The sequence below is a fragment of the Stenotrophomonas sp. Steno-C17 genome (genome assembly GCF_056393165.1).
Map to the genome: position 1 here is coordinate 1 of NZ_JBWJPD010000005.1, position 115343 is coordinate 115343.

The 115343-nt window shown below is 68.0% G+C and carries 99 protein-coding genes, 1 pseudogene and 1 riboswitch (1 of these 101 running past the window's edge); of the genes and pseudogenes, 73 read left to right on the top strand and 27 right to left on the bottom strand.

The features are described 5' to 3' along the window. Positions 1 to 426: 426 nt before the first annotated feature. The 4 genes from AC06FA_RS06020 to hemH form a co-directional block, all read right to left on the bottom strand. The gene (locus AC06FA_RS06020) at positions 427 to 2529 is read right to left on the bottom strand and encodes a methyl-accepting chemotaxis protein (protein ID WP_478067518.1); all 2103 of its coding nucleotides are present in this window, start codon (positions 2527 to 2529) and stop codon (positions 427 to 429) included. Positions 2530 to 2543: 14 nt separating this feature from the next. After that, positions 2544 to 2693 carry a hypothetical protein gene (locus tag AC06FA_RS06025; RefSeq protein ID WP_478067519.1) on the bottom strand — a complete coding sequence of 50 codons (150 nt, stop codon included), beginning with the start codon at positions 2691 to 2693 and terminating at the stop codon, positions 2544 to 2546. 127 nt (positions 2694 to 2820) lie between these two features. Then, a complete protein-coding gene (locus tag AC06FA_RS06030) occupies positions 2821 to 3675 on the bottom strand; it encodes an alpha/beta fold hydrolase (protein ID WP_478067520.1) in 855 nt (284 codons plus the stop codon). Beyond that, complete coding sequence (gene hemH / locus AC06FA_RS06035) at positions 3672 to 4634, bottom strand: ferrochelatase (RefSeq protein WP_478067521.1); 963 nt, start codon at positions 4632 to 4634, stop codon at positions 3672 to 3674. The genes AC06FA_RS06030 and hemH overlap by 4 nt, the downstream gene beginning before the upstream one ends. A gap of 162 nt (positions 4635 to 4796) precedes the next feature. Here hemH and AC06FA_RS06040 point away from each other — a divergent pair, with 162 nt between their 5' ends. The 4 genes from AC06FA_RS06040 to tatC all read left to right on the top strand — a co-directional run bounded on the left by AC06FA_RS06040 (position 4797) and on the right by tatC (position 7185). Further along, complete coding sequence (locus AC06FA_RS06040) at positions 4797 to 5687, top strand: lipid-binding SYLF domain-containing protein (protein ID WP_478067522.1); 891 nt, start codon at positions 4797 to 4799, stop codon at positions 5685 to 5687. Positions 5688 to 5761: 74 nt separating this feature from the next. Next, complete coding sequence (gene tatA / locus AC06FA_RS06045) at positions 5762 to 5989, top strand: Sec-independent protein translocase subunit TatA (RefSeq protein WP_108751385.1); 228 nt, start codon at positions 5762 to 5764, stop codon at positions 5987 to 5989. Positions 5990 to 6004: 15 nt separating this feature from the next. Next, the gene (tatB, locus tag AC06FA_RS06050; protein WP_478067523.1) at positions 6005 to 6439 is read left to right on the top strand and encodes a Sec-independent protein translocase protein TatB; all 435 of its coding nucleotides are present in this window, start codon (positions 6005 to 6007) and stop codon (positions 6437 to 6439) included. Next, positions 6436 to 7185 (top strand): twin-arginine translocase subunit TatC, encoded by a 750-nt coding sequence (gene tatC / locus AC06FA_RS06055; RefSeq protein WP_108751383.1) that lies wholly within the window; start codon positions 6436 to 6438, stop codon positions 7183 to 7185. The genes tatB and tatC overlap by 4 nt, the downstream gene beginning before the upstream one ends. Before the next feature lie 105 nt (positions 7186 to 7290). Here the strand turns inward: tatC and AC06FA_RS06060 are convergent, their stop codons facing one another. The 3 genes from AC06FA_RS06060 to AC06FA_RS06070 are packed head-to-tail and all read right to left on the bottom strand — an operon-like array spanning position 7291 to position 10806. Continuing rightward, positions 7291 to 8202, bottom strand: coding sequence for a BPSS1780 family membrane protein (locus AC06FA_RS06060; protein ID WP_478067524.1), 912 nt, complete (start codon positions 8200 to 8202; stop codon positions 7291 to 7293). A 50-nt stretch (positions 8203 to 8252) separates the two neighbouring features. After that, on the bottom strand, positions 8253 to 8999 hold the full coding sequence (locus tag AC06FA_RS06065; RefSeq protein ID WP_478067525.1) for a glutamine amidotransferase: 747 nt from the start codon (positions 8997 to 8999) through the stop codon (positions 8253 to 8255). Beyond that, positions 8971 to 10806 (bottom strand): GspE/PulE family protein, encoded by a 1836-nt coding sequence (locus tag AC06FA_RS06070; RefSeq protein WP_478067527.1) that lies wholly within the window; start codon positions 10804 to 10806, stop codon positions 8971 to 8973. Before AC06FA_RS06070 ends, AC06FA_RS06065 begins: the two co-directional genes overlap by 29 nt. A gap of 83 nt (positions 10807 to 10889) precedes the next feature. Here AC06FA_RS06070 and glyQ point away from each other — a divergent pair, with 83 nt between their 5' ends. The 4 genes from glyQ to AC06FA_RS06090 all read left to right on the top strand — a co-directional run bounded on the left by glyQ (position 10890) and on the right by AC06FA_RS06090 (position 19791). Then, a complete protein-coding gene (gene glyQ / locus AC06FA_RS06075; RefSeq protein ID WP_079224358.1) occupies positions 10890 to 11801 on the top strand; it encodes a glycine--tRNA ligase subunit alpha in 912 nt (303 codons plus the stop codon). 71 nt (positions 11802 to 11872) lie between these two features. After that, complete coding sequence (gene glyS, locus AC06FA_RS06080) at positions 11873 to 13948, top strand: glycine--tRNA ligase subunit beta (RefSeq protein ID WP_478067529.1); 2076 nt, start codon at positions 11873 to 11875, stop codon at positions 13946 to 13948. 180 nt (positions 13949 to 14128) lie between these two features. Continuing rightward, entirely contained in the window at positions 14129 to 15925 is a 1797-nt protein-coding gene (locus AC06FA_RS06085; RefSeq protein ID WP_478067530.1) for an autotransporter assembly complex protein TamA, read from the top strand. Then, positions 15922 to 19791 (top strand): translocation/assembly module TamB domain-containing protein, encoded by a 3870-nt coding sequence (locus AC06FA_RS06090; RefSeq protein WP_478067531.1) that lies wholly within the window; start codon positions 15922 to 15924, stop codon positions 19789 to 19791. The genes AC06FA_RS06085 and AC06FA_RS06090 overlap by 4 nt, the downstream gene beginning before the upstream one ends. Before the next feature lie 55 nt (positions 19792 to 19846). On the opposite strand, the gene AC06FA_RS06095 is transcribed toward AC06FA_RS06090, so the two are convergent. Both AC06FA_RS06095 and AC06FA_RS06100 read right to left on the bottom strand, forming a co-directional pair. Next, positions 19847 to 21223 (bottom strand): hypothetical protein, encoded by a 1377-nt coding sequence (locus AC06FA_RS06095; RefSeq protein ID WP_478067532.1) that lies wholly within the window; start codon positions 21221 to 21223, stop codon positions 19847 to 19849. Then, complete coding sequence (locus AC06FA_RS06100; RefSeq protein WP_478067533.1) at positions 21220 to 22899, bottom strand: Hsp70 family protein; 1680 nt, start codon at positions 22897 to 22899, stop codon at positions 21220 to 21222. Before AC06FA_RS06100 ends, AC06FA_RS06095 begins: the two co-directional genes overlap by 4 nt. Positions 22900 to 23021: 122 nt before the next feature. Between AC06FA_RS06100 and AC06FA_RS06105 the strand changes: the two genes are divergently transcribed. Beyond that, positions 23022 to 25169, top strand: coding sequence for a S46 family peptidase (locus AC06FA_RS06105; RefSeq protein WP_478067534.1), 2148 nt, complete (start codon positions 23022 to 23024; stop codon positions 25167 to 25169). A gap of 111 nt (positions 25170 to 25280) precedes the next feature. Next, positions 25281 to 28736, top strand: a complete 3456-nt coding sequence (locus tag AC06FA_RS06110; RefSeq protein WP_478067535.1) for a hybrid sensor histidine kinase/response regulator — start codon at positions 25281 to 25283, stop codon at positions 28734 to 28736. Positions 28737 to 28823: 87 nt separating this feature from the next. Here the strand turns inward: AC06FA_RS06110 and mntP are convergent, their stop codons facing one another. The 3 genes from mntP to acs form a co-directional block, all read right to left on the bottom strand. Then, positions 28824 to 29399 (bottom strand): manganese efflux pump MntP, encoded by a 576-nt coding sequence (mntP, locus tag AC06FA_RS06115; protein WP_478067536.1) that lies wholly within the window; start codon positions 29397 to 29399, stop codon positions 28824 to 28826. An 89-nt stretch (positions 29400 to 29488) separates the two neighbouring features. Next, positions 29489 to 29578: riboswitch (yybP-ykoY riboswitch) on the bottom strand. A gap of 168 nt (positions 29579 to 29746) precedes the next feature. Further along, positions 29747 to 30412, bottom strand: coding sequence for a response regulator transcription factor (locus AC06FA_RS06120; protein WP_006477308.1), 666 nt, complete (start codon positions 30410 to 30412; stop codon positions 29747 to 29749). A 139-nt stretch (positions 30413 to 30551) separates the two neighbouring features. Then, complete coding sequence (gene acs, locus AC06FA_RS06125; RefSeq protein ID WP_478067537.1) at positions 30552 to 32495, bottom strand: acetate--CoA ligase; 1944 nt, start codon at positions 32493 to 32495, stop codon at positions 30552 to 30554. Between the two features lie 244 nt (positions 32496 to 32739). Here acs and AC06FA_RS06130 point away from each other — a divergent pair, with 244 nt between their 5' ends. The 3 genes and pseudogenes from AC06FA_RS06130 to AC06FA_RS06140 all read left to right on the top strand — a co-directional run bounded on the left by AC06FA_RS06130 (position 32740) and on the right by AC06FA_RS06140 (position 37553). Further along, on the top strand, positions 32740 to 34161 hold the full coding sequence (locus AC06FA_RS06130; RefSeq protein WP_478067538.1) for a DcaP family trimeric outer membrane transporter: 1422 nt from the start codon (positions 32740 to 32742) through the stop codon (positions 34159 to 34161). 147 nt (positions 34162 to 34308) lie between these two features. Further along, positions 34309 to 35970: an MFS transporter gene (locus AC06FA_RS06135; protein WP_478067539.1), complete on the top strand. Its 1662-nt coding sequence runs from the start codon at positions 34309 to 34311 to the stop codon at positions 35968 to 35970. A 175-nt stretch (positions 35971 to 36145) separates the two neighbouring features. Continuing rightward, positions 36146 to 37553: pseudogene (locus tag AC06FA_RS06140) on the top strand (coniferyl aldehyde dehydrogenase). A gap of 114 nt (positions 37554 to 37667) precedes the next feature. On the opposite strand, the gene AC06FA_RS06145 reads toward AC06FA_RS06140, so the two are convergent. Then, entirely contained in the window at positions 37668 to 37994 is a 327-nt protein-coding gene (locus tag AC06FA_RS06145) for a hypothetical protein (protein ID WP_478067540.1), read from the bottom strand. 130 nt (positions 37995 to 38124) lie between these two features. Between AC06FA_RS06145 and xth the strand changes: the two genes are divergently transcribed. Then, positions 38125 to 38892, top strand: coding sequence for an exodeoxyribonuclease III (xth, locus tag AC06FA_RS06150; RefSeq protein WP_478067541.1), 768 nt, complete (start codon positions 38125 to 38127; stop codon positions 38890 to 38892). 39 nt (positions 38893 to 38931) lie between these two features. On the opposite strand, the gene AC06FA_RS06155 is transcribed toward xth, so the two are convergent. After that, positions 38932 to 39183 carry a GlsB/YeaQ/YmgE family stress response membrane protein gene (locus AC06FA_RS06155; protein ID WP_108754901.1) on the bottom strand — a complete coding sequence of 84 codons (252 nt, stop codon included), beginning with the start codon at positions 39181 to 39183 and terminating at the stop codon, positions 38932 to 38934. 84 nt (positions 39184 to 39267) lie between these two features. Between AC06FA_RS06155 and AC06FA_RS06160 the strand changes: the two genes are divergently transcribed. From AC06FA_RS06160 to AC06FA_RS06225, 14 genes are all read left to right on the top strand, one after another. Further along, the gene (locus tag AC06FA_RS06160) at positions 39268 to 39867 is read left to right on the top strand and encodes a 4'-phosphopantetheinyl transferase family protein (RefSeq protein WP_478067542.1); all 600 of its coding nucleotides are present in this window, start codon (positions 39268 to 39270) and stop codon (positions 39865 to 39867) included. Positions 39868 to 39906: 39 nt separating this feature from the next. Continuing rightward, positions 39907 to 40545: a 16S rRNA (guanine(527)-N(7))-methyltransferase RsmG gene (gene rsmG, locus AC06FA_RS06165; protein ID WP_478067543.1), complete on the top strand. Its 639-nt coding sequence runs from the start codon at positions 39907 to 39909 to the stop codon at positions 40543 to 40545. Between the two features lie 113 nt (positions 40546 to 40658). Next, positions 40659 to 41456, top strand: coding sequence for a ParA family protein (locus tag AC06FA_RS06170; RefSeq protein ID WP_108754616.1), 798 nt, complete (start codon positions 40659 to 40661; stop codon positions 41454 to 41456). After that, complete coding sequence (locus AC06FA_RS06175) at positions 41456 to 42376, top strand: ParB/RepB/Spo0J family partition protein (protein WP_478067544.1); 921 nt, start codon at positions 41456 to 41458, stop codon at positions 42374 to 42376. Before AC06FA_RS06170 ends, AC06FA_RS06175 begins: the two co-directional genes overlap by 1 nt. Before the next feature lie 126 nt (positions 42377 to 42502). Beyond that, positions 42503 to 43237 carry a suppressor of fused domain protein gene (locus tag AC06FA_RS06180; protein ID WP_478067545.1) on the top strand — a complete coding sequence of 245 codons (735 nt, stop codon included), beginning with the start codon at positions 42503 to 42505 and terminating at the stop codon, positions 43235 to 43237. A 45-nt stretch (positions 43238 to 43282) separates the two neighbouring features. Beyond that, entirely contained in the window at positions 43283 to 44248 is a 966-nt protein-coding gene (locus AC06FA_RS06185) for an NAD-dependent epimerase/dehydratase family protein (protein WP_478067546.1), read from the top strand. Between the two features lie 90 nt (positions 44249 to 44338). Next, positions 44339 to 45061 carry a glycosyltransferase family 2 protein gene (locus AC06FA_RS06190; protein WP_478067547.1) on the top strand — a complete coding sequence of 241 codons (723 nt, stop codon included), beginning with the start codon at positions 44339 to 44341 and terminating at the stop codon, positions 45059 to 45061. Next, a complete protein-coding gene (locus AC06FA_RS06195) occupies positions 45061 to 45402 on the top strand; it encodes a lipid-A-disaccharide synthase N-terminal domain-containing protein (protein ID WP_108754612.1) in 342 nt (113 codons plus the stop codon). The genes AC06FA_RS06190 and AC06FA_RS06195 overlap by 1 nt, the downstream gene beginning before the upstream one ends. A 283-nt stretch (positions 45403 to 45685) precedes the next feature. Then, positions 45686 to 47431: a DUF885 domain-containing protein gene (locus AC06FA_RS06200; RefSeq protein ID WP_478067693.1), complete on the top strand. Its 1746-nt coding sequence runs from the start codon at positions 45686 to 45688 to the stop codon at positions 47429 to 47431. An 84-nt stretch (positions 47432 to 47515) separates the two neighbouring features. Then, a complete protein-coding gene (locus AC06FA_RS06205; protein ID WP_478067548.1) occupies positions 47516 to 48028 on the top strand; it encodes a hypothetical protein in 513 nt (170 codons plus the stop codon). Further along, a complete protein-coding gene (locus AC06FA_RS06210; protein ID WP_478067549.1) occupies positions 47952 to 49223 on the top strand; it encodes a TolC family protein in 1272 nt (423 codons plus the stop codon). The genes AC06FA_RS06205 and AC06FA_RS06210 overlap by 77 nt, the downstream gene beginning before the upstream one ends. Then, positions 49220 to 50191, top strand: coding sequence for an efflux RND transporter periplasmic adaptor subunit (locus tag AC06FA_RS06215; RefSeq protein ID WP_478067550.1), 972 nt, complete (start codon positions 49220 to 49222; stop codon positions 50189 to 50191). The genes AC06FA_RS06210 and AC06FA_RS06215 overlap by 4 nt, the downstream gene beginning before the upstream one ends. A gap of 19 nt (positions 50192 to 50210) precedes the next feature. Beyond that, a complete protein-coding gene (locus AC06FA_RS06220; protein WP_478067694.1) occupies positions 50211 to 53378 on the top strand; it encodes an efflux RND transporter permease subunit in 3168 nt (1055 codons plus the stop codon). A 166-nt stretch (positions 53379 to 53544) separates the two neighbouring features. Next, complete coding sequence (locus AC06FA_RS06225) at positions 53545 to 54231, top strand: hypothetical protein (protein WP_478067551.1); 687 nt, start codon at positions 53545 to 53547, stop codon at positions 54229 to 54231. 6 nt (positions 54232 to 54237) lie between these two features. Here the strand turns inward: AC06FA_RS06225 and AC06FA_RS06230 are convergent, their stop codons facing one another. Next, positions 54238 to 54636, bottom strand: coding sequence for a RidA family protein (locus tag AC06FA_RS06230; protein WP_478067552.1), 399 nt, complete (start codon positions 54634 to 54636; stop codon positions 54238 to 54240). A gap of 109 nt (positions 54637 to 54745) precedes the next feature. On the opposite strand from AC06FA_RS06230, the gene AC06FA_RS06235 reads away from it, so the two are divergent. Together AC06FA_RS06235 and dnaQ are read left to right on the top strand one after the other, a co-directional pair. Next, positions 54746 to 55639, top strand: a complete 894-nt coding sequence (locus tag AC06FA_RS06235) for a LysR family transcriptional regulator (RefSeq protein WP_478067553.1) — start codon at positions 54746 to 54748, stop codon at positions 55637 to 55639. 135 nt (positions 55640 to 55774) lie between these two features. Beyond that, positions 55775 to 56284 (top strand): DNA polymerase III subunit epsilon, encoded by a 510-nt coding sequence (gene dnaQ, locus AC06FA_RS06240; protein ID WP_478067554.1) that lies wholly within the window; start codon positions 55775 to 55777, stop codon positions 56282 to 56284. Positions 56285 to 56302: 18 nt separating this feature from the next. Here dnaQ and AC06FA_RS06245 read toward each other — a convergent pair whose 3' ends face one another. Then, positions 56303 to 57553 carry a glycosyltransferase gene (locus tag AC06FA_RS06245; protein WP_478067555.1) on the bottom strand — a complete coding sequence of 417 codons (1251 nt, stop codon included), beginning with the start codon at positions 57551 to 57553 and terminating at the stop codon, positions 56303 to 56305. Between the two features lie 282 nt (positions 57554 to 57835). Here AC06FA_RS06245 and rpmB point away from each other — a divergent pair, with 282 nt between their 5' ends. The 5 genes from rpmB to uvrD all read left to right on the top strand — a co-directional run bounded on the left by rpmB (position 57836) and on the right by uvrD (position 63616). Further along, positions 57836 to 58072 carry a 50S ribosomal protein L28 gene (gene rpmB / locus AC06FA_RS06250; RefSeq protein ID WP_005411638.1) on the top strand — a complete coding sequence of 79 codons (237 nt, stop codon included), beginning with the start codon at positions 57836 to 57838 and terminating at the stop codon, positions 58070 to 58072. Positions 58073 to 58082: 10 nt separating this feature from the next. Further along, the gene (rpmG, locus tag AC06FA_RS06255) at positions 58083 to 58250 is read left to right on the top strand and encodes a 50S ribosomal protein L33 (RefSeq protein WP_170272460.1); all 168 of its coding nucleotides are present in this window, start codon (positions 58083 to 58085) and stop codon (positions 58248 to 58250) included. Between the two features lie 293 nt (positions 58251 to 58543). Next, a complete protein-coding gene (gene cls / locus AC06FA_RS06260) occupies positions 58544 to 59962 on the top strand; it encodes a cardiolipin synthase (protein WP_478067695.1) in 1419 nt (472 codons plus the stop codon). Positions 59963 to 59992: 30 nt separating this feature from the next. Continuing rightward, positions 59993 to 61414, top strand: coding sequence for an FAD/NAD(P)-binding protein (locus AC06FA_RS06265; RefSeq protein ID WP_478067556.1), 1422 nt, complete (start codon positions 59993 to 59995; stop codon positions 61412 to 61414). 9 nt (positions 61415 to 61423) lie between these two features. Further along, the gene (gene uvrD / locus AC06FA_RS06270; RefSeq protein WP_478067557.1) at positions 61424 to 63616 is read left to right on the top strand and encodes a DNA helicase II; all 2193 of its coding nucleotides are present in this window, start codon (positions 61424 to 61426) and stop codon (positions 63614 to 63616) included. Between the two features lie 533 nt (positions 63617 to 64149). Here uvrD and AC06FA_RS06275 read toward each other — a convergent pair. Then, a complete protein-coding gene (locus AC06FA_RS06275; RefSeq protein ID WP_478067558.1) occupies positions 64150 to 64860 on the bottom strand; it encodes a hypothetical protein in 711 nt (236 codons plus the stop codon). 132 nt (positions 64861 to 64992) lie between these two features. Here AC06FA_RS06275 and AC06FA_RS06280 point away from each other — a divergent pair, with 132 nt between their 5' ends. Then, the gene (locus AC06FA_RS06280) at positions 64993 to 65319 is read left to right on the top strand and encodes a low molecular weight protein tyrosine phosphatase family protein (protein ID WP_108757537.1); all 327 of its coding nucleotides are present in this window, start codon (positions 64993 to 64995) and stop codon (positions 65317 to 65319) included. A gap of 87 nt (positions 65320 to 65406) precedes the next feature. On the opposite strand, the gene AC06FA_RS06285 is transcribed toward AC06FA_RS06280, so the two are convergent. After that, the gene (locus AC06FA_RS06285) at positions 65407 to 66033 is read right to left on the bottom strand and encodes a hypothetical protein (RefSeq protein ID WP_478067559.1); all 627 of its coding nucleotides are present in this window, start codon (positions 66031 to 66033) and stop codon (positions 65407 to 65409) included. A gap of 141 nt (positions 66034 to 66174) precedes the next feature. Here AC06FA_RS06285 and AC06FA_RS06290 point away from each other — a divergent pair, with 141 nt between their 5' ends. Both AC06FA_RS06290 and AC06FA_RS06295 read left to right on the top strand, forming a co-directional pair. After that, positions 66175 to 66729 (top strand): hypothetical protein, encoded by a 555-nt coding sequence (locus tag AC06FA_RS06290; RefSeq protein ID WP_478067560.1) that lies wholly within the window; start codon positions 66175 to 66177, stop codon positions 66727 to 66729. 1 nt (position 66730) lies between these two features. Continuing rightward, the gene (locus AC06FA_RS06295) at positions 66731 to 67285 is read left to right on the top strand and encodes an SUKH-4 family immunity protein (RefSeq protein WP_478067561.1); all 555 of its coding nucleotides are present in this window, start codon (positions 66731 to 66733) and stop codon (positions 67283 to 67285) included. Positions 67286 to 67361: 76 nt separating this feature from the next. Here AC06FA_RS06295 and AC06FA_RS06300 read toward each other — a convergent pair whose 3' ends face one another. Beyond that, complete coding sequence (locus tag AC06FA_RS06300) at positions 67362 to 67508, bottom strand: hypothetical protein (protein WP_478067562.1); 147 nt, start codon at positions 67506 to 67508, stop codon at positions 67362 to 67364. Positions 67509 to 67581: 73 nt separating this feature from the next. After that, positions 67582 to 69183, bottom strand: a complete 1602-nt coding sequence (gene rtcR / locus AC06FA_RS06305; RefSeq protein ID WP_478067563.1) for an RNA repair transcriptional activator RtcR — start codon at positions 69181 to 69183, stop codon at positions 67582 to 67584. 181 nt (positions 69184 to 69364) lie between these two features. Between rtcR and AC06FA_RS06310 the strand changes: the two genes are divergently transcribed. From AC06FA_RS06310 to AC06FA_RS06325, 4 genes are all read left to right on the top strand, one after another. Beyond that, complete coding sequence (locus tag AC06FA_RS06310) at positions 69365 to 70912, top strand: vWA domain-containing protein (RefSeq protein ID WP_478067564.1); 1548 nt, start codon at positions 69365 to 69367, stop codon at positions 70910 to 70912. A 501-nt stretch (positions 70913 to 71413) separates the two neighbouring features. After that, a complete protein-coding gene (locus tag AC06FA_RS06315) occupies positions 71414 to 72640 on the top strand; it encodes an RtcB family protein (RefSeq protein ID WP_478067565.1) in 1227 nt (408 codons plus the stop codon). A gap of 57 nt (positions 72641 to 72697) precedes the next feature. Further along, the gene (gene rtcA, locus AC06FA_RS06320) at positions 72698 to 73708 is read left to right on the top strand and encodes an RNA 3'-terminal phosphate cyclase (RefSeq protein ID WP_478067566.1); all 1011 of its coding nucleotides are present in this window, start codon (positions 72698 to 72700) and stop codon (positions 73706 to 73708) included. A 131-nt stretch (positions 73709 to 73839) separates the two neighbouring features. Continuing rightward, positions 73840 to 74286 (top strand): universal stress protein, encoded by a 447-nt coding sequence (locus AC06FA_RS06325; protein WP_108754591.1) that lies wholly within the window; start codon positions 73840 to 73842, stop codon positions 74284 to 74286. 141 nt (positions 74287 to 74427) lie between these two features. On the opposite strand, the gene AC06FA_RS06330 is transcribed toward AC06FA_RS06325, so the two are convergent. Continuing rightward, entirely contained in the window at positions 74428 to 74712 is a 285-nt protein-coding gene (locus AC06FA_RS06330; protein WP_108751337.1) for a DUF2782 domain-containing protein, read from the bottom strand. A gap of 86 nt (positions 74713 to 74798) precedes the next feature. Here AC06FA_RS06330 and polA point away from each other — a divergent pair, with 86 nt between their 5' ends. Next, positions 74799 to 77573 carry a DNA polymerase I gene (polA, locus tag AC06FA_RS06335; protein WP_478067567.1) on the top strand — a complete coding sequence of 925 codons (2775 nt, stop codon included), beginning with the start codon at positions 74799 to 74801 and terminating at the stop codon, positions 77571 to 77573. A 337-nt stretch (positions 77574 to 77910) separates the two neighbouring features. After that, complete coding sequence (locus tag AC06FA_RS06340; protein ID WP_312707713.1) at positions 77911 to 78396, top strand: DUF421 domain-containing protein; 486 nt, start codon at positions 77911 to 77913, stop codon at positions 78394 to 78396. Between the two features lie 235 nt (positions 78397 to 78631). Here AC06FA_RS06340 and hemF read toward each other — a convergent pair whose 3' ends face one another. The 5 genes from hemF to AC06FA_RS06365 all read right to left on the bottom strand — a co-directional run bounded on the left by hemF (position 78632) and on the right by AC06FA_RS06365 (position 84738). After that, entirely contained in the window at positions 78632 to 79528 is an 897-nt protein-coding gene (hemF, locus tag AC06FA_RS06345) for an oxygen-dependent coproporphyrinogen oxidase (protein ID WP_478067568.1), read from the bottom strand. A gap of 40 nt (positions 79529 to 79568) precedes the next feature. Beyond that, complete coding sequence (locus AC06FA_RS06350; RefSeq protein ID WP_478067569.1) at positions 79569 to 81215, bottom strand: hypothetical protein; 1647 nt, start codon at positions 81213 to 81215, stop codon at positions 79569 to 79571. 142 nt (positions 81216 to 81357) lie between these two features. Then, complete coding sequence (locus tag AC06FA_RS06355; RefSeq protein ID WP_478067570.1) at positions 81358 to 81921, bottom strand: hypothetical protein; 564 nt, start codon at positions 81919 to 81921, stop codon at positions 81358 to 81360. A 34-nt stretch (positions 81922 to 81955) separates the two neighbouring features. Then, positions 81956 to 82375, bottom strand: a complete 420-nt coding sequence (locus AC06FA_RS06360; RefSeq protein ID WP_478067571.1) for an NUDIX hydrolase — start codon at positions 82373 to 82375, stop codon at positions 81956 to 81958. Next, entirely contained in the window at positions 82372 to 84738 is a 2367-nt protein-coding gene (locus AC06FA_RS06365; protein WP_478067572.1) for a S9 family peptidase, read from the bottom strand. Before AC06FA_RS06365 ends, AC06FA_RS06360 begins: the two co-directional genes overlap by 4 nt. Positions 84739 to 84905: 167 nt before the next feature. Between AC06FA_RS06365 and AC06FA_RS06370 the strand changes: the two genes are divergently transcribed. From AC06FA_RS06370 to AC06FA_RS06495, 26 genes are all read left to right on the top strand, one after another. Next, on the top strand, positions 84906 to 85235 hold the full coding sequence (locus AC06FA_RS06370) for a hypothetical protein (RefSeq protein WP_108754583.1): 330 nt from the start codon (positions 84906 to 84908) through the stop codon (positions 85233 to 85235). A 36-nt stretch (positions 85236 to 85271) separates the two neighbouring features. After that, positions 85272 to 85916, top strand: a complete 645-nt coding sequence (locus tag AC06FA_RS06375; protein WP_478067573.1) for an RNA polymerase sigma factor — start codon at positions 85272 to 85274, stop codon at positions 85914 to 85916. Next, positions 85913 to 86122, top strand: a complete 210-nt coding sequence (locus tag AC06FA_RS06380) for a hypothetical protein (protein ID WP_478067574.1) — start codon at positions 85913 to 85915, stop codon at positions 86120 to 86122. The genes AC06FA_RS06375 and AC06FA_RS06380 overlap by 4 nt, the downstream gene beginning before the upstream one ends. A 678-nt stretch (positions 86123 to 86800) precedes the next feature. Then, positions 86801 to 88198, top strand: a complete 1398-nt coding sequence (locus AC06FA_RS06385; protein WP_478067575.1) for a cytochrome ubiquinol oxidase subunit I — start codon at positions 86801 to 86803, stop codon at positions 88196 to 88198. 1 nt (position 88199) lies between these two features. After that, complete coding sequence (gene cydB, locus AC06FA_RS06390) at positions 88200 to 89213, top strand: cytochrome d ubiquinol oxidase subunit II (RefSeq protein WP_478067576.1); 1014 nt, start codon at positions 88200 to 88202, stop codon at positions 89211 to 89213. Between the two features lie 216 nt (positions 89214 to 89429). After that, positions 89430 to 90173 (top strand): beta-ketoacyl synthase chain length factor, encoded by a 744-nt coding sequence (locus AC06FA_RS06395; protein WP_478067577.1) that lies wholly within the window; start codon positions 89430 to 89432, stop codon positions 90171 to 90173. Next, on the top strand, positions 90166 to 90963 hold the full coding sequence (locus AC06FA_RS06400; protein ID WP_312707697.1) for a lysophospholipid acyltransferase family protein: 798 nt from the start codon (positions 90166 to 90168) through the stop codon (positions 90961 to 90963). The genes AC06FA_RS06395 and AC06FA_RS06400 overlap by 8 nt, the downstream gene beginning before the upstream one ends. Beyond that, entirely contained in the window at positions 90950 to 91207 is a 258-nt protein-coding gene (locus AC06FA_RS06405; RefSeq protein WP_005411610.1) for a phosphopantetheine-binding protein, read from the top strand. Before AC06FA_RS06400 ends, AC06FA_RS06405 begins: the two co-directional genes overlap by 14 nt. Before the next feature lie 15 nt (positions 91208 to 91222). Further along, the gene (locus AC06FA_RS06410; RefSeq protein WP_108751324.1) at positions 91223 to 91480 is read left to right on the top strand and encodes an acyl carrier protein; all 258 of its coding nucleotides are present in this window, start codon (positions 91223 to 91225) and stop codon (positions 91478 to 91480) included. Between the two features lie 22 nt (positions 91481 to 91502). Continuing rightward, complete coding sequence (locus AC06FA_RS06415; RefSeq protein WP_108751664.1) at positions 91503 to 92054, top strand: COG4648 family protein; 552 nt, start codon at positions 91503 to 91505, stop codon at positions 92052 to 92054. Then, a complete protein-coding gene (locus AC06FA_RS06420; protein WP_478067578.1) occupies positions 92047 to 93729 on the top strand; it encodes an ApeI family dehydratase in 1683 nt (560 codons plus the stop codon). The genes AC06FA_RS06415 and AC06FA_RS06420 overlap by 8 nt, the downstream gene beginning before the upstream one ends. After that, entirely contained in the window at positions 93719 to 94489 is a 771-nt protein-coding gene (locus tag AC06FA_RS06425; protein ID WP_478067579.1) for a glycosyltransferase family 2 protein, read from the top strand. The genes AC06FA_RS06420 and AC06FA_RS06425 overlap by 11 nt, the downstream gene beginning before the upstream one ends. Position 94490: 1 nt before the next feature. Then, positions 94491 to 95432 (top strand): LpxL/LpxP family acyltransferase, encoded by a 942-nt coding sequence (locus AC06FA_RS06430; RefSeq protein WP_478067580.1) that lies wholly within the window; start codon positions 94491 to 94493, stop codon positions 95430 to 95432. Further along, positions 95422 to 96972, top strand: coding sequence for an HAL/PAL/TAL family ammonia-lyase (locus tag AC06FA_RS06435; protein WP_478067581.1), 1551 nt, complete (start codon positions 95422 to 95424; stop codon positions 96970 to 96972). The genes AC06FA_RS06430 and AC06FA_RS06435 overlap by 11 nt, the downstream gene beginning before the upstream one ends. Then, positions 96959 to 97390: an acyl-CoA thioesterase gene (locus AC06FA_RS06440; RefSeq protein ID WP_199932956.1), complete on the top strand. Its 432-nt coding sequence runs from the start codon at positions 96959 to 96961 to the stop codon at positions 97388 to 97390. Before AC06FA_RS06435 ends, AC06FA_RS06440 begins: the two co-directional genes overlap by 14 nt. After that, positions 97387 to 98016 carry an outer membrane lipoprotein carrier protein LolA gene (locus AC06FA_RS06445; protein ID WP_478067582.1) on the top strand — a complete coding sequence of 210 codons (630 nt, stop codon included), beginning with the start codon at positions 97387 to 97389 and terminating at the stop codon, positions 98014 to 98016. Before AC06FA_RS06440 ends, AC06FA_RS06445 begins: the two co-directional genes overlap by 4 nt. Continuing rightward, positions 97988 to 100363 (top strand): MMPL family transporter, encoded by a 2376-nt coding sequence (locus AC06FA_RS06450; protein WP_478067583.1) that lies wholly within the window; start codon positions 97988 to 97990, stop codon positions 100361 to 100363. Before AC06FA_RS06445 ends, AC06FA_RS06450 begins: the two co-directional genes overlap by 29 nt. A 56-nt stretch (positions 100364 to 100419) precedes the next feature. Further along, positions 100420 to 101670: an NAD(P)/FAD-dependent oxidoreductase gene (locus tag AC06FA_RS06455; protein ID WP_478067584.1), complete on the top strand. Its 1251-nt coding sequence runs from the start codon at positions 100420 to 100422 to the stop codon at positions 101668 to 101670. After that, positions 101658 to 102215: a DUF3261 domain-containing protein gene (locus tag AC06FA_RS06460; RefSeq protein ID WP_478067585.1), complete on the top strand. Its 558-nt coding sequence runs from the start codon at positions 101658 to 101660 to the stop codon at positions 102213 to 102215. The genes AC06FA_RS06455 and AC06FA_RS06460 overlap by 13 nt, the downstream gene beginning before the upstream one ends. Continuing rightward, positions 102212 to 103396 (top strand): beta-ketoacyl-ACP synthase, encoded by a 1185-nt coding sequence (locus AC06FA_RS06465; protein ID WP_478067586.1) that lies wholly within the window; start codon positions 102212 to 102214, stop codon positions 103394 to 103396. Before AC06FA_RS06460 ends, AC06FA_RS06465 begins: the two co-directional genes overlap by 4 nt. Further along, complete coding sequence (locus tag AC06FA_RS06470) at positions 103393 to 103851, top strand: hotdog family protein (protein ID WP_478067587.1); 459 nt, start codon at positions 103393 to 103395, stop codon at positions 103849 to 103851. The genes AC06FA_RS06465 and AC06FA_RS06470 overlap by 4 nt, the downstream gene beginning before the upstream one ends. Continuing rightward, the gene (locus AC06FA_RS06475; protein WP_108754568.1) at positions 103848 to 104579 is read left to right on the top strand and encodes a 3-ketoacyl-ACP reductase FabG2; all 732 of its coding nucleotides are present in this window, start codon (positions 103848 to 103850) and stop codon (positions 104577 to 104579) included. Before AC06FA_RS06470 ends, AC06FA_RS06475 begins: the two co-directional genes overlap by 4 nt. Further along, positions 104579 to 105817 carry a beta-ketoacyl-ACP synthase gene (locus AC06FA_RS06480; RefSeq protein ID WP_478067588.1) on the top strand — a complete coding sequence of 413 codons (1239 nt, stop codon included), beginning with the start codon at positions 104579 to 104581 and terminating at the stop codon, positions 105815 to 105817. The genes AC06FA_RS06475 and AC06FA_RS06480 overlap by 1 nt, the downstream gene beginning before the upstream one ends. 36 nt (positions 105818 to 105853) lie before the next feature. Continuing rightward, positions 105854 to 106294, top strand: coding sequence for an excinuclease ATPase subunit (locus AC06FA_RS06485; RefSeq protein ID WP_312707684.1), 441 nt, complete (start codon positions 105854 to 105856; stop codon positions 106292 to 106294). A 160-nt stretch (positions 106295 to 106454) separates the two neighbouring features. Further along, a complete protein-coding gene (locus AC06FA_RS06490) occupies positions 106455 to 106715 on the top strand; it encodes a YcgL domain-containing protein (RefSeq protein WP_478067589.1) in 261 nt (86 codons plus the stop codon). Next, a complete protein-coding gene (locus AC06FA_RS06495; RefSeq protein WP_478067590.1) occupies positions 106708 to 110046 on the top strand; it encodes an ankyrin repeat domain-containing protein in 3339 nt (1112 codons plus the stop codon). The genes AC06FA_RS06490 and AC06FA_RS06495 overlap by 8 nt, the downstream gene beginning before the upstream one ends. Positions 110047 to 110130: 84 nt before the next feature. Here AC06FA_RS06495 and AC06FA_RS06500 read toward each other — a convergent pair whose 3' ends face one another. Continuing rightward, positions 110131 to 111906, bottom strand: coding sequence for a monovalent cation:proton antiporter-2 (CPA2) family protein (locus tag AC06FA_RS06500; RefSeq protein WP_478067591.1), 1776 nt, complete (start codon positions 111904 to 111906; stop codon positions 110131 to 110133). Between the two features lie 194 nt (positions 111907 to 112100). Between AC06FA_RS06500 and AC06FA_RS06505 the strand changes: the two genes are divergently transcribed. The 3 genes from AC06FA_RS06505 to AC06FA_RS06515 form a co-directional block, all read left to right on the top strand. Beyond that, the gene (locus tag AC06FA_RS06505) at positions 112101 to 113000 is read left to right on the top strand and encodes a zeta toxin family protein (RefSeq protein WP_478067592.1); all 900 of its coding nucleotides are present in this window, start codon (positions 112101 to 112103) and stop codon (positions 112998 to 113000) included. Positions 113001 to 113195: 195 nt separating this feature from the next. Next, positions 113196 to 114566 (top strand): magnesium transporter, encoded by a 1371-nt coding sequence (mgtE, locus tag AC06FA_RS06510; protein ID WP_478067593.1) that lies wholly within the window; start codon positions 113196 to 113198, stop codon positions 114564 to 114566. A gap of 333 nt (positions 114567 to 114899) precedes the next feature. Beyond that, positions 114900 to 115343, top strand: the beginning of a protein-coding gene (locus AC06FA_RS06515; protein WP_478067594.1) for a bifunctional acetate--CoA ligase family protein/GNAT family N-acetyltransferase. 2277 nt of this gene lie beyond the right edge of the window; the window shows 444 of its 2721 coding nt (coding positions 1-444); it begins with the start codon at positions 114900 to 114902; its stop codon lies off the right edge, out of view.

Genomic DNA, 115343 nt, shown 5'->3' on the forward strand with positions numbered 1-115343 from the left:
CACCCAAAAACCCCGCTGCACATGCAGCGGGGTTTTTTCTTTGCGCGAAAGCGGGAGCCCGGTAGATTCACGCCATGCGTGGACGGAAAGCAGTGCCAACCAAGGTTGGCACCTACCAGAGCTGACCCCGGTAGATCCACGCCATGCGTGGACGGAAAGCAGTGCCAACCAAGGTTGGCACCTACCAGAGCTGACCCCGGTAGATCCACGCCATGCGTGGATGGAAAGCAGTGCCAACCAAGGTTGGCACCTGCCAGAGCTGGCCCCGGTAGATCCACGCCATGCGTGGACGGAGAGCAGTGCCAACCACGGTTGGCACCTACCAGAGCTGACCCCGGTAGATCCACGCCATGCGTGGATGGAAAGCAGTGCCAACCAAGGTTGGCACCTACCAGGGGGCGCGCGGGGCGCGCCCCCTGTCTTTCCTCAGTCGATCAACGCCGGTTCGCGATCGCGGTGGAACACCGCTACGGCGGCGGTCAACGCGCCGGCCTGGGCCTGCAGTTCGCGGGCTGCGGCGGTGGCTTCTTCCACCAGTGCGGCGTTCTGCTGCGTGGCCTGGTCCATCTGTACCACCGTCTGGTTGATCTGCTCGATGCCGCTGGACTGCTCCTGCGATGCGCCGGAGATCTCCTGCATCAGCGCGCTGACATCCTGCACACCGCTGACAATGCCCTGCATGCGTCGACCGGCGTCGGCGACCAGATGCGCGCCCTCGCTCACCTGGCGCCCGGCTTCATCGATCAATCCCTTGATCTCATGGGCGGCCGAGGCCGAGCGCTGGGCCAGCACGCGGACCTCACTGGCGACCACGGCGAAGCCACGCCCCTGCTCACCGGCACGGGCGGCTTCGACGGCCGCATTCAAGGCCAGGATGTTGGTCTGGAACGCGATGCCATCAATGACGCCGGTGATGTCGCCGATCCGCCGCGACGCGGCTTCGATGGCCTGCATGGTGTCGACCACGCGCTGCATGGCGCGGTCGCCTTCGCTGGCCACGCCCTGGGTCGACGACGCGAGATCGCTGGCCTGATGGGCGTGGCTGGCGTTCCGCCGCACGGTGGCGGTCAGTTCTTCCATGGAGGCGGCGGTTTCCTGCAGGTGCGCGGCCTGGCGCTCACTGCGCTCTGACAACGCGCCGTTGCCGGCGGCGATCTCGCTGGCGGCGGTGCTGATGGCGGTCGCGCACTGCTGGATGTGGCCCACCATGGACGACAGCTGCGCGGCGGTGGCATTGGCGTCGCGCGCGATCGCGGCGAAGGCGCCCTGGTAGTCACCGTGCATGCGCTGGTCCAGATCGCCCTGCGCCAGCGCCGCCAGCATCCGCCGCACGTCGTCGACGGTGCTGCCAACGGTGGCCAGCAGTTGGTTGATGCCACCGGTCAGGCCATCCAGGAAGCTGGCGCCCTCGGCGGGGCGCAGACGCTGGTCGAGATCGCCCGCGGCGGCGGCGGTGACGATGTCGGCCACCGCATTCTCCAGCAGCAGCTCGTGGGTGCGGTCGTGCCATTCCACCGCGAAGCCCAGACGCTGGCCCTGTGCATCGAACACCGGGGTGACCACCTGGGCGAAGTGCACCGGTCCGATCCGGACCTTGCCGTTGTGCGTTGCCTGCAGGCCATTGAGGATGGCGCGGATGCGGTCGGGGTTGGCATGGAAGCGATGGATGCTGGTGCCGACCAGGCGTTCGGCATCGAAATCCGGGAAGGCTTCGCGCAGCGTGGCCTGCTGGTTGCGCAGCAGCGCCACCACCGAGCGGTTCACATAGCGGATCACGTGATCGTTGTCGGCGATCATCATCGACGTGCGCGAGGCGTCCAGCGCCTGGCGGATCTGGGCATTCTCAGCGTGCAGGGCTGTGTCGCGGCTGCGCTGCGCCTGCACGTGGCGCGCGGTATCGGCCAGGGCGTGTGCCAACGTACCGGGCAGGTAGTCCTGGGCATTGGCATGTGCACTCAGATCGGCGCCGGTAGCGATGTCACGCGCCAGTGCCGCCAGGCGGCGTGGACCATGACCGAGCGCTTCGGTCTGTTGGCGCAGGCGCTGGGCGGCCTCGCCGATGAGCACGGTGATGGCAGCGACCAGGGCGGCCTGCAGCAGCGAAGCTGCCCAGCCACTGCCCTGCAGCGCTGGCGCCAGTGCGAAGAGCGTACCGATGCTGCCGGCCAGCCACACTGGCACGCGGTTGCGATAGGCGACCAGGCAGGCCAGCAGGACGCACTGCGGCAGCCCGACCGCCACGCCGAGGATCGAACACAGCAGCCCGATCTGCACGGACAGCAGCACGGCCAAGCCGTTGCGCGCGGGCGCCTGCCCGGCCCAACGCAGGCCCAGCACGACGGCGGGCACGCCGGCCGCGGCGATGATGGCTGCCAGCGTCGGCGACGCCGTCCACGTGGCGGCGGCCCCGGCTACCGCCAGCGCGGCGCTCACCAGGGTCAGCCGCCGATCGGCGCGGTGCGCCAGTTCCTGCAGGTATGGGAGACGTTCGCGCTTGCGACCGCGTGAGGGTGGGGGTACGGCAGACATCGGAAACTCCTGGTTCAACGAACAGCAACGGCCCTGCGGCGCGGCACGCGTGCGGGCGTGACCACGGCAGGGTGGACGATGGGGGAGGGGGCGCCGCACAGGGCGCCGGCAGACAGGAACACCGTGGCCACATCCTGTGGATGACGGTGCAGCAATGCAGACATGCGTGCTTCCTTGCAGAACCCAGACAGGCCGCCGGCCCGGGCGGGCTGGCGGAGTGCGGGCGAAAGGGCCCGCAACTGTTCTATCGGCCGCCGCTACGCGCAGTGAAGCGCGGCGGCACGCATCGGGTCAGCCGGCGTTGCGCTCTTCAAAGAACGCGGTGATGACCGCGGCGATCTGCGCCGGGTGCTCCATGTGCAGGTGGTGGTTGCCGGCGAACACGGCCAGGCGCCCGTCGCGCAGGTGCTGCAGGCGCTCGCTGCGCATGGGTTCGGGATAGTAGGACTGGGCCGGCGTGGCGTAGATCACCTGGGTGGGGCAGGCAATGGCCTGCAGCAGGTTGTCGATCTGTCCTTCGCTGAGACGGATGGCGGTGGGCAGCATCAACCGTGGATCGCTGCACCAGCGGTAGCCGCCTTCCACGGCTTCCACGCCGCGCTCAACCAGCAGGCGCGCGCACCCTTCGCTGAGCTGGTTGGCCATCATCCGTGCGCGCACGGGCGCGGCCAGGTCGGCGAAAACCCGCAGTTGCTTGCGCGCCAACCCGCGGCTGGCCTGCACATGATCGCGCAGGCGCTCGGCGGTCTCTTCTTCTGGCCCGCGCAGGCCACCCAGCGCCTCGATGGCAACCAGCTGCTGCACGCGATCACTGACGGCGGCGGTGAGGCTGGCGATGCCGGCGCCCATGGAGTGGCCGATCAGGCTGAAGCGATCCCAGCCCAGCGCGTCGGCAACGTCGAGCACATGGGTGATGGCGGCAGGCGTGGTGTAGGGCGCGCCCGGCGGCAGATGCGCACTGTGGCCGTGCCCCGGCAGATCGATGGCCACCAGGTCCAGCTGTGGCAGATGGGGCGCCAGCGGGATGAAACTGGCGGCATTGTCCAGCCAACCATGCAGGGCCAGCACGCGCGGGCCGGGACCGGCCTGGCGCAGGCCCGCCACGCGTGCGCCGGCAACATTCAGTTCGAACGGTTGCAGGCTCATGCCAGCGCCGCCGTGGCCAGTCGCGCCAGGGCACGAGCGTGCTCGGTGTCGGCGTTCAGGCAGGGGATGTAGCGCATCTGCGCGCCGCGCTCGGCCAGGGTCTCGGTGAAACCCATGGCGACCTCTTCCAGTGTTTCCAGGCAATCGGTGGCAAAGCCCGGGCAGACCACGTCGATCTTCTTCACCCCGGCTTCGGCCAGCTCCCACAGGCGCGGCTCGGCGTAGGGCTGCAGCCAGCGTTCGCGGCCGAAGCGCGACTGGTAGCCCATCTGCCACTCGTCCTGGCCCAGGCCCAACGCGGCGGCAATGGCGGCAGCGCTGGCTTCGCAGCGCTGGGGATACGGGTCGCCGGCATCGGCCAGCCGCTGCGGAATGCCATGGAAGGAAAACATCAGCGTTTGTGCGCGGCCGTGCGTGTCCCAGTAGCGGCGGATCGATGCCGCCACGGCCGCCACCCACTGCGGATCGGTGGCGTAGTCCTGCACCAGGCTGATGTGGACGCCGGGGTTGCGGCGCTGCCAGTCGGCAACACGGTCTTCCACCGAGGCGGTGGTGGTGGTCGAGTACTGCGGGTACAGCGGCAGCACCGCGATGCGGCGCACGCCCTCGCTGACCAAGCGGTCCAGTTCGCCGGCCAGTGCCGGTTGCCCGTAGCGCATGGCGTGGCGCACCCGCAGCTGCGGCAGTTCCGTCTGCATGGCCTGCGCCAGCTGGCGGGTGTGCACCATCAACGGCGAGCCGTCGGGCAGCCATACCTGCGCATACTTGGCGGCCGAACGGCTGCTGCGCAGCGGCAGGATCAGCCCGCGCAGCAGCGGCTGCCACAGCAGCGCTGGAATCGAGACCACGCGGGGGTCGGAGAGGAATTCAGCCAGGTAACGGCGAACGGCGGGAGCCGTCGGCGTCTCGGGCGTGCCTAGGTTGACCGCCAGCACGGCGGTATCGGGTGCGTCGAGCATGCTGACCATTGTCGCCGATCCGATGTGCTGCCGGCATCGCTTCTGCGCATGGTGCCCATCGCCACTGACAATCACCGCGCGCGCTCATTGGCGATTCATCGCAACACTACTAATTTCAGTTACTTGCTATATCTTCCTATGGACTGACTTCTGGAGCCTGCCATGCGTCGCCCGATCCAAGCCCTGCTGATCGCCGCCAGCCTGCTTTCCAGCCAGGCCATGGCCGGACCGCAGGAAGACCAGCGCGCCCGCAACGCGGTGCGTGTGCTGGCTGAAATCCAGGAAATTCCCGAACAGGGAATTCCGGACAAACTACTGGACGAAGGCCGCGCGGTCATCGTCATTCCCGACACGATCAAGGCCGGTCTGGTCATCGGTGGCCGTCGCGGCCATGGCCTGATGTCGGTGCGCATGCCGAACGGGGCCTGGTCGAACCCGGTGTTCATCAAGCTGACCGGCGGCAGCATCGGCTTCCAGGCCGGCGTGCAGTCGTCGGACGTGGTGCTGGTGTTCCGCAATGACCGCAGCCTGGACAATCTGGTCAACGGCAAGTTCACCCTGGGCGCCGATGCCGGCGTGGCCGCGGGCCCGGTGGGCCGCAATGCCGCCGCCGCCACCGACGGCCAGCTGAAGGCGGAAATCTGGTCGTGGTCGCGTGCCCGCGGCCTGTTCGCTGGCGTGGCCCTGGATGGCGCGGTGCTGCAGATCGACGATGCGGCCAACCTGGACGCCTACGGCAGCAACACCACCCCGCGCATGATCTTCGAAGGCCGTGCCGTGGGCGCGCCGTCGATGGACGTGGTGGCCTTCCGTGACCGTCTGGAAGAGGCCACCTACGCCGCCCGCAACAACCGCAATGGCAGTGGCGCCACTGCCACCGCCAGTGCACCGCCGCCGCCGTCGAGCAACCCGACGGTGCCTGTTCAGGCGCCGCCGGCCGAAGCGACCACCGCGCCGCTGCAGAACGTGCCGCAGAACCCGCCACCGCAGCAGCAGGGCTTCCAGCCGGTGGGCGACGGTGAAATCCGCACCGAGACGCTGGGCGGCAACTGACTTTCGTCACGCGCGCCGGCTTACGGCCGGTGCGCTATGCTCGACAGCCTGATCACTAACGTAACGAGCGACTTATGGGCAGTTTCAGCATCTGGCATTGGTTGGTCGTACTGGCCATCGTACTGCTGGTGTTCGGCACCAAGCGCCTGACCAGCGGCGCCAAGGACCTCGGCTCGGCGGTGAAGGAATTCAAGAAGGGCATGCGTGACGAGGACAAGCCCGCCGCGCAGCTGGGCGACGAATCGCGCAGCCAGGATGCCTCGCGCACCGCGCAGGACGAGCACGACCGCACCCCGCGTTGATCCGGAGCGGTCACGGTGTTTGATATCGGCTTCAGCGAACTGCTGGTGATTGCCGTGGTCGCCCTGGTGGTGCTCGGTCCCGAGCGCCTGCCCAAGGCGGCCCGTTTCGCCGGCCTGTGGGTGCGCCGTGCGCGCAATCAGTGGGATTCGGTGAAGCAGGAGCTGGAGCGCGAACTGCACGCCGAGGAGATCAAGCGGCAGATGCAGGACGTGCGACAGAGCATGCAGGATACCGAGAGCCAGCTGCGCGCCAGTGGTGAGGCGGTGCGCCGCGAGGCGACCCAGGCGCAGCAGCACGGTGACGCGCTGGCCGACGAAGTGCGGGCGCCGACGCCTGCGGCGGCGCAGACACCGCCGCATCTGGTCGATGCGCCCAGCGCATCCCCCGATATCACCTCCGAAGCGGATTCCCCCGCTACGCCGGCCACACCGCCGGAGCGCCAGCCATGAGCGATCAGGACTTCGGCGAGAGCTCGCTGGTCGAACACCTGGTGGAACTGCGTGCGCGCCTGGTGCGTGCGCTGCTGGGCCTGGGCGTGGTGCTGCTGGGCCTGTTGCCGTTCACCCAGAAGCTGTACACCGCACTGGCGCATCCGTTGGTGTCGCAGCTGCCGAACGGGCAGACGATGATCGCCACCAATCCGGCCGGTGCGTTCTTCGCGCCGTTGAAGCTGACCTTCTTCGTGGCCCTGTTCGTGGCCGTGCCGTGGCTGCTGTACCAGCTGTGGGCGTTCGTGGCGCCGGGCCTGTATGCCCGCGAAAAGCGCCTGGCCGTACCGCTGCTGGTGTCGTCGGTGCTGCTGTTCTACACCGGCTGCGCGTTCGCCTACTTCCTGGTGCTGCCGGCGGTGTTCCACTTCCTGACCACCTTCAGTCCGGAAGTGATCGCACTCACGCCCGATGCGAACGCCTATCTGGACTTCGTGCTGGCGATCTTCTTCGCCTTCGGCGGCAGTTTCGAACTGCCGGTGGCCATGGTGATCCTGGTGCTGCTGGGCTGGGTGACGCCGCAGCAGTTCAAGGAAGGCCGCGGTTACGCGATTGTCGGCATCTTCGTGGTGGCCGCCGTGCTGACCCCGCCGGACGTGGTCTCACAGCTGATGCTGGCCATTCCAATGTGCCTGCTCTACGAGCTGGGCATCCACGCCGCGCGCTGGCTGGTGCCGTCTTCAGTGGCGAAGAAACCCGCCGCCTGATGCGGGAACGCCGGGCATTGCCCGGCGTTCTTCATTGATCCGCTTCATCCACGCATGGCGTGGATCTACTGCGGTGCAGGTCAGGCGTGGATCTACCCCGGCAGGTCAGGCGTGGAAGATGTCGCTGGACGGCGGCGTGGCCGGAATCGGCGGCGCTGCGCGGCTGCCGCGGTGCACGAACATCTGCTTCCAGGCCGCGTAGACCGCGCCCACGTACAGCGGCATGAGCACGGTGGTCAGCACCAGCTGGGCAATGAATGCGGCCGCCAGCGGGCCGCCGATCAGCATGGCCAGCTGGATGACGATGACGAACGCGATGTAGCCGCAGAACAGCGCGATCACGCTCAGCAGCGCGAACACCACCATCGCCCCCAGGTTCTCGACACAGCCCTGCAGGCTCAGGCGCAGCGCGTGCATGCCACTCTGCTTGTCGAACACCACCAGCGCCGGCTGGGTGAACATGGCCAGGGTGAGCGCGATGGCGGTGACGAACACCAGCAGCATCCACAGCGCGATGCGCTTGGCCGGCAGGTTGGCCACCAGTGCGGCGGCATCGTCGGGGCTGATCTGCTGCCCGCTCTGGCCGATTTCTTCCATCCGCTTCATGACCTCGTTGAAGGCGGCAAAGCCTTCGCGGCCGATCATCAGGTACAGCAGCACGCCCAGCATCAGCACCGCCAGCACCTGGATCACCAGCGGCAACAGCAGGTGGCTGACGCGGTGGTCGCGGATCGGCTGCAGCAGGTGGGTGGCCAGGCCGGGGCGGCCTTCGTCGATCTCGCCCACGGCATACAGCATGCCGCCGAACATGATCGGCGAAATGGCCAGGGTCATCAGCTGCACTGCCAGCCCGCCCGCACCGGGAATGAGCGTGGACAGCAGGGTGACCACCCAGCTCACCAGCATCCAGGTCAGGCCGATCCGGGCCAGCTGCAGCGGCGCACGCCGGTACAGGGAGAACGTATCCAGCAACCACTGGGCGCCCGCCGAAGCCGGCAGCTTGCGAATCTCTTTCATGGACATCCGGGATGGACAGTAGGGGGCCGGGCCGGGGCCCGTGCCGCCGATTATCCCTGTTTTGCCACCGGCTGGGCTGAAGACAGCCGGGCCTGGCGCACGAAACGGCGCAGCAGCTGCCGGGCCAGCGGTGCCGCGCTGACCGCCCGTTCCACGCTGCGGGCGCAGCCGCCGTGGCGACCGATGCAGTCGGCGCGGGCGCGCACGTAGCCGCGCATGTGGTGGGTGGCGAATTCGGGGTGGAACTGCACCCCCCAGGCCTGCCGGCCCCAGCGGAACGCGTGGCAGCCGTCCAGCGGCGAGCGGGCCAGCACCGCCGCGCCTTCCGGCGCACGCAGCACGGTCTGCAGGTGGGTGGCGTGGGCCGCGAAATGCTGCGGCAGCCCGCTGAACAACGGATCTTCGGCCGCGGCCGGGTCCAGTTCCAGCTCGATCGTGCCCGACTCGCGCCCGGCCGGGTTGTAGGCCACTTCACCGCCCAGCGCGTGGGCCAGCAACTGGTGGCCATAGCAGATGCCGAACACCGGTACGCCGTCGTGCACCGCCGCGCGCAGCCAGGCCGCGCTGCGTTCGCTCCAGTCGGCACGGTCGGTCACGTAGGCGGCCGAACCGCTGACCAGCACGCCGGCGAACGCACGCGGATCGGGCAGGGCGGCACCGTGTTCGACGTCGACCACCACGGTCTGCCGTTCTTCCAGGCCGGCCGCCACCCGGATCCAGTGCGGAAAGCGCCCGTAACGGCGCAGGGTCGGCACCGGGCGGCCGGTTTCAAGGATCAGGAAGGGGGCTGGATTCATCCGGGGGCGGCAGCACTGACAGGACTTCCTCGATTGTAGTCAGCCCCTGCGCCACCTTTTCAAGCCCGGCCTGGCGCAGGGTTCGCAATCCTTCAGCACGCGCGGCCCGGCTGAAACCGGCCAGATCGATGTCCGCGCGGATCAGCCCGCGCAGCCGCGAACCCAATGGCAGCAACTCATACAGCCCGATGCGGCCGAGGAAACCGGTGCGCCGGCACTCCAGGCAACCGACCGGCCGACAGGGCGTGGCGGCATCTGGATATGCCGCATAGCTATCAGCCAGCACCGCCCAATCGGCCGGTCCCAGCGTGTGCGGCTGCTTGCAGTGCGGGCACAGGGTGCGCACCAGGCGCTGGGCCAGGATGCCGTTCACGGTGGACGCCAGCAGGTAATGCGGCACGCCGATATCCAGCAGGCGGGTGATGGCCGAGGGCGCATCGTTGGTATGCAGGGTGGACAGCACCAGGTGGCCGGTGAGCGAGGCCTGCACCGCCATCTGTGCGGTTTCCAGGTCGCGGATCTCGCCGATCATGATGATGTCCGGGTCCTGCCGCAGCAGGGTGCGCACGCCGGCGGCGAAATCCAGGTCGATGTTGGTCTGCACCTGCATCTGGTTGAACTCGGCGGCGATCATCTCGATCGGGTCTTCCACCGTGCACACGTTCACGTCCGGCGTGGCCAGCCGCTTCAGGGTGGAATACAGGGTGGTGGTCTTGCCCGAGCCGGTGGGGCCGGTGACCAGCACGATGCCGTGCGGGCGCTCGACCAGGGCGTTCCAGCCGGCCGCTTCCTGCGGGCTGAAGCCGAGCTGGTCGATGCTCTTGAAGGCGGCATCCGGGTCGAAGATGCGCATCACGCACTTCTCGCCGAACGCGGTGGGCATGGTGGACAGGCGCATTTCCACTTCGCGCCCGCCCGGCGAGCGGGTCTTGATGCGGCCATCCTGCGGCCGCCGGCGCTCGGCCAGGTCCATGCGCCCCAGCACCTTGATGCGGCTGACCACGGCGGTCATCACTGCCGGTGGCACCTCGAACACCTTGTGCAGCACGCCGTCGATGCGGAAACGCATGCGCCCCATGTCGCGGCGCGGTTCCAGGTGGATGTCCGAGGCACGCTGTTCGTAGGCGTACTGCAGCAGCCAGTCGACGATGTGCACGATGTGCTGGTCGTCGGCGTTGACGTCGCCGGTGCGACCCAGTTCCACCAGCTGTTCGAAGCTGGGCAGGGTGGCGTTGGCTTCGCCGCGCACGTCGCCCCGGGCGCCGCGCACCGAGCGGGTGACGCCGAAGAACTCCATGGTGTAACGGTGCAGGTCCAGCGGGTTGACCACGGCCAGTTCGATCTGGCGCCGGGTCAGGTGCTGCAGGTCGCGGCGCCATTCCTGCGCCAGCGGTTCGCTGGTGGCCACCAGCACGCGTTCGCTGTCCACCGCCAGTGGCAGGAAGCGGTGGCGGCGCGCATAGGCGTGGGAGGCCACCGCGGTGACGCTGGCCACGTCGACCCGGGTCGGATCGATGCGCAGGTAGCGGCAGCCGGTGCGCTGGGCCAGCCATTCGGTCAACCGTTCCAGGCTCAGCTCACCGCCGTCGCTGGCGGCCAGCTTCAGGTTGGACAGCAGCACCAGTGGATGCACTTCGCTGGCATTGCGCGCGCCCTGCGCGGAAAAGCGCACGCGCTCGCGGTCGGCTGTGGCGACCCTGCCATCGGCCAGCAGCGCGGCGGCCACCTGCTCGAACTGCAGTCGCCCCGGGGGCAGCGGCACCGCGCCCGGATCGCCGGACATCCCCACCGGCAGCCGGTGATCCATCTGCCTGCTCCTCCCGGGTACGGAATGCCCCGCAGGTCGGCCGCTATACTAGCGCACCCCTTTGCCGGCCAAGAATCGTCCGCATGTCCGCGACCCCGACCGTTCCGATCACCTTCCAGGGCCTGATCCAGACCCTGAACCAGTTCTGGGCCCAGCAGGGCTGCGTGCTCATCCAGCCGCTCGACCTGGAGGTGGGCGCCGGTACGTTCCACCCGGCCACCTTCCTGCGTGCGATCGGCCCGGAAGGCTGGAACGCGGCGTACGTGCAGCCTTCGCGCCGCCCGACCGACGGCCGCTACGGCGAAAACCCCAACCGCCTGCAGCGCTACTACCAGTACCAGGTAGCGATGAAGCCGGCGCCGGACAACATCCAGCAGCTGTACCTGGATTCGCTGAAGGCACTGGGCATCGACCCGCTGGTGCACGACCTGCGCTTCGTGGAAGACAACTGGGAATCGCCGACCCTGGGGGCCTGGGGCCTGGGCTGGGAAGTCTGGCTCAACGGCATGGAAGTGACCCAGTTCACCTACTTCCAGCAGGCCGGTGGCCTGGAGTGCCGCCCGGTGCTGGGCGAGATCACCTACGGTCTCGAGCGCCTGTGCATGTACCTGCAGAACTGCGACAACGTCTACGACCTGGTCTGGACCTACGGCCCGGACGGCCAGCCGGTGACCTACGGCGACGTCTACCACCAGAACGAGGTGGAGCAGAGCACCTACAACTTCGAACACGCCGACGTGGAAGAGATGTTCCACCGCTTCGATGCGTGTGAGCGCGAGGCGCAGAAGCTGGTGGAAGTGAACCTGCCGCTGCCGGCCTACGAGCAGGTGATGAAGGCCAGCCACACCTTCAACCTGCTGGATGCGCGCCGTGCGATCAGCGTGACCGAACGCCAGCGCTACATCCTGCGCGTGCGCGCGCTGGCCCAGGCGGTGGCCAAGGCGTACTACGAGCAGCGCGAGAAGCTGGGCTTCCCTGGCGCGAAGAAGGCCTGAGGGCCGCGCTTTCCACCCCTTCCGGGCGCCGGTCGCGTTGCGCGCTGCGCCCCCACCACAGGATTGAAACGATGAGCCAACTGTCCCCCCTGCTGATCGAACTGGGCACCGAAGAGCTGCCCGTGAAGGCGCTGCCGGGCTTGGCCCAGGCCTTCTTCGACGGTGTTGTCGATGGCCTGCGCAAGCGCGGTGTCGAACTGGAACTGGGCGATGCCCGCCCGCTGTCCACCCCGCGCCGCCTGGCCGTGCTGCTGCCCGGCGTGGGCCTGGAACAGCCGGAACAGCGCAGTGAAGTGCTGGGCCCGTACCTGAACATCGCGCTGGATGCCGAAGGCCAGCCGACCAAGGCCCTGCAGGGTTTCGCGGCCAAGGCCGGGATCGACTGGACCGCGCTGGAAAAGACCAGCGACAACAAGGGCGAGCGCTTCGTGCACCGCGCCGTGAGCCCGGGCGCACGCACCGCTGCGCTGCTGCCGGAGATCCTGCGCGAGGCGATTGCCGCCATGCCCATTCCCAAGCCGATGCGCTGGGGCGACCACGACTGGGGCTTCGCCCGCCCGGTGCACTGGCTGGTGCTGCTGCACGGTGCTGACGTGGTCGACGCCGAGCTGTTCGGCCTGAAGGCCGATCGCATGAGCCGCGGCCATCGCTTCCACCACGACAAGACCGTGTGGCTGAGCCAGCCGCAGGACTACGTGGAATCGCTGCGCGCGGCCAAGGTGCTGGTCGACCCGGCCGAGCGCCGCGAGCGCATCGTGGCCGAGGTCGAGGCCGCAGCGGGTACCGCTGGCGGCAGTGCGCGCATCACCGAGGACAACCTGGAGCAGGTGGTGAACCTGGTCGAGTGGCCGGCGGCGGTGCTGTGCAGCTTCGAGCGCGCGTTCCTGGCCGTACCGCAGGAAGCGCTGATCGAGACCATGGAGATCAACCAGAAGTTCTTCCCGGTGCTGGATGACAGCGGCAGGCTGACCGAGAAGTTCATCGGCATCGCCAACATCGAATCGAAGGACGTGGCCGAAGTGGCCAAGGGCTACGAGCGCGTGATCCGCCCGCGTTTCGCCGATGCCAAGTTCTTCTTCGATGAAGACCTGAAGCAGGGCCTGGACGCGATGGGCGAGGGCCTGAAGACGGTGACCTACCAGGCCAAGCTGGGCAGCGTGGCCGACAAGGTGGCGCGCGTTTCCGCGCTGGCCGAGGTGATCGCATCGCAGGTCGGTGCCGATCCGCTGCTGGCCAAGCGTGCCGCGCAGCTGGCCAAGAACGATCTGCAGTCGCGCATGGTCAACGAGTTCCCCGAGCTGCAGGGCATCGCCGGCCGCCACTACGCGGTGGCCGGTGGGCAATCGCCGGAGGTGGCGCTGGCCATCGACGAGGCCTACCAGCCGCGCTTCGGTGGCGATGACATCGCGTTGTCGCCGCTGGGCAAGGTGCTGGCCATTGCCGAGCGCGTGGATACGCTGGCCGGTGGTTTCGCCGCGGGCCTGAAGCCGACCGGCAACAAGGACCCGTTCGCCCTGCGCCGCAACGCGCTGGGCCTGGCCCGTACCATCATTGAAAGCGGCTTCGAACTGGACCTGCGCGCGCTGCTGGCCAGCGCCAATGCCGGCCTGGCCGCGCGCGGCGTGCAGGCCGAGGTGGGCGAGCTGTACGACTTCATCCTGGACCGCCTGAAGGGCTACTACAGCGACAAGGGCGTGCCGGCCACCCACTTCAATGCGGTGGCCGAACTGAAGCCGGCTTCGCTGTACGACTTCGATCGCCGTCTTGACGCAATCGGCACGTTTGCCGCGTTGCCGGAGGCCGAAGCTCTGGCCGCGGCCAACAAGCGCATCCGCAACATCCTCCGCAAGGCCGAAGGCGACATCCCGGGCCAGATCGATGCATCGCTGCTGCAGGAAGACGCCGAGCGCGCGCTGGCCGAGGCGGTGACCGCGGCCATCGACGATACCGGCGCCAGCCTGCACCACAAGGATTACGTGGCCGTGCTGGCGCGCCTGGCCCGCCTGCGCCCGCAGGTGGATGCCTTCTTCGATGGCGTGATGGTCAATGCCGAAGACCCGGCACTGCGGGGCAACCGCCTGGCGCTGCTGACGATGCTGGGTGAGCGCCTGGGCAAGGTGGCGGCGATCGAGCATCTGTCGAGTTGACGGGGCCCCCCATCCACGCAGGGCGTGGATCTACCGGGGATGATGGATAGGCAGCGCCGGGCCATGCCCGGCGTTGTCGTTTTCGGCCAGATACCGCGCACAAAGCTGCGCATTTTGACTGCCACTTAACAACCGATCCCGATTCGCGCGCTGCATTTCGCATCGTCACGCGCGGTCGGTATGCTGTGCCGCATGCAGCCAAAGAACTACGCCCTGCCCCTGGTGCTCCTGTCCTTCGCCGTGGCCTCGTCCGCCCACGCGCGCGGCACCATCGACAAGGTGGAAATCAAGGGATTGGACAAGGGCGACGACGCCGAGATGATCGAGAACATCGAGGTCTCGCTCTCGCTCTACGAAACCATCGGCAAGGAACAGGGCGAATCGCGCCTGGAATACCTGCTGTCGCAGGCCGAGCGGCAGACCCGCCAGGCGCTGGAACCCTTTGGTTACTACAACCCGGTGATCACGGTGGAGGCGCCACGCCAGGACGAACACCTGCGGGTGGTGATCCATGTGGAAAAGGGGCCGCCGGTCACTGTGCGCCGCGAGCACATCGACATCACCGGCCCGGCCACCTACGACCAGTACCTGCAGGATGACCTGGCCGCGTTCAAGCCGCGCAAGGGCCAGCGCTTCGAACATACCCAGTACGAAGCCAGCAAGATCACCGTGACCCGGCGCCTGGCCGAGCGCGGCTACTTCGATGCCGACTACACCCAGCGCCAGGTGCAGATTACCCGGGCCGAGAACGCCGCCGACATCGACCTGACCTGGGACAGCGGCCGCCGCTACAACATGGGCCCGGTGCGCTTCGAGCAGGATTACTTCGTCGACAAGCTGTTCGACCCGCTGGTGTACTGGGAACAGGGCAGCTATTTCCACGAGGGCAAGCTGGACCGCCTGCGTGAATCGCTGACCAAGCTGGACTACTTCAGCGTGATCGACATCCAGCCGCGGCCGGACCAGGCCGACGACAACGGCGAAGTGCCGATCGATGTGAAGCTGACGCGCGCCAAGCGCACCATCTACACCGCGGGTGTGAGCTACGGCAGTGAGAGTGGCGCCGGTGTGCGCGGCGGCGTGGAGCGGCGGTTCCTGAACAGCCGCGGCCACAAGATGAACACCCAGCTGGACTATGCGCAGAAGCGCAAGAGCCTGATCAGCACCTACCGCATTCCGGCCTTCAAGTGGCTGGATGGCTGGTACGGGCTGACCGCCAGTGCCTATGACGAACAGACCGACTACATCGATCTGCGCAACTTCAAGCTGATCGCCAGCCGCAGCGGCGAGATCAACGAGCACTGGACCGCCATCGCCTCGATCAACGCGCTGCGCGAGCGCTGGCGCTATGCGTCGGGCACCGAGTTCACCGATGCGGTGTACAACACCTCCACGCTGGTCTACCCGCAGCTGGTGGCCGACTACGTGAACGTGGACGACGAGCTGTTCCCGCGCAGCGGCCTGAGTGGCAGTGCCACCCTGCGCGGCGGCGTGGAGGGCGCCGGCTCGGATACCAGTTTCGTGCAGGCCAACCTGCTGCTGCGCTGGTACATCCCGATCGGTGAGAGCAACCGCCTGATCCTGCGCGGCGAAGGCGGCACGACCTGGACCAGCGACCTGGTGGCCATGCCGCCCAGCCTGCGCTTCTTCGCCGGTGGCGACCGCAGCATCCGCGGTTATGCCTTCCGCGAAGTGGGCCCGCGCACGCCGGCGCCGGACAAGTACGCCCTGGGTGCGAAGAACCTGGTGATCGGCTCGGCCGAGTACGAGCACTATTTCAACGGCGGCCCGTGGGGTGCGGCGGTCTTTGTCGACACCGGCAGCGCGTTCGACAACACCATTGACCTGCACACCGGCGTCGGCTTCGGCGTGCGCTGGAAATCGCCGGTGGGCCCGGTGCGCGTGGATATCGCGCACGGTCTGAACAATCCGGATTCGCAGTTCCAGCTGTATCTGAACATCGGAGCGGACCTGTGAGCGCGCCCACGCCGAATCCGCCTGCGGGCAATCCGCCGCCGCGCGTGCGTTTCTACCGTCGCCGCCGTTTCTGGGCGTGGTCGGGGGTGGGCGTGCTGGGCCTGGTGCTGCTGGCCCTGCTGGCGGTCTACTGGCTGCTGCAGACCGTGGCCGGCCGCGACGTGCTGCTGGCACAGGTGGTGGCACGGTTGCCGGTGGGCGCCAGTTTCACCTGGGACAAGGTGGACGGCCCCGTCGCCGGCCCACTGACCCTGTACAACGTCGATTTCCGCTACGACGACATCCATTTCCACGCCGAGCGTGCGCACCTGGAACCGGACCTGCGCCCGTTGCTGGGCCGCAAGCTGCTGCTGGACCGGCTGGAGCTGACCAACGCGACCTTGAACCTGGCCAAGAGCGATGAGCCGTTCGAGCTGCCGTCGTGGCCCGACTCGCTGCCGCAGATCGAGATGCCGCTGGCCATCCAGGCCGACGTGATCGCCATCGACGGCTTCCGCATCACCCAGGCCAACGAGCCGCTGATCGACATCGCCCGCGTGCGCGGCGGCATCGAGATCGCCAATGGCGAGTTCCAGGCCCGGCAACTGGTGGTGGACAGTGACATGGGCGATTTCACTGCCCAGGGGCGCTACATTCCGGCCAAGGATTACGACACCGACGTGACCGTGACCGCCGTGCTGCCGGCCCCGCGCGGTCGCACCGCCGCCACCCTGGGCCTGGTCGCACGCGGCAACCTGGCGCACATGGAAGTGGGCGTGGCCGGTCGCGCGCCGAAGCCGCTGCGCGCCATGCTGGTATTCGACGGCCGTACCGATCCGACCTGGAGCGCCAGCGTGCGCAGCGATGAGCTGGATCTGGCGCTGCTGTCGCCGGCGCTGGCCGCATCGGCCATCGCACCGCTGTCGCTGGATTTCACCGCCACGGGCAAGGGTGGCCACGCCAACCTGCACGGAAAGCTGAAGCAGGGCGTGCAGGAACTGGAGCTGGCACCGTCGGTGGTATCGCTGGAAAACCAGGTGCTGAAGGTCTCGCCGCTGGTGCTGAAGGCGTTCGGCGGCGAAGCGCGCCTGCAGGGCACCGCCGATTTCAGCAACCCGGACCAGCAGACCCTGAATTTCTCGGTGATCGCCAGGAACCTGACCTGGGTGCCCGAGGCTGACCCGAACACCGCCGGCAGTGCGCCGGTGCCGGTCACCCTGCAGGAAGCGCGCTTCGGCCTGGCCGGTACATTGAAGGCGTGGGCGGCGATCGGCCGCGCGCAGGTTGAGCGCGAGCAGAAGCGTGCCGACCTGCGCTTCGATGTACGCGGCAACGACCAGTCCGCGTCGATCCGCGAACTGGTGGCGCAGACCCCCGGTGGCCAGTTGCAGGTGGAAGGCCAGGTGGCCTGGGCGCCACAGCTGGACTGGGATGCCAAGGCCAGCCTGAAGGACTTCGACCCGGGCTACTTCCTGCCGGGCTGGGACGGTCGCCTGTCGGGCAACCTGGCCTCGAAGGGGCGCCAGATTCCGCCGCCGGCCAGCGCTGCGGTCGGCACGGCACCCACGCTGGAAGCCACCGTCGATCTGCCTGCGCTGAAGGGCATGCTGCGCCAACGCAACGTGGATGCGAAGGGCAAGTTCGCGCTGCAGGGTGAGCAGGGCCAGGGTGAACTGGCGCTGGCGATCGGCAGCAGCCGGGTCACCGCCAAGGGCAAGGTGGGTGACCGCCTGGATATCGATGCGCGCTTCGAGCCGCTGCAGCTGAGCGATCTGCTACCCGGCGCCGACGGCGGCCTGCGCGGCCAGGTGCAGGTGACCGGCCCGCGCGATGCGCCGGACATCCGTGCCGACCTGGTGGGCAACAACATCGACTGGGACGGCTACGGCGCGCAGAGCCTGAGCATCCAGGGCAACCTGCCGTGGCGCGGCGACGCCGGGCGGCTGTCGATCCAGGGCCAGCAGGTCAATGCCGGCATGCTGCTGGAACGCCTGGCCATCGACGCGCAGGGCAGCGTGTCCAACCTGCGCCTGAGCGCGCAGACCCACAACGAACTGGGCGCGATCGACCTGCAGGGCAGCGTGCGCCAGCAGGGCGAGCAATGGCGCGGTGAACTGTCCACCCTGCGCATCGCGCCGGTGAAGGGCGATGCCTGGGCGTTGCGTGCACCGGCCGCCTTCGCGGTGAACGGCGGCACCTACACGCTGGCCGATACCTGCCTGGCGGCGGCCACCGGCGGCGCCCTGTGCGCGCAGGCCAACTGGCCGCGCGAAGGGCTGGTGGTGCGTGGTGATGCCTTGCCGCTGTCGCTGGTGCAGCCGTGGCTGCCGCCGCAGTCCGGGCGCCGCATCTACCTGCGTGGCGAACTGACCCTGGATGCGCAGATCCGCCCGCGCGGCAACGCCTGGGAGGGCCACGTGGAAGTGCGTTCGCCGGAAGGCGGCGTGCGCCTGGGCGAGAACCGCAACACCGGCACCGGTGCCAATGCCAACCGCGGTGAACTGGCGCGCTACGACCAGTTCTCGGTGAAGCTGGACATGACCCCGGCCAGCATCAAGGGCTACCTGGGCCTGGGCTTCCAGGGCAACGGCTTCGTCGATGCGAAATTCCAGACCGGCTGGGAGGCCAGCGCGCCGTTGAACGGCGAGCTGTACCTGAACATGTCGCGGCTGTACTGGCTGGAGCTGTTCTCGCCGGACATCGTGCGCCCCACCGGCCTGATCGAAGGCCACGTGAGCCTGCGCGGCACGCGTGGCCAGCCGTCGCTGGGCGGCGATGCGCAGCTGAGCAACTTCAAGGGTGAATTCCCGGCGCTGGGCCTGACCCTCGACCAGGGCAAGGGCAGCTTCATCGCCCAGCCCGATGGCTCGGCCAAGATCACCGCGCAGGCCAATTCGGGGCAGGGCACGCTGTACGTGGACGGCGGTCTGTCCTGGTTCGGCGATGCGCAGCCGCTGCAGCTGAAGATCCATGGCGAGAACGTGCTGGTGTCCAACACCAGCGAACTGCGCATCATTGCCAACCCGAACCTCGATTTCACCCTGGCCAAGGCCGCGATGGAACTGCGTGGCACGGTGCACGTGCCCGAGGCCGACATCGACCTGGAACGCCTGGACCGCGGCACGTCGGTGTCCGAAGACGTGGTGGTGCTGGACCCGGCCGACCCGGAGGAATCGCGCACCTCGCCGCTGGACATGGACCTGACGGTCAGTCTGGGCGACAAGGTGAAGATGACTGGCTTCGGCCTGAAGGGCGCGCTGACCGGCAAGATGCAGGTGTGGGCGCGACCGGGCCGCGAGATGACCGCCAATGGCGGCCTGGAAGTCAGTGGCCGCTACAAGGCCTATGGCCAGGACCTGACCATCACCCGCGGCAACCTCAACTGGAACTACAACGCGGTGTCGGACCCGCGCATCAACATCCGCGCCGAGCGCCGCATTGGCGACGTTACTGCGGGCATCGACGTCACCGGTCGTGCGCAGCAGCCACGCGCCGATGTCTGGTCCGATCCGGCCATGTCGCAGTCCGAAGCACTGGCCTATCTGGTGCTGGGCCGCAGCCTGACCAATGCCAGCAGCGACCAGACCCAGCAGGTCACCGCCGCTTCGGCCGCGCTGTCGGCCGGCAGCGGCCTGTTGGCCTCGCAGCTGGGCGCCAAGCTGGGCCTGGATGATGCGGGGGTCAGCCAGTCGCGCGCGCTGGGCGGTTCGGTGATTGGTTTTGGCAAGTACATCTCGCCCAAGCTGTACGTGGGCTACGGGGTGTCGATGGTCGGCAGCGGCTCGGTGCTGACGCTGAAATACCTGCTCAGCCGCGGCTTCGACGTGGAAGTGGAGTCGAGCACGGTGGAAAACCGTGGCTCGCTGAACTGGCGCCGGGAGAAGTAGCGCCGCGCCGGGGTCAGATCCCTTTCAATGAAAGGGATCTGACCCCGCGGTTTCATCACGTGCCGCGCAGCAGCCGGCGGTGGCGGAACAGATCCATGCTCCATAGCAGCAGGGCGCCCAGCAGCGCCGGCACCACGCTGAGCACGGACAGCAGGACCAGCGCGGACACCGGCCCGGGCATGCCGACAGGCTGGCCGCGGCGCACCCGCAAGCGCACCCAGGCGGCGACCAGCACCGTCCACGCCAGCAGCCAGCACAGCGGCAGCAGCCACAGCGCAAGCGAGGGCATCCAGAGATACACGGCGATCCCCGCAGCGGCCAGGGCCGCGCAGGCGATCGGCAGGGCCAGCCAGCGCACGCGGGAATGCGACCGGTGCGACGTTTCGGGCGCGCTCTGCCAGACAAACAGGTAACGCACCCCGATGGCGAACAGGGTGCCGAGCAGCGGGGCCAGTGCAGCCGCGCCCATCACCAGCGCGATGCGTTGCCCCGGCGACAGGGCGGGCAGCAGATCGGCGGCGAAACGGGTGGTGAGCAGCACCAGCAGGGCAAGCAATGGCAGCACCAGGCTTGCCAGCAACGCGCGCAGCAACGCCAGCTGCGCCGAGATGACGTGCGCATCGCTGATCGCACCGGCCCAGAACCGGGCCTGCCCCGGGTCGATGCCGGGCGGCAGCGCGTGGCCGGGTTGGCAGCCCAGCACGTCCATCAATGCCGCGGCCTGGCGCGGCGCGCGCAGCGGCAGCGCGGACAGCAGGTTGCGCAGGTGCGGGCGCGGTTCGCGCAGCTGCTGCAGACGCGCGGCGGCCTCGTCGTGGCTGGTCCAGCGCCCGCCCTGTGCCTCGATCTGCTCGGCCAGCGCGCCGGCCTGCGCCGGCAGCTGCAGCCAGTCCTGCCACGCATGCCGGGCCAGTTCACGCAGTTCACGCGGCGCCAGTCCGCAGCCCACTTCGTCCCAGCCGAACGCCTGGTACAGCGTCGCCACCTCGGACAGGTTCATGGGCGCACGCCGTCCGCGCAGGGCCTGCAGCACCAGCGCGGCCAGCGCGTCGCGCTCGTCCAGTGACCAGTGGCTGCGCAGCTCCTGCACGTAGACCGCAAAGGGCTGCGGATCGGTGGCCCTGGCGCGGTCCAGCACTTCCGCGCAGCGCCGCTGCAGATCCGCCGGCGCCGCGTTGATGGGCTGCGAAGCCACCGGGCTGACGTCGTGCAGCAGATCCTGCGGCGGCGCGAGGGTGGCCGCCGCGGCTGTCGTGCCCGCCGCGACGGCGCGGCAGTGGCCCAGCGCCTGCGCATACGCGTCCTGCAGCTGCTGGAATGCCACCGGGTCCTGGTCGGGCCGGTTCTGCTTCAGCGCCTGCGCATAGGCCTGCTTGAGCGCACGTTCGTCGCCGCTGCCGGCAATCTGCAGCAGGTGTTCAAGGATGTTCATGGTGTGCTCTCCAGCGCGTCCATGGCCGTGTGGAAGCGTTGCCGCACGGGTTCGATCAGTGCCGGGTCCTGGCTGTCCAGGGTGGCACGGAACTGCACGATCAACGCCTGCAGGGCCGGGCGCAGGCCGAGGTGCTGCTCGTACAGGCGCTCGGCCCGGGTCAGTACGGCCAGGTTCTGCTGCTGCTCGCGTGGGTGGATCTTCAGCGCCTGCAGGCTGGCCAGGCGCTGAGCGATCTGCGCGGGATCCAGCAGCCCCGGGTTCTGTTCAATCACCTTTTCCATGCGCAAGCCGGTGGCGACTTCGGTGGCTTCCACCTGCAGCAGTCCATTTACGTCATAGGTGAAGCGCACCCGCGCGCCGGTGTTCCTGCGGCCGGGTGCCAGCGGCAGCACGATCTCGCCCAGCTTGATGTTGTTCTCGGCCATCGGGCTCTCGCCCTGGTAGATCTCGATGTGCAGGTCCGGCTGCCCGTCCTCGGCTGCCAGCACAGGCGCCTCGCGGCTGGTCGGTACGGCCGCGTTGCGTGGAATGATCGGATGGAAGTGGCCGTGCTGCAGACTGTGCCGGGTCGCAATGCCGACCTTGATGCCCAGTGTGTACGGGCAGACATCGGTCAGGACCCGTTCCTCCAGCACTTCATCGCGGGCCTTCATGCCGGCGGCGACTGCTGCCCCCAGCGCGACCGCCTGGTCTGCCGGGATATGGCGCAAGGGCAGGCGGCCGAACAGCCGGGTCACCAGCCGGGTAGCCATCGGCATGCGCATGGCGCCGCCCACCAGCACGATGTCATCCAGGTCCGATGGCGACAGTCGTGCGTCGCGCATCGCCCGTTCAATCGGCGCACGCATGCGCTGCAGCAGCGGTTCGGCCAGGCCAGCGAAGGTGGCTTCGTCGATCTGCCACTGCAGCTCGCGCCCGTCCAGCAGGATCTGCAGCTGCGCGGTGCCGTGCTGGCCGAGGTCACGCTTGAGCCCTTCCAGGCGCTGGCGCAGGGTGGCCGCTTCGCGCGGGGCGAGGTAGCGCAGGTCGATGCGGTGGTGGCTGCAGAACGCGGTGACCAGCACGTCCAGGAAGTCTTCGCCGCCGAGGACGTTATCACCGGCACTGGCGTGAACCTGGACCACCCCGTCGAACAGCTCCAGCAGGGAGACGTCGAAGGTGCCGCCGCCGAGGTCCAGCACCAGCACGCGCCCTTCCGCCTGCCGGTCCTGCACGCTGTAGGCCAGGGCGGCGGCGGTGGGCTCGTTGACCAGCCGCTCCACCCGGATGCCGGCCAGTTCACCGGCCACGCGCGTGGCCTTGCGCTGGGCGTCGGAAAAGTACGCCGGCACGCTGATCACCGCTTCTTCGATGCGCGTGCCGAGGGCGGCCTCTGCATCGGCCAGCAACGAGCGCAGCACCAGCGCCGACAGTTCTTCCGGGCGGAAGCCGCGGTGGCCCAGGCGGATTTCGCGGTCCGTGCCCATCAGCCGCTTGAAGCCGGCCACGGTCAGCCCCGGGTGGGTCACCAGACGGTCGCGGGCCGGTCTGCCGACCAGCACGCGGTCGCCATCAAGGCTGACCACCGAGGGTGTCAGCAGCTCACTGTGGGCATTGCTGAACAGCGTCGGGCCATCGGCGCGATGCACGCCGATCAGCGAATGCGTGGTACCCAGATCGATTGCTGCAATCATCGGCCCCTCCCTGGTATCCGAACCTGATTCTAGCCAGCGGCCGCGCTCCCTTACCATCGGCCGTTGCCCCGGCCTGCCCCAGCGGCTATGGTCCCCGGCTGTTCTGTATTGCCGGAGTGCCGATGTCTGCCCGCAAATCCCTTCCCGCTGCCCTGGCCCTGGGCCTGACCCTGGCCGCCGGTGCCCACGCCGATGAAGGCATGTGGATGCCGACCCAGCTGCCCGATCTGGCCAAGCCGCTGCAGGACGCCGGCTTCAAGGGCAACCCGGCCGACCTGGCCAACGTGACCGCGCCGCCGTTGAGCGCTGTGGTGCGTGCCGGCGGCGGCACCGGTTCGTTCGTCTCGGCTGATGGCCTGCTGCTGACCAACCACCACGTGGCGATGGGGGTGATCCAGTACAACAGCTCGCCGGAGCACAACCTGATCGACAACGGCTTCATCGCCCAGGGCCGCGCCGACGAGCGCCCGGCCAACCCGGATTTCCGCGTGCTGGTGACCGTGGGCTTCGACAAGGTGACCGACCAGGTGCTGGCCCAGGCCCGTGGCAAGACCGGCCGCGCGTACTTCGACGCGGTGGACGCGGCCAGCAAGCAGATCGTGGCCGAGTGCGAGAAGACCGGCAACGTGCGCTGCTCGGTAGCCAACATGTACTACGGCACCGATTTCTACCGCATCGCGCAGCTGGAACTGAGCGACATGCGCCTGGTGTACGCACCGCCGCGCGCGATCGGCAACTACGGCGACGAGATCGACAACTTCATGTGGCCGCGCCACACCGGCGATTTCACCCTGCTGCGCGCCTACGTGGGCAAGGACGGCAAGCCGGCCCCGTACAGCAAGGACAACGTGCCGTACCAGGCGCCGGCGCACCTGCAGATGTCGGTGGAAGGGCCGAAGGAAGGCGACTACGCGATGCTGGCCGGTTACCCGGGCATCACCTACCGCCACCGCACGGCCGCCGAATTCGCCGGGCAGATCGACACGGTGCTGCCGCGCCGGGTGTCGGTGTTCCAGCAGATGATCGACACGATCGAAGCGGCCACCGCCAAGGATGCGCAGGCGCGTACCCGCTACGCCTCGCAGCTGCAGTCGCTGAAGAACAACCGCAAGCGCGCCGCCGGCGAACTGGAAGGCCTGCTGCGCAGCGATGCCAAGGCCCAGCGCGCCGCCGACGAGACGGCCATGCTGGCCGCCACCGACCGCCGCTACCAGGGGGACATCAAGGCACTGCTGGGCAACCTGTCGCAGGGTGCAGCCGTGGGCGAACGCGACCTGCTGCTGGACCAGATGGCTGCACAGAGCCAGCTGCTGCGTTCGGCCCTGCTGCTGGAGCGCCTGCGCATTGAATCGGCCAAGCCCGATGCACAGCGCGAGACCGGCTTCCAGCAGCGCGACCAGGCGATGATCGAAGGCGTGCTGAAGCAGGTGCAGCGCCGCTACGCACCGGAGGTGGAGAAGGCCCTGCTGACCAGCCTGCTGACCCGCTACCAGCAGTTGCCGGACGCGCAGCGCGTGGCCGAGTTCGATGCCGCCTTCGGCCGTACCCCGGCGCAGTTGGCCAAGGCGCTGGACACGCTGTACGCCGGCACCCAGCTGGGTGACGAGGCGCAGCGCCTGAGCCGCTTTGCCGCCGCCCGCGAAGGCAAGGCCCTGGCCGCCGATCCGCTGATTGCGGTGGCCGGTCCGCTGGTGGCCGCGCAGCTGCGCATCGAGAACGAAAGCAAGACCCGCGAGGGCGAGCAGCTGCGCCTGCGCCCGGCCTACATGCAGGCGCTGTTCGCCTGGCGGGCCAAGCAGGGCCGCGCCGTGTACCCCGATGCCAACCGCACCCTGCGCATCAGCTACGGCAAGGTCGAGGCACTGCACCCGCGTGATGGCGTGACCTATTCGCCGGTGACCACCGTGGCCGGCATCGTCGAAAAGAACACCAACGCCTATCCGTTCGACGCGCCCAAGCCGCTGCTGGCGGCCATCGCCAAGGGCGACTTCGGCAGCACCGCCGACCCGGCGCTGAAGACCCAGACGGTCAACTTCCTGACCAACCTGGACACCACCGGTGGCAACTCCGGTTCGCCGGTGCTCAATGCCAAGGGCGAACTGATCGGCTTGAACTTCGACAGCAACTGGGAATCGGTCAGCGCCAGCTGGTGGTTCGACCCGCGCTACAAGCGCGCCGTGCACGTGGACATGCGCTACCTGCGCTGGCTGCTGGCCAAGGTCTACCCGGCACCGGCGCTGCTGGAGGAAATGGGTGTTCCGGCGGAATAACGTCGGTACCTGGCAGGTGCCCACCCCTCCGGGTGGGTGCCCACCGCCTTGACCTACCCTCACGACCAACGGTCGTGATCTACTGGCCCCTGTCCCGACGGAAACGCACGCGTGGTCTCCAGCTGGATCCTGCTGCTGGTCTCGGTTGCCTATGCCGCGCTGCTGTTCGGCGTGGCGTGGTGGGGTGACCGACGGCCCATGTACCCCGACCGCCCCTGGCTGCGGCCGGTGGTCTACAGCCTGGCGCTGGCCGTCTATTGTTCGTCGTGGACCTTCTACGGTGCCGTCGGCACGGCCGTGCGCAACGGCGTGGGCTACCTGCCGATCTACATCGGCCCCTTGCTGCTGCTGCTGTTCGGCTGGCGCATCATCGAGCGGCTGGCGCTGATCGCACGCAGCCAGAACGTGGTGTCCATCGCCGATTTCATCTCCTCGCGCTTTGGTCGCTCGCGGCGGCTGGCCGCGCTGGTGGCGATCATCGCCCTGATCGGCATCGTTCCGTACCTGGCCCTGCAGTACAAAGCCGTGGCCATGAGCCTGCAGGTGCTGACCGGCAACAGTGGCCCCACCGGCTTCTTCACCGATCCGGCGCTGTACGTGGCGCTGTTGATGGCCCTGTTCGCCACCTTGTTCGGTACCCGCCAGGTCGATGCCACCGAGCACCACCACGGCATGATGCTGGCCATTGCCTTCGAATCGGTCATCAAGCTGTGCGCGATGCTGGCGGTGGGCGTGTTCGCCTACCTGTGGCTGAGCGATCGCAGCGAGGCGGTGGTCGCCTCGGTGCATACGCTGTTCACCGGCCTGCCGCCGGTGGGCTTCATTTCCCAGACCCTGCTCAGTTTCCTGGCCATCATCTGCCTGCCGCGCCAGTTCCATGTGGCGGTGGTGGAGTGCGGCGATGTGCGCGACGTGCGCCGCGCGCGCTGGATGTTCGGCGGTTACCTGGTGCTGATCTCGGCCATGGTGCTGCCGATCGCCACCGCCGGCGTCAGCCTGTTCGGCACAGGCGGCAGCGTGGCCGACGATGCCATGGTGCTGGCGCTGCCGCTGGCCGAAGGGCGCAACGCGCTGGCCCTGATCGCCTACGTGGGCGGTTTTTCGGCGGCCACCGGCATGGTCATCGTCTCGTCCATCGCATTGGCCACCATGGTCAGCAACGACCTGGTGATGCCGATCCTGCTGCGCCGCAGTGGCGACCACCAGGAAGCGGCCGACGTCGCGTCGCGGGTGCTGTGGATCCGTCGCCTGGCGATCCTGCTGCTGGCGTTGATGGCCTACAGCTACTACCGCAGCAGCAGCAACGACAGCACCCTGGCGTCCTACGGGCTGATGGCGTTCGCGGCGGTGGCGCAGTTCGCGCCGGGCTTGATTGGCGGTCTGTACTGGCGTGGTGCCAGCCGCCGCGGCGTGGAAGCCGGCATGCTGCTGGGCTTCGCCACCTGGTTGTACACCCTGTTGCTGCCGGCGATGACCCTGGCCGGCTGGGTGGATGCCGCCTGGGTGCAGCACGGCCCGTTCGGCATCGACTGGCTGCGCCCGCAGCAGCTGTTCGGCATGACCGGCTGGGACCCGCTCACCCATGGCACCTTCTGGTCGCTGCTGGTGAACGCGGCCACGATGATGCTGGTGTCCGCGCGCTGGCGGCCCGGCGTGGACGAACGCCTGCGCGCCGCCCCCTTCCTGGACCCCTACGCCGAACGGCCGTCGGTGGCCGGTGGCTGGCCGGGCCATGTGCACGTGGGTGACCTGCTGGCGCTGGCCTCGCGCGTGGTGGGCGAACGCCATGCGCGGCGTTCGTTCTTCGAACAGGCGCAGTCGCTGGGCCGTGAACTGCAGTCGTCGGCCCCGGCGGACCGGCCGTGGGTGCAGTTCACCGAGCGTCTGCTGGCCGCGTCCATCGGTGCTGCCTCCGCGCGCCTGCTGCTGACCAGCCTGCTGCGCGGTTCGGGCATGGACCTGGGCGAAGTAGTGGCGGTGCTGGACGAAGCCGGGCAGGAGCTGCGCTTCAACCGCGAGATTCTTTCCACCACGCTGGAAAACATCAGCGCGGGGGTCAGCGTGGTCGACCCGGACATGCGCCTGACGGCATGGAACCGCCGCTACCAGGACATGTTCGGCTACCCCGACGGCATGCTCTACGTCGGCCGACCGGTGGCCGACCTGATCCGCTACAACGCCGAACGCGGCGAGCTGGGCGAGGGCGATATCGAAGTGCAGATCAACCGCCGCATCGGCTACATGCGCGCCGGTTCGCCGCACGTGTTCGAGCGCACCCGCAGCGATGGCAAGGTGATCGAGATGCGCGGGCAGGCGCTGCCCGGCGGTGGCTACGTCACCAGCTACAACGACATCACCGACTACAAGCACGCGGAAAAGGCGCTGCTGGAAGCCAACGAAACGCTGGAACAGCGCGTGGCCGAGCGCTCGCATGAAGCCGAGGTGGCGCAGCAGTCGAAGACCCGCTTCCTGGCGGCGATCAGCCATGACGTGCTGCAGCCGCTGAACGCGGCGCGCCTGTTCGCCTCGGCACTGCGCGACAGCGACCACGTGAGCGACGAGCAGAAGCATCTGGCCGAACGCGTGGATGCCTCGTTGCGCGCGGCCGAAGAGCTGCTGGATGGCCTGTTGGACGTGTCGCGGCTGGATGCCGGTGGCCTGCACCCGGTCATCGGCGAGTTCGATGTCAGCGCGCTGATGCGCGAGCTGGCCGCGCAGTACACCCCGGTAGCGGCGGGGCGTGGCCTGCGCCTGGATCTGTTCGCGCGCACCACCTGGGTGCGCAGCGATCGTCGCCTGCTGCGCCGCGTGCTGCAGAACTTCCTGGCCAATGCCCTGCGCTATACCCGCCAGGGCCGCATCGTGCTGGCCGTGCGCCAGCGCGGCGATGAAGTGGAACTGCAGGTGTGGGATACCGGGCCGGGTATTCCCGAACACCACATGCGGCAGATCTTCGATGAATTCCACCGCTATCAGCAGCCCTTCGACTGGGGCGAGCAGGGCCTGGGCCTGGGCCTGTCGATCTGCCAGCGCATCTCGCGCCTGCTCGACCATCGCTTGAACGCCCGCAGCCGGGTCGGCAGCGGCTCGATGTTCTCGATCATCCTGCCGCGGGTGGCACCGCTGCCGGGCTACACCGAACCGGCCACCGCCGTGGCCGCGGTCGCGCCCACGGTGCGCAGCGATTCGCTGGCCGGTCTGCGCGTGCTGTGCGTGGACAACGACGAGGAAATCCTGGACGGCATGCGCGCGCTGCTGGGCCGTTGGCAGGTGCAGGTGATCACCGCCTCCACCGTGGACCAGGCACTGGAACGGATCGCCGAGCGTCCGCAGGTGATGCTGGTGGATTACCACCTGCATGACCGCATGGATGGCCTGGATGCGCTGGTGGCGCTGCGCGAAGCCGCCGGCTACCCGCTGCCGGGCGCGTTGCTGACCGCCGATGGTCGCGACGAGTTGAAGCGGATGGCCCGCGAACGCGGCTACCGCGTGCTGACCAAGCCGATCAAACCCGCTTCGCTGCGCGCCTTCTTGGGCGCGTTGCGGGATGCAGGCACCTCGCCGTAGATCCACGCCACGCGTGGATGCGGTAGGTGCCAACCTTGGTTGGCACGATGCGGGACTGCATGCCCGGCGGCCACGATAACCAGCGCGTCACGCCACGCCGTGCAGGTGTTCGTACAGGATCGTCGAACCGATGATGATCAGGATCACGCCACCGATGATCTCGGCGCGCTTGCCGACCATGCTGCCCAGCGCACGGCCCAGCATGATGCCGGCGGTGACCATGGTCAGCGTGCACAGACCGATCACGGCCGCCATCACGCCGATATGCACATCCATGAAGGCCAGGCCGATGCCCACGGCCATGGCATCGATGCTGGTGGCGAAACCGGTCAGGGCCAGCTTCCAGAAGCCATGGTGCTGCGAAGGATCCTCTTCTTCGTCATCGCCGTCCGGGCGCACGCCGTTGATGATCATGTGCACACCCAGCGCCAGCAGCAGGCCGAAGGCGATCCAATGGTCGAAGGCTTCCACGTACTGCAGGGCGGCGCGACCCAGCAGCCAGCCGATGATGGGCGTGATCGCCTCGATGACACCGAAGATGATGCCGGCGCGCAGCGCATCGCGGAACACCGGCCTGCGCATGGCCGCACCCTTGCCGATCGCCGCAGCGAAGGCATCGGTGGACATGGCAAAGCCGATCAGGAGGATCGAAACAGGAGACATTGGCGGCAGCAGAAGGTCGGGCAAGGACGGACGCACGGCTCGCGATCGCGCCCAACCTGAGATTGCGCACGCGGGCCGCTGGTCTCGCCAACCATCATGGTTGTCCACGCCACGGCGCACTGGCCGAGTATGTTGACGTGGACGATTCCTGCGAAGGAATCCGGCTACTCCCCAAGGGGACGCGAAGCTTAGCACCGCGATCCGCGCGTGGCGCATTTCCAGGCAAACGCGCAGGCAGGGCTGGTTTGTATAGCGAAGGCTATATCGATGCGAAGCAGGAGCGTGCCAAGCAAGCTTGGCACCTACCAACGCGGGTCAAGGCAGCGCCGGGCCATGCCCGGCGAGGTTCAGTCTTCTTCCGGCGGCAGCACGATGGCGTCGTCGTCGATGGCCAGCTTGCCGGCCATCAGCACCGCCTGGGTGCGGTTGGTCACGCCCAGCTTGCGCAGGATCGCGGTCACGTGCGCCTTAATGGTCGCTTCAGAGACATTGAGGTCGTAGGCGATCTGCTTGTTCAAGCGGCCGGCGCCCAGCATCTGCAGCACGCGGAACTGCTGCGGGGTCAGCTCGCGCAGGCGCTGGCCCACTTCGCGTTCCTCGCTGCCGGTGGGCGGCACGTTGTGCGCTTCCGGCGGTGCCCAGGTCTCGCCATCCAGGATGGTGCCCAGCGCATGGCCGATGGTGTCCGAGTCGGCCGATTTGGGAATGAAGCCCAGCGCGCCGTGATCCAGCGCACGGCGCATCACCGTGGCTTCTTCGCGTGCCGATACCACCACCACCGGCAGGTGCGGGTGCAGCGAACGCATGTGCACCAGCGCGTTGAAGCCCTGCGCACCGGGCATGTTCAGGTCCATCAGGACCAGGTCGGCATCGTTGTGCTGGTCGGCCAGGGCATACAGCGCTTCCACGCTGTCGGCCTCGAACAACTGCACGCCGGGGATGACCCGCTGCACCGCGCCGCGCAGGGCTTCGCGGAACAGGGGATGGTCATCGGCAATAAGAAGGGTGGTCATGGTCGGGGGGAACCGTGGGGGAAACTGTTCGGGGTCAGATCCCGTTCCGTCAGGGACGGGCTCTGACCCCGTTGTGGCCGGAATCTGCTGGGGTCAGAGCCCTTTCCTGGCGGAAAGGGACCCGACCCCAGGTCGTGCATCAGCGCACCTTGCGCTCGTCCACCAGCGAGGCCACGACCGACGGATCGGCCAGGGTCGAGGTGTCGCCAAGCTGGTCAGGGGCATTCTCGGCGATCTTGCGCAGGATGCGGCGCATGATCTTGCCCGAGCGGGTCTTCGGCAGGCCCGGTGCCCACTGCAGGTGGTCCGGCGTGGCGATGGGACCGATCTCCTTGCGCACCCAGGCGACCAGTTCTTTCTGCAGCTCGTCGCTGGGGGCCTCTTCGGCCACCAGGGTCACATAGGCGTAGATGCCCTGGCCCTTCACGTCGTGCGGGAAGCCGACCACGGCTGCCTCGGCCACCTTCGGGTGCGAGACCAGTGCGCTTTCCACTTCGGCGGTACCGATGCGATGGCCGGACACGTTGATCACATCGTCCACGCGGCCGGTGATCCAGTAGTAGCTGTCCTCGTCGCGGCGGCAGCCGTCGCCGGTGAAATAGCTGCCCGGGTAGGTGCGGAAATAGGTATCGATGAAGCGCTGGTGGTCGCCATACACCGTGCGCATCTGGCCCGGCCAGGAATCACGGATGATCAGGTTGCCCTCGGTCGGGCCGTCCTGGATCTCGCCATCGGCATTGACCAGCGCCGGCTGCACGCCGAAGAAGGGCAGGGTGGCCGAGCCCGGCTTCAGGTCCATCGCGCCGGCCAGCGGCGAAATCAGGATGCCGCCGGTTTCGGTCTGCCACCAGGTATCGACGATCGGGCAACGGCTGTCACCCACCACTTCGTAGTACCAGCGCCAGGCTTCCGGGTTGATCGGTTCGCCGACGCTGCCGAGCAGGCGCAGCGAAGCGCGCGAGGTCTTCTTCACCGGCTCCTCGCCCTCGCGCATCAGTGCGCGGATGGCGGTCGGGGCGGTGTAGAAGATCGACACCTTGTGCTTGTCGATCACGTTCCAGAAGCGCGAGGTGTCCGGGTAGTTCGGCACGCCTTCGAACATCAGCGAGGTCGCGCCATTGGCCAGCGGACCGTACACGATGTAGCTGTGGCCGGTGACCCAGCCGACGTCGGCGGTGCACCAGTAGATATCGTCCTCGCGCAGGTCGAACACCGCTTCATGGGTGTAGGCCGCGTACAGCAGGTAGCCGCCGGTGGTGTGCAGCACGCCCTTTGGCTTGCCGGTGGAACCGGAGGTATAGAGGATGAACAGCGGATCTTCGGCGTTCATGCGTTCCGGTTCGCAGGTGGACGGCTGGCTGTCCACCACATCGTGGAACCAGCGGTCGCGCGGGGCCTGCATGTCCACCGCACCGCCGGTGTGGCGCACCACCAGCACGGTTTCAACCGTGTTCGTACCCGGCAGCTTCAGCGCCGCATCGACGTTGGCCTTCAGCGGTACCTTGCGGCCGCCGCGCAGGCCTTCGTCGGCGGTGATGATCAGCTTGCTCTGGCAATCGCTCACCCGGTCGGCGATCGAGTTCGGGGCGAAGCCACCGAACACCACCGAGTGGATGGCCCCGATCCGCGCGCAGGCCAGCATGGCCACCGCGGCATCGACGATCATCGGCAGGTAGATGGTGACCCGGTCACCCTTCTTGACGCCCAGGTTGCGCAGCGCATTGCCCAGGCGGCAGGTGCGCTCGTACAGCTCGCGATAGGTCACGTGCTGGGCCGGCGCATCCGGGCTGTCCGGTTCGAACAGCAACGCGGTCTTGTCGCCACGCGTTTCCAGCTGGCGATCCAGGCAGTTCACGCTGGCGTTGAGCTCGCCATCTTCGAACCACTTGATGTGGAAATCGGCCAGGTCGTAGCTGACGTTGCGGATCTTCGTCGGCGCACGCATCCAGTCCAGCCGCTGTGCGGCCTTGCCCCAGAAGGCATCCGCATCGGACACCGACGCCTGGTACTGCTGTTCGTAGGACTTCTTGTCGATGCGTGCCTTGGCGGCGAACTGCGGATCGACGGGGTAGATATCAGCCATGGCACCCTCACTTGCACGTTGACTTTTCATGTGCGGTCGCAGCATCGCAACGACCCTCCGCCACCAGTTTGCCCCATCCACGTGGGGTCGCGTCACCACTGCGCTTAGACCATGGTCGAAAGTCGGCGCCCTGCAGGCCCGGCTTCGACCAATGGCGAATACCGCTATACATAAACGCCCCGCAGTCTCGGCTCGACCGTGCCCCACGCGCGGCATCACCTTGCCACTTGGGAGAGAGGGCAACATGAGCCACCGTACGTTGAAAGCCGTGCGCAAACCTTTGGCGGCCTGCTTGCTGGTCGCCCTGGTCGCACCGGGCATGGCGTTTGCAGAAACCGCCAAAGAGAAGGCACTGGAAGCACGCGTTGCCGAACTGGAACGCCAGGTCCAGGCGCTGCTGTCATCGCAGCAGCAGCAACAGACCCAGATCGTGCAGACCCAGCAGGCGGTCACCGAAGTCCGCACCGTGCAGGCCGAGCAGAAGCCGGCCGTTCCTGCGGGCAAGCAGCCGATCCAGGTCACCACCATCACCCCCGGGGCGGCGCCCGGCACCACCATCAAGATCGGTGGCTTCATCAAGGCCGACTTCCTGGCCACCCAGACCGGCGATGGCCAGTTGGCCGACGATGCCACCGGCCGCGCGCTGTACCTGCCGGGCCAGACCCCGGTGGCCGGCGCCGGCGGCAGCGGCAAGCGCTCGGACGTGGACTACAACGCCCACGCCAAGTTCTCGCGCTTCAACATCGGCATCGACAATGTCAGCGAATCGGGCAACAAGTCCGGCGCGCTGTTCGAGATGGATTTCTTCGGCAACTCGCTGGGCAACCAGACCGCCACCAACACCTACGGCGTGACCCTGCGCCATGCGTACATGTACTGGAACAACTGGCTGGCCGGCCAGACCTGGTCCAACTTCATGGACGCCGCAGCGCTGCCTGAAGCGGTCGATTTCGTCGGTCCCACCGACGGTGTGATCTTCGTGCGCCAGGCACAGGTGCGCTACACCAACGGCGGTTTCAGCGTTGCACTGGAAAACCCGGAAACCACCACACTGACTGGTACCCGCAACCCGGTGACCGGGGCATGGACCAACGCCAGCGCCAACTCCGACCGCGGCAGCCTGCCCGATCTGACCCTGCGCTACGGCTGGAAGGGCGACTGGGGCACCTTCGGCGTCGGTGGCATCGTGCGCCAGCTGAAGGTCGACAACCAGGCCACCGGGGCCAAGGCAGACAAGGTGGGCGGCGGCCTGACCGTGGGCGGCAAGTGGGTGATGGGCGGCAACGATTCGCTGCATTACCAGCTGACCGGTGGTGAAGGCATTGCGCGTTACATCGGTCTGGGTGTGACTGCCGATACCGCTTACGACGTAGCACGTGACGAACTGAACCCGACCGGCGTGCTTGCCGGCTACGTGGGCTGGCGGCACGCGTTCACCCCGAAGCTGCGCACCAACCTGATCTACGCGCGCAGCGACTACGACAACGATGGCAGCCTGGGCCCGCTGGTGACCAAGAGCGTGCAGAGCATCCGCGGCAACATCTTCTACACGCCGATGCCCAAGGTCGATATCGGTGCCGAGTACATGTACGGCGTGCGCGAGATCGAAGACGGGCGCAAGGGCGATATCAACCGCGTGCAGTTCACCACGAAATACAGCTTCTAACGGCGTGCCGACCAACGGTCGGCACCTACCGAGATTGGGTGCCGACCAACGGTCGGCACCTACCAGAACACGGTGCCGACCAAGGTTGGCACGTACCGAGATTGAGTGCCGACCGGCGGTCGGCACCTACATAGGGGAAAACGTCTCATGTCCAGTACACCCAGTACCGCGCACAACGCGGGCAGCCTGACCAAAGGCCACAAGAAGGTCATCTTCGCATCGAGCCTCGGCACGGTCTTCGAGTGGTATGACTTCTTCCTGTACGGCTCGCTCGCCGCGATCATCGCCAAGCAGTTCTTCAGTGGTGTGAATGAAACCACCGGCATGATCTTCGCCCTGCTGGCCTTTGCCGCCGGCTTCTTCGTGCGACCGTTCGGCGCGGCCTTCTTCGGCAGCCTCGGCGACCGCATCGGCCGCAAGTACACCTTCCTGGTCACCATCCTGATCATGGGCATCTCGACCTTCCTGGTCGGCGTGCTGCCCAACTACGCCTCGATCGGCTTCGCCGCACCGGTGATCCTGATCATCCTGCGCCTGGCCCAGGGCCTGGCCATGGGCGGTGAATACGGCGGTGCCGCCACCTACGTGGCCGAGCACGCGCCGGACGACAAGCGCGGCCTTTACACCAGCTTCATCCAGTGCACCGCCACGCTGGGTCTGTTCATGTCGCTGCTGATCATCCTGGCCTGCCGCTACTTCCTGGGCAACGAAGCCTTCGAAGCCTGGGGCTGGCGCATTCCGTTCCTGGTGTCGATCCTGCTGCTGGGTGTCTCGGTGTGGATCCGCCTGCAGCTGAGCGAATCGCCGCTGTTCCAGCAGATGAAGTCCGAGGGCAAGGGTTCCAAGACCCCGTTCCGTGACAGCCTGAAGGGCGGCAACCTGAAGCTGATGCTGCTGGTGCTGCTGGGTGCCGCGGCCGGCCAGGCCGTGGTGTGGTACGGCGGCCAGTTCTACGCGCTGTTCTTCCTGAGCAGCATGCTGAAGGTCGATGCCACCACGTCCTACCTGCTGATCGCCGCCGCACTGGCGCTGGGCGTGCCGTTCTTCATCTTCTTCGGCTGGCTGTCCGACCGTATCGGCCGCAAGAAGATCATCCTCGCCGGCTGCCTGCTGGCCGCCGTCACCTACATCCCGATCTTCAAGGGCCTGACCCACTTCGCCAACCCGGCCATCGAAGAAGCCCGCAGCAGCTCGCCGGCCCTGGTGGTTGCCGATCCCAGCACCTGTTCGTTCCAGTTCGATCCGGTGGGCCTGCGCAAGTTCACCAGCTCCTGCGACGTGGCCACGGCCGCGCTGACCAAGGCGGGCGTGCCCTACGACGTGCAGCCGGCCGCTGCCGGTTCGCTGGCGATGGTGAACGTAGGCTCGGCCAGTGTGACCTCATATGAGGCCGCCGGCCTGACCAAGGAAGAAGGCAAGGCCAAGGCCGATGCCTTCGGTGCCGAGCTGAAGGGCGCGCTGACCACCGCCGGCTACCCGGCCAAGGCCGATGGTTCGCGCATCAACTACGCCGGCACGATCTTCATGCTGTGGCTGCTGGTGCTGTACGTGACCATGGTCTACGGCCCGATCGCCGCGTACCTGGTGGAACTGTTCCCGACCCGCATCCGCTACACCTCGATGTCGCTGCCGTACCACATCGGCAACGGCTGGTTCGGTGGCTTCCTGCCGGCCATTTCCTTCGCACTGGTGGCCGGTACGGGCAACCTGTACTACGGCCTGTGGTACCCCATCATCATCGCGTTGATGTCGGTGGTGATCGGCGGCCTGTTCCTGCGTGAGACCAAGGACGTGGATATCACCAAGTAAGCGGTGGGTTCCATGCAGTGAAGGAAAGGCCGCGGTGCAGACCGCGGCCTTTCTGTTCGTGGGAACGGGGTACTGCTGGAAACCCCGCGCTGCGCGCGGTAGTCGACCAACGGTCGACTCTACCGTCGCGCGGTCGACGACCGTTGCGCGGTCCGGCACCCCGTATAGTCGGCCCATGACCACCACCGCCCCAGCCGACCTTCCCGCCCTCCTGCACACCCTGCGCAGCGCCTGGCAGGTGCAGCGACCTTCGCTGGACCAGCGCGAGGCCGACCTGCGGCGCCTGCGCGAAGCACTGAAGGCGCCTGGATGAAATGGCTGCGGCCATCGCCGAGGACTTCGGCCACCGCGCCCCCGTTGAATCGAAGTTGGCCGATGGCATGAGTGTGCTGTCGGCCATCGACCACCTGCGCCGCCACCTGCGGCGTTGGGCAAAGCCGCAGCGCGTGGGTGCCGGTTGGCGGCTGTGGCCGGCGCGCGCGCAGCTGCGGCCGACGCCGCTGGGCGTGGTCGGGGTGATTTCGCCCTGGAACTACCCGGTCACGCTGGCGCTGGTGCCGCTGGCCACGGCCATCGCGGCGGGCAACCACGTGCTGCTCAAACCCTCCGAACACACGCCGCGCACCAGCGCGTTCCTGGCCGATCTGCTGGCCAGCGTGTTTCCGCCCGATCGTGTGGCAGTGGCACAGGGCGGGGCGGACGTGGCCGCGGCCGTGTCCTCGCTGCCGCTGGACCATCTGGTGTTCACCGGCTCCACTGCGGTCGGTCGCAAGGTGATGGCCGCCGCAGCCGAGCATCTGGTGCCGCTCACGCTGGAACTGGGTGGCAAATCCCCGGCGATTGTCTGCCGCGATTTCCCGCTGGAAAAGGCCGCGGCGCGGCTAGCCACCGGCAAGTGGTTCAACGCCGGGCAGACCTGCATCGCGCCGGACTACGTGCTGATCGATACCGTGCGCCAGCGCGAGTTCGTGCAGGCGCTGCAGCAGCAGGTGCGTGGCCGCTATGGGGATTTCGCCGATGCCGACGACTACACGCGGATCATCAACGACGGCCAGTACCAGCGCCTGCAGGGCTATCTGGCGCAGGCCCGCGAGCGCGGCGTGCCGGTCATTCCGTTGGCCCAGGTGGATGCGGCACGCGCCGACCGCGAGCGGTTGCTGGTGCCGACCGTGGTGCTGGACCCGCCGGATGACCTGGACCTGATGCGCGAGGAGATCTTCGGCCCGATCCTGCCCGTGCGCGCCTATCCGGATCTGGATGCGGCGCTGGCCGACGTGCTGTCCCGCGACCGGCCGCTGGCGCTGTATCCCTTCAGCCAGGACCACGCGACGGTGGAGCGCATCCTCGACCAGGTGGTGGCCGGCGGGGTGACGGTGAATGACACGCTGCTGCATTTCGCCGCCGACGGCCTGCCGTTTGGCGGGGTGGGGGCCAGCGGCATGGGCGCGTACCACGGCCGGGCCGGGTTCGATGCCATGAGCAAGCTGTTGCCGGTGTTGTGGCAGTCACGCTGGGCGGCCAGTGACCGGCTGCGGCCGCCGTATTCGAAGATTGCGGGGTTGTTGAGGTTGTTGCTGAGGTGAAGCCACGCATGGCGTGGCTCTACTGGCAGGTGCCAACCTTGGTTGGCACGCGGGGGGGTGTCGGCAAGCGGCCGGCGCTACCGGGCCGGCGTGCGCCGTATCCCTTGGGCGGGATCAGCGCGGAGCCCGGCCTTCCCGAAACCACGCGTAGGCGGCGGCTTCGAGGTCGCCTTCCTTCGCGATGACAGAGCCATCCTCATCCAGCAAGGTATAGCTGCGCTGGTCGCTGCCCAACGAGGCACTACCATCCAAGCCGAGCAATAGCGTGTACATCACGTCTCTGGTGAACGTCCCGAGCAGGTCCTGCAGTTGCACGGTCTGCTCTGTGGACAGGCCCATTGCCGTGATCCTCGCTTCGCACTCGGTGCCGGGCATCCAGGCATCTGACAGCAGCTTTTCCTTTTCCGCGTGCCAATTGGCCACGAATGCGTCTGCGTCCAAGGTGATTCCATGCGATCGGAAGGGCGACCTCGATTGTACGGGAGGGGGGGGCAGCCGTCAGCGTGCTGACGGCCCGTGGCCGGCCAGCGGATGGCACGCCCGGGCCGATCCACCCGGGTAGAATGCCCGCATGAAAATCGCCTCGTGGAACGTCAATTCGCTCAATGTCCGCCTGCCGCACCTGGAGCAGTGGCTCAAGGACTTCGGCCCGGACATCGTCGGTATCCAGGAAACCAAGCTGGAGGACCACAAGTTCCCCGATGCGGCGCTGATCGCCGCCGGCTACCGCAGCGTGTTCGCCGGCCAGAAGACCTACAACGGCGTGGCCCTGCTGTCGCGTGAACCGGCGCAGGACGTGCAGATCGGCATTCCCGGCTTCGAGGACGAGCAGAAGCGCGCCATCGCCGGCACCTTCGGCGACCTGCGGGTGATCAACCTGTACGTGGTGAACGGCCAGGACATCGGCACCGACAAGTACGACTACAAGCTGCGCTGGCTGGAAGCGGTGCATGCCTGGATCGCGCAGGAACTGCAGCGCCACCCGAAGCTGATCGTGATGGGCGACTTCAACATCGCTCCGGACGCACGCGATGTGCACGACCCGGAGGTGTGGAACGAAAACCACATCCTGACCTCCACCGCCGAGCGCGGCGCGTTGAACAAGCTGCTGCAGCTGGGCCTGCACGATGGCTTCCGCCTGCACAACGAGGAAGCGGGCGTGTTCAGCTGGTGGGATTACCGTGCGGCGGGCTTCCGCCGCAACCTGGGCCTGCGCATCGATCTGACCCTGGTCTCCGATGCGCTGAAGGGCAGTGCCGTGGCCGCGGGCATCGACCGCGAGCCGCGTACCTGGGAACGTCCCAGCGACCATGCCCCGGCATGGGTGGAATTGGGTTGACGGGAGCGCGCCGGGCACGGCCCGGCGCGTCCCATGCGTTCACCGTATGCTCTTGCGGGTGAACAGGTTGACGATGGCCAGCAGGATCACCGCGCCGATCAGCGAGAACAGGAATGTTCGGATGGTGATGGCCTCGTTGATGCCGCCGCCGAACAACCAGCCGGCAATCAACGCGCCGACGATGCCGACCACGATGTTGAGGATGATGCCCTGCTGGGCGTCGCGTCGCATGATGATGCTGGCGAGCCAGCCCACCACGCCGCCCACGATCAGCCAGATGATGATGCCCATGAACGTGACCTCCGGAAGGGAACGCACCCAGTTGACGCGCAGCGCCGTGAACCCGTCGTGCAATCCCGTGATGGGAGCGTGCGGATGAGCCTGCCGGCCACCCTGGACGGCCCGTGGCGGTTCGGTCCGGTAACGGTCTGGCGGCGCCCGCATGTACCGGGCCAGCGCGGCGAACCGCAGGCCCGGCAGGTGCTGGCGCAGGCGCTGGGCGGCGCACCGGAGGCGCTGCCGCTGGTGCGCGACGACAAGGGCCGGCCCGAGCTGGCCGGCGCGCTGGCCCACTACGGCACGGGCTGGAGCCACAGCGGCGAGGTGCTGCTGGTGGCGCTGGGCGAGGGCGTGCGCCTGGGGGTGGACCTGGAACTGCTGCGCCCGCGCCCGCGGCTGCTGGAAATCGTGCAACGCTTCTTCCACCCCGACGAGGTGGCCTGGCTGGAAGGGCTGTCCGTCGCCGAGCGCGAGCACTGGTTCTTCCGGGTCTGGTGCGCCAAGGAGGCGATCCTGAAGGCGCACGGGCAGGGCATTTCCTTCGGCCTGCACCGCCTGCGCCTGGCCCCCGGCCACGACGGCGCGCTGCACCTGCTGGCCTGCGACGCCGAACTGGGCCAGGCCGAGCGCTGGCACCTGCACGAATGGCAGGCCAGTGGCCAGTTCCGCGCCGCATTGGCCTGGCATCCGCAGTGAAGCGGCGAACCGGCGGGCAAAACCGGCGATAATGAGCGCATGAGCGAACATGATCTTCCCGCCGGCGTGGTTGCCACGCTGGAACAGGGCCTGGCCAGCATGGGCCTGGCGGCCGACCTGGCGCCGCCGCTGCTGCGCTACCTGGCCCTGCTGCACCGCTGGAACGGCACCTACAACCTGACCGCCATCCGCGACCCGCAGGAAATGGTCACCCGCCACCTGCTCGATTCGCTGGCCATGCAGCCGTTCGTGGCCGATGGCAGCCTGGCCGACCTGGGCACCGGTCCCGGGCTGCCCGGCATTCCGCTGGCCATCGCCTGCCCGGGCCTGCAGGTCACCCTGGTGGAAAGCAACGGCAAGAAGGCGCGCTTCATGCGCGAAGCCGTGCGCCAGCTGGGCCTGACCAATGCCCGCGTGGCCGAGTCGCGGGCCGAGGCGCTGGACGAGGCCGGCGCCTACGACCAGCTGACCGCGCGCGCCATGGACACCCTGGCCGGCATCGTCCGCGTGGGCGGCCACCTGCTGCGCCCCGGTGGCGTGCTGCTGGCCATGAAGGGGGTCTATCCGCATGACGAGATCGCCGCACTGCCGGCCGGCTGGCAGGTGCGCGAGGTGACCCCGCTGAGCGTGCCCGGCCTGGCCGGCGAACGCCATCTGGTCACCGTTACCGGCCCTTGAACCCGCTTGCCGACCCCTTGTGCAACAACGGGTTGGCGATCCACGATTTCCGCCCGGGGCCGGTTGTACGCATAATGACCGGTCCCAACCATCCGTCGACGAGGCACACCTGCATGGCCCGCATCATCGCCATCGCCAACCAGAAGGGTGGCGTCGGCAAGACCACGACCGCCGTCAACCTGGCCGCTTCCCTGGCCAACGCACCCAAGCGGGTGCTGCTGGTCGACCTCGATTCGCAGGGCAATGCGACCATGGGCAGCGGCGTGGACAAGCGCGAACTGGTCGCCTCCACCTACGATCTGCTGCTGGGTGAAGCCAACGCCGCCGATGTGCGCGTGGCCACCGCCGAGGGCTACGACCTGCTGCCGGGCAACATCGACCTGACCGCGGCCGAGATCCAGCTGATGGCGCAGGAAGCGCGCGAGCAGCGCCTGAAGCGCGCGCTGGCGCCGATCCGCGATGAGTACGACTACATCCTGATCGACTGCCCGCCGGCGCTGTCGCTGCTCACGCTCAATGCGCTGGCCGCCGCTGATTCGGTCATCGTGCCGATGCAGTGCGAGTACTACGCACTGGAAGGCCTGAGCGCGCTGGTGGAAACCATCGAAGCGCTGCGCGCCAACCTGAACCCTGCGCTGGAGATCGAAGGCGTGCTGCGCACCATGTTCGACGTGCGCAACAACCTGGCCAACGCGGTGTCGGCCGAACTGACCGAACACTTCGGTGATCGCGTGTTCCGCACCATCGTGCCGCGCAACGTGCGCCTGGCCGAAGCGCCCAGCCATGGCCAGAGCATCGTCGGCTACGACCGCGCCTCGCGCGGTGGCGTGGCCTACCTGGGCCTGGCCGGCGAGATCATCCGCCGCAACAACGAACGCAACAAGGCCGCCAAGGCCGTGGAGACCGCCTGATGACCAGCAAGCCTGCAGCCAAGAAGCGAGGCCTCGGCCGCGGCCTGGACGCCCTGCTGGGTCCCAAGGGCGCGGTCAGCCAGGTGCAGGCCACCACTGCTGTCATCGAACCGCTGCCGGGTGAAGTGCTGCGCAAGCTGGCCGTGGGCCAGCTGCAGCCGGGCAAGTACCAGCCGCGCCGCGAGATGGATGAAGGCAAGCTCTCCGAGCTGGCCGATTCGATCAAGTCGCAGGGCGTGATCCAGCCGATCCTGGTGCGCCAGCTGCCGGCCGGCAACTACGAAATCGTGGCCGGCGAACGTCGCTGGCGCGCTTCGCAGCTGGCCGGGCTGGACGAAGTGCCGGTGGTGGTGCGCGAGCTGGAAGACCGCACCGTCATCGCGATGGCGCTGATCGAGAACATCCAGCGCGAAGACCTGAACCCGCTGGAAGAAGCCGAAGCGCTGCAGCGGCTGATCAGCGAATTCACCCTGACCCATGCCGAGGCCGCCGAAGCGGTGGGCCGCTCGCGCGCGGCGGTGTCCAACCTGCTGCGCCTGCTGGAGCTGCCGGTGGCGATCCGCCTGCTGCTGGAAACCCGCCGCCTGGAAATGGGCCACGCCCGCGCGCTGCTGACCCTGGCCCCGGAACTGGCCGGCAAGCTGGCCCAGGACGCGGCCGACGAAGGCTGGTCGGTGCGCGAGGTCGAGCGCCGTGCGCAGGCCTTCGCCGCCGGCAAGGTACCGAGCAACCGCCCGGTGGCCACGCCGAAGGTGCAGCAGGCCGACATCGCATCGCTGGAAACCGAACTGTCCGAATCGCTGGGCACCAAGGTGGCCATCAACCATGGCCGCGGCGGCAAGGGCAAGCTGGTCATCCACTACACCGACCTGGATACCCTGGACGGTGTGCTGGAAAAGCTGCGTACGCGCCAGGGCTGAACCCGGCGCAGCGTCAGGGGGTGCGGCCTGTTCCCGCCGCGTCCCGTCGATGACAGGGAACGCACCGCCGCGCGCACCGGGGGATGCAGTGCTCTCCGGTCCGTGGCCTTATCCACGGACCAGGACATGAGCAACGACTACGAAGACGTCAGCCCGGACGGCACCCAGATCCTGCGGCACCGCCGCGAGAAGGATTTCGTGCTCGCCACCGGCGAAGAACAGCATATCGAGGCGATCAGCGAGCACATCGCGCGCCATCTGGGACCGATCGACACGGTCCTGCACGAAATCATCTCCGACCTGGTGCACATCGACGTGCACGTGGTGCCGGCCAATGCGCACTGCCCGTACCTGCGCCTGGTCACCTCCGGCATGAGCGACCTGCCGATGACCGTGCCCGCCGAGGCGGACGCCGACGTTCCGCGCTACATGGAGCTGATGGTGACCCTGCCGGCCGACTGGCCGATGTCCCAGGACGCCTTCGAGGACGAGCGCAATTACTGGCCGGTGCGCCTGCTGAAGGGCATGGCGCGGCTGCCGCACGAGTACGACACCTGGCTGGGTTTTGGCCACACCATTCCCAACGGCCACCCCAGCGAGCCCTACGCGCCAGGCGTGGGCTTCGACGGCGCCATCGTCCTGCCGCCGGTGACCGCCCCGGATGTGTTCGCCACGCTGGAGCTGGACGACGGCAAGCGCATCAGCTTCATGAGCCTGGTGCCGCTGTACCCGGAAGAGATGGACCTGAAGCTGAAGAAGGGCGCCGACACCCTGCTCGACCGTTTCGATGCGAAACAGATCAACGATGTGATCGAGCCGGGACGGGTCAACGTCGCGAAGAAGCGCTTCGGTTTGTTCTGAGACCGGTAACATCGGGGGCCTGAACTTCGTTTCCGGGCCCCCGCCATGACCATCCTGCTTACCGGCGCTGCCGGCTTCATCGGTGCCTACACCGCCCGCGCCCTGCTGGAGCAGGGCCAGGCCGTGGTCGGCCTGGACAATTTCAACGATTACTACGACCCGCAGATCAAGCGCGACCGCGTGGCCGCGCTGTGCCCCACGCTGGACCTGCGCACGCTGGACCTGACCGACCGCGAAGGGCTGGCCGCGCTGTTCGACGAAGTGCAGCCCACTGCGGTGATCCACCTGGCCGCGCAGGCCGGCGTGCGCTACTCGCTGGAAAACCCGCACGCCTACGTCGACAGCAACCTGACCGGCTTCGTCAACATGCTGGAACTGTGCCGCCACCGCGGCGTGCAGCATCTGGTATACGCCTCCAGCAGCTCGGTGTACGGCGACTCGGCCACGCCGCCGTTCTCCGAAGACCAGCGCGTGGACCAACCGCGCTCGCTGTACGCGGCCACCAAGGCCGCCAACGAGCTGATGGCCTACACCTACGCGCAGCTGTACGGCCTGCGTGCCACCGGCCTGCGCTTCTTCACCGTGTATGGCCCCTGGGGCCGCCCGGACATGGCGCCGCTGCTGTTCTCGCGCGCGGTGCTGGCCGGCCGGCCCATCGACGTGTTCAACGAAGGGCGCATGCAGCGTGATTTCACACATGTTTCCGACATCGTGGCCGGTATCCTCGGCGCCCTCGCGCATCCGTCCACCGAACCGGTGCCGCACCGCGTGTTCAACCTGGGCAACCACACCCCGGTCGAGCTGGAACGCTTCATCGGGGTGATCGAACAGGCGGCCGGCCGCCCGGCGCAGAAGGTCTACAAGCCCATGCAGCCGGGCGACATGGTGCGGACCATGGCCGACACCCGGCGTGCCCATGACGCGTTCGGCTTCGACGCGGTCACCCCGATCGAACAGGGGTTGCCGCCGGTGGTGCAGTGGTGCCGCGAGTACTTTGGCGATCGCGCCTGAGGACGGGTCCTCACGCAGCCGGGTTCATCTTCGGATAACCTCGGCTGCGGACAATGCGCGGTCTTTGTTTCCCTCTTGGCCGAGTGCCCCATGAGCCAACCCGAGCTTTCCGTTGTCGTTCCGGTGTTCAACGAGCGCGACAATGTCGCCCCGCTGGTGGCCGAGATCACCGCCGCCCTGCGCGGCCATCTGCCGTTCGAGATCGTCTACATCGACGACCATTCGCGCGATGACACCCTGGCCGTGCTGCAGGGCCTGAAGGCCACCACCCCGGAACTGCGGGTGCTGCACCATGTCAGCCAGAGCGGGCAGAGCACCGCCGTGCGCACCGGGGTAAAGCATGCACGCGCGCCGTGGATCGCCACCCTCGATGGCGATGGCCAGAACGATCCGGCCGATATTCCCAAGCTGCTGGCCGCCCGCGGCGCCGCCGATGCACAGGTGAAGCTGTTCGCCGGTTGGCGGGTGAACCGCCAGGACAGTGGCAGCAAGCGTTGGGCCAGCCGCTGGGCCAACGCGATCCGCGCGCGCATGCTGCGCGACGATACCCCCGACACCGGCTGCGGCATCAAGCTGTTTGAACGCGCCGCTTTCCTCGATCTGCCGTACTTCGACCACATGCACCGCTACCTGCCGGCGCTGATGCAGCGGGCCGGCTGGAAGACCACCAGCGTGCCGGTCAACCACCGCCACCGCACCGCCGGGGTTTCCAAGTACAACAACCTGGGCCGCGCGCTGGTCGGCATCCGCGACCTGCGTGGCGTGGCCTGGCTGATCACCCGCAGCAAGCGCACTGCGGTGGAGGAGCGTTGATGGAGCTGCACTGGCTGGACCAACCGCTGACCTGGCTGTACTGGACCGGCCTGCACGTGACCGGCTGGAAGCTGATCGGCTATACCGGCGCGCTGATGTTCGGTGGCCGCTGGCTGGTACAGTTCGTGGCCTCCAAGCGGGCGGGCAAGCCGGTCATCCCGCGCCTGTTCTGGTACATGAGCGTGGTCGGCAGCCTGATGACGCTCAGCTACTTCCTGTTTTCCGCCAAGCAGGATTCGGTGGGCGTGCTGCAGAACCTGTTCCCGGCGTTCACCGCGCTGTACAGCCTGCACCTGGACATCAAGCACCGCGGCTGGAAGCGCGACAAAGCCGGCCATTGAGGGCTGGGGCCGGATCCCGTTCCGCAGGAACGGGCTCTGACCCCCGACAGGATCCCCGGCGCATCCACGCATGGCGTGGATCTACCGCACGTTCGTTGGTAGCGCCGGGCCATGCCCGGCGGATGTCTCCGTTGTCCGCGCAGCGCGCTCGCGGGGCATGGCCCCGCGCTACCGGGCGCAGGCAGGACCTTCGTCCCATGCCACGGGCCGTGGGCGGTGCCATCATCGGGGTCTGCCTTCCCGGGAACCCGTGCTTGTGAAAACCCGCCTTGCTGTTGCCCTGATGATCGCCCTGGCCTCGCCGGCCGTTGCCCTGGCCGCGCCGTCCGCTGCTGCCGCACCGGCCAGCGTGGCCGCCGAATCGCCCGCCGACGCCGCGTTCCGCGCGATCTACGCGAAAGAATGGAAGTGGCGCCAGGACGGCGGTGGCGAAGCCAGCGAAGACGGCGATGCGCCGGCCAACGCGACCCGCCTGCCGGATGTGAGCGCCGCCGCCCAGCAGGGCCGCTTGAAGGTCTGGGACCAGACCCTGGCCGACCTGAAGAAGATCGACCCGGCCACGCTCAGCGCGGCCAACCAGGTGAACTACGCGATCTACCGCGACCAGGTGTTCAACCTGGCCGAGGAAACCCGTCTGCGCGGCTATGAAATGCCGTTCAATTCCGATTCCTCGTTCTGGTCCAACCTGTCCTTCATGGCCCGGCGCGAGATGAAGACCGCGCAGGACTACCGCAACTACATTGCCCGCCTGAACGACGTGCCGCGCTACTTCGGCCAGCAGACCGACAACATGCGCGCCGGCCTGAAGCGCGGCTTTAGCGTGCCGCGCGCGGTGCTGGATGGCCGCGAAGTGTCCATCGCCACCGTGGCCGAACTGAAGGACCCGACCCAGTCGCCGCTGTACGCGCCGTTCAAGAAGCTGCCCAGCAGCATTCCGGCCGCCGAACAGGCCGCGCTGCGCGAGCAGGCGGTGGCGGCGATCGGCGGCAAGGTCGTGCCGGCGTTCCAGCAGCTGCGCACGTTCTTCGTGAAGGAATACGTGCCGCAGGCACGCACCACGCTGGCCGCCGAAGCGATGCCGGGCGGCAAGGCCTACTACAAGCAGCAGATCCACGAGTACACCACGCTGGATCTGACGCCCGACCAGATCCACCGGATCGGCCTGGAAGAAGTGGCACGCATCCAGCAGGAAATGAACGCCATCATCAAGCAGGTGGAGTTCAAGGGCAGCTTCGCCGACTTCCTCACCTTCCTGCGCACCGACCCGCAGTTCTACGCCAAGACCCCGGAAGAGCTGCTGTCGCGCGCCGCGTGGATCTCCAAGCGTGCCGACGGCCAGATCGGCAAGTTCATGACCCTGCCGCGCGCACGCTTCACCATCGTGCCGGTGCCGCCGGATATCGCCCCGTTCTGGACCGCGGGCCGTGGTGGCATGGGCACCTACTGGGTGAACACCTACGATCTGCCGTCGCGCCCGCTGTACAACCTGCCGGCGCTGACCCTGCACGAATCCGACCCGGGCCACGCCCTGCAGGGTGCACTGGCGGCCGAGCAGGGCGAACAGCCCGAGTTCCGCCGCAATGCCTACATTTCGGCCTACGGCGAGGGCTGGGCGCTGTACTGCGAGAAGCTGGGCGTGGAAATGGGCATCTACGAAACCCCTTACGAGGATTTCGGACGCCTGACCTACGAAATGTGGCGTGCCGCGCGCCTGGTGATCGATACCGGCGTGCACAGCAAGGGCTGGACCCGCGAACAGGCGCTGGCCTACCTGCGCGACCACACCGCGCTGAGCGAGCACGAAGTGACCACCGAGGTGGATCGCTACATCTCCTGGCCGGGCCAGGCGCTGAGCTACAAGCTGGGTGAGATCGCCATCGTGCGCCTGCGTGCCCAGGCCGAGAAGGAGCTGGGCGACAAGTTCGACATCAAGGGCTTCCACGATGCCGTGCTGAAGCAGGGTTCGGTGCCGCTGCCGGTGCTGGAACAGCAGATCCAGGCCTATATCGCCGAACGCAGGAAGGCCTGACGCTGCACGCCGCCGGGCAGGGCCCGGTGGCGTCGCATTCGGCTGCGATTGTGTAACGGCTGTAACGCCCGCTACCCTCCCGGCATGATCCGCTTCGTGCGCCGCCGCCCGTCGTTCCTGCTCCGCCTGCTGATGCTGGTGGTGGTGGCGATCGGCAGCGTGGGCGGCGCCACGGCGTCGGCCCTGGGTGAACTGCACGAGATGTCGCACCTGGACCACCCGGCGACGCCGCACGATAGCGCCGGGTTCGATGCCGGGCACGATCCGGACGACACCAGCGCCCGCCTGTTGCACGCGCTGGTGCATTGCGGCCACTGCCACGGCCAGGGCGGCGTTCTGCCGTTCGCACTGGCCAGCTGGGAACTGTCGCCACCACCGTCGGCCGCTGCGCCGACCACGATCGACACCGACGGCCGCCCCGCGCCGCTGGAATCGCTGCTGCGTCCTCCGATCCAGGCCCGATCCATCGCCCGCCGTGCGCGGGCTTCTGATCCTGTCCTGAGATTTCCGGAGTATTCCCATGTGGATCCGCCTGGCCGCTGTCGCGGCCCTGGCGATCGCGCCGTGCGTGCATGCGCAGGCGCCGTCGTCGCTTGACCCCTTGACCCTGGACGCGGCCATCGACCGCGTCGCCCGTACCCATCCCGACCTGCGCCTGCCCACCCTGCAGCGACAGGCCGCCGAAGCCCGCCTGGACGGCGCCGCGCTCACGCCGGCGCTGGTGCTCGGCGTGGAGCTGGAGAACGTGCTGGGCACCGGCAGCAGCCGCGGTTTCGATGCCGCCGAAGCCACCGTCACCCTGGCCGGCGTGCTGGAACGCGGCGGCAAGCTGGACGCCCGCCGCGCTGTGGCCCAGGCCAACCTGGACGCGCTGGCCCCGCAGCGTGAAATCACCCGCCTGGACCTGCTGGCCGAAACCGCGCGCCGCTACCTGGCCATCAGCGCGGCCGAACAGCAGCGCCGTATCGCCGTGGACGACATCGAACAGCGCCGCCGCGCGGTGGCCGCCGCACGCCTGCGCCTGCAGGCTGGTGCCTCGCCGGCGTCCACGCTGTTGACCGCGCAGGCGGCACTGGCCCAGGCCGAACTGGACCGCGACCGCAGCCTGCAGGCGGCACGCGCAGCGCGCCTGGCGCTGGCGGCGCTGTGGAACGCGCGCGCGGTGGATTTTGATGCCATCACCGGCGACCCGTTGCAGTTGCCCGCCCTGCAGGATTTCCAGCACCTGGCGCAGCTGCTGCAACGCACGCCGGAACTGGCGGTGATCGCCACTGAAGCGCGTGTGCGCGAGGCGCAACTGCAGTTGGCGCGCAGCCAGCAGCGCAGTGACCTGTCCTGGCAGCTGGGCGTGCGCCACATGCGGGACAGCGGCGAGACCGCCCTGCTGGCCGGTTTCAGCATGGCGCTGGGCAGTGCACGTCGTGCGGGCCCGGAGATCCGCGCTGCAGAAGCCGAACTGGCCTTGAGCGCTGTTGAACGCGAGGCCCGCGCACTGCAGCTGTACGCCACCCTGGCCGAAGCGCACGGCCGCTACGAAACCGCCCGGCTGGAAGTGCAGCGCATGCAGCGCGACGTGCTGCCGCAACTGCAGAAGGCCGAAAAGGCCGCCGAAACCGCGTGGCGCGCCGGTGCCATCAGCTACCTGGAATGGGCCCAGCTGCAGGCCATGCGCATCGAAGCCCGGCAGCGGCAGTTGGATGCCGCGCTGTCGGCACAGTCCGCCCTGATCGAAATCCAGCGGCTGAGCGGACAACCGCTGCTGGCCGCCTCTGCTGAAGGAACCCTGCCATGAAGGCCGTCACCTCCCTGATCCGTCTGGCCTCCGTGGCCGCGCTGCTGGTGGCACTGGGCGCCTGCGGCAACGGCAGCCCGCCGGTGGCGCCCGCTGCGGACGATGACCACGATCACGCCGAAGGCGAAGCCGCACACGCCGACGAGGCCCCCGAGCACACCACCATCACCGCCGCACAGGCCGCCGAGGCGGGTATTGTCAGCGCCGCCGTGGGCCCCGGCACCATCGCCGACGAACACGACGTGCAGGGCCTGCTGGCCCCGGTCGATGGGCGCAGCGCGCAGGTCACTGCACGCTTTCCGGGCCCGGTGCGCGCGCTGCGCGCGAACGTCGGCGACCGCGTGCGTGCCGGCCAGCCGCTGGCCAGCATCGACAGCAACCTCAGCTTGACCACCTACAGCGTGGCCGCACCGATCAGCGGCGTGGTGCTGTCGCGGCAGGTGCAGGTGGGCGCGATGGCGGGCGAGGGCCAGGTGCTGTTCGAAATCGGCGATCTCTCCCAGCTCTGGGTCGACCTGCACATCTTCGGTGCCGATACCCAGCACATCACCGCCGGCGTGCCCGTCACTGTCACCCGCATGACCGACGGCGTCAGCCAGGTCACCACGCTGGAACGCGTGCTGCCCGGCACCGCCACCGCCAGCCAGAGCACCATCGCGCGTGCCAGCGTGGACAATGCCGATGGCCTGTGGCGGCCCGGTGCAGCGGTACGTGCGCGCATCGTGGTGGCCAGCACCCCGGCGGACATCGTCGTGCCGCTCAGCGCATTGCAGACCCTGGATGGCCAGGACGTGGTGTTCGTACGCGACGGTGATACCTACACCGCGCGGCCGGTCACCCTGGGCGCACGCGATGCGCAGCAGGTGGCCGTCAGCGCCGGGCTGCGTGCCGGTGATCAGGTGGTGGTGCAGCAGAGCTACACGGTAAAGGCCGACATCGGCAAGGCGGGCGCCAGCCATGAGCACTGATCCGAACGCCCGCAACGGTCTGCTGGAACGCATCATCGCCGCAGCCATCCAGCGCCGCTGGCTGATGCTGGGCCTGACCGTGGTGATGGTGGCGGTCGGCATCTGGAGTTTCACCCGGCTGCCGATCGACGCCACCCCGGACATCACCAACGTGCAGGTGCAGGTGAACACCGCCGCGCCCGGCTACTCGCCGCTGGAAAGCGAACAGCGCATCACCTACGCGGTGGAAACGGCGATGGCCGGCCTGCCGAAGCTGGACCATGTGCGCTCGCTGTCGCGCTACGGGCTGTCGCAGGTCACGGTGGTGTTCAAGGACGGCACCGACCTGTACTTCGCCCGCCAGCAGGTGGCCGAACGCCTGCAGCAGGTGCGCTCACAGATTCCGGCCGGGCTGGACCCGCAGCTGGGGCCGATCGCCACCGGCCTGGGCGAGATCTTCATGTACACCCTCGATGCCGATCCCAAGGCGCGCAAAGCCGATGGCACGGCCTACACCGCCACCGATCTGCGCACCCTGCAGGACTGGGTGATCCGCCCACAGCTTCGCAACGTGCCGGGCGTGACCGAGGTCAACACCATCGGCGGGTTCCAGCGCCAGGTGCACATCACCCCGGACCCGGCGCGACTGCGCGCGCTGGGTTTCACTCTGGAAGACGTGGCCGCCGCCGTGCAGGCCAACAACCAGAACGTCGGTGCCGGCTACATCGAACGCAACGGCCAGCAGTTCCTGGTGCGCATTCCCGGCCAGGTGGCCGATCTGCAGGAGATCGGCAACATCGTGCTGGACCGCCGCGAAGGTGTGCCGATCCATGTGCACGACGTGGCCAACGTGGCCGACGGACCGGAGCTGCGCAGCGGTGCGGCCACCCAGAACGGCCATGAAGTGGTGATGGGCACGGTGGTCATGCTGGTCGGCGCCAACAGTCGTGAGGTCGCGCAGGCCGCGGCGGCCCGCCTGCAGCAGGCACAGGCCAGCCTGCCGCCGGGGGTGACCGTTACCGCCAGCTATGACCGCACCGCGCTGGTCGACCGCACCATCCAGACCGTGGCGCGCAACCTGCTGGAAGGCGCACTGCTGGTGATCGTGGTGCTGTTCGTGCTGCTGGGCAACGTGCGTGCCGCGCTGATCACCGCCGCAGTGATTCCGCTGGCCATGCTGTTCACGCTTACCGGCATGGCGCGCGGTGGTGTCTCGGCCAACCTGATGAGCCTGGGCGCGCTGGATTTCGGCCTGATCGTCGATGGCGCGGTCATCATCATCGAAAACTGCCTGCGCCGCTTCGGTGAACGCCAGCACGCGCTGGGCCGTGACATGACCGTGGCCGAACGCTTCGCTGAAACCGCCAGCGCCACCGCCGAAGTGATCCGCCCCAGCCTGTTTGGCCTGGGCATCATCACCGCAGTGTACCTGCCGATCTTCGCGCTCACCGGCGTGGAAGGAAAAATGTTCCACCCGATGGCGATCACCGTGGTGCTGGCGCTGACCGGCGCGATGCTGCTGTGCCTGACCTTCGTGCCGGCTGCCATCGCGCTGTTCCTCGGTGGTCGCGTGCAGGAAAAGGAAAACCGGCTGATGGCCTGGCTGCGGCGGCGCTACCAGCCGCTGCTGGCGTTTACCCTGCGCCGCGGTCGCTGGATCGCGGTGGGTGCCGTGGTGCTGGTACTGGGCTGTGGCGCCCTGGCCACGCGCTTGGGCAGCGAATTCGTGCCCAGCCTGGACGAGGGCGATGTGGCCATGCATGCCATGCGCATTCCCGGCACCAGCCTGGCCCAGTCGGTGCAGATGCAGGTGCAGATCGAGCGCCGCCTGCTGCAGGTACCGGAAGTGGCCAAGGTGTTCTCCAAGATCGGCACGCCGGAAGTGGCCTCCGACCCGATGCCGCCTTCGGTGGCCGACACCTTCATCATGATGAAGCCCCGCAGCCAGTGGCCCGACCCGCGCAAGCCGCGCGCCACGCTGCTGGCCGAGCTGGAGCGCACGGTGGAATCGCTGCCCGGCAACAACTACGAGTTCACCCAGCCGATCCAGATGCGCATGAACGAGCTGATTTCCGGCGTGCGTGCCGATGTGGCGGTCATGCTGTACGGCGATGATCTGGACACCCTGCGCAACGTCGGCCAGCGCCTGCAGCGCGTGGTTGCAGCGGTACCGGGCGCGGCCGATGTGCGGCTGGAAGAGACCAGTGGCCTGCCGCTGCTGACCGTGCTGCCGGATCGGCAGCGGCTGGCCGGCTATGGCCTGAACCCGGGGCAGGTGCAGTCCACCGTCGCCACCGCCGTGGGCGGGCAGGTGGCCGGGCAGCTGTTCGAGGGGGATCGCCGGTTCGACATCGTGGTGCGCTTGCCGGAAGCGCTGCGCCAGGACCCGGCTGCACTGGCCGACCTGCCGATTTCGCTGGAACCGGCGCTGGCCAGTGACAACGGCGACGAGCTGAGCCGGGGCGTGGCCGCGGGCAGCGGTGCGCCGCGTACCGTGCCGCTGCGCGAACTGGCCCGCATCGAAACCAGCGAGGGGCCAAACCAGATCAACCGCGACAACGGCAAGCGTCGCATCGTGGTCACCGCCAACGTGCGCGATCGCGACCTCGGCAGTTTCGTGGCCGACCTGCAGCAGGCCGTGCAGGGTGGGGTGCAGCTTCCGCCCGGCTACTGGGTCGATTACGGTGGCAGCTTCCAGCAGCTGATCTCGGCCAGCCAGCGCCTGGCCGTGGTGGTGCCGGTCACGCTGCTGTTGATCTTCGTGCTGCTGTACTGGGCGTTCGGCTCGGTGCGTGATGCGGCCATCGTGTTCAGCGGTGTGCCGCTGGCCCTGACCGGCGGCGTACTGGCGCTGGCCGCGCGTGGGCTGCCGCTGTCGATCTCGGCCGGCGTCGGCTTCATCGCCCTGTCGGGTGTGGCGGTGCTCAACGGGCTGGTGATGATCAGCTTCGTGCGCCACCTGCGGCAGCAGGGCATGCCCTTGCTGGATGCGGTGCGCGACGGCGCGCTGGGCCGCCTGCGCCCGGTGCTGATGACCGCCCTGGTCGCTTCGCTGGGCTTCGTGCCGATGGCCTTCAACGTTGGCGCGGGTTCGGAGGTGCAGCGGCCACTGGCCACCGTGGTGATCGGCGGCATCGTCTCGTCCACGCTGCTGACCCTGCTGGTGCTGCCGGTGCTGTACCGCTGGCTGCACCGCCGCGAGCCCTGACCGGAGGGGTCAGATCCCTTCCGCAGGAAGGGCTCTGACCCCATCCCCTCCAGCGGCTTCCGCTGGCTGCCGACCCCTGCCGCAGGCAATCGCGCCGACACCAATGCCTGGTTGCGCCGCCGTGCACCATCGGTGAGGATCGGGAATCGCCACCAAGGACGGAACGATGACTGCACGCGCTGCCGCAGCTGGTCTGCTGCTGGTCCTGGCCAGTCCCGCTGCATTCGCCGCCGGGGATGTCTACGTGGAGTTGCTGTGGGCGCCGACGCCCACAGATGCGATCGCACGGTCGGTGGCCTACCAGTTCGTTGCCGATGGCCAGCATGACCACCGCATCTGCGTTGCCGCCGGTGGAGAGGACGCCGATGTGGGCGGGCTGGAGCTCACCATTCGTGATGCCAAGGGCGTTCGCATCTCGCACGTAAGGCATGCCGGTTTCCGTGGCCGGAAAACGTGTTTCCCTGCGGACATCGGCGCCGCAGGGGCAGCCGGCATGTGGACGGTGGATGCCACGCTTGGCGACGGCCGCACCGGCAGAGCAGACGTTCGCGTCGATCACCGCCTGGAGGACTCCCCGCTGTACCTGGGGCACGACGGGCCCTACGTTGCGGGTCGTCCAAACTACGATCCGTCCGTTCCGGCGGCCGAATGGGTGGGAAAGCTGGTCTGGGCAACGGACGTGGATGCAGAAGGCAGAGTGACCCACGTTGAAGTTGAAATGGCCGAAGGCGTTGGCGAACGCCTGCGTGCGCGCGCATTGGCCGCCGGCTGGTTGAACCGGTTCGGCCCCGACCCGGCGCGTGCGACGAAACCTTTGCGTTGGCGCCGCATACTGGAATTTGCCGCAGAGTGATTCGTACTACTTGGGTGCAGGCAGCTTCGCGATCACCTTGATCTCGAACTGGAACCCATACAGCCAGGTCACGCCGATACCGGTCAGGGTCGGGTGTGGCGCCTGGCCCCAGTACTCGGGCACGATCGCCCAGGCCTTCTCGAAATTCTTTTCCGGGTTGACCAGGAGCACGGTCACGTCGACCACATCGTCGAACGTGCAGCCGGCGGCTGCCAGCACCGCGTTGAGGTTATCGAAGGCGCGGCGCACCTGGGTTTCGAAATCCGGCTCGGGCGAGCCGTCCTCACGGCTGCCGACCTGGCCGGAGACAAACAGGAAGCCATTGGAGCGGACCGCAGGCGAGTAGCGGTTGCGCTCGTACAGGGCCTGGCGCCCGGCGGGGAACACGACATCACGCTGTGACATGGGGAATATCCCGTGGAAGAGACGGCCATCCTCCCCGCCAAGGCTGTCTGGATAAACCGCGATAATCGGCCTAGATTGATTGTCGATCCCAAACAATCGCGGGCCGCCCATGGACCGTTTCGAGGCAATGCGGGCCTTCGCCCGCGTGGTGGAAACCGGCAGTTTCACCCGCGCCGCGCACACCCTGCAGGTCAGCCGCACCACAGTCACCCAGCTGGTGCAGCAGCTGGAAGCGCACCTGCGCCTGCGCCTGCTCAACCGCACCACGCGCCGTGTCAGCACCACCGCCGATGGTGCGGCCTACTACCCACGCATCGCCCGCCTGCTGGCCGAACTGGAGGCGGTGGAAGGTGGCCTGGGCGAAGCCGCCAGCCAGCCGCGCGGGCGCCTGCGCATCGACGTGCCCGGGCCGTACGCACGGCTGCGGTTGGTACCGGCGCTGGCGGACTTCCACGCGCGGTACCCGGAGATCCAGCTGGATATCGGGGTGAGCGACCGCGAAGTGGATGTCATCGCCGACAACGTGGACTGCGTGATCCGTGGCGGCACGCCGGCCGACCCGGCGCTGGTCGCACGGCCGCTGGCCAGCCTGCCGATCGGCTTCCATGCCAGCCCCGCCTACCTGCAGCGTTTCGGTATGCCCGACCACCCGCGCGCGCTGGAAGGGCCGGACCATCACGTGGTCGGGTTCCTCAGCCCGCGCAGTGGTCGCGCGCGGGTGTTCAGTGCCCGCCGTGGCGATGAGCGCATCGAGGTGCAGGGCCGTTACACGGTGGCCTTCGATGATGGCAACGCGTACCTGGCGGCCGGTGTGGCCGGACTGGGCGTTGTCACCGTGCCCAGCTACATGGCGCAGCCGCACGTGGCCCGCGGCGAACTGCAGCCGGTGCTGCAGGACTGGCTGCTGCCGGCCATGCCGATGCACGTGATGTTCCCGCCGAACCGGCACATGAGCCAGCGCCTGCGGGTGTTCATTGATTGGGTGATGGAGGCGCACTTGTAGAGTCGAGCGTTGCTCGACGGCTTCTGCTCGGCGCTACAGCCTCCCGACCGCAAAGGATTGCAACTGTTCCTAGGTCGATGACGTCAACCTTCGTGCGACCATTCCCGGCACGCCACAAAGGAAACGGATCGCCGCATGAGTCGCATCGTTGCACTGGACACCGAAACCACCGGCCTGTCGCATAAGCAGGGCCATCGCATCATTGAAATCGGTGCGGTGGAAATGATCGACGGACGTATCACGGGGCGCCAGTTCCACACGTTCCTGCAGCCACAACGTCGCGTGGACCCTTTCGCACAACGTGTGCACGGCATCAGTGACGCCATGCTGGTGGGCAAGCCGTTGTTCTCCAACAAGGCGATCGAACTGCTTGAATTCCTGCGTGGCAGTGAACTGGTGGCGCACAACGCCACGTTCGACGTTGGCTTTCTGGACCATGAGCTTCGCCTGGCCGGCCACACGGTGACCCTGGCCCACCATTGCCGCGTGACCTGCAGCCTGAAGATCGCCCAGCAGCGCTGGCCGGGGCAGCCCAACAAGCTGGATGACCTGCTGCGACGCCTGGGCATTCCCGGCGAGCGCGGCCTGCATGGCGCGCTGAAGGATGCGCATCTGCTGGCCCAGGTGATTCCGTACCTGCGTTGAGTTGGCCTGCGGCTGGGGTCAGAGCCCGCGTCTGTCGACGCAGGATCCGACCCCACCGGGAAGCCCCGCCACCCGTTCGATCATCGCGACTGCAGTGGCCACGCCATCCTCGCTGGCCATCGCTGCACCCAGCGCAGCGGCACGTGCACGCGTTTCCGCGTCTTCGGCGAACGCAATCGCCGCCGCCAGCGTGGCCGCATCCAATCGTTTCGGCGACAGTGGCGCTGGCGCAACCCCCAGCGTCTGCAGCCGCCGCGCCCAGAAGAACTGATCGGCGGCAAAAGGCATCACCACTGAGGGAATGCCCGCGCGGCAGGCCGAATGCGTGGTGCCGCTGCCACCGTGGTGGATGGCCAGCGTGCAGTGCGGCAACAACGCTTCATGCGGTGTCGGGCCGACGACGAACACGTTCGCCGGCAGGGCGCCTGCAGGCAGGCCCGCCCAGCCGGGAAACAGCAGCACGCGGCGCGGTGCCAGGGCGTGTAGCAACGCTGGCAGCACACGCTCGCGGTCGAAACCGGTCATGCTGCCGAAGCCCAGGTACACCGGTGGCCGACCGGCATCGAGGAAGGCCTGCAGGTCTGGCGGCGGCAACCACGGTTGCTCCGGCATCCGCCATTGCCCACACACCACGTGGTCGGCCGGCCAGTCCGGTGGCGGTGGCAGCAGCTGCGGGGAAATGCCGTACAGCATTGGCAGGCCGGTCCACAGCGTGCGACGCGGCGCTTGCCCCAGTGCGGCGCGCGCCGCGTTGAGCGGCTTGCGGAACGTACGCCATACCGCTTGGTTGACCAGCCCGTAGCTGGCCCGGCGCAGGAACCCGGGCAGCGGCAGCGGCGGCAGGAAGGGGGAGGCAAAGGCACGCGTGGGCGTGAGCGGGATCATGCCCGTGCCGATCGCCGGCAGACCGTGCCGTTCGGCCACGCTCAGGCCCACCAGGGCGGCCAGACCCCCCGTCAGTACGGCGTCGCAGCCCGTGGCGGCCGCATCGGCCTGCGCCATCCAGGCCGGCACGTGGCGGCCGGCCATCCGCGCCAGCCCGCGCGAGGCTGCAGCCAGATTGTTGCCGCCTGCCACCAGGGCCACCACTTCGTCGTGGATGTCGCCTTCCAGCGCCGCGTGCGGCACGCCCAGGTAGCGCGCAGTGGCCAGCGTGCCCTGTTCGGCCAGCAGCATCACCTCGTGGCCGGCCTGGCGAAGGCCGTGGCACAGCATCACCAGCGGCCGGGTGTCGCCTTCGGTGCCATAGGTCAGGGCCAGCAGTCGCATCGACGGGCTCGCGGGAAGGGGCGCCAGTATGGGCAGACCGGGCATGAACACGGCGTGCCGCGTTCAGCCTTTGCCCTGTGGACAACTTGCGCAAGTGATTGAAAGCCTGCATAATGCGCGGCTCGCTGTGTCCGGTTTCGTGCCGGGCGGCGCCCCCGGGAGCACGTCCCCGGCCGCCCAACGCCAGCGTAACCCTTTGATTCTCTTGACGTGTGGTGGGCAACCACCGAGGCCGCCGTCTCCCGGGCTACGGGCTGACAAAATTAACTATCGAGGTGCGCAATGTCCCGCGTATGCCAGGTTTCCGGCAAGCGAGTGCAGACGGGTAACAACGTCTCGCACGCCAACAACAAGACCCGTCGTCGTTTCCTGCCCAACCTGCACGAGCGCCGCTTCTGGGTTGCCAGCGAAAACCGCTGGGTGAAGCTTCGTGTTTCCGCGCATGCACTGCGCACCATCGACAAGAACGGCATCGATTCCGTTCTGGCTGAGCTGCGTGCGCGCGGCGAAAAGGTCTGAGGAGTAGACGATCATGGCAGGCAAGCGCGATAAGGTCCGTATGATTTCGACCGCCGGTACCGGTCACTTCTACACGACCGACAAGAACAAGAAGAACACCCCGGGGAAGATGGAATTCTCCAAGTACGATCCGGTCGTGCGTAAGCACGTCCCGTACAAGGAAGGCAAGATCAAGTAATCCGCAAGGGTTGCTGATCGCCTCCGGAAAAACCCGCCCTCGTGGCGGGTTTTTTCATGCCCGGCGCCCGGTAGGTGCCAACCTTGGTTGGCACACATTCCCCACCCCCGGTAGGTGCCAGCCTTGCTTGGCACACATCGCCACCCCGGTAGGTGCCAACCTTGGTTGGCACACATTCCCACCCCCGGTAGGTGCCAACCTTGGTTGGCACATGGCTTCCAAGCAGTCGAGCAAGCTCGACTCTACACACCCTGCTGGGCAGAATGGCCGCACACCTCCCGACGGGCGACGCGATGCTGTTCGAGTGGCTGCTGGGCTCCTACCTGCTGTTGATCGACTGGCTCATCCGCCTGGTCGCGCTGTGCTGGATTCCCACCCGCACCACGCCGGGGGCCGCCCGCAGCTGGCTGTTGCTGGTCGGCTTCGTGCCCCTGCTGGGCCTGCCGCTGTACCTGCTGTTCGGCCATCCCTGGCTGTCGCGCGAACGCATCCGCCGCCAGGCCGAGGCTTCGCTGGTGATCCGCGAAGAGCAGGCGTTGCAGCGCCGCCTGCGCTGGGTGCCACAGACCGACACCGCCAGTGCCGAGATCGTGCCGCTGGTGCAGCGCCAGGGTGATTTCATGCCGGTGCATGGCAACGCTGTCGATCTGCTGACCGACTACGACGAATCGCTGCACAGCCTGATTGCCGATATCGACCAGGCCGAAGACCGCGTGCACCTGCTGTACTACCTGATGTTCGATGACGCCGTGGGCGAGGCCATCGTCGAGGCCCTGCAGCGCGCCGCCGCGCGTGGCGTGCAGTGCCGGGTGCTGCTGGATGCCGTCGGCGCCAAGCGCGGCCTGCGCGCCTATCGCAAGCGGCTGCAGGCACGCGATGTGGAAGTGCGCGCGATGCTGCCGGGCGGCCTGCGCTGGCGCCGCAGCGGCCGCATGGACCTGCGCAACCACCGCAAGATCGCGGTGATCGACAACGAAGTGGCCTACGTGGGTTCGCAGAACCTGGCGGGCCCGCAGTTCGTACCTGGCCACCCCAACCGTGAACTGGTCGCGCGCGTGCGCGGCCCGGCGGTGGCGCATCTGGAAGCGGTGTTCGCCAGCGACTGGTACATGGAAACCGGGCAGCGCCTGGAGGTGATCGCCAACGTGCCGGTGTGCAGCGATGACATCGCCACCCAGCTGCTGCCCAGCGGCCCGGCCTACCCGTACAGCAACGCGCGCGATGCCGTGGCTGCGCTCATTCACCTGGCACGGCGGCGGCTGGTGATGGTGACCCCGTACTTCGTGCCCGACGAGGCGACCCTGAGCGCGCTGCGCATCGCCGCGCTGTCGGGCGTGCAGGTGCAGTTGATCCTGTCGGCCAGCAACAACCAGCGGCTGACGTCGTGGGCGCAGGAGGCGTACTACGACGAGCTGCTGCGCTGTGGCGTGCAGATTGCCTTGTACGAGCCGCAGTTCCTGCATGCCAAGCACATGAGCGTGGACGAAGACATCGCGGTACTCGGCTCGATCAACATGGATATCCGATCGTTCGCGCTGAATGCCGAAATCGGCCTGATCTGCTACGACCGCCCGCTGGTGAAGCAGTTGTGTGCGATCGAAGACGACTACCTGCGGCAATCGACGCTGCTGGACCTGGAGCAGTGGCGGCAGCGGCCGGCATGGCGACGCAGCCGTGAAGGCATTGCACGGCTGGCCGATGCGCTGATGTAAACGGTCGCGTTGGCGCGGGGTGCGCCGGCCATGGCCTACAATCCCCGCATGACTGATTCCGCGCGAACCGCTGAAGCGGACCTGGCGATCATCGGTGGCGGCGCCGCCGGCGTACTGGTGGCCCTGCACGTGCTGCAGCAGGCCCGGCAGCCGCTGCGCATCGTCCTGTTCGAGCCGGCCTCGCAGCCGGCGCAGGGCATCGCCTATTCCACACCGTGGCCCGAGCACCTGTTGAACGTGCCGGCGGCGAAGATGAGCGCGTTCCCCGATCAGCCCGGCGATTTCCTCGATTACCTGGAAGCCGCCAACGCCTATCCGGGTGAAGCACGCGACGTGCTGGGCGAGCGCTATGTCTGCCGCCATTACTTCGCACGCTACCTGCAGCAGCGCCTGCAGCAGGCGGTTGCGGCCAGCCCCGCAGCGCTGCAGGTGATCGCCCAGCCAGTACTGGCGCTGCAGGTGGATGCGCACGGCTGCCAGCTGCAGCTGGGCGATGGCCAGACGCTGCGCGCCGCACAGGCGGTGCTGGCCACCGGCAACAGCATGCGCCCGCTGCCCGTGCCCGGCGCCAATGCCCTGCCTGCCGATGCCGTGGTCGAAGCCTGGGATTATGACGGCGTGCGCACGTTGGCCGGCACGCAGGCACTGGCCATCGTCGGCTCCGGCTTGAGCATGGCCGACACCGTGCTGGCCCTCGTGGCTGCCGGCCATAGCGGCCCGCTGCATGTCATTTCCCGTCATGGACTGCTGCCGTTGCCGCACGACCATGGCGCGCTGCCCAGCTTCGATCCCGCCAGCCTGCTGCCGCTCAGCTTGCGCCAGCGGCTGCGCGCGCTGCGCCAGCACGCCCGCCAACTGCAGGCCGAAGGACAGCCGTGGCAGGGCGTGATGGACCGCATCCGCGCCCATGGGCAGGCCCTGTGGTGCAGCCTGGATGAAGCCGACCAGCGCCGCTTCCTGCGCCATGTGGTGCGCTACTGGGACGTGCATCGTCATCGCATCGCCGAAGACATCCACGCGCAGCTGCAGGCACTGCAGGCCACGGGCCAGCTGCAGATCCACCGCGCGCGGCTGCAGCAGGTGCGCCAGCAGGACGGCGCCCTGCTGCTGAGCGGGCGCAGCGCCGACGGTGCCGACCAGGCCTGGGCCGTGGCCGGCATCATCAACGCCACCGGCGTGGAAACCCGCGCCAGCGCGCTGCGCAATCCGCTGCTGCAGCAGTTGCTGGCCGACGGCGTGGCGCGGCCGGGGCCGCATGGGCTGGGCCTGGACAGCAGCGTGCCCGGCGATCGCCTGCACGACGCGCAGGGCCGGCCGCAGCCGCGGCTGGGCGTGCTGGGCAGCCTGCGCATCGGCAGCCTGTGGGAGAGCCTGGCCGTGCCTGAACTGCGTCAGCAGGCGCAGGCGCTGGCCGCACAGGTGGTCGCAGGGCACGCGACCCCGATGCCGTAAAATGGGGGCATGGATGTCTCCCACCTGCTTGATGGCCTGAACCCGGCCCAGCGCGACGCCGTCTCTGCTCCCCCCGGCCACCACCTGGTGCTGGCCGGCGCCGGTTCGGGCAAGACCCGCGTGCTTACCCACCGCATCGCCTGGCTGCATGAAGTCTTCGGCGTGCCCACCCACGGCATTTTCGCGGTCACCTTCACCAACAAGGCGGCCGGTGAAATGCGCCACCGCATCGACGCTCAGCTGCCCAACGGCAGCCGCGGCATGTGGATCGGCACCTTCCACGGCCTGGCCAACCGCCTGCTGCGCCTGCACTGGCAGGACGCCAAGCTCCCCGAAGGCTTCCAGGTCATGGATTCGGACGACCAGCTGCGGCTGGTCAAGCGCGTGGTGCAGGCGCTGGAGATCGACGACAGCAAGCACCCGCCCAAGCAGATTGCGTGGTGGATCAACGAGCAGAAGGACGAGGGGCGCCGCCCGCAGCACATCCAGCCCGAGCCGCACGACGCGTGGCTGGAAACCATGCGCCAGGCGTACATCGAATACCAGGCGCGCTGCGACCGCGCCGGCCTGGTCGACTTCGCCGAACTGCTGCTGCGCGCGCATGAACTGCTGCGCGACAACCCGGCCCTGCTGGCGCACTACCGCGCCCGATTCCGCGAAATCCTGGTGGATGAATTCCAGGATACCAATGCCATCCAGTACGCCTTCGTGCGCGTGCTGGCCGGGCACGAAGGCCACGTATTCGTGGTGGGCGACGATGACCAGGCCATCTACGGCTGGCGTGGGGCCAAGGTCGAGAACGTGCAGGGCTTCCTGCGCGATTTCCCCGGCGCGCAGACCATCCGCCTGGAACAGAACTACCGTTCCACCGCTAACATCCTGGGCGCCGCCAACGCGGTGATCGCGCACAACCCGGACCGCATCGGCAAGGAACTGTGGACCGACAGCGGCGATGGCGAGCCGATCGACCTGTACGCCGCGTACAACGAAATGGACGAGGCGCGCTACATCGTCGAACGCGCCCGCCAGTGGGTGCGCGACGGTGGCAGCTACACCGAAGTGGCCGTGCTCTACCGCAGCAACGCGCAGTCGCGCGCGCTGGAAGAAGCGCTGCTGAGCGAACAGGTACCGTACCGCGTGTATGGCGGCATGCGCTTCTTCGAGCGTGCCGAAATCAAGGACGCGCTGGCCTACCTGCGCCTGCTGTCCAACCGCAACGACGATGCCGCCTTCGAGCGCGCGGTGAACACGCCCACCCGTGGCATTGGCGAACGCACGCTGGACGAAGTACGTCGCGAAGCGCGTGCGCAGGGCCTCTCGCTGTGGGAAGCCACCATGCTGGTCACCCAGGGCACCGCGCTGGCCGCACGCGCACGCAACGCGCTGGCCGGCTTCCTGGTGCTGGTCAACGAGCTGCAGGCACAGACCCTGCACATGACCCTGGCCGAGCGCGTGGACCACATCCTGTCGCGCTCGCAGCTGCGCGAGCACTGGAGCAAGGAAAGCCGCAATTCCCTGGATTCGGAATCGCGCACCGACAACCTGGACGAACTGGTGTCGGTGGCCTCGCGCTTCGTGCGCCGTGCCGATGACATCGAGGAAGTGGGCGAGGAAATGGATGAGCTGGTCGCTTTCCTGGCCTACGCCGCGCTGGAGGCCGGTGAAGGCCAGGCGCAGGCGGGCGAGGAAGGCGTGCAGCTGATGACCCTGCACTCGGCCAAGGGCCTGGAGTTCCCGCTGGTGTTCCTGGCCGGCATGGAAGACGGCCTGTTCCCCAGCGCACGCTCGCTGGAAGAAAGCGGGCGGCTGGAAGAAGAGCGCCGCCTGGCCTACGTGGGCATTACCCGTGCACGACAGAAGCTGGTGCTGTGCTACGCCGAATCGCGGCGCATCCACGGCCAGGACAACTACAGCCTGCCGTCACGCTTCCTGCGCGAGATCCCGCGCGAGCTGCTGCACGAAGTGCGCCCGAAGGTGCAGGTCTCGCGCCCGGCCTCGCTGGGCAGCAGCCGGGTGATGGGCCATGCCTCGATCGAGGCACCGCCGTTGAAGCTGGGTGCCCTGGTCACCCATCCCAAGTTCGGCGAAGGCATGGTGACCGACTACGAAGGCAGCGGCGCGCACGCCCGCGTGCAGGTCGAGTTCGCCGATGCCGGCAGCAAATGGCTGGTGATGGCCTACGCCAACCTGACGGTGATCTGATCACCGTCAGGGTCAGATCCCTCCCGCGGGGAGGGCTCTGACCCGCTCTGCGAGCTCCTGTAGAGTCGAGCTTGCTCGACTGCTCTGCGCGTTCAGTCGAGCAAGCTCGACTCTACGAAAGCGGTGGGGCGTCAGTCTGTGGTGAATTTCTCCACCGCGGAAATCACGCTCGCGCGATCCATCAGCGCTTCATCTTGCCAATTGCGGATCAGCACGTAGGTCCCTTCGCGCGGCGACAGCACCTCGATCTGCGAGCTCCTGTAGAGTCGAGCTTGCTCGACTGCTTTGCACGTTCAGTCGAGCAAGCTCGACGCTACGAAAGCGGTGGGGCGTCATTCTGTGGTGAATTTCTCCAACGCGGAAATCACGCTCGCGCGATCCATCAGCGCTTCATCCTTCCGATTGCGGATCAGCACGTAGGTCCCTTCGCGCGGCGACAGCACCTCGATCTGCGAGCTCCTGTAGAGTCGAGCTTGCTCGACTGCTTTGCGCGTTCAGTCGAGCAAGCTCGACGCTACCAAAGCGGTGGGGCGTCATTCTGTGGTGAATTTCTCCACCGCGGAAATCACACTTGCGCGATCCATCAGCGCTTCATCCTTCCGATTGCGGATCAGCACGTAGGTCCCTTCGCGCGGCGACAGCACTTCGATCACTTCGCCGCGGTAGTTGGTGATCTCGATGAAGCCGTTGCCCACACCGTTGAGGTTGTCGATCTCGGCTACCAACGTCTCCAGGCTCACGATGGCGCCGTCCTTGTCCGTTCCGCCGCCAGTGCGGGGATTGTCGAAGTACACGCTTATCTTCGGCTGCCTGGTCCTATGCCAGTTGTTGACGTCAACGATGTGATGTGTGGACCACTTGAAGTCCTCTGCTGATTCGTTGCCGTTGAACTCACACCGGAAGATCGGCAAGCACAGGAACAGACCCGTGCGCTTCTCGATTCGGTTCAGAAGCCCGTGATACGTGCTGGGCACCGCCATCGCATGAGTGAACCCATAGGCGTTGGAAAGAACTTCAAAGATCGTTGGCCCATCATGTGAAAGACGGGGCGGCGCGTTCAGTACAACGCTGGCGGCGAACTCCGGATCATCGACATTCCTGGACGCGATCGCGAGGTCATGTCCCTTGGCATTCCTTATGCAGCAGTAGAGCACGTACGTCGCGACTACGTACTTGCTGAAGTAGCAGCCGTGTGCTTCGGCTACCTCTGCGAACGTCGTTAGCAGGTCATCCTTGGTGATCATGTGCATCTGGACGTTTAAAAACACCATGATGGTTGCTGATGCGTTCTTGGGCTATGCAACTTTTCTGAAAGCACATGGGGTCAGAGCCCTTTTCCGATGGAAAAGCGATCCGACCCCGATTACGCTGCGGCCATGACCCGCAACGTGCTCTTCCTCTGCAGCCAGAACCGCCTGCGCAGCCCCACGGCCGAGCAGGTGTTTGCCGATTGGCCCGGCATCGAAACCGCCTCGGCGGGCTTGCTGGCCGACGCCGAGGAAGTGCTCAGCCCCGAGCTGCTGCAGTGGGCCGACTTGGTGTTCGTGATGGAAAAGGCACACCGCAACCGGCTGTCCAGCCGCTACAAGGCATGGCTGAACGGCAAGCGGGTGATCTGCCTGGATATTCCCGACGACTACGACTACATGGACCCGGTGCTGGTGGAACTGCTGAAGCGCAAGGTGCCGCCGTTCCTGCGCTGAGCGTGGGAACGTCCCGTAGAGTCGAGCTTGCTCGACTGCCCCTACGAAAAAGCAGTCGAGCAAGCTCGACTCTACGGATCGGGGACCTCAGTCCTGCGCCTTCGAGCCCGTCGCGGCATCCTGCTCGGACATAGACTGCTGCAGGCTGCTGGTGAAGTTCTTCACCGCGCGCTCCAACGCGATCTCCCAGTTCTCGCGCGAGACGATCTGGAAAATGTTGGCGCCGTGGCCGGTGGCCGTGAAGGTTCGGGCCTGACCGTCCTTGCGGGCGGTCACATCGACCGCTATGTCGGCCAGCATCTGCTGGGTCGAAGACGCGGCACGCCAGAAGTTCATTGGCATCTTCACCGAGAAATCGGTCAAGGTTGCTTCCAGTTCCGTGCAGGTGGCCGTGCACTGGTCTGTCGTGCGGTAGCCCATGTTGCGCAGGGCCTGGATCATGATCTCGCGCGCCTTGTCCGGGGCGGTGGACGACTCAAGGGACACCAGCACGCCATTGTTGCCGCGGATGACGCCACCGATGCTCTGCGGGCGCTCCGCAGCCGCCACCTGCGGGAAGTACGTCGTGCGACCATCGCGCACCGGCGCGATGACGACCACCGGGCCCTGCTCGGGATTGACCCGGATGTCAGGCGCGTTCACCCGCACGACTTCGGTGCGGATGCCGCAGCCAGTGAGCAACAGCAGCAGCGTGGCTGCAATGATCGACTTCATGTATTCCCCCTGTTGGAATGATGTCCTTGCACTGCGCATTATCGCTTGGCTGCCAGGCAGGGGGAGCGGAACGGGTCAGGAAGAAGCAGTCGAGCAAGCTCGACTCTACAATGGGCGGTGACATCTTCCAGGAACGCCGCCATGACCGAACCCACGCTGCACGTTACCGTGACCTTGAATGCCAGGCTGCAGCCTGCGCATCGCCACGAACTGTTCGAGGACCCGCTGGACGCGCTGCTGCAGGCGGCCGGGATCGGTGAGATCACCGGCGGCGGCACCGCGATCTCCGACGAGGGCGAAGTCGAGTACGGTGATATCGAAGTGGCGCTGCACGGCGCCGCCGACGTACCCAAGCTGGTTGACCTGCTGGAACAGCTGGGCGCACCGAAGGGGTCCAAGGTGCAGGGCGCGGGCGAGGCCGATCGCAGCTTTGGCGTCACCGAGGGGCTGGGCATCTATCTTGACGGTCTGAACCTGCCGGACGAGGTGTACGAGCAGTGCGATTCGAACCATGTGTTCGAGCAGCTGTCCGAGCGCATCGACGGCCTGGGCGAGATCTGCAGCTGGTGGCAGGGGCCGACAGAGACCGCGCTGTACATGTATGGCCAGTCGTTTGCCGCGATGCAGGCGGCCATTGCCGAGTTCGTCGCCAGCTACCCGCTGTGCCAGAACGCGCGCGTCGTGCAGATCGCCTGAGGTGAGCACGACTCTCATGGATGATGCCGCTGCCGGCGGCGATCACACGTCGCGGGTGGTCACCCATTTCCGGGAAATGTTGATGGCCCTGCTGCCGGCCATGCCCGTCGAGCTGATCGAGGAAGAGCCGGATCTGGCGGACCTGTACGCCTTCCAGTGCCACCGGCTGGAAGCGCTGCCGACCTGGCTGGATGCGCGCGCGCGGCAGCTGCTGAGCGAGCAGGGCCTGCCGCGCCAGGCGGCGCCCTACCTGTCGTTCTTCGATGGCGAGCGGGCAGGCGCGCTTTCCGCCAGCCTGCCGGCCCCTGGCCTGGCCATCGGCCACGACGGCGGCGGCAACCTGCTGGCCATCGATGCGGCCAGCGGTGAAGTGGTGATGTGGGACCACGACAACGGTGACGCACGCGTATTCGTCAACCGCGACCTGCTGCATTTCGCCGCCTGCCTGTGCGAGTTTCCGTACTTCGTGGAGGACCCGGCCGGGTTCCTGCCGGTGGTCGCGGATATCGATCCGCAGGCAGCAGCGGAAGGCAGCTTCTGGCGCGACGAACACTAGCGCGTAGCGCCGCGCGTGCTCGACGTGCGTGGTGCCTGTCGAGCACGCCCGGCGCTACGAACGCGTGGGTCGCGTGTTACCGGCAGGCGGCCTCTCGTGCGTTGTCGCGCAGGGCCAGATCCTTGCCGACCTGATAGCCGCCGTAAAGCATGGCGAGAACGCCGATGACAATCCATAGGATTGTGCGCGGGACGGCGGCCGGTTCTGGTTTGCGTTCGTGCATGGCGATCTCCTTGAAGGCGGTGGATGCTGCGCGGCCAGCATGTACAGCTGCCGTTGATCGAGCAAGCTCGACGCTACGCGGAAGCGGGGCTGCGCACCTGCTCCCAATCCAGGCCGAACTTCGCCAGATACTTGCGCAGGCGGTCGGCGTCGTTGGTACTGGCGCGCTGGGTGCGCGACACCGCGAACAGCTCGCGTCCGGCGGCGGAAAGCGACTTTGAGCGCGCGCAGACGCGTACCACCTCTTCCAGCTGCACGCGGTCGAAGCGATCCAGCTGGTCAGCGGCATCGCCCAGCAGGGCCTGCAACGGAGAGGGCGCTTCGCCGCCGCGCCACTGGCGACGCAGGCGGGCAATCTCCTCGTCCACGCCCTCGGTCTGGATGCGGCCGGCATTTGCCAGCGTGGCCAGGCGCATGATCGATGCGCCCAGGTCGCGGAAGTTGCCGCGCCAGGCCGCCTCACCGCTGGTAGCAAAGGCCAGGTAGCGTGCGCGCGCTTCCACGTTGAAGCGCACCCGCGCATGCTGCTGCTGCGACCAGCGCTCCAGTTCGAACTCGATGTTCGGCTCGATATCCTCGCTGCGCTCGGCCAGGCCCGGCAGGTGGTAGGTCCACAGGTTCAGGCGTGCCAGCAGATCCTCGCGGAAGCGGCCCTCCAGCACCGATTGCTGCAGGTCGCGGTTGGTGCCGGCGATCAGCTGGAATTCGCTTTCCACTTCGCGATCGCTGCCAACCGGCAGGAAGCGCTTCTCTTCCAGTGCGCGCAGCAGCATGGCCTGTTCGTCCAGTCCCAGTTCGCCGATCTCATCCAGGAACAGCAGGCCCTGGTGCGCCGAGCGCAGCAGGCCGGCGCGATCGGACGACGCACCGGTATAGGCGCCCTTGGTGTGCCCAAACAGCGTGCTCATCGCACCATCGCCGCGCAGGGTGGCGCAGTTCACTTCGACGAAGCGGCCGGGCAGCTGGTGCTTGAGCTTCTTCAGCTCGAACACGCGCTTGGCCAGTTGGCTCTTGCCGGCGCCAGTGGGGCCCATCAGCAGCATGGGGGCGCGCGAACGTGTGGCCACCGTTTCGATCTGTTCGATCATCGCGTTGAAGGCCGCGTTGCGGGTGGCGATGCCGCTCTTCAGCAGGTCACGGTCCTGCAGCTGCTGCTGGGCGAAGCGCTGGGCGATGTGGTCGTAGCGCGACAGGTCCAGATCGATGACCGCGTAGCTGCCGGCCGCGCCATCCTGCTTGCGCGGTGGCGAGGTCTGCAGCAGGCGGCCGGGGAAGTGCCGGCTTTCGGTGAGCAGGAACCAGCAGATCTGCGCCACGTGGGTGCCGGTGGTGATGTGGACGAAGTAGTCCTCCTCGTCCGGCTGGAACGGGTAGCTGGCCAGGAAGTCGTGCAGGGTGGCGTAGACCCCTTCGAATTCCCAGGGATCGGCCAGGTAGGTGTCGTGCCGACGCACCTCCAGGCCCGGCGCGGCCTGCTGCAGGTCCTCGCACACCACGCGCGCCAGCTTGGCGTAGCGGCGCTCGTCCAGCAGCAGCTCGACGCGGTCGGGCAGGAAATCCTCGTGCATGCCCAGCGACACCGTCGGCCGCCATTTCTGCCAGCGGCCGGGGCCTTCGCCCGTGTCGAGCTGGGTGCCGAGCATGCCGAAGACTACCTGTCGCCGTGACATATCCATTCCTATAGAAGACGCGCCAAAACTATATAGAAAAATCGGCAATAAAAGCGCTGCCTGCCGCGCGGTTCTGGAAAAAGACCATTAAAAACAATGAATTGTGTCTGTTGCGAAAAAGTTGGCACGGCCATTGCTCTATACCAGGCAAGACACGAAGCGGGCCGTTCCCGCCGAGGACACCACGATGGCCAACCTGACGCTCTTCTCCACCCCGCGTGCCGGGTCGCTGCCGCCGGCCACCACCGTCAATGAAGCCGGTGGCCTGGCCTACCGCCGCGACCCCCGCGCTGCGCTGGCCCTGTATGCGGCCACCGGCTGCCTCAACAACACCTTCTACAGCAACGCCGACGCGCAGCTGCAGCAGGTGCTGGCGCTGGCCGCGCAGGTCGATCCGGACTTCGTGGCACGCACGGCGGTGTACGCCCGCCAGGTGGCGCACATGAAGGACATGCCGGCGCTGCTGCTGGCGGTGCTCAGCCTGCGCAACGCCGAGGTCTTCGCCAAGGTGTTCCCGCGGGTGATCGACAACGGTCGCCAGCTGCGCACCTTCGTGCAGATCATGCGCAGCGGCCAGATCGGCCGCCGTTCGCTGGGCTCGCTGCCCAAGCGTCTGGTGCGTGAGTGGATCCAGCAGGCGCCGGTGCAGACGCTGCTGCATGCAGCCATCGGCCAGCAGCCGTCGCTGGCCGACCTGATCCGCATGGTGCACCCCAAGCCGGCCAATGCCGAGCGCAAGGCGCTGTATGCGTGGATCGTCGGTCGGCCGTATGACGAGGCGCAGCTGCCGGCACGGGTGCAGGCGTACGAGGCGTTCAAGCGTGACCCGCAGGGACTGCCGCCGGAGCTGCCGTTCCAGTACTTCAGCACGCTGCCGCTGGATGCAGCGCAGTGGTCGGCGCTGGCGCGCAGCGCGTCGTGGCAGTCGATGCGGATGAACCTCAACACGTTCGCCCATAACGGCGTGTTCAACGATGCGGCGATGGTGGAGCTGATCGCCGCGCGGCTGCGTGACCCGCAGCAGGTACGTCGTTCGCGGGTGCTGCCATACCAGCTGCTGATGGCCTTCCACGCCGGCAAGGGCCTGCCGTTGCCGATCCTGGAAGCACTGCAGGATGCCATGGAGATCGCCACGGCATCGGTGCCGGTGCTGCCGGGGCGGGTGGTGGTTGCGGTGGACGTGTCCGGGTCCATGCAGTGGCCGCTGACCGGCTACCGCAAGGGCGCCAGTACGTCGGTGCGCTGTGTGGACGTGGCGGCGCTGATCGCGGCCTGTGTGCTGCGCGGTCAGCCGCAGGCCACCGTGCTGCCGTTCGATACCGAGGTGCGGCCGGTGCGGCTGAACCCGCGCGACAGCGTGATGACCCTGGCCCAGCAGTTGGCGATCAACGGCGGTGGCACCGCGGTCAGCGCGCCGCTGCAATACCTCAATCGTCGCCGCGAACAGGTCGATCTGCTGGTGCTGGTGTCGGACAACGAGAGCTGGCGTGACACCCGCCAGGGCGGTGCGACGGCCACGATGCAGGCGTGGGAGGTGCTGAAGCAGCGCTGCCCGCAGGCACGGCTGGTGTGCATCGACCTGCAGCCGGTGGCCAGCAGCCAGACCGTGCAGCGCGAGGACGTGCTGCACATCGGTGGCTTCAGCGATGCCGTGTTCGATCTGCTGGGCCAGTACGCGCAGGCACCGGTCGATGGCAGTGGCTGGGTGCAGCGCATCCAGGACATGACGTTGTAAGGCGGCACGGATGTCGCCAGGAACCGCCCGGCGGGCAATGGGGCCCGCCGGGCAGGGATCCGGAATTCGAGTTTTTGCGGTGAATGCTGGTGGAACTACATTGGTTGTCCCTTCGGGGTCGGGTTCAAGTCCCGCCTTTCCTGCCGGATGTGGGGAAAGAGACGTTCCACCCCTTTTGTCACCGCACCTGTTTCAACGCCGGCACTGCGAATGCCGGAGGAACTACAGCTTATGACGCTCCAGGTCGCGGGTTCGAATCCCGCCCGCTGCGGCAACGCAGCGGTAGCTCAGTGGTAGAGCAGGATGTTCCTCCCCTCTCGTCGCAGTACCGGCACCTTCGCTTTCGTTGCGCGGGGAATGCCGGCCGAACTACATCGGAAACCCTTCGGGGTCGGGTTCAAGTCCCGGCCACCTGCCACGGCAACGCGGCAGGTGGTGCGTTCGGCCACCTTTGTCACCGCACCTTCTTTGTTTTTGTATTGGATGAAAGGAAACATCACCATGACCACGATGAACCATGACGTGATCCAGCAGCCCGGCGCTGCACCCATCAAGCTGTGGACGCGCGGCGTGCCGCTGGAAGACCAGGCACGCGAACAGCTGCAGAACATCGCGCGCCTGCCGTTCATCCACAAGTGGATTGCGGTGATGCCCGACGTGCACCTGGGCAAGGGCGCGACCGTGGGTTCAGTGGTGCCGACCGTGGGCGCCATCATTCCCGCCGCGGTGGGCGTGGATATCGGCTGCGGCATGATGGCCGTGCGTACCACGCTGGATGCCAGCGACCTGCCGGACAACCTGTCGGCGGTGCGCAGCGCGATCGAACGCGCGGTGCCGCACGGCCGCAGCGTGACCCGCGGTGGCCGTGACAAGGGCAGCTGGGATACGCCGCCGGAGCTGGCCATCGAAGGCTGGAAGCAGCTGGTGGATGACTTCGCGCTGATCTGCGAGCGCCACCCGCGCCTGAAGAACACCAACAACCTCAAGCACCTGGGCACCCTGGGCACCGGCAACCACTTCGTGGAAGTGTGCCTGGACCAGGACCAGCGCGTGTGGTTCATGCTGCACTCCGGTTCGCGTGGCGTGGGCAATGCCATCGGCACCTACTTCATCGAACTGGCCAAGCAGGAAATGCGCCGCTGGATGATCAACCTGCCCGACCAGGACCTGGCGTACCTGCCCGAGGGCAGCCAGCACTACGGCGATTACGTGTTCGCAGTGGAGTGGGCGCAGCGCTTCGCACGCATGAACCGCGAGGTGATGATGCGCAACGTGGTGGCGGCCGTGCGCACGGTCATCAGCAAGCCGTTCGAGGCCCAGGCCGAGGCGGTGAACTGCCACCACAACTACGTGAACCGCGAGACCCACTTCGGCAAGGAAGTGATGCTGACCCGCAAGGGCGCGGTCAGTGCGCGCAAGGGCGAGCTGGGCATCATTCCGGGCAGCATGGGTGCCAAGAGCTTCATCGTGCGCGGGCTGGGCAACGAGGACAGCTTCCACAGCTGCAGCCACGGCGCCGGCCGCGTGATGAGCCGTACCCAGGCGCGCAAGCTGATTACCGTGGATGAGCACGCCAAGGCCACCGCGCACGTGGAATGCCGCAAGGATGCGGAGGTGGTGGATGAATCGCCGGCGGCCTACAAGCCGATCGAGGCGGTGATGGAGGCCCAGCGCGATCTGGTCGAGATCGTGCACACGCTGCGCCAGGTGGTGTGCGTGAAGGGATGAAGCGGGCCGCGCGCGGCGTACACTGCGTCGCGCGCGGCGGGATGGAGGAACCTACACATGGACATGATTGAACTTGATGGCGGGCATGGCGGCGGGCAGCTGCTGCGCTCGGCCCTGAGCCTGTGCACCGGCATTGGCTTCACCCTGCAGAACATCCGCGCGATCCGGCGCAAGCCGGGCTTGATGCGCCAGCACCTGACTGCCGTGAACGCGGCCGCGCGGGTCGGTAACGCCTGCACGCACGGCGCTGCGCTGGGTGCCACCACCCTGCGCTTCGAGCCGGGCGTGGTGACCGCTGGCGACTACCACTTCGCCACCGGCAGTGCCGGTTCGGCCACGCTGGTATTGCAGACCGTGCTGCCGGCACTGTGGCGTGCGCAACAGCCCTCGCGCCTGCGGCTGGAAGGTGGCACCCACAATCCGCTGGCGCCCAGCGCCGACTTCATTGCCGACAGCTACCTGCCGTCATTGGCAGGCATGGGCGTGCAGGCCTCGATGCAGCTGCTGCAGCACGGTTTCCATCCCGCCGGGGGTGGTGTGATCGAGGTGCAGGTACAGCCCTGCGCGGCGTTGCAGGTGCCGTGCTTCGAGCAGCGCCCGGTGCTGCAGTCGGTGCAGGCCCAGGTGCTGATGTCGGGGCTGTCCAGCGGCATTGGCCTGCGCGAGCTGCAGGTGCTGGCCGACACCTTGGGTGTCGACGCGCACCCGCGTCACGTGCAGTCGATCCGTCCGGCGCTGGGGCCGGGCAACGTCGCCCTGGTGCGCGTGCAGCACGGCCACCATGTGGAAGTATTCGATGGCCACGGCGAGCGCGGACTGAGCGCCGAGCAGGTGGGTGCACGCCTGGCCGCACGCGTGCAGCAGTACCTGCAGGGCAATGGCTATGTGGGGGAATACCTGTCCGACCAGCTGCTGTTGCCGATGGCGTTGGCCGGTGGTGGAAGCTTCACCACCCATGTCATCAGCGACCACTTGGCCAGCAATGCGCGGCTGATCGAGAAGTTCCTGCCGGTGGAATTCGACTGGCAGCCCCACGAGGGGGCCTGGCGGGTGACCGTCGAGGCGTAGCCAGCCTGGGGCTCGCCGGGCCATGCCCGGCGGGCGTCAACTCCGCGCATTGATCCTGCTCAAGGCACGGCGTGCACATCGGCTGTGTAATGGTGGTGTTCCCATTCGGCAGATCGCCACGGAGCCCTACCATGTACACGCGCATCCTGATCGCCACCGACGGTTCCGAGCTGGCCGACAAGGGCCTGGCCAAGGGCCTGGAGCTGGCCAAGGACCTCAACGCCGAGGTCGATATCGTGACGGTGTCCGAGCCGTGGGCGGTCGGCATGTACGACGCCATGGGCTGGAGCGTGGGCTACATGAACAGCCCCGAGTACAAGGCCGACCGCGAGGAAGGGGCACAGAAGGTGCTGCAGCCGGCGCTGGCCAAGGCTGCCGAGCAGGGCATCAAGGCCAACCCGGTGCATGTGCTGGACCGCTATGCGGCCGACGGCATCATCGAAACCGCCGCTGATCGCAACAGCGACCTGATCGTGATGACCTCGCACGGCCGCCGCGGGGTGACCCGGGTGCTGCTGGGCAGCCAGACCGCCGAAGTGCTGGCGCGCAGCTCGCTGCCGGTGCTGGTCATCCGCTGAATTCACGCGTTCCCGGGGAGGGGACCGACGCCGGTGCGCAGGATGCGTACCGGCGTCATCTTTTGTGCGGTTGGGCCGGGCCGATGCCGCTGATGGGGTCAGAGCCCGTTCCTGCGGAAAGGGATCCGACCCCGCGCTGCATCACCAGCTGTACAGCTTCCAGTACACCGGCGACACGCCATCCTTGTCGTTGTCCATGCGGCCGTCGCCGTTCCGGTCATACATGTAGAACGGTGCGCCCCGCGACGGGGTGACCTTGACCATGCGCAGCTGGCCGGACACGCGGTACTCCTCGATGGTATCGCCGTTGTCCATGGTGCGGCTGGACACTTCGGCACCCTTCACGTCCACCGGGGGAGCGCCGGCACCGCCCATGCTGGCGCAGCCAGCAAGCAGGAGCACGGACGCCAGCATCAGGGTCTTCATCGGCAGGGCCTTTGCCTGGATCGGGTCTTGATTATGCCCCATCACCGTGTCGCCGCCGTGCAGGCGTGGGCGCGTAGAATCGCCGCATGAGCAGATTAGTCCTGATCGACGGGTCCAGTTACCTGTACCGCGCGTTCCACGCGCTGCCGCCCCTGTCCAATGCACAGGGTGAACCCACCGGCGCGCTGTTCGGCGTGGTCAACATGCTGCGGTCCACGCTGAAGGAGCGCCCCGCGTACGTCGCCTTCGTCGTGGATGCGCCGGGCAAGACCTTCCGCGATGACCTGTACGACCAGTACAAGGCCAACCGCCCGCCCATGCCCGACGACCTGCGCAGCCAGGTGGAACCGATGTGCCGCATCGTCGAAGCGCTGGGCATCAGCATCCTGCGCATTCCCGGCGTGGAGGCCGACGATGTGATCGGCACGCTGGCCCTGCAGGGCGTGGCGCAGGACCTGAAGGTGACCATTTCCACCGGCGACAAGGATTTCGCCCAGCTGGTGCGCCCGGGCATCGAACTGGTGAACACCATGACCGGCAGCCGCATGGATTCCGATGCGGCGGTGATGGACAAGTTCGGCGTGCGCGCCGACCAGATCATCGACCTGCTGGCACTGATGGGCGACACCGTGGACAACGTCCCGGGTGTGGAGAAGTGCGGGCCGAAGACCGCGGCCAAGTGGCTGGCCGAATACCAGACGCTGGACGGCGTGATGGCGGCCGCGCCCACGATGAAGGGCAAGATCGGCGAGAACCTTCGCGCCGCGCTGGATCGCCTGCCGTTGAACCGCGAACTGGTGACCATCCGCACCGATGTGGAACTGGAGGCGAGCCCGACCACGCTGGCCATGCGTGATCAGGACGTGCCGGTGCTGTCCGAACTGTACGCACGCTACGGCTTCACCCAGGCGCTGAAGGAACTGGGTGGGCCGCTGCCGGCCCCGGCCGCCGCCAGCGAAGCCACCCCCAGCCTGCGCGGCACCGCCGCCGGTTTCGCCCGCGGCAGCGCCGAAGCGCCCGCCGCCGGTGAGCTGGACCCGGCCCTGTCCGCGCCCGGCGAGTACGAAACCGTGGTGACCGACGAACAGCTGCAGGCCTGGGTGCAGCGCCTGCAGCAGGCCGAGCTGATCAGCTTCGATACCGAAACCGATGCGCTGGACGCGATGCGTGCGCGCCTGGTCGGCATCAGCCTGGCGGTGGAGCCGGGCAAGGCGGCCTACATTCCGCTCGGCCACGACTACCCCGGTGCCCCGGCACAGCTGCCGCTGCAGCAGGTGCTGGACGCGCTGCGCCCGCTGCTGCAGGACCCGGCGAAGAAGAAGCTGGGCCAGCACGGCAAGTACGACCTGCACGTGCTGCGCCGCCATGGCGTGGACGTGCGGGGCTACCACGACGACACCATGCTTGAGAGCTTCGTGCTCAATTCCACGGCCACCCGCCACGACATGGATTCGCTGGCGCTGCGCTACCTGGGCTACAACACCATCAAGTTCGAGGACGTGGCCGGCAAGGGCGCCAAGCAGATTCCGTTCTCGCAGGTCGGTATCGACGAAGCCAGCCGCTACGCGGCCGAGGACGCCGACATCACCCTGCGCCTGCACCATGCGCTGCGCCCGCAGCTGCTGGCCGAACCGAGCCTGGACAGCGTCTACCGCAGCATCGAGATGCCGCTGGTGCCGGTGCTGACCACCATCGAAGCCAACGGCGTGCACATCGACACCGCCGAACTGCGCCGGCAGAGCCAGGACCTGTCCTCGCGCATGCTGGCCGCGCAGCAGAAGGCCACCGAGCTGGCCGGCCGCAGCTTCAACCTGGATTCGCCCAAGCAGTTGCAGGCCGTGCTGTTCGACGAGCTGAAGCTGCCGGCGGTGGTGAAGACGCCGAAGGGCCAGCCCAGCACGAACGAGGAGGCGCTGGAGGCCATTGCCGACCAGCACGAACTGCCGCGGGTGATCCTGGAGTACCGCGGCCTGGCCAAGCTGCGCAGCACCTATACCGACAAGCTGCCGGAGATGGTCAACCCGGATACCGGTCGCGTGCATACCAGCTACCACCAGTCCGGCGCCGCCACCGGCCGTCTGTCCTCGTCCGACCCGAACCTGCAGAACATTCCGATCCGCACCGACGATGGCCGCCGCATCCGCCGCGCGTTCGTCGCCCCGGAGGGCTGCCAGCTGCTGGCAGCCGACTATTCGCAGATCGAACTGCGGATCATGGCCCACCTGTCCGAAGACCCGGGCCTGGTGCGCGCTTTCGAACAGGGCGCCGACGTGCACCGCGCCACCGCCGCGGAAGTGTTCGGCCGCGCGCTGGACGAGGTGACGCCCAACGAGCGCCGCGCCGCCAAGGCCATCAACTTCGGCCTGATGTACGGCATGAGCGCCTTCGGCCTGGCCCGCAACCTGGGCATCGACCGCGGTCAGGCGCAGGACTACGTGGCGCTGTACTTCAGCCGCTACCCGGGCGTGCGTGACTTCATGGAGCGCATGCGCCAGCAGGCGCGCGAGCAGGGCTACGTGGAAACCCTGTTCGGCCGCCGCCTGTACCTGAACGACATCAACGCCCGCAACCAGGGCTTGCGCGCCGGCGCCGAACGCGCGGCCATCAACGCCCCCATGCAGGGCACCGCCGCAGACATCATCAAGCGGGCGATGGTGTCCGTGGACCAGTGGCTGCGCGACAGCAGGGCACCGGCGCGGATGATCCTGCAGGTGCACGATGAACTGGTTTTCGAAAGCGAGGCCGGTTTCACGGAGGAATTGCGTAAGCACGTGGTCGAACACATGTCGCAAGCGGCACAGTTGCGGGTACCGCTGGTGGTCGATACCGGGGTTGGCAGCAACTGGGACGAAGCGCACTGAGTCGCATTTCGGCCTTTAACGACGTGAATTCATTCATTTCAGGGCATTTTCTGACTCGAAGATGAATGTTTCCGGAGGGGCGCACGATTAAATGGGCGCCCTTCACGAACCGTTAGTGTTCGGGGTGTTTCTATAACTCTCGACAGGCGCAACGCCTGTTGTGGATCTCTCCCATCCCCTGGAGCAGATCTCGGAACGGGGGCTCCTCCCCAAGCGCCCGTTCCCCGGCCCCGTTGACCTCCCCCTGGTCAGCGGGGCTTTTTATTTGTGCCGCCGGAAACCGGCGGATCTGACCCCAGGTGCTAGGCTGGGCCATCGCTCCGCAGGGGAACCGGCAATGCACGATCTGTTCGCACTGGCGATGCCCTGGTGGGAGTTCATCCTGCGCGCGGTGGTGGTCTACACCGTGGTACTGGGCATGGTGCGGCTGGGCGGCAAGCGCGCGCTGGGGCAGATCACCCCGTTCGACGTGCTGCTGATCGTGCTGCTGGGCAACGCCGTACAGAACGCCTTGCTGGGCAGTGATACTTCACTGGGCGGTGGCCTGCTGCTGGCGGCCACGCTGATCCTGTTGAACTACGCCGTGGGCTGGCTGACCACGCGCAGCCGCCGCATGGAGCGGCTGATCGAAGGCGAACCGGTGGTGATTGCACGCGACGGCCGGCTGTTCGACAGCGTGCTGCGCCGTGAACAGGTCACTCGCGCCGATGTGGAAGCCGCATTGCGCCAGCAGGGCTGCCTGGGGGTGGATGAAGTCGCCCTGGCGCTGCTGGAGAACAACGGCCACATCACCATCATCCCGCGGCAGAAAGCGGCCGCGTGATACCGCGCCATATCGCGCGTGCCGACCGTGGTGCCCGCTTTCGCAATGTCGCGCGCGCCCGACCGTGGTGCCCGCTTTCGCAATGTCGCGCGTGCCGACTGTGGTGCCCGCTTTCGCAATGTCGCGTGCTCGACCTTGCGCCCCGCTCCGGTAGAGTCGAGCTTGCTCGACTGCTCTTGGCGCAATGCGAACAGCAGTCGAGCAAGCTCGACTCTACGGGCATTGCGGCATGGCGTTACACCCAGTCGCGCGGCACCAGGTAATCGGCCAGGCGTGCCTCGGCGCTGCCGGCTTCCGGGGTGAACCCGTATTCCCAGCGCACGCGCGGCGGCAGGCTCATCAGGATGCTTTCGCTGCGGCCACCGCTCTGCAACCCGAACAGGGTGCCGCGGTCGTAGACCAGGTTGAATTCCACGTAGCGGCCGCGACGGTACAGCTGGAACTCGCGTTCGCGTTCGCCGTAGGCGGCATCCTTGCGGCGCTGCACGATCGGCAGGTAGGCCTGCAGGAAACCATCGCCCACCGCGCGCAGGTAGTCGAAATCGCGTTCGAAATCGCCGTGCAGGTCGTCGAAGAACAGCCCGCCCACGCCGCGCGTTTCGTTGCGATGCCGCAGGAAGAAGTACTCGTCGCACCAGCGCTTGTGGGCGGGGTAGCGTTCTTCACCGAACGGCGCGCACAGGTCGCGGGCCACGCCGTGCCAGTGCTGCACGTCTTCGTCCTGCGGGTAGAACGGGGTCAGGTCGAAGCCGCCACCGAACCAGCTGGCCACCACTTCGCCGTCGCGCTGCGCCTGGAAGAAGCGCACGTTGGCATGGGTGGTGGGCACGTGGGGATTGAGCGGATGGAACACCAGCGACACACCGGTGGCGCGCCAGGACGCGCCGGCCAGTTCCGGCCGGTTGGCCGAGGCCGACGGCGGCAGGCGGCTGCCACACACATCGGAAAAGCCGATGCCGGCCTGCTCGAACACGGCGCCATCGCGCAGCACGCGGGTGCGTCCGCCACCGCCCTCGGCACGCTGCCACAGGTCTTCCTGGAAGCGCGCGCTGCCATCGGCGGCTTCGATCGCCGCACAGATGCGGTCCTGCAGGTCGGTCAGGTAGGCGCGCACGCGCTCGAATTCGTTCATGCCGCGTACTTTACCGCAGCGCCCGCGCGGGAAAGCTCCCTCATTGCTTGTGATTGGGGGTGCGCGGGGTCGGTCCGCTCCGGTCCTCGCCTGCGGCCTGCTCCTCCACAGCACGCTCCAGAGCCTGCCCGAACTGCAGCAACCCCCAGTTGCGGGTTGCCAGCACGTCACACGCCACGTGGCGGCCACTGCCATCGGCCTCGCAGACAGCCTCAAGCATGGGGCGGACGTCCACACTGCTGCTGTTTTCCATCAGGCTGACCAGATTCTCGCAGCCTTCGCGGATGCCGGCCTCGCAGACCTTCCGGTAGTGCTGGCTGGCCTCGACCCACTTCCCACCCAACGCGGCGCGGCTGCCCAGCACATTGCAGCCCTGCATCCTGCCAGCGGCGCAGCAGGCTTCGGCTTCGCCATCGATCGACGCGCGCGGGCAATCCAGCGGGAGCGGCACTTCATTGAACACCCGCGGCACGCTGCACTGGGCATGGCCCGGCTGCCGCTGGAAGCGCTCGAAACGCATCGCGTCGTCCAGCCCCAGCAGATCACCGTTGGCCAAAGATTGCAGCATGTAGTCACCCCCTAGCTCGTGGCGCATGCGGATCTGGCCGTCCTGCACACGTGCGCGTACCCGCGAGCCGAAGCCGACGTCCACCATTCCACCGTCGCCGAACGTCAGTTCGTCCAACAGCCCGCCCGAGGCGACGTAATGGCCGCAGGGCACGGCGGTGGCGGCCTGCGGCACCAGGTCCGCGCCCAACTGCAGCAGTGCAGCCGCCTGCCGACAGGACGTCTCGTCGCCGCCGTCGCAGGCGACCTGCAGGGCCGCGCGGCCTTCCTGCAGGTGGCCGGCGGTCCACTGCAGCTTGGCGACATCGCCGCAGAAACCACTTTCACCCACCTGCGTGCACAGCCCCTGCAGGCGCTGCAGTCGCGCGTCGGACAACGGGGGCTTGGCGGCAGGCGAGAACAGTTCGACCATGCTGGCCGCCATCGAGGCTGTGCGAATGGCCACTCCCACTGCCTCGACAAGCTCGGGCCGCGTTTCCAGGATTGCAGTACAGGCGTCGGCGTCCGCCGCAGGATCATCGTCGCGACACTGGCGGGGGAAATCCATTTCCGCCATGGCTTTTTCCATGGTGGCCTGTATCACGGCGATCTGTGCTTCGGTCGGCGTATCGCTGTCGGGAGCCCGGTCCTCTTCGCGGTAGTGCTCAGGCAGGCGCTGGCACAACCGCGGAACGCCCTCGGCGCAGGCCGATTCCAGCGCCGGCAGACTCAAGTCACGGTGGGTGTCGAGGCAGTGCTGGGCATCTGCCAGGCAGCTGCCCGGCGCATGTTCGACCGGGGGCAGGCATGCCGTCGACTGGGTCAGCCGGTAGCGGGTGTTGCCCTGCTGCAGCACGCGACCACCTCGCTGGACGTCCAGCTCAGAGGCCAGGCCGAAGGTGAGATCAACGAGATGGAGTCTGCCCTCAATGCTCTGCACGACGAAAGGGCGATCGGATACGTAGCGGCCTTTCTCAACCCCGCGGTCAGGGCCGTCCACGCGCAGCTGGTTGCCGCCGCCCTCGGCCTCGAAAACGCCGCAGCGTGGCAGACCGGATGCGACGCCGTATTGGGCGCAGAGCAACAGGAACAGCAAGGCGAAGCAGCGCGGAAGCAGGATGCGCGGGGCGAAAGCAGACATTCAGAGGCCAGGGCAGAAAGACGCGAGCCAAGATAGCCAGCCCGATCCGATCCGCAATCAAACCCGCTGGAACGCTTGTCCTGCGGTCACGGTGTCTGCGCTGGGCAGGTCGTTCGCGTCAAAAACGCCCGCAGCCAGCGTTTCAGCGGAACCGCGCGCGGATGTCCGGGCGCAGCAGGCGCCAGCCCAGCCAGCCCTGCAGGCCGGCGAACAGCACCGACGTTCCCAGCAGCGTGAGCGTCATCAGCAGGCGTTGCACCTGCAGCTGCTGCTGCAGGTCCGCATCGTTGGCGGTCAGCCCGATGAACTGGACCATCACCACATCCAGCCACCAGGTGATGACGAAGTTGGCCAGTGCGCTCAAGCCCAGCGCCCACACGAAGGCCCACAGGCCCCAGCGGCGCTCGCGCCACAGGCCCCAGCTGGCCAGGGTGGAGCCCAGGCACAGCAGCGCAGCGATCAGGGACGTCGCCACCGGATGCGCGAGCATCCACAGCAGGCTGCCATCCAGCTGGTTTTCCCAGGCCAGCTTCACCAGCGCCTGCCACAGCGCGGTCGGCGCCAGCACGGCCGCCACCGCGGCCTGGCCCAGGAAGTAGACCACCATCAACAGGCACAGCCAGAACGAGCCCTGTGCCAGCGGTGTGACCCAGCTGTTGCGTGGGGCCGCGGCCGGCGAGGGAAGATCGGGAATGGAGGGAGACATCCGGTGTCCTTGCGCTGCGATGGCGCCCGCCAGGTCAGCGGGCCGTCGCCAGGGCGGCGACCGCCGGCAGGATATGGTGTTCACTCAAGGGTGCCAAGGGCAGGCCGTGCGGCGGCTGCAGCGGCACCCAGGCCAGTTCGGCAATTTCGGCCTGCGCGCGGGGCGTGCCCGCCACCCGTACCCACCAGGCATCGGCCTGCACCCGATGGCCGGGTTCGTTCACCGCCCAGTCCTGGAAGCGGCCCAGCGCGAGGGCCGAATCACGCTGCAGCTGCACGCCCAGTTCCTCGTGCAGTTCGCGCGCCAGCGCGATCAGCGCCGCTTCGCCGGGCTCGGGCTTGCCACCGGGCTGGATGAAGCGCTGGGCGCCGTGCTTGCGCACCACCAGCGCCCGGCCGCGGTCATCCAGGATGACCGCGGCCACGATCTGGATCGTGGCCGCGGCGTCGCTCACTTCAGGTTCTGCTCGAACAGCTTGAGGATGCGCTTGTACTGGTCCAGCCAGGAATCGGCACGGGTGTAGCCGTGGCGTTCCAGCGGGTACGGCGCGATGGACCAGTTGTCCTTGTGCAGTTCGATCAGGCGCTGGGTCAGGTGCACCGAATCCTGGAAGAACACGTTGTCATCCATCATGCCGTGGGCGATCAGCAGGTTGTCCTGCAGGTTCTGCGCGTACTCGATGGGCGAGGACGTGCGGTACGCCTCCGGGTCGATGTCCGGGGTGTTCAGGATGTTGCTGGTGTAGCCGTGGTTGTAGTTGTTCCAGTCCACCACCGGGCGCAGCGCGGCGCCGGCCTTGAAGGTACCCGGCGAACGGAACAGCGCCATGAAGGTCATGAAGCCGCCGTAGGAGCCGCCGTAGATGCCGGCGTGGTCGCGGTCACCCTGCTGGGTGTCCACCAGCCAGTCCAGGCCGTCCTTGTAGTCTTCCAGTTCCGGGTGGCCCATGTTGCGGTAGATGGCCGTACGCCAGTCGCGGCCGTAGCCCTCGCTGCCGCGGTAGTCCATGTCCAGCACGATGTAGCCCTTCTCCACCAGCAGGTTGTGGAACATCTGCTCGCGGAAGTAGGCCGGGTAGCGCTGGTGCACGTTCTGCAGGTAGCCGGCGCCGTGCACGAACATCACGATCGGGTACTTCTTTCCCGGCTCCTTGTGCTCGGGTTCGTAGTACTTCGCCCAGACCACGCCGGCGCCATGCTTGGACGGCACCGCCACCAGCTTCGGCTGCACCCACTCGCGCGCCTTGTACTCGGCCGTGCGGGTGTCGGTCAGCACGCGGGCCTGGCCACCGGCGGTCGGCAGCACCGCCAGCTGCGGCGGCAGGTAGGCGCCGGAATACCGCACCAGCAGCTGCTGGCCATCCGGCGACAGCGAGAAGTCTTCCACGCCGTTCAGGCTGGTCAGCTCACGCACCTGGCGGCTGCCGGTGTCGACGGCACAGACTTCATAGTCGTGCGGGGCCTGCTGGTTGCACAGGAAGTAGAAGCCCTTGCCGTCGGCCGACAGCACCGGCGCGGAGGTTTCCCACTTGCCGCCGGTCAGCGCCTGCGGCTTGGCCGTGCCGGCCTGGGTGTACAGGTGCGAGTAGCCCGATTCTTCCGAAAGCAGCCACAGCGTGCGGCCGTCGGCCATCCAGCCGAAATCGTTGAAGCCCCAGTTGATCCACGCGTTGTCGGTCAGCCGGTGGCGGGTCTGCACGCGGCCGTCGCTGCCCACGCTGACGATCCAGCGGTCCTTGTTGTCGTTGGCGCGCAGCATCACCGCAGCCTGCTGGCCGTCGGCGCTCCAGCGCATGCCGCCGCCCATGAAGTCGCTCATCACCTGCACGCTGCGGTCGCCCTTCAGCGCGTCCTTGCCAGCCTTGCGGCGCAACTCGGCCAGCGGGTCGGTGCCGATGCCCGGCAGGCCCGACAGCGACAGCTTCTGCGCCTTGCCGGTGCGCACGTCCACGAACCACAGGGTGTGCGGCTCGAAGCCGTTGCGGCCGACGCGGGTGCGGGTGTCTTCGCTTTCCTCGTAGCCCGATTCGGTCACGTACAGCGGCATCTTGCTGGTGCGGCCGTCGTCGAAATCCTTGGCCTTGGTCGCCACGATCAGGTGGCCCAGGTCCGGCGACAGCAGGCTGTCGACGATCTCCACATCGGCGCCCAGGTAGACCGGTGCGGCGGCGCGGGTCGGGTCGGCCTGGCGCCAGCGCTGGTCCTGGTCCTTCAGCGCTTCGCGCTGGTCACGGTCGCGGCGCAGGGTTTCCAGGGTGCGCAGCTGCTGGTCGCGCAGCAGGTCATCCTTGGGCTTGCTGGCCGGGTCCTTGTCGGCCTTCAGGCTGGCCACCTGCTGCACGCCGCTGGCGGCGGTCCAGTGGAACCAGTTCTGGCCCACGCGCCAGATCACGCCGTTGTCGGCGGCGAAGTTCACCCCGGCGGCGCGCTCGTTGCTGCGGGTCAGCTGGGTCAACGCGCCGCTGCGCAGGTCGCGCACGAACACATCGCCATTGCGCACGAAGGCGCTGCGGCTGCGGGTACGGTCATAGACCGGATCGGCCACGTCCAGAGTGCCGCGCTGGTCATCGGCCACCTGCGCGGCGGCGCCACCGGCCAGCGGCTGGCGGAAGGTGTCGCGCACCGGGCTGCCATTGCGCTTGAGCTGGTATTCCACCTGCTGGCTGTTCCACGACCACCAGGCCTTTTCCACCGGCGGACCGATCCAGTCCGGGTCGGCCATGGCCTGTTCGATGGTGATGGGCGTGGGCGCGGCATGCGCGGCCGGTGCGGCCAGGATGGCCGACAGCAGGAGGGACAGGGGCAGCACTCGGGACATGGGCGGACGGCACCAGATGAGGAAACCGGGCAAGGGTAGCAGCCGCCCGCGCCGGGGGAGGGGGCCACAGGTCATGGCAGCGGGATTGGCAAAGTGGTGCAACCGGTCGCCGGCCTCGCGCATCCAATCTCCTGAACCCGCATCATCCACCGAACAGGAGCCCGACCATGCAGGAACTCATCCCGATCACCCTCTTCATCTGCATCGCCTATGCGATCCATGCCCTGGCCGATGCGCGCGCCCGCAGCAAGCTGGTCGCCCCGCACGTGCCGGAGGAGGTGATCCGTTCGCTGGCGGTGCTGGAAGAAGAACGCCGCCGCCAGGGCGCGCTGCGCTGGGGCATCAGCCTGGTCAGCCTGGCCGTGGCGATGGGCCTGCTGGAGGCGATGGGCGCGCGCGAGCTGACCTTTGGCGCGGCCGCGGCGCTGGCAGGCAGTGCCGGGCTGGGCCAGCTGCTGGCCTGGCATTTCACCCGTCCGGCCCTGCGCAAGGGCTGAGGCGGGCATGCCACGGGCACAGGGGGCGCCCCGCGCATGAGCCTGCTGGGCGGAGCGCTGGCTGCCTTGCGGGGGCGACGCCGCGACGCCCGCGCGGCGCCCGCCCCGGAGGCCGATGACGACCGCGCGCTGGTGCGGGCGATCATCGACGGCTCACAACCGGCGTTCGCGCAGCTGGTGCAGGCCCATCAGCGCACCTGCGCGCACGTGATCGGGCGCATGATCGGCGACCGCGACCAGGTGGCCGACCTGCTGCAGGAAACCTTCCTGGCCGTGTTCCGCCAGCTGCACCGCTTCCGCTTTGAATCCTCGCTGCGCACCTGGGTTTCGCGGGTGGCCTACACCACGGCGCTGCAGTACCTGCGCCGGCGGCGTCTGGAGGCGCTGTGGATGGTGGCGGTGGAGGTGCCGGAGGAGCTGGGCGTGGGTGACGAAGGCCCCGGCCCGGCGGAACTGAGCGAGGCGCTGCAGGCCGGGCGCCAGCTGGGCGCGGCACTGGAGCGCTTGAGTGCGCCGCAACGGCTGATCGTGGGCCTGCACTACCTGGAGGATTTCGACCTGGCCGAGATCGAGCAGGTGACCGGGTTGCCACGCGGTACCATCAAGAGCCACCTGTACCGCGCACGGCAGACCCTGAAGCAGGAGCTGACCCGACGCGCCACCGCCGGAGAGCTGCTGTGAGCGAAGCCAACGACCCCCGCGATGCCGATGCGCGCGCGCTGTCGCAGGCGCTGCGCGAGCAGGAAGCAGCGGCGCCCGACGTGAGCGAGGCGCTGCAGCAGCGGCTGCAGGCGGAAACCCGCGACAGTGGCGTGGGCTACGTGGTGGTACAGGTGCTGCTGGTGTGCGCGTTGCTGGCAGCGGGCGCCTGGTATTTCTGGCGGTGAAGCCCCCGCCGGGCATGGCCCGGCGCTACCCGCACTGGTAGCGGCCGACCTTGGTCGGCGATTTGGGGTGTGCCAACCAAGGTTGGCACCTACCAGGGCGGGTCGGTTGGCGCCCACTTACTGGTAGCGGCCGACCTTGGTCGGCGATTTGTGATGTGCCAACCAAGGTTGGCGCCTACCAGGGCGGGTCGGTTGGCGCCCACTTACTGGTAGCGACCGACCTTGGTCGGCGATTTGCGATGTGCCAACCAAGGTTGGCACCTACCAGAGCGGGTCGGTCGGCGCCCACTTACTGGTAGCGGCCGACCTTGGTCGGCGATTTGCGATGTGCCAACCAAGGTTGGCACCTACCAGAGCGGTTCGGTCGGCGCCCACTTACTGGTAGCGGCCGACCTTGGTCGGCGATTTGCGATGTGCCAACCAAGGTTGGCACCTACCAGAGCGGGTCGGTCGGCGCCCACTTACTGGTAGCGGCCGACCTTGGTCGGCGATTTGGGGTGTGCCAACCAAGGTTGGCACCTACCAGGGTGGGTCGGTTGGCACCCACCAGAGCAGGGCGCCGGTGGCGTCTGCCCCCTGCGACACAGTGAAGCAGCGCGACACCGCGTCGCATCCCAGCGTGGCGATATCTTCCTAAAGTGGTCCGGTATCCCACCCGTACCCGGCAGGAGGCGTCCCTTGGACGCGTTGTTGTTGTCGCGGATCCAGTTCGGATTCGTCATCAGTTTCCATGTGCTGTTCCCCGCCTTCACCATCGGTACCGCCAGCTGGCTGGCCTTCGTTGAATGGCGCTGGCTGCGCACGAAGTTGCCCGTGTGGCGCGACCTGTATTTCTTCTGGCAGAAGATCTTCGCGGTGTCCTTCGGCATGGGCGTGGTCAGTGGCATCGTCATGGCCTTCCAGTTCGGCACCAACTGGCCACGACTGAGCGAAGTGGCGGGCACGGTGATCGGCCCGCTGCTGACCTATGAAGTGCTGACCGCCTTCTTCCTGGAAGCCAGCTTCCTGGGCGTGATGATGTTCGGCTGGGGCCGGGTCTCGCCGCGCCTGCATTTCCTGTCCACCTGCATGGTGGCGCTGGGCACGCTGTTCTCCACCTTCTGGATTTTGTCGTCCAACAGCTGGCTGCACACGCCGGCCGGCTACGAAATGATCAACGGCATCGTGCACCCGGTGGACTGGTGGCAGGTGGTGTTCAACCCGTCCTTCCCGTACCGCCTGGCGCACATGGCGCTTGGCTCCTTCATCACCACCTGTTTCGTGATCGGTGGCGTGGGCGCCTGGTACCTGCGCAAGGGCACGCACGTGGAAGCGGGCCGGCGCATGCTGATCGCCGCCGTGGCGTTCGCCGCGCTGACCGTGCCGGTGCAGATCTTCGTTGGCGACATGCACGGCCTGAACACGCTCAAGCACCAGCCGATGAAGATCGCGGCGGTGGAGGCGCACTGGCATGAAACCAGGGAAGGCGAGGGCGTGCCGCTGGTGGTGTTCGCCCTGCCCAATGAAAAAGAACAGCGCAACGATTTCGAGGTGGCCATTCCCAGGCTGGGCAGCGTGATCCTGACCCATTCGCTGGACGGCAGCTTCGATCCGCTGACTTCCGTGCCGGCCAGCGAGCGGCCGCCGGTGACGCCGGTGTTCTTCGCGTTCCGCATCATGGTCGGGCTGGGCACGCTGATGCTGCTGCTGGCCTGGGTGTCGGCGGTGCAGCTGTGGCGGAAGAAACTGCTGGATTCGCCGTGGCTGCTGCGCGGCTGGAACTGGATGCTGCCCAGTGGCTTCATCGCGCTGGTGTCCGGCTGGTTCGTGACCGAGATGGGCCGCCAGCCCTGGGTGGTGTACGGCGTGCTGCGTACCGCCGATGCCGTGGGCCCGCAGAGTGCGTGGATGACCGCGCTGTCGCTGGCGGTCTACGTGGTGGGCTATGCCTTCGTGTTCGGCTGGGGCATCTGGTACCTGGTGAAGATCCTGCGCCATGGCCCGCAGCCGTATGAGCAGGCACCGTCGCTGGACCACGGCAGCCACACCCCGGCGCGCCCGCTGTCGGCCGCCGATGAACCGCTGGAGGAGCGCTGAGATGGACCTGATGACCTGGCTGCCGGTGGCATGGTTCGCGGTGATCGGCTTCGGCGTGCTGATGTATGTGGTGCTGGACGGCTTCGTGCTGGGCATCGGCATTCTGGCCCCGTTCGCCGAGGACGAGGAGCAACTGGACCTGATGATGAACACCGCCGCGCCCATCTGGGACGGCAACGAGACCTGGCTGGTGCTGGGCGGTGCCGGCCTGCTGGCCGTGTTCCCCAAGGCCTATGCGGTGCTGCTGTCGGCGCTGTACCTGCCGGTGCTGCTGCTGGTGGTGGCACTGGTGTTCCGCGGCGTGGCCTTCGAGTTCCGCTTCAAGGCGCACCGCTCGCGGCGGCTGTGGAGCGTGGCCTTCGGCCTGGGCTCACTGTTGGCGACCTTCGCCCAGGGCGTGATCCTGGGCACCCTGGTGCAGGGCATTCCGCTGCTGGACGGGCGTTTCAGCGGTGGTGCGTTCGTCTGGTTCAGCCCGTTCGCGATGCTGACCGGGGCCGCCTTGGTGGCCGGCTACGCACTGCTGGGCAGCACCTGGCTGATCCTGAAGACCGAAGGGCGCGTGCAGGCACTGGCGCGGCAGCTGACCCGGCCGCTGGTGGCCGCGGTGATCGTGGCGATGGGGCTGGTCAGCAGCTGGCTGCCGTTCCTGCACTCGCGGCTGATGGACCGCTGGTTCAGCGATGGCAACTTCTGGTGGCTGTCGCCGGTACCGCTGCTGACCCTGGCGGTGGCCGCCGCGCTGTGGCGCAGCGCCACCCACCCGCGCCGCGACCTGCCGCCGTTCCTGCTCAGCCTGGGCCTGTTCGTGCTCGGCTTCGCTGGCCTGGTGCTGGGTATGTGGCCCTACCTGCTGCCGCCGTCGATGACCCTATGGCAGGCCGCCGCCCCGGCCTCGTCGCTCGGGTTCAGTCTGGTCGGGCTGGTGCTGTTGTTGCCGGTCATCCTGGGCTACACGGCCTGGTCGTACCGGGTATTCCGCGGCAAGGTACACGCAGGGGCCGGCTACCACTGAGGCGTGGCCCACGGCAGCGGATGGTGACCGCTGCCCGTTGGGGTTTGTGAAACATGTATTCCCTGCGCCGGACGTGCTAGCGTGCGCTCCTTTCCGGCCGCCAGGGGGGCGACCGGCGACGTCCTGGACGGACGCACGGCTGCAGGAATGGGGGGCTGCCGCGCGTCGCCGTAACTGGCTCGTGCCTATTGTTTGCCCATCCAAACATCACCGGTAATGATTGAATTTTCCGTAGTCGACTGGGCTGCCTGGGCACCCGGGCTGACCGAACGTAGCCATTGGATGGGCTGGGCACAGGCGCCGTTCCTGCCGCAGGGCGAGGGCACGCCGGCGCTGGCCGAAATTCCGGCCATGCAGCGGCGCCGCATCGAGCGTCTGGGCCGCATGGCCATCCAGACCGCTTGCTGGTGCGAAGACGGGCAGGGCGCCGACAGCCAGGTGCCGCTGGTGTTCGCCAGCCGCCACGGCGACGTGGCCCGTTCCATGGAACTGCTGGGATCGCTGGCCGCCAACGAGCCGCTGTCGCCCACCGGCTTCGGTCTGTCGGTGCACAACGCGATTGCCGCGCTGTACTCGATCGCGCGCGGCCACCGCGGCAACTACCTGGCCCTGGCCGCCGGCCAGGCCACCGTGGAAGCGGCCTGCCTGGAAGCGGCGGGGCTGCTGGCTGACGGCGCGCCGGAAGTGCGCATCGTGGTCTATGAATCCGCGTTGCCCGACATTTACGCGGAATTCGCCGACGAACCCGACCCGTTCTTCGCCTGGTGCTGGCGTCTGGCGCCAGCAGACGCCGCCGGAACCGGTCTGCGCCTGGCCTGGCAGGCGGCCGAGGGTGAGCCGCAGACGCGCGCAGGCCTGCTGCCGCACGCGCTGGACCTGCATCGCTTCCTGTTGGGCGACGACGCCACCCTGGAGCATGTCAGCCAGGGCCAGCGCTGGTGCTGGAGCCGCCGTGTCTGAGGCGCTGCGCCGCCTCGATCACGCCTGGCGGGTGTTCGGCACCGGCCTGAGCTTTGCTGCCTTCGGCGTGGGCGGGCTGCTGCTGGGCGTGTTCGTGATGCCGCTGCTGCTGCTGATGCGCGACCCGGTGGCGCGGCGGCGGCGTGCGCGGCGGGTGGTGCAGGGGGCGTTCGCCAGCCACGTCTGGCTGATGTGCCGGCTGGGGGTGATGACCCTGCAGGTGGACGGGCGCGAGCGCCTGCAGCGTGACGGCCTGCTGGTGCTGGCCAACCACCCCACGCTGATCGACGTGGTCTGCCTGATCGCCCTGCTGCCCAACGCCGACTGCGTGGTGAAGCGGGCGGTGGCCTGCAACCCGTTCATGCGCGGCCCCGTGCGCGCCGCCGGTTACATCGCCAACGACGATGGCGCCGGCCTGGTGGATGACTGCGTGGCGGCCGTGCACGCCGGCGGCACCCTGGTCATCTTCCCGGAAGGCACCCGCACCGTGCCGGGCCAGCCGCTGCGCCTGCAGCGCGGCGCGGCCAACATCGCCGTGCGCGGTCGGCTGGACATCACGCCGGTGCGCATCACCTGCACCCCGCCCACGCTGACCAAGGGCCAGAAGTGGTATCGTGTGCCCTCACGTCGTTTTCACGTTCAGCTGCAGATCGGCGAAGATATCGCGATCGCGCCGTTCCTGGCCGAAGATGACTCGCCGAGGGGGGATGCCTTGGCGGCCCGTCGCGTCACCGACCACCTCACTCGTTATTTCGACCTGTCTGGAGATCCGACCCGTGCAAGCACTTGAGCACGAGATCAAGGAATTGATCATTTCCTCGCTGTCACTGGAGGACATCACGCCGGAGGACATCGATCCGACCGCGCCCCTGTTCGTTGAAGGCCTGGGCCTCGATTCCATCGACGCGCTGGAACTGGGCTTGGCGCTGCAGAAGAAGTACGGTGTCAGCCTCTCGGCCGACTCTGAAGAAACCCGTCGCCATTTCTCCAGCGTGCGCGCGCTCGGCGAGTTCGTCGCCGCCCGCCAGTCGTAAGGCGCAGGAACAGCCATGACCAAGAATGAACTTTTCGAGCGCATCGTCCGCATCCTGACCGACAGCTTCGAGATCGAGCCGGCCCGGATCACCCCGGAGGCGCGCCTGTATGACGACCTGGACATCGACAGCATCGATGCGGTCGACCTGATCGTGCAGCTGAAGCCGCTGCTGGGTCGCAATCTGCAGCCGGAAGCCTTCAAGGCCGTGCGCACCGTGCAGGACATCGTGGATGTCGTGCATGGCCTGTTGCCTGGTCAGGCTGCCGCCTGACCGCAGCGTAGACGGCACGGCCATGGCTCGGGCACGCGTGGTCGTGGTGGCAGCGCTTTCGCTGGCGTATCCGGTACTGGTGTATGCCGCAATGGGGCGCTTCGAGCCCCGCTGGCTGTCGCTGCTGCTGTTCGGCCTGGCGCTGCTGCGCGCGCTGACCACCCGGCAACCGCTGTGGTGGGCCGCCGCCGCCGGTGCCGGCCTGCTGGCCGGGCTGGCCACCGTGCTCAACCAGGCGCTGCCGCTGAAACTGTACCCGGCGCTGGTGAACGTGGTGATGCTGTGCGTGTTCGCCACCAGCCTGCGCTTCGGCCCGCCGCTGGTGGAGCGCCTGGCGCGCCTGCAGGAACCGGACCTGCCACCGTTTGCGGTGGTCTATACCCGTCGCGTCACCCAGGTGTGGTGCGGCTTTTTTGTTTTCAACGGAGGCCTGGCCCTGCTCACCGCGCTGTATGCGTCGGATCGGGTCTGGATGCTCTACAACGGACTGTTGGCGTACGTAATGATGGGCGTGTTGTTTGCAGGTGAGTGGCTGGTGCGGCGGCGGGTGAAGGCGGCACATGCGCATGGCTGACTGGATCGCCCTGGACCGCCTGATGGTGGTGGCGCAGCCGGATCGCCCGGTGGGTGTCTGCAACGGCGTGGCGCTGGACCACCGCGCCCTGCGCCAGCAGGTGCTGGCCTGGCGTGATGCGTTCGCTGCGGCCGATGGCCGCGACTGGGCGCTGTACTTCGACGATGCCATCGCCTTCGCCGCAGCGCTGTTCGGCGCGTGGCATGCCGGCAAGCGCGTGTTCCTGGCCGCCGACAACCTGCCCGCCACCCTGCAGGCGCTGCAGCCGCAGGTCGCTGGCTTTGTCGGCGATGTGTCGGCCGATTACCGGCCGCTGGTTTCCGCTGCCCCCATCGACGGCACGCTGGGCATGCTGGATGAGCGCGCCTGCGAACTGTGCGTGTTCACCTCCGGCAGCACCGGCCAGCCCAGTGCGATCAGCAAGCGCATGGACCAGCTGGCGCGCGAGGTCGATGCGCTGCAGGCCGCCTTCGGTGCGCAGGTGGACGGCGCGCAGGTGCACGGCACCGTGTCGCACCAGCACATCTACGGCCTGCTGTTCCGCGTGCTGTGGCCGCTGGCGGCGGGCCGGTTGATCCAGCCGCGCCGGTTCTTCCACGAAGACCTGGTCGCGACCCTGGCCGCGGCCGACAGCGTACTGGTGGCCACCCCGGCGCACCTCAAGCGCCTGCCCGAGCAATTGGACTGGGCCAGCCTGCATGGGCGCCTGCGCGCGGTGTTCTCCTCCGGCGGCCCGCTGCCCGAAGATGCCGCACGGCAGGTTCGTGGCTGGCTGGGCGTGGCCCCCACCGAGGTGTATGGCAGCAGCGAGACCGGTGGCATCGCCTGGCGCCGCTGGGATACCGACATGCCGCCGTGGCAGCCGCTGCCGGGCGTGCAGTGGCGCATCGAAGAGGACTGCCTGGCGGTGGCATCGGCGCACCTGGAAAGCGCCGACTGGTGGCGTACCCAGGATCGGGTGGAGGCCCTGGCCGATGGCCGCTTCCGCCTGCTGGGGCGTGCCGACCGCATCGTCAAGATCGAAGAGCGCCGGGTGTCCCTGGACGCACTGGAACGTGCGCTGCGCGACGATCCGGAAGTGGAGGACGCGCGCGTGCTGGTGCTGCAGGGGCACCGCGAACAACTGGCGGCGGTGGTGGTACCCACCGATGCCGCACTGGTCGCTGCCGGTGACGGCGCGCGCCGTGCGCTGGGCCAGCGACTGGGCGCACGCCTGGCGCAGGGCCACGATGCGGTGACCCGCCCGCGCCGTTGGCGGCTGGTGCAGGCACTGCCGATCAATGCCCAGGGCAAGGTGACCCAGGCGGCGCTGGCGGCGTTGTTCCAGCCGTTGCTGCCGGTGCCGCAGTGGGACCAGCGCGGCGACGCCAGCGCGACCCTGCGGATGACCCTGGACCCGGCGCTGCGCGCCTTCCAGGGCCACTTCCCGCAGGCCGCGATCCTGCCCGGCGTGGCCCAGCTGGACTGGGCGGTGCGCTTCGGCCGCCAGGCGTTCGCACTGCCCAGCGGGTTCATGCGCATGGACGTGGTGAAGTTCCAGAAAGTAGCGCGGCCCGGCGATGAGCTGACCCTGCAGCTGGACTGGGATGCGCCGCGCGGCGTGCTGACCTTCCGCTACACCTCCCTGCACGGCGTGCATGCCAGCGGCAAGGTGATCCTGACCGATGCGCACTGAGCCGGCGCCGACCGGTAGCGCCTTCGCGCCGCTGGTGGTCATTCCCGTGTACGACCACGAACACGCCATCGGCGCGGTCGTGCAGGGCGTGCTGGCGGCCGGCCTGCCGTGCCTGCTGGTGGATGATGGCTCGTCGCGTGCGTGCGCGGCCGTGCTGCGCTCTTTGTCCACCCAGCCGGGCGTCGATCTGCTGCGGCTGGACCAGAACCAGGGCAAGGGCGGGGCGATGCTGGCCGGCTTTGCCGAAGCGGCCGGGCTTGGCTACAGCCATGTGCTGCAGATCGATGCCGACGGCCAGCATGACACCGGCGATCTTCCGCGCTTCATTGCCGCTGCCCGCGCGCGGCCGCAGGCGGTGATCTGCGGCATTCCCGCCTACGATGCCAGCGTGCCCAAGGCGCGCCTGTATGGCCGCTACGCCACCCATGTCTGGGTCTGGATCAACACGCTGTCGCTGCACCTGCGCGACACGATGTGCGGCTTCCGGGTGTATCCGCTGCCGCCGGTGCTGGCCCTGGTCGGCCAGGAAACCATCGGCCAACGCATGGATTTCGATACCGAAATCATGGTCCGCCTGTACTGGCGGCAGGTGCCGGTGGAGCACCTGGCCACGCGCGTGACCTATCCGGCCGATGGCGTGTCCCATTTCGATGTGTGGCGCGACAACGTGCGCATCAGCCGCATGCACACGCGCCTGTTCTTCGGCATGCTGCCGCGCGCGCCGCGCTTGCTGTGGCGCCGCCTGCGGGGCCAGGGCTGACATGGCGCGCACGCAGGACGCACCGCATTGGGCCGACATCGGCGAATCCACCTCGGTGGCCGGTGTGCTGTTCCTGTGCTGGGTGCACCGCTGGTTCGGGCGCTGGCCGTTCCACCTGTGCGTGTGGCCGGTGGTGGCCTGCCACTGGCTGGGCAACCGGGTCGGCCGCCAGGCCTCGATGCAGTACCTGCAGCGGCTGCAGGCGCACAGCGGTGCGCTGGGCCACGCGCCCACCTGGCGGGACAGCCTGCGCCACTTCTTCAGCTTCGCCGATACGCTGCTGGACAAGCTGCTGGGCCTGGGCGGCCGCTACCCGCCCGAACGCATCCACCTGCAGCGCGACCTGGTGCTGGGCAAGATCGCGCGCCGCGAAGGTGGCCTGATCCTGACCGCGCACATCGGCTGCCTGGAACTGTGCCAGGTGCTGGCCGAGCAGGTGCCCGGCTTCCGCATCACCGTGCTGGTGCACACCGCCCATGCGCAGCGCTTCAACCGCCTGCTGCAGCGGCTGGACCCGTTGGCCGCGGTGGAGCTGGTGCAGGTGACCGAAATGGGCCCGGCCACGGCGATGATGCTGGCCGACAAAGTCGCCTCCGGCGGCTTCGTGGCCATCGTCGGTGACCGCGTACCGGTGCAGGGCGGTCGCAGCGTGATGGCCGATTTGCTGGGCCACCGCGCGCCGTTCCCGATCGGTGCCTATGTGCTGGCCTCTGCGCTGGCCTGCCCGGTCTACACCATGTCCTGCCTGCACGATGGCGATGGCTATCGCGTGGCGTTTGAACAGTTCGCCGAACGCGTGGTGCTGCCGCGTGGCTCGCGTGATGCCGCCCTGGCCGAACAGGCGCAGCGCTTCGCGCGCTGGCTGGAGCTCCAGGTCATCCAGTCCCCGTTGGACTGGTTCAATTTCTTCCCCTTCTGGGATCAGGCCCCCCATGACGACTGACGCCGTACCCGTGTGCCGTTTCGGTGATGCACCGCTGACCATTGAAGACGTGGTGGCGCTGGCCCAGCGCCAGTGCGAGGCCGCCCTGAGCGAAGCCCCCGCGTTCCGCGCGCATATCCAGCGCGGCGCCGATTTCCTCGACCGCCTGCTGCGCGAGGACGGGGTGATCTATGGCGTGACCACCGGCTACGGCGATTCGTGCACGGTGAACATTCCGCCGGCGCTGGTGGCCGAGCTGCCGCACCACCTGTACACCTACCACGGCTGTGGCCTGGGCCGTTACCTGGACCCGGCGGAAACGCGCGCCGTGCTGGCCGCGCGCCTGGCCTCGCTGGTGCGCGGCATGTCCGGCGTCAGCGTGCCGCTGCTGGAAGGCCTGGCCACGCTGCTGCGGCACGACGTGCTGCCGCTGATTCCGTCCGAAGGTTCGGTCGGCGCCAGTGGCGACCTGACCCCGTTGTCCTATGTGGCCGCCGTGCTGTGCGGCGAGCGCGAGGTGCTGTTCGACGGCCAGGTGCAGCCGGCCGGCCCGGTGCTGGCGAAGATCGGCATGACCCCGCTGAAGCTGCGGCCGAAGGAAGGGCTGGCGATCATGAACGGCACCGCGGTGATGACCGGCCTGGCCTGCCTGGCCTGGCAGCGCGCCGACTACCTGGCGCGCATGGCCACGCGCCTGACCGCGTTCAACGTGCTGTCCAGCGATGGCAACGCGCACCACTTCGATGAAACCCTGTTCGCCGCCAAGCCGCACCCGGGCCAGGGCCGCATCGCCGCACGCCTGCGCAGCGACCTGCACAGCGAGCGCCCGCCGCGCAACGAACAGCGCCTGCAGGACCGCTATTCGCTGCGCTGCGCGCCGCACGTGATCGGTGTTCTGGAAGACAGCCTGCCGTTCCTGCGTCAGCTGATCGAAACCGAACTGAACAGCGCCAACGACAACCCGCTGATCGATGCCGACGGCGAACGCATCCTGCATGGCGGTCATTTCTACGGCGGCCACATCGCGCTGGCGATGGACACGCTGAAGAACACCGTGGCCAACGTGGCCGACCTGCTGGACCGGCAGCTGGCGCTGGTGGTCGACGCCCGCTACAACCACGGCCTGCCGGCCAACCTGTCGGCGGCCACCGGCCCGCGCGCGGCCATCAACCATGGCCTGAAGGCGCTGCAGATCAGCGTGTCGGCGTGGACCGCCGAAGCACTGAAGCAGACCATGCCGGCCAGCGTGTTCTCGCGCTCCACCGAATGCCACAACCAGGACAAGGTCAGCATGGGCACCATCGCCGCGCGCGACTGCCTGCGCGTGATCGAGCTGACCGAACAGGTGGTGGCCGCCATGCTGATCGCCGCCCGCCAGGGCCTGGCGCTGCGCGAGCGGGTTGGCCTGAACGCGCAGTTGCATGGCAGTCTGGCCGACATGTACGCCGACCTGGGGCAGCGCATCGCCCTGGTCGAAGAAGACCGCGCGCTGGATTGCGAACTGCGGGAACTGCTGGTGGAGATCCGCGCGCAACGCTGGGAACTGTATGCCGGTGAATGAACACACGGAACTGGTCGGGGAAATCACCCTGACCCCCGCCTTCCATGACTGCGATCCGATGAACGTGGTCTGGCACGGCAACTACTTCAAGTACTTCGAGATCGCGCGCTGCGCGCTGCTCGGCCGCTACGACTACGACTACCCGCAGATGCTCGAATCGGGCTACCTGTGGCCGGTGGTCGATGCACGGGTGAAGTACGTGCGCCCGCTGCTGTTCAACCAGCCGCTGCGCGTCGTCGCGCGCATCGTGGAATGGGAGAACCGGCTGAAGATCGAGTACGAAATCTTCGACGCGGGCAGCGGCCAGCGCTTGACCCGTGCAATGACCATCCAGGTCGCGGTGGACGCGGCCAGCAAGGAAATGCTGTACCAGTGCCCGCCGGTGCTGTGGCAGCGCCTGGGAGTGCCTGCACCATGAAGACCCTGCTCACCGTTCCGCGCGCGCTGCTGTGCGCGCTGCTGTTGGCCGCCGCGCCGCTGGTCCAGGCCGCCGATCCGGCGGTGGATGCGATCACCCAGGCGGTGGCGCGTCCCGACGTGCTGCGTGGCCAGTTCACCCAGGAAAAGCAGGTCAGTGGCTTCAAGAACCCGCTGCGCTCGCAGGGCCAGTTCGTGGTCGCACGCCAGCACGGGGTCATCTGGACCACGCTCAAACCGTTCCCGTCAGAAGTGGTGGTCACCGCCGACCGCATCCTCAGCCGCCAGCGCGACGGCAGCACCCGGGTCGAACTGGATGCGCGGCAGCAGCCGGCCATGCGCTCGGTGAACGCGATCATGTTCGCGCTGATGAGCGGTGACGTGCAGGCGCTGTCAAGCCAGTTCAACGTGCAGGCCAGCCGCGAAGGGCAGGGCTGGACGCTGAAGCTGACCCCGAAGTCGGCGATGCTGGCCAAGGCCTTCGAATCGCTCACCCTGCAGGGCGACCGCTACGTGCGCCAGGTGCAGATCGTGGAGGCCAACAAGGACCGCACGCAGATCCAGTTCAGCGCGCTGAGCGAAGCACCGGCCGCGCTGAATGCCGACGAGGCGCGCCGCTTTGACTGATCTGGGTAGCGCGAACGGAGCGGACCGCCTGCGCCGCTGGTGGCACTGGCTGGGCATTGCCTGGCTGCTGGTGCTGCTGGTGCTGGGCGTGCAGCAGTGGCGGCTGTGGAGCGAACAGTCGCGGATCGACACCGACATCCTGGCGCTGTTGCCGCAGGATGCGCACGACCGCCTGCTGAGTGATGTCACCCGGCGCATTGCCGATGGCAGCTCGCGCCAGGTGGTGGTGCTGCTGGGCAGTACCGATGGTGCCGCCGCCAAGCAGGCGCAGGCCGCCTTCGCCAAGGCGATGGCCGGCGATGCCGACAGCGGGCTGCTGGTCCCCAGTGGCTCGATCGAAGGCTGGTTCGATGAAGCGCGCGCGTTCTATGCGCCCTACCGCGACCGCCTGCTGACCCCAGGCCAGCGCGAGCAACTGCAGCATGCCGAACCGGGCGCGCTGGCCGAGCAGGCGCTGGGCGCGCTGTACGGCCCGATGGGCGCACCGCGATTGACCGACTGGCGGCAGGACCCGCTGTCGCTGTGGCCGCAGTGGTGGCAGCAGCAGGCGCAGGGCTCGGGCCTGCGCCTGGGCGATGACGGCCTGCTGGAAGCCGAAGGCAAGCATTGGGCGGCATTGCAGTTCGATACGCCGGGCTCGGCTTTCCAGCTCGATGGCGAACGCCATATCGATGGCCTGCTGGAACGTGCCGGCCAGGCCGCCAAGGCGGCTGCACCGGATCTGGAAATCCTGCATGCCGGCGTGCCGCTGCATGCCGAAGCGGCCGCCGTACAGGCCAACCAGGAGATCAACACGATCGGCTGGGGCTCGTTGGCCGCCGTGCTGCTGCTGGTGTGGCTGGCATTCCGTTCGCTGCGGCCGATCCTGCTGGTGGCCGCGTCGTTGCTGATTGGCTGTGGCGTGGCGCTGGCGGTCACCGTGCTGGTGTTCGGCAAGGTGCACGTGCTGACCCTGGTGTTTGGTGCATCACTGGTGGGCGTGGCCGAGGACTACGGCATCCATTGGTTTGCCTCGCGCCAGGCCGAACCGGCCGACCGCCGCTGGAAGCTGCTGCGGCACCTGCTGCCCGGCCTGTGGCTGGCCCTGCTGACCAGCGCGCTGGCCTACCTGGCACTGGGCCTGGCCCCGTTCCCCGGCCTGCGCCAGATGGCGCTGTTCTCGGTGGTGGGCTTGGCGGCCGCGTTCCTGACGGTGATCTTCTGGTTCCCGTGGCTGGACGGCGGTGACATCCGCCAGACCCGTTTCTCGCAGTGGCTGGGCAATACCCTGGAGCGCTTCCCGCGCCTGCACGGCACGCGCCCGGTCACGGTGTTCATCGTCGCTGCCCTGGCGCTGTCGGCCATCGGCATCGCGCGCCTGCAGAGCAACGACGATCTGCGCAGCCTGCAGTCATCGCCGCCGGCGCTGATGGCCGAACAGATCCGCCTGAGCCAGTTGCTGGGCATGCCCAGCCCGGCGCAGTTCTACCTGGTGCAGGGCGAAGATGACGCACAGCTGCTGCAGCGCGAAGAAGCGCTGACCGAACGCCTGCGCGTGCTGGCCCACGACAAGCGCATTGGTGGCTACCGTGCGATCAGCGATTGGCTGCCATCGCCGGCGCGCCAGCAGGCCGATGCCGCGCTGACCGCGAAGGTCGAACCGGGCGTGTTGTCGGCGGTGGGCGAAGCGGTGGGCGAACCGCTGCCGCGCCCGGATTTCGCTGCCGGTCCGCTGACCGCGCAGGCGTTCCTGGCCTCGCCAGCGTCCAAGCCGTTCCGCCACCTGTGGGTGGGCAGCGTGGGCGGGCAGAAGGTCAGCGTGGTGATGGTGGACGACCTGTCGCGTGCCGATGCGCTGGCCACCCTGCAGGGCGCGGCCGAAGGCCTGCCCGGCGTGCGCTGGGTCGATCGCACCGCCGATTTCTCCAAGCTGCTGGGCCACTACCGCAAGCTGATGGGCGGCCTGCTGCTGGTCGGCATCGCGCTGGTGTTCGGTGCGCTGTGGCTGCGCTACCGCCGCCAGGCGTGGCGGGTGTTCGCACCCACGCTGATAGCCGGTGCGCTCACCCTGGGCCTGCTTGGCCTGTTCGGGCAGCCGCTGCAGCTGTTCAACGTGCTGGCGCTGATGCTGCTGCTGGGCATGGGCATCGACTACGGCATCTTCCTGATCGAGCACCGCGGCGATGCCAGTGCCTGGCTGGCGGTGTGCGTGGGCGCGGCCAGCACCTGGCTGTCGTTCGGCCTGCTCGGCCTGTCGCAGACCCCGGCGCTGCGCGCGTTCGGGCTCACCCTGCTGTTCGGCATCGGCCTGGTCTGGCTGATCTCGCCGCTGTTCCGGCCACCGCCGCATGACCTGCCGCCGGCATGAGGCCGGCACCGCCGTTTTCCCTTCTTTCCACCTGATCGAGCAACAAGGACGCCCCGATGAATACTGCTGTGGATGCTGTCGAACGTACTGAAATCCTGATCATCGGTGCCGGTCCTGCCGGTTCGGTGGCCGCCGCGATGCTGCGCCAGCAGGGGCGCCAGGTGCTGATGCTGGAGCGCCAGCAGTTCCCGCGCTTCTCCATCGGCGAAAGCCTGCTGCCGCAGAGCATGGAGTACATCGAGGCGGCCGGCCTGCTGCAGGACGTGGTGGAAGCGGGGTTCCAGTACAAGAACGGCGCGGCCTTCGTGCATGGCGAAGCACGTACCGCCTTCGATTTCCGCCAGAAGTTCTCGCCCGGCTGGGGCACCACCTACCAGGTGCAGCGCGCCGACTTCGACAACGTGCTGGCGCGCGGCGCCGAGCGCATGGGCGCCACGCTGCGCTTCGGCGATGAAGTGCTGGCGGTCGAGCCGGGCGAGCAGCCGGCGGTCAGCGTGCGCCGCCCCGATGGCAGCGAGTACCGCATCGAAGCGGACTTCATCCTCGATGCCTCCGGCTTCGCGCGGCTGCTGCCGCGCCTGCTGCAGCTGGAATCGCCGTCGAACTTCCCGGTGCGCGGGGCGATCTTCTGCCACGTGCGTGACAACATCCCGGCCGAGGCCGACTTCGACCGCAACAAGATCCTGATCACCACCCACCCCGAGCACATCGACGTCTGGTACTGGACCATTCCCTTCTCCAACGGCTGCTGCTCGCTGGGCGTGGTGGCCGAGCCGTCGTTCTTCGAGCGCTATGAAGGCGAAGATCTGCAGAAGCTGCAGGCCATCGTGGGCGAAGACCCGAACCTGACCCGCCTGCTGGCCAACGCCGAATGGGCGGTGCTGCCGGTACGCCGCATCACCGGCTATTCGGCCAACGTCAGCTCGCTGTGGGGCCCGGGCTACGCGCTGCTGGGCAATGCCGGCGAGTTCCTCGATCCGGTGTTCTCCTCCGGCGTCACCATCGCCTTCAAGTCGGCGCAGCTGGCCAGCGAATGCCTGAAGCGTCGCTACGCCGGTGAAACCGTGGATTGGGAGGCGGAGTTCTCGATTCCGCTGCGTGCCGGCGTGAAGACCTTCCGCCGCTTCGTCGAAGCCTGGTACCAGGGCGGTTTCCAGAAGATCATCTACCACCCCGACCAGCAGCCTGCCGTGCGCGACATGATCAGCTCCATCCTGGCCGGCTATGCGTGGGACACCAAGAACCCCTACGTGGCCGATGACAGCGGCCGCCGCATGCGTGTGCTGGAGGAACTGTGCAGCGCCTGATCGTCCGTTTCACGGCCGTGCTGCTGTGCGTGCTGCTGGCCGCCTGTGCCAGCCGCATGCCGCGGCCCCTGGTCGAGCTGCCGCCGCTGCGCTTGCCGCCGGCCAGCCTGCCGGCGCCGCTGGCGCTGCAGCAGCAGCTGCATTTCCGCTTCGGCAGCCACGAGCGCGACCTCGATGCGCTGCTGGAAGCCGATGCCCAGCAGGTGCAGCTGGCGGTGCAGGCGATGGGCCAGACCGGCGTGCGCCTGCAGTGGGATGGCCAGCAGCTGACCCAGCAGCGGGCGCCGTGGCTGCCGCCGCAGGTGCGTGCCGAGCGCGTGCTGGACGACCTGCAGTTTGCGCTGTGGCCGACCGCTGCCATTGCCGCAGCGTTGCCGGCGGGCTGGCAGGTGGCCGATGACGGCCAGCAGCGCACGCTCTCACGCGACGGCACGGTGTGGCTGCTGCTGCAGCGCCGCGCCGATGGCAGCGTGGAGCTGGACAACCGCGCCGAGGGCTATGCCCTGCGCATTGAATCGATCGACATGGCCGGGCAGGACGAATGACCGCACCGATTTTCCTGAACGACCTGGGTCTGGTCTGCGCCCTGGGCGCGGGCCGGGCCGACGTGGCCGCCGCGCTGTTTGCCGATGCCCCGGGCGGGCTCAGCGACAACGACACCGTGCTGCCGGGCCAGACCCTGGCGCTGGGTGAAGTGCGCACGCCGCTGCCCACGCTGGACGAACTTCCGGTGGCACTGCGCGGCCGCAACAACGCGCTGCTGGAGGTGGCCCTGGCGCAGATCGCGCCGGCGGTGGCGGCGGCCATTGCGCGCTATGGCGCACCGCGTGTTGCCGTGGTGCTGGGCACCAGCACCTCGGGCATCGGCGAATCGGAACAGGCCCTGCGCACCCGTGCCGAGCAGGGCCAGTGGCCGCAGGGCTTCGACTACGCGCAGCAGGAAATGGGCACCGCCGCCCAGTTCGTGCGCCAGCGCAGTGGCGCGCAGGGCCCGGCCTGGACACTGTCCACCGCGTGTTCGTCCAGCGCCAAGGCGCTGATGTCGGCCGCGCGCATGCTGCGTGCCGGCATCGTCGATGCGGTCATCGCCGGTGGTGCCGATTCGCTGTGCCGCTTCACGGTTGCTGGCTTCAGTGCACTGGAATCTGTCTCGCCGCAGCGCTGCAATCCGTTCTCGCAGCACCGCAACGGCATCAACATCGGCGAAGGCGCCGCGCTGTTCCTGCTGACCCGCGAGCCCGGTCCGGTGCAGCTGGCCGGCTGGGGTGAATCGGCCGATGCCCATCACATGTCCGCGCCCGATCCGCAGGGCCTGGGTGCCATCGATGCCCTGCAGCAGGCGCTGCAGCGCGCTGGCTGGGCCGCGCAGGAGGTGGATTACGTGAACCTGCACGGCACCGCCACCGGCCACAACGACGCCATGGAAAGCCAGGCCGTGGCGCAGGTGCTGGGCACGCGCGTGCCGGCCAGTTCCACCAAGCCGCTGACCGGGCACACGCTGGGCGCCTCCGGCGCGACCGAAGCCGCATTGTGCTGGATCGTGCTGGCCGACAATCCGCAGCAGCAGTTGCCCGCGCACTGGTGGGACGGCGTGGCCGACCCGGCGCTGCCGGCGCTGTCGCTGGTGACGCCCGGCCAGCGCCTTGCCGACGCGCCGCGGCGTGCCCTCAGCAATTCCTTCGCCTTTGGTGGCAGCAACGCCGTGCTGGCGCTGGAGCGCCTGTGAGCAGGCCGTTGTACGCCATCGAAGACGTGGTGCCGCACCGCCAGGACATGTGCCTGCTGGAGCGCATCGTGCGCTGGGACGATGAAGGCATCGAGGCCGAGCTGGTCGTGCCCGAGGCGGGGTTGTTCGTCGAAGACGGCGGCATCCCGGCCTGGGTGGGCATCGAATACATGGCCCAGGCCATTGCCGCGTGGGCGGGGTGCCGTGCACGCACCGCCGGGCGGCCGCCGCAGCTGGGCTTCCTGCTCGGCAGCCGCCGCTACAGCAGCCACCGCAGCAGCTTCCCCAGCGGCACCTGCCTGCGCGTACAGGCGCGCTGCGAGCTGTTGGGCGACAATGGGCTGGGAATGTTCGCCTGCCGCATCCTGGCGGGCGACGAAGAATGGGCAGTTGCCAACGTGTCGGTGTTCGAACCGGCCGACTCGATGGCCTATCTGGAGAGTGGACAGGCATGACAGGGAATCGGAGTGTGCTGGTGACCGGCGCCAGCCGGGGTATCGGCCGGGCCATTGCGCTGCGTATCGCGCGCGACGGCTTCGACGTGGTGGTGCATTGCCGCAGCCGCGTGGAAGAAGCGCAGGCCGTGGCCGCTGAAATCCAGGCACTGGGCCAACAGGCCCGCGTGCTGGCCTTCGACGTGGCCGACCGCGCTGCCGCGCGTGCGGCGCTGGAAGCCGACGTGGAAGCGCATGGCGCCTACTACGGCGTGGTCTGCAATGCCGGCATCGCCCGTGACGGCGCCTTCCCGGCGCTGTCCGAAGACGATTGGGACCAGGTCATCCACACCAACCTGGACGGTTTCTACAACGTGCTGCACCCGTTGATCATGCCGATGGTGCGCCGTCGCAAGCCGGGCCGCATCGTCACCCTGTCGTCGGTGTCCGGCGTGGCCGGCAACCGCGGCCAGGTCAACTACAGCGCGGCCAAGGCCGGCATCATCGGTGCCACCAAGGCACTGGCGCTGGAACTGGCCAGCCGCCAGATCACCGTGAACTGCGTGGCCCCGGGCCTGATCGAGACCGACATGCTGAATGAAGAAGTGGTCGAACACGCGTTGAAGCTGATTCCCGCCGGCCGCGTGGGCCGCCCGGACGAAGTGGCCGCCACCGTGGCGTTCCTGCTGTCCGAGCCGGCCGGGTACATCACCCGCCAGGTCATTTCGGTGAACGGGGGCATGATCTGATGGCCGCCGATCGTCGCGTCGTGGTCACCGGTGCCGCCGCCATCAGTCCGCTCGGCCACGACTGGCCGACCATCCAGGCGCATCTGCGCAGCTGCCGCAATGCCGTGCGCAGCATGCCCGAATGGGACGTGTATGCCGGCCTGAACACCAAGCTGGCTGCGCCGGCGCAGGACTACGACCTGCCGCCGAACTACAACCGCAAGACCACCCGTTCGATGGGCAAGGTCGCGATCATGTCGGTGCGCGCCACCGAAGTGGCGCTGCGCGAAGCGGGGCTGTTCGAGCACCCGGTGCTGCGCAGCGGCCGCGCCGGCGTGGCCTACGGGTCGTCGTCGGGCAGCCACGAAGCCACCGGCGAATTCGGCCGCATGCTGCACGAATTCACCACCGATGGCATCAGTGCCACCACCTACCTGAAGATGATGAGCCACACCGCGCCGGTGAACATCGGCGTGTTCTTCGGCTTGTCCGGCCGCGTCTACACCACGTCCAGCGCCTGCACGTCGGGCAGCCAGGGCGTGGGCGCCGGCTATGAAGCGATCCGCAGCGGCAAGCAGACGGTGATGGTGGCCGGCGGCGCCGAACAGCTCGACGCGACCGCCGCAGCGGTGTTCGACACCCTGTTTGCCACCAGCACCCGCAACGACGCCCCGCAGACCACCCCGCGCCCGTTCGATGCCGGTCGTGATGGCCTGGTGCTGGGCGAGGGCGCCTGCACGCTGATCCTGGAAGACCTGGAGCACGCGCAGGCGCGCGGCGCCACCATCCTGGCCGAGATCGTGGGTTACGGCACCAACAGCGATGGCCAGCACGTCACCCAGCCCAGCGCCGACACCATGGCCCAGGCCATGCGCCTGGCTCTGGAAGACGCCGGCCTGGAGCCATCGCAGATCGATTACGTGAACGCCCACGGCACCGCCACCGACCACGGTGACATTGCCGAAACGCAGGCCACCGCCCAGGTGTTCGGCAACCGCGTGCCGATCAGCTCGCTGAAGAGCTACGTCGGCCACATGCTGGGCGCATGTGGTGCGTTCGAGGCCTGGATGAGCATTGAAATGATGCGCGCCGGCTGGTTCGCGCCCACCCTGAACCTGGGCGAGGTCGATCCGCGCTGTGGCCAGCTCGATTTCATCACCGGCCAGGGCCGCGAACTGCAGGCCGAATACGTAATGAGCAACAATTTCGCCTTCGGCGGCATCAACACCTCGCTGGTGTTCCGCCGCTGGAGCGAGTGACCCGCTGTACCCGCACCCCAACAAGGAGATGTTCCGATGCGCCGCACCCTGCTGATCGCCGCCGCCACCGCGCTGCTGGCCCTGTCCTCCACCGCCTCGGCCCGTGACACCCGCGTCGAGCAGTCCCTGCGTGACCTGGTCAGTTCGCAGGCCGCCAAAGATGCCGGCATCGACGGCAGCGTCCGCTTCTACCTGGCCGGCCAGCCGGTCAGCGTGCAGCAGCGCCTGGGCGAAGATGTGACCAACAAGAAGACCAACGCCGCCAACAAGAGCGACGAAGAAGCCTGCCGCTGGGTGGCCCTGTCGGCGCTGCGCGCGCTGCAGGACGGCGCCAAGTCGCGCGGCGCGAACGCTGTGGTCGACATCGTCAGCTACTACAAGAAGAACGAGTTCAAGAGCGCCACCAACTACGAATGCTATGCCGGCGCGATCCTGGCAGGCGTGGCGCTGAAGGGCACCTACGCGAAGGTCAAGTAAGGCCTGCGCGTTGCCCGGCGCTGGCTGAACGCCACCGCCACATTGCTGAACCCCGGTGGGGAAACGCCGTCGATCGCGCCGCCATCGTCGCGTGACGGCTTTCCCCGCCCCCGGCTTTCCGACACAATCATGGCTCTTCCCGGGTTATCGTCCCGCGGACATGCACGCCTACGTCTATAAAAGCCAAAAAAAGCCGGACACCTACGTCTATCTCGCCCGCCGTGATGACTTCAGTGCGCTGCCTGCGCCGCTGGCAGCGTCGCTGGGCGCGCTCACCTTCGTGCTGGATGTCGCGCTGGATGCCTCGCGGCGCCTGGCCCAGGCCGATCCGGCAAAGGTCCGCAGCGAACTGGTCGAACGCGGTTTCTATCTGCAGGTGCCGCCGTCGGTGGCCAGCCTGATGCCGCGCCACTATGACTGAGCTGTCCCGTTCGCGCGCCCTGACCGCGGCCTTCGGGCTGGGCGCCTTGCTGGCGCTCGGTTCGGCGCTGGGCGGCCTGCCCGGTGCCGTGCTGGCCGCGTTGGCGCAGCCGGCGTTCGCGCTGGGCGTGTCGTGGTGGCGGCGCAGCCGCGCGCTTCTGCCGCTGCAGCAGACCCTGCGCCAGGACGTGCCGGCACTGCTGGCGCTGTGGTTCGCTGCGCCGCTGCTGCTGGCGTTGCTGTTGGCCTGGCCGCTGGCTGCGCTGCGTGACAGCGGCAGCCTGGCTGCCGTACTGGGCCTGAGCGTGCTGGTCAGCGCCGCACTGCTGGCCGCCTGGCGTACCTGGCCGCTGTGGAACGATGTCGAACGCCTGGATGGTGGCCTGGGCCCGCATTGGCAGGCACTGGCCGGGCGTGATCTGAGCGCCTGGCGTGGCCTAGGCGTGGCCGCCATCGTGGTGGCGGTGGCTGCGCTGGTGGTGTTGCCGGCCTGGCCTGGGCTGCTGCCCGAAGGCGCGCGCTGGCCGGCCACGCTGGCCGTGCTGCTGCTGTCGCCGCTGCTGCACCTGCTGCTGCAGAAGGTGCAGCCGGCGCCCCTGGTGGCGCTGCGTCCCGGTGTGTTTGAAACCGCCAGCGATGATCCGGCACCGCTGTTCACTGGCGCGGCCGACAGCACGCCGCTGGAGGCCATGGCGCCGCAGGAACTCACCCCGTCGCTGTTCGAAGCGGCCCGCCACGGGCGTGTCGATCGCGCCCTGCAGCTGCTGCAGGCCGGGGCCGACGCCCATGCACTGCCCGATCCGAACTGGCGCGACCAGCGCAGCCTGGCCGTGCTGGCCGCGGTACTGCCCGACCTGCGCCTGCTGCGTGAACTGATCGGGCGCGGGGTTGATGTGAATGCCCCGCACCGCGGCATGACCCCGTTGCTGGCGGCCACCCGTGACAGTTGGCATGGTCGACCGGAAGCGGTGATGACCCTGCTGGCCAACGGCGCCGATTCGCGCGCCACCGACAGCGACGGCAATACGCCGCTGCACCATGCCGCACGCAGTTCCGACCCGGGCGTGGCCGCGCTGTTGCGCGATGCCGCCGCCGAAGTGGACGCGCTGAACCAGGAAGGCTGGTCGCCGCTGGCCGTCGCCTGTCAGGTCGGCAACTGGCGCCTGGCGCGCTTCCTGCTCGAGCGCGGTGCACGTACCGAACCCGCCGATGGCACCCCGGTGCTGCTGGCCGCGGCAGCCACCGAAGACGATGACCCGGCCGGCGTGCAGCTGCTGCTCAAGCACAAGGCCCGTGCCGATGCGCGCGACCGCCAGCGCCGCAGCGCGCTGCATGACGCGGCGCTGGCCGGCCACGTGGACATCATCGCGGTGCTGTTGGGTGCCGGTGCCAACCTGGAAGCGCGCGACGCGCTGGGCCGCACCCCGTGGCTGGAAGCGGCCCGCGCCGGCCGCGCGGCGGTCATCGAACACCTGCTGCCGCACAAGCCCGACCTGACCGCGGTGGATGGCGAAGGCCGCAACGCGGTGCTGCTGGCAGCGATGGCCGACGATGTGTCGCCGCTGCTGGTCAAGCGCCTGGTCGACCTGGGCATTGCCGCCGATGGCAGTGACCCGCTGGGCCGGCGTGCCGTCGATTACGCCGCCGAAGCCGGGCGCTGGGCGATCGTGGCCCTGCTTGATCCCAATTACCCGCTGCCGGCGGCGGTCAGCGATGGTCTGGCCGAACGTGGCGACGCGGCAACGGCCACCGGCCTGCTGCCTGATCGCCCGCCGTTGACCCTGCTGCGCGAAGCGTTGGGCTTCGGCAATACCGAAGGCATGGCCGCACTGGCCAGGCTGTGCCAGCCGGAAGAGCTGGGCGGTCTGCTGCTGGACCCGGAGCTGGCGCTGGAACCGCGCGCGGTGGACTGGCTGCTGGGGCACGGCGCCGACCCGTATGTGCGCGACGCCTGTGCCGACACCCCGATGTTCGCCTTGTTGGCCCGCGGCATTGATGCGGTGCCGGCGCTGCAGGTGATGCTGCAGCGTGGCCTGTCGCCGGCCGGGCGCGGTGGCCTGGCCCGTTTCCTGGCCGCGTGCGCGCAGCATGACCAGGCCGCCCGTGGCCTGGAACAGCTTGCGCTGGAACTGCTGGAACGCGGTGCCGATCCGTTCGCGCCTTCGCCGGCCGGTGATCCGCCGTTGTCGCTGGCCGTGCGCCTGGGCTGGCTGCGCCTGCAGCAGGCCCTGCTGAACGCGGGCGTGGACCGCGAAGCACGCGACAGCCACGGCATGACCGCGTTGCACCTGGCCACCGCGCTGGCCCGCGAGGGCGCCCTGAAGCTGCTGGTGCAGCACGGGGCATCGCCGGAAGCCCGCGCCGCCGACGGCCAGACCCCGTTGGGTGTGGCGCTGTCGATCGGCCGCCGTGATCTGGCCGACTGGTTGGACTGGCGGGTGTGGCCGCTGCCGCGCCGCACCCTGCGCGAAAGCGATCTGCCGGCCGCGGCCATGGCCGGCGACGTCGACGCCGTGCGCCGCTTGAACGATCTGGGCTTTGCCATCGATGCGGTCGACGCGCAGGGTTGTACCGCGCTGCTGCGCGCTGCCGGCGGCGGCCACCTGGCGGTGGTCGATCTGCTGCTGGCCCGTGGCGCCGATCCCCAGCATGGTGCCGCCAGCGGTGCCACGCCGTTGTCGGCGGCCGTCAGCATGCGCCAGGTCGATATCGTGTCGGCCCTGCTTGATGCCGGTGCGCAGCTGGAACACCGCCTGCCCGGTGGTGTGACCGTGCTGATGCTGGCCTCGGCACTGGGTCTGCCGGACATCGTGGCGCGCCTGCTCACCGCCGGCGCCGACGTGCACGCCGGTGATGCCCAGCAGCTGGGGCCGCTGCACTGCGCCGCACTCTACGGTTTCAGCGCACGCGACCGTTCACGCCTGCTGGCCCTGCTGGACACGCTGCTGCTGGCCGGTGCGGAGCCGGACCAGGCCGCCGCCGGTTCGGTGACCCCGCTGCTGCTGTTGCTGGGCGCGCGCGCCGAGCCGGGCACCGCCTGCGACGAACAGGTGGTGATGGCGGCGGTGGAGCGACTGCTGGATGAAGACGTAAGCCTGGACGTGCGCGACCCGCGCGGATTCGGCCCACTGCATCTGGCGGCGCTGCATGGCCTGCCGCTGCTGGTGCAGCGCCTGCTGCGCGCTGGCGCCGATCCGGAAGCACGCGACAGCTTGAACCGCAGCCCGCGCGAAATCGCGGTCATGCGCGGCTTCATCGACGTGGCCGGCGAGTTCGAGCCGCGCGTCCCGGGCGTGTCCTCCATGGCCCGCTTCCTGCGCGACAACGGCTGAGGCGCGGGGTCGGATCCCTTTCCGCAGGAAAGGGCTCTGACCCCTGCATGGCGTCATGCACGCTCATCCACGCACGGCGTGGATCTACTTGTCGCGCTCGGCGTCGGCTTCGAACAGGTGCATCAGGTCGTTGCGGGCATCGCGTGAGGTCTGGATCACCGCGGCTTCGTCGTCGTACACCAGGTACTGGTCACGCAGCAGCTGTTCGTCGTGCTCGCGGAAGCGCTGCACATGGCGCTCGGCCACGTCGGGCGCCACACCGAGCGCGGTCAGCACGCGGCCGCTCATCTCCAGGCTGGTGCCGAACACTTCGCGGAACGGCTCGGCCGACATGTCCATCAAGCGCCACGCATGCTGGCGGTTGCGCGCACGCGCCAGCACCTTCGCTTCCGGGTACAGGCGGCGCACCATGCGCACCGCGCGCAGGTTGGTTTCCGGGTCGTCCACGGTGATCACGAACACGTCGATGTGTTCGCCACCGGCGGCGCGCAGCATCTCCGGCCGGGTCGGGTCGCCGTAGTACAGCTGGTTGCCGAAGCGCCGCAGGTCGGCCACGGTGTCCGGGTTCGCTTCCAGCGCCACGAACGGCACCTTCTGCGCGGTCAGCAGGCGCGCGATCACCTGGCCGAAGCGGCCCATGCCAGCAATCAACACCTTGGGCTGATTGTCCGGTACCACCTTGTCAGCCGGCGCGGCGTCACGTGGCGCGGCGGGCTCGCGCCCCAGCAGTTTCAGCAGCGCGATCATCAGCAGCGGCGTGAGCGCCATCGACAGGCCGACCACGGCCACCAGCCGATCGTGGTTGGCGTTGCCCAGCAGATGCGCGCGCTGCGCTTCGTTGAACACCACGAAGGCAAACTCACCGCCCAGCCACAGCACGCTGCCCAGCAACAGCGACTGCCGCGAGGTCAGCCGGGCGACGCGGCCGATGGCGTACAGCACGCTGAACTTCACCAGCAGCAGCACGCCCACCCCGGTGGCGATCAGCCACGGCTCGGCCGCGATGCGGTCCAGGTCGATGCCCATGCCCACGGCAATGAAGAACAACCCCAGCAGCAGGCCCTTGAACGGTTCGATCTGCGCTTCCAGTTCGTGGCGGAATTCCGAATCGGACAGCAGCACGCCGGCCAGGAACGCGCCCAGGCTGGGGCTCAGGCCGGCTTCCTGCATGAACCACGCCGTGCCCAGCACCACCAGCAGTGCGGTGGCGGTGAACACTTCGGGGCTGCGGGTGCGCGCGATCACGCCGAATACCCGCCGCAGCACCGGACGCCCGCACAGGATCACCACCGCCAGCGCGCCCAGCGCCACCGCCGCATCTTCCCAGCGCAGGGTCTGGTTGCGCGCCCCGCCCAGCAGCGGAATGGCAGCCAGCAGCGGAATGGCGATCAGGTCCTGGAACAGCAGGATGGCAAACCCCAGCCGCCCATGGTCGCTGTTCAGCGCCTTGTGTTCGGACAGCAGCTGCAGGCCCACCGCCGTGGACGACAGGGCCAGCGCAATGCCCACCACCAGCGCGCTCTTCCACTGGAAATGGTCCAGCAGCAACAGCCCGCCCAGCAGCAGCCCGGACACGGCGACCTGCGCGGCACCGGCACCGAACACCGAGCGCCGCATCACCTTCAGGCGCGAGGGTGACAGTTCCAGCCCGATCACGAACAGCAGCATCACCACGCCGATCTCGGCCGCGCCCAGGATGCGGTCGGCATCCTGCACGAAGCCCAGCCCGTCCGGGCCCAGCACCACGCCGGCGGCCAGGTAGCCCAGCACCGCGCCGAAGCCGAACTTCTTGAACACCGGCACCGCGATCACCGCGGCCAGCAGCAGTACCAGCGCCAGTTCCAGACCACCGCTATGCATGGGAATACCTGCTCATGGGGGCCTGCGCTGCGGTCGTCTGGCTGGGGGAACGCGGCCGTGGCTGCCGCCCGGCCATTATGCGCGCGCGCGGGTGACGGCACGACAACACGGCGGCCCGCGTCCCGGGCACCGCTCACGGAGGCAATGACTGCGATGGACTACAGTGCGGGCAGGTCATCAATGGAATGAAGGCGATGCAGATCCGTGTGCCCATGGACGCACAGGCCCACGCGCGGTTGTTCTCCCAGCAGATCGCGCCCCTCTCCGGCATACCCACGTCCACCGCCCAGGCGCAGCCACGCGCCGTCATCCTGGTCGGCCAGCCCGGTGCCGGCGTCCTGCCGCTGCTGCAGGCGGCCCGCCGCGAGCTGGGCAACGACGCCGTGCACATCGACATGGGGGAACTGCGCCACCACCACCCGCAGGCCGGACTGATGCGCCACCAGCAGCCGCAGGCCTGGGAGGAGTGGACCGAGCCCGACGCCCACCGGTGGGCCATCAACCTGCTGACGGCCGCGGTGGACCTGCGCCGGAACGTGATCTTCGATGCCTTCGTGCACGACGTCAGCGCGCGCAGCGACGACTACCTCACCCATCTGGTGCAGGGGCTGGAAGGGCAGGGCTACGCGGTGCAGGTATTCGCCAGCGACATCACCCTGCCGGAAAGCGAGCAGGACCTGCGCGATCGCCTGGCCGACTGGCTGGACGCCGAAGCCGGCGGCACCGCCGATCCCGCGCTGGATGCCGTCGATGCGGATCCGCTGCCGCTGCCCTCTTCGCTGCACGAGGTGCTGGCCGGCTATCCGCAGCACTTGTCGCGTCTGTCCCGCGCGCTGGCCCGCCTGCAGCACCGGCCGTCGCGTGGCACGATGCGCCTGGAACGCGCCGCGTGGCTGCTCAGGCACCGGCTGGAAACGTTCATCCAGGAGGCCCAGCACGCGCTGCAGCAGGCCTGCGATGCCGGCGACCGGCCACGGGCCGAAGCCGCCCTCGACCAGCTGTACGTGATGCTGCGGGCGCGCTCCAGCGATGGTGGCCTGCGCACGCTCGCCGACCTGACTGAACCCCTGCGGGCCACCGCTGGCCCGGCTTGACCCCATCGAGCGGCGGGCGCAGACTGCCCGCCGCTGCCGGTCTCTCGCGGCAGTACACCCATCCGGAGTCCCCAACCCATGTCCAGCGACAGTAGAAGTCGACCTCGTTCGACGCCAGCAATGGCAACCGCCTGACATCGGGACGGTCTGCCTGCGTTGGCGTTGCGCGAGGTCGCACCCACGAAAGGCAGATCCATGAACCAGAAGCAATTGCTGCGTCCGGTGGCCGATGCCGCCGCACTGGCCGCCCCCCTGGCCGACTACAACACCGCCGACGCGGTGGAATTCCTCAATACGCTCGACCTCCAGCGCGCCGCTGACACGCTGGCCGCATTGCCGCTGCCGCGCGCGGTGAAAATGCTGGAAGCCCCCGAGTTGCACCGCAGTGGCGAACTGGTGGCCGCGCTGCCGCCGGCCCGTGCCGCCGCGCTGCTCGGCCTGATGGCCGACGACCGCGCCACCGACATCGTGCACGAGCTGGACGACGACGAGCGCGCGCGGCTGATTCCGCTGCTGGGCAGCGAAGCCCGCCAGGCCATCCAGACGCTGCTGAGCTACCCGCCGAACACCGCGGGCGCGCTGATGACCACCGAATTCGTGGCAGTGCCCGCCAGCTGGACCGTGGCGCAGACCCTGCAGCACATCCGCCAGGTCGAGCGCACCCGCGAAACCGTCTACGCGATCTACGTGCTGGACCCGGCCAGCCAGCAGTTGCAGCAGGTGGTGACCATGCGCCGGCTGATCACCGGCCTGCCGGAGGAATCGATCCTGGACGTGGCCCAGGTAAACCCACCGGTCACCGTCGATGCGTCGATGGACCAGGAGGAAGTGGCGCGGCTGATCCGCCGCCACGACCTGCTGGCCATTCCGGTGGTCGACGCGCAGCAGCACCTGCTGGGCATCGTCACCGTCGATGACGTGCTGGATGCCCTCATCGAGGAATCCACCGAGGACGCGCACAAGTTCGGCGGCATGGAAGCGCTGGACAAGCCGTACATGCAGATCGGCTTCTTCGAGATGCTGCGCAAGCGCGCCGGCTGGCTCAGCGTGCTGTTCCTGGGCGAAATGCTGACCGCCAGCGCCATGCAGCATTACGAAGACGAGCTGGCCCGGGCGGTGGTGCTGACGCTGTTCATCCCGCTCATCATGAGTTCGGGCGGCAACTCCGGCTCGCAGGCCACCTCGCTGCTGATCCGCAGCCTGGCGCTGCGCGAGCTGCGGCTGGCGGACTGGTGGAAGGTGGCCCTGCGCGAAGTGCCCACCGGCATGGTGCTGGGCGCGATCCTGGGCTGCCTGGCGATCGTGCGCATCGTCATCTGGCAGCTGGGCGGCCTGCACGATTACGGCGAGCACTGGGTGCTGCTGGCCATCACCATCGGCGCCGCGCTGGTGGGCATCGTCACCTTCGGTTCGCTGTCCGGTTCAATGCTGCCGTTCATCCTCAAGCGCCTGGGCTTCGACCCGGCCAGCGCCTCGGCGCCGTTCGTGGCCACCCTGGTGGATGTGACCGGCCTGGTCATCTACTTCAGCATCGCCGCCATGATCCTGCACGGCACCCTGCTGTAACTGCTCTGGTAGGTGCCCACCTTGGTGGGCACGCAACGGTCACGCCGGGGTCAGAGCCCTTTCCTGCGGAAAGGGATCCGACCCCTTCACCAGCGCGCGCCGCGTGCTCTGGTAGGTGCCCACCTTGGTGGGCACGCAACGGTCACGCCGGGGTCAGAGCCCTTTCCTGCGGAAAGGGATGCGACCCCTACACCAACGCGCGCCCCGTGCTCTGGTAGGTGCCCACCTTGGTGGGCACGCAACGGTCACGCCGGGGTCAGAGCCCTTTCCGGTGGAAAGGGATCCGACCCCTTCGTCGGCCCCTTCACCACGGAATTTCGGTACCGTAGGCGCATGAGTACCTACCACCTGCAGTCCGTGTTCCGCCCACAGTCGGTTGCGGTGATCGGCGGCAGCCCGCGCGAACGCTCGGCCGGCCGCGCGGTGATGCGCAACCTGCGTGGCACCGGCTTCCCCGGCAAGGTGGCGTGGATCAACCCGCGCCACGCCGAAATCGATGGCATCCGCACGGTGAAGCGGCTGAAGGACCTGGACTGGGTGCCCGACCTGGTGGTCATCACCGCGCCGGCGGCCATCGTGCCGCAGGTGGTGCGTACCGCCGCCGAGCGCGGCGTGCAGGCGGCCATCATCCTCACCGCGCACCTGGGCGAAGGCCCGGACTCGCTGTCGGCGCAGGTCGAAAGCGTGGCACGCAAGCACGGGCTGCGCATCCTCGGCCCGCACTGCCTGGGCGTGATCGCGCCCCACGCACGGCTCAATGCCAGCATCGCCGCGCAT

Coding starts and splice junctions, on each gene's coding strand:
- AC06FA_RS06020 (WP_478067518.1), bottom strand. CDS start 2,529: ATGTCTGCCGTACCCCCACCCTCACGCGGTCGCAAGCGCGAACGTCTC.
- AC06FA_RS06025 (WP_478067519.1), bottom strand. CDS start 2,693: ATGTCTGCATTGCTGCACCGTCATCCACAGGATGTGGCCACGGTGTTC.
- AC06FA_RS06030 (WP_478067520.1), bottom strand. CDS start 3,675: ATGAGCCTGCAACCGTTCGAACTGAATGTTGCCGGCGCACGCGTGGCG.
- hemH (WP_478067521.1), bottom strand. CDS start 4,634: ATGCTCGACGCACCCGATACCGCCGTGCTGGCGGTCAACCTAGGCACG.
- AC06FA_RS06040 (WP_478067522.1), top strand. CDS start 4,797: ATGCGTCGCCCGATCCAAGCCCTGCTGATCGCCGCCAGCCTGCTTTCC.
- tatA (WP_108751385.1), top strand. CDS start 5,762: ATGGGCAGTTTCAGCATCTGGCATTGGTTGGTCGTACTGGCCATCGTA.
- tatC (WP_108751383.1), top strand. CDS start 6,436: ATGAGCGATCAGGACTTCGGCGAGAGCTCGCTGGTCGAACACCTGGTG.
- AC06FA_RS06060 (WP_478067524.1), bottom strand. CDS start 8,202: ATGAAAGAGATTCGCAAGCTGCCGGCTTCGGCGGGCGCCCAGTGGTTG.
- AC06FA_RS06065 (WP_478067525.1), bottom strand. CDS start 8,999: ATGAATCCAGCCCCCTTCCTGATCCTTGAAACCGGCCGCCCGGTGCCG.
- AC06FA_RS06070 (WP_478067527.1), bottom strand. CDS start 10,806: ATGGATCACCGGCTGCCGGTGGGGATGTCCGGCGATCCGGGCGCGGTG.
- glyQ (WP_079224358.1), top strand. CDS start 10,890: ATGTCCGCGACCCCGACCGTTCCGATCACCTTCCAGGGCCTGATCCAG.
- glyS (WP_478067529.1), top strand. CDS start 11,873: ATGAGCCAACTGTCCCCCCTGCTGATCGAACTGGGCACCGAAGAGCTG.
- AC06FA_RS06085 (WP_478067530.1), top strand. CDS start 14,129: ATGCTGTGCCGCATGCAGCCAAAGAACTACGCCCTGCCCCTGGTGCTC.
- AC06FA_RS06095 (WP_478067532.1), bottom strand. CDS start 21,223: ATGAACATCCTTGAACACCTGCTGCAGATTGCCGGCAGCGGCGACGAA.
- AC06FA_RS06100 (WP_478067533.1), bottom strand. CDS start 22,899: ATGATTGCAGCAATCGATCTGGGTACCACGCATTCGCTGATCGGCGTG.
- AC06FA_RS06105 (WP_478067534.1), top strand. CDS start 23,022: ATGTCTGCCCGCAAATCCCTTCCCGCTGCCCTGGCCCTGGGCCTGACC.
- mntP (WP_478067536.1), bottom strand. CDS start 29,399: ATGTCTCCTGTTTCGATCCTCCTGATCGGCTTTGCCATGTCCACCGAT.
- AC06FA_RS06120 (WP_006477308.1), bottom strand. CDS start 30,412: ATGACCACCCTTCTTATTGCCGATGACCATCCCCTGTTCCGCGAAGCC.
- acs (WP_478067537.1), bottom strand. CDS start 32,495: ATGGCTGATATCTACCCCGTCGATCCGCAGTTCGCCGCCAAGGCACGC.
- AC06FA_RS06130 (WP_478067538.1), top strand. CDS start 32,740: ATGAGCCACCGTACGTTGAAAGCCGTGCGCAAACCTTTGGCGGCCTGC.
- AC06FA_RS06135 (WP_478067539.1), top strand. CDS start 34,309: ATGTCCAGTACACCCAGTACCGCGCACAACGCGGGCAGCCTGACCAAA.
- xth (WP_478067541.1), top strand. CDS start 38,125: ATGAAAATCGCCTCGTGGAACGTCAATTCGCTCAATGTCCGCCTGCCG.
- AC06FA_RS06155 (WP_108754901.1), bottom strand. CDS start 39,183: ATGGGCATCATCATCTGGCTGATCGTGGGCGGCGTGGTGGGCTGGCTC.
- AC06FA_RS06160 (WP_478067542.1), top strand. CDS start 39,268: ATGAGCCTGCCGGCCACCCTGGACGGCCCGTGGCGGTTCGGTCCGGTA.
- rsmG (WP_478067543.1), top strand. CDS start 39,907: ATGAGCGAACATGATCTTCCCGCCGGCGTGGTTGCCACGCTGGAACAG.
- AC06FA_RS06170 (WP_108754616.1), top strand. CDS start 40,659: ATGGCCCGCATCATCGCCATCGCCAACCAGAAGGGTGGCGTCGGCAAG.
- AC06FA_RS06175 (WP_478067544.1), top strand. CDS start 41,456: ATGACCAGCAAGCCTGCAGCCAAGAAGCGAGGCCTCGGCCGCGGCCTG.
- AC06FA_RS06180 (WP_478067545.1), top strand. CDS start 42,503: ATGAGCAACGACTACGAAGACGTCAGCCCGGACGGCACCCAGATCCTG.
- AC06FA_RS06185 (WP_478067546.1), top strand. CDS start 43,283: ATGACCATCCTGCTTACCGGCGCTGCCGGCTTCATCGGTGCCTACACC.
- AC06FA_RS06190 (WP_478067547.1), top strand. CDS start 44,339: ATGAGCCAACCCGAGCTTTCCGTTGTCGTTCCGGTGTTCAACGAGCGC.
- AC06FA_RS06195 (WP_108754612.1), top strand. CDS start 45,061: ATGGAGCTGCACTGGCTGGACCAACCGCTGACCTGGCTGTACTGGACC.
- AC06FA_RS06200 (WP_478067693.1), top strand. CDS start 45,686: ATGATCGCCCTGGCCTCGCCGGCCGTTGCCCTGGCCGCGCCGTCCGCT.
- AC06FA_RS06205 (WP_478067548.1), top strand. CDS start 47,516: ATGATCCGCTTCGTGCGCCGCCGCCCGTCGTTCCTGCTCCGCCTGCTG.
- AC06FA_RS06210 (WP_478067549.1), top strand. CDS start 47,952: ATGTGGATCCGCCTGGCCGCTGTCGCGGCCCTGGCGATCGCGCCGTGC.
- AC06FA_RS06215 (WP_478067550.1), top strand. CDS start 49,220: ATGAAGGCCGTCACCTCCCTGATCCGTCTGGCCTCCGTGGCCGCGCTG.
- AC06FA_RS06225 (WP_478067551.1), top strand. CDS start 53,545: ATGACTGCACGCGCTGCCGCAGCTGGTCTGCTGCTGGTCCTGGCCAGT.
- AC06FA_RS06230 (WP_478067552.1), bottom strand. CDS start 54,636: ATGTCACAGCGTGATGTCGTGTTCCCCGCCGGGCGCCAGGCCCTGTAC.
- AC06FA_RS06235 (WP_478067553.1), top strand. CDS start 54,746: ATGGACCGTTTCGAGGCAATGCGGGCCTTCGCCCGCGTGGTGGAAACC.
- dnaQ (WP_478067554.1), top strand. CDS start 55,775: ATGAGTCGCATCGTTGCACTGGACACCGAAACCACCGGCCTGTCGCAT.
- AC06FA_RS06245 (WP_478067555.1), bottom strand. CDS start 57,553: ATGCGACTGCTGGCCCTGACCTATGGCACCGAAGGCGACACCCGGCCG.
- rpmB (WP_005411638.1), top strand. CDS start 57,836: ATGTCCCGCGTATGCCAGGTTTCCGGCAAGCGAGTGCAGACGGGTAAC.
- cls (WP_478067695.1), top strand. CDS start 58,544: ATGCTGTTCGAGTGGCTGCTGGGCTCCTACCTGCTGTTGATCGACTGG.
- AC06FA_RS06265 (WP_478067556.1), top strand. CDS start 59,993: ATGGCCTACAATCCCCGCATGACTGATTCCGCGCGAACCGCTGAAGCG.
- uvrD (WP_478067557.1), top strand. CDS start 61,424: ATGGATGTCTCCCACCTGCTTGATGGCCTGAACCCGGCCCAGCGCGAC.
- AC06FA_RS06275 (WP_478067558.1), bottom strand. CDS start 64,860: ATGATCACCAAGGATGACCTGCTAACGACGTTCGCAGAGGTAGCCGAA.
- AC06FA_RS06280 (WP_108757537.1), top strand. CDS start 64,993: ATGACCCGCAACGTGCTCTTCCTCTGCAGCCAGAACCGCCTGCGCAGC.
- AC06FA_RS06285 (WP_478067559.1), bottom strand. CDS start 66,033: ATGAAGTCGATCATTGCAGCCACGCTGCTGCTGTTGCTCACTGGCTGC.
- AC06FA_RS06290 (WP_478067560.1), top strand. CDS start 66,175: ATGACCGAACCCACGCTGCACGTTACCGTGACCTTGAATGCCAGGCTG.
- AC06FA_RS06300 (WP_478067562.1), bottom strand. CDS start 67,508: ATGCACGAACGCAAACCAGAACCGGCCGCCGTCCCGCGCACAATCCTA.
- rtcR (WP_478067563.1), bottom strand. CDS start 69,183: ATGGATATGTCACGGCGACAGGTAGTCTTCGGCATGCTCGGCACCCAG.
- AC06FA_RS06310 (WP_478067564.1), top strand. CDS start 69,365: ATGGCCAACCTGACGCTCTTCTCCACCCCGCGTGCCGGGTCGCTGCCG.
- AC06FA_RS06315 (WP_478067565.1), top strand. CDS start 71,414: ATGACCACGATGAACCATGACGTGATCCAGCAGCCCGGCGCTGCACCC.
- rtcA (WP_478067566.1), top strand. CDS start 72,698: ATGGACATGATTGAACTTGATGGCGGGCATGGCGGCGGGCAGCTGCTG.
- AC06FA_RS06325 (WP_108754591.1), top strand. CDS start 73,840: ATGTACACGCGCATCCTGATCGCCACCGACGGTTCCGAGCTGGCCGAC.
- AC06FA_RS06330 (WP_108751337.1), bottom strand. CDS start 74,712: ATGAAGACCCTGATGCTGGCGTCCGTGCTCCTGCTTGCTGGCTGCGCC.
- polA (WP_478067567.1), top strand. CDS start 74,799: ATGAGCAGATTAGTCCTGATCGACGGGTCCAGTTACCTGTACCGCGCG.
- AC06FA_RS06340 (WP_312707713.1), top strand. CDS start 77,911: ATGCACGATCTGTTCGCACTGGCGATGCCCTGGTGGGAGTTCATCCTG.
- hemF (WP_478067568.1), bottom strand. CDS start 79,528: ATGAACGAATTCGAGCGCGTGCGCGCCTACCTGACCGACCTGCAGGAC.
- AC06FA_RS06350 (WP_478067569.1), bottom strand. CDS start 81,215: ATGTCTGCTTTCGCCCCGCGCATCCTGCTTCCGCGCTGCTTCGCCTTG.
- AC06FA_RS06355 (WP_478067570.1), bottom strand. CDS start 81,921: ATGTCTCCCTCCATTCCCGATCTTCCCTCGCCGGCCGCGGCCCCACGC.
- AC06FA_RS06365 (WP_478067572.1), bottom strand. CDS start 84,738: ATGTCCCGAGTGCTGCCCCTGTCCCTCCTGCTGTCGGCCATCCTGGCC.
- AC06FA_RS06370 (WP_108754583.1), top strand. CDS start 84,906: ATGCAGGAACTCATCCCGATCACCCTCTTCATCTGCATCGCCTATGCG.
- AC06FA_RS06375 (WP_478067573.1), top strand. CDS start 85,272: ATGAGCCTGCTGGGCGGAGCGCTGGCTGCCTTGCGGGGGCGACGCCGC.
- cydB (WP_478067576.1), top strand. CDS start 88,200: ATGGACCTGATGACCTGGCTGCCGGTGGCATGGTTCGCGGTGATCGGC.
- AC06FA_RS06395 (WP_478067577.1), top strand. CDS start 89,430: ATGATTGAATTTTCCGTAGTCGACTGGGCTGCCTGGGCACCCGGGCTG.
- AC06FA_RS06410 (WP_108751324.1), top strand. CDS start 91,223: ATGACCAAGAATGAACTTTTCGAGCGCATCGTCCGCATCCTGACCGAC.
- AC06FA_RS06415 (WP_108751664.1), top strand. CDS start 91,503: ATGGCTCGGGCACGCGTGGTCGTGGTGGCAGCGCTTTCGCTGGCGTAT.
- AC06FA_RS06420 (WP_478067578.1), top strand. CDS start 92,047: ATGGCTGACTGGATCGCCCTGGACCGCCTGATGGTGGTGGCGCAGCCG.
- AC06FA_RS06425 (WP_478067579.1), top strand. CDS start 93,719: ATGCGCACTGAGCCGGCGCCGACCGGTAGCGCCTTCGCGCCGCTGGTG.
- AC06FA_RS06430 (WP_478067580.1), top strand. CDS start 94,491: ATGGCGCGCACGCAGGACGCACCGCATTGGGCCGACATCGGCGAATCC.
- AC06FA_RS06435 (WP_478067581.1), top strand. CDS start 95,422: ATGACGACTGACGCCGTACCCGTGTGCCGTTTCGGTGATGCACCGCTG.
- AC06FA_RS06440 (WP_199932956.1), top strand. CDS start 96,959: ATGCCGGTGAATGAACACACGGAACTGGTCGGGGAAATCACCCTGACC.
- AC06FA_RS06445 (WP_478067582.1), top strand. CDS start 97,387: ATGAAGACCCTGCTCACCGTTCCGCGCGCGCTGCTGTGCGCGCTGCTG.
- AC06FA_RS06450 (WP_478067583.1), top strand. CDS start 97,988: ATGCCGACGAGGCGCGCCGCTTTGACTGATCTGGGTAGCGCGAACGGA.
- AC06FA_RS06455 (WP_478067584.1), top strand. CDS start 100,420: ATGAATACTGCTGTGGATGCTGTCGAACGTACTGAAATCCTGATCATC.
- AC06FA_RS06465 (WP_478067586.1), top strand. CDS start 102,212: ATGACCGCACCGATTTTCCTGAACGACCTGGGTCTGGTCTGCGCCCTG.
- AC06FA_RS06475 (WP_108754568.1), top strand. CDS start 103,848: ATGACAGGGAATCGGAGTGTGCTGGTGACCGGCGCCAGCCGGGGTATC.
- AC06FA_RS06480 (WP_478067588.1), top strand. CDS start 104,579: ATGGCCGCCGATCGTCGCGTCGTGGTCACCGGTGCCGCCGCCATCAGT.
- AC06FA_RS06485 (WP_312707684.1), top strand. CDS start 105,854: ATGCGCCGCACCCTGCTGATCGCCGCCGCCACCGCGCTGCTGGCCCTG.
- AC06FA_RS06490 (WP_478067589.1), top strand. CDS start 106,455: ATGCACGCCTACGTCTATAAAAGCCAAAAAAAGCCGGACACCTACGTC.
- AC06FA_RS06495 (WP_478067590.1), top strand. CDS start 106,708: ATGACTGAGCTGTCCCGTTCGCGCGCCCTGACCGCGGCCTTCGGGCTG.
- AC06FA_RS06500 (WP_478067591.1), bottom strand. CDS start 111,906: ATGCATAGCGGTGGTCTGGAACTGGCGCTGGTACTGCTGCTGGCCGCG.
- AC06FA_RS06505 (WP_478067592.1), top strand. CDS start 112,101: ATGCAGATCCGTGTGCCCATGGACGCACAGGCCCACGCGCGGTTGTTC.
- mgtE (WP_478067593.1), top strand. CDS start 113,196: ATGAACCAGAAGCAATTGCTGCGTCCGGTGGCCGATGCCGCCGCACTG.